The 111,727-nt window shown below is 71.3% G+C and carries 101 protein-coding genes and 4 pseudogenes (2 of these 105 only partly in view); 52 read left to right on the top strand and 53 right to left on the bottom strand.

All coding sequences use genetic code 11. The annotated features are described in order from the left end of the window. Both ACFY1J_RS12605 and tuf read left to right on the top strand, forming a co-directional pair. Window positions 1-202, top strand: the final stretch of a protein-coding gene (locus tag ACFY1J_RS12605; RefSeq protein ID WP_390705828.1) for a ribose-phosphate diphosphokinase. It extends 761 nt beyond the left edge of the window; the window shows 202 of its 963 coding nt (coding positions 762-963); its start codon lies off the left edge, out of view; the stop codon is at window positions 200-202. 64 nt (window positions 203-266) lie between these two features. Continuing rightward, a complete protein-coding gene (gene tuf, locus ACFY1J_RS12600; RefSeq protein ID WP_390705829.1) occupies window positions 267-1,460 on the top strand; it encodes an elongation factor Tu in 1,194 nt (397 codons plus the stop codon). 10 nt (window positions 1,461-1,470) lie between these two features. Here the strand turns inward: tuf and ACFY1J_RS12595 are convergent, their stop codons facing one another. Beyond that, window positions 1,471-1,851 carry an anti-sigma factor antagonist gene (locus ACFY1J_RS12595; RefSeq protein ID WP_390705830.1) on the bottom strand — a complete coding sequence of 127 codons (381 nt, stop codon included), beginning with the start codon at window positions 1,849-1,851 and terminating at the stop codon, window positions 1,471-1,473. A gap of 131 nt (window positions 1,852-1,982) precedes the next feature. Here ACFY1J_RS12595 and ACFY1J_RS12590 point away from each other — a divergent pair, with 131 nt between their 5' ends. Beyond that, window positions 1,983-2,639: a zinc-binding dehydrogenase gene (locus tag ACFY1J_RS12590; protein ID WP_390731196.1), complete on the top strand. Its 657-nt coding sequence runs from the start codon at window positions 1,983-1,985 to the stop codon at window positions 2,637-2,639. Here ACFY1J_RS12590 and ACFY1J_RS12585 read toward each other — a convergent pair. Continuing rightward, window positions 2,625-3,575, bottom strand: coding sequence for an NADP-dependent oxidoreductase (locus ACFY1J_RS12585; protein WP_390705831.1), 951 nt, complete (start codon window positions 3,573-3,575; stop codon window positions 2,625-2,627). The genes ACFY1J_RS12590 and ACFY1J_RS12585 overlap by 15 nt on opposite strands. Window positions 3,576-3,646: 71 nt before the next feature. Between ACFY1J_RS12585 and ACFY1J_RS12580 the strand changes: the two genes are divergently transcribed. Further along, window positions 3,647-4,603 (top strand): GlxA family transcriptional regulator, encoded by a 957-nt coding sequence (locus ACFY1J_RS12580; protein WP_390705832.1) that lies wholly within the window; start codon window positions 3,647-3,649, stop codon window positions 4,601-4,603. Window positions 4,604-4,671: 68 nt separating this feature from the next. After that, window positions 4,672-5,535: a hypothetical protein gene (locus ACFY1J_RS12575; protein ID WP_390731195.1), complete on the top strand. Its 864-nt coding sequence runs from the start codon at window positions 4,672-4,674 to the stop codon at window positions 5,533-5,535. A gap of 4 nt (window positions 5,536-5,539) precedes the next feature. Here the strand turns inward: ACFY1J_RS12575 and ACFY1J_RS12570 are convergent, their stop codons facing one another. From ACFY1J_RS12570 to ACFY1J_RS12560, 3 genes are all read right to left on the bottom strand, one after another. After that, a complete protein-coding gene (locus ACFY1J_RS12570) occupies window positions 5,540-6,103 on the bottom strand; it encodes a TetR/AcrR family transcriptional regulator (protein ID WP_363298114.1) in 564 nt (187 codons plus the stop codon). Continuing rightward, a complete protein-coding gene (locus ACFY1J_RS12565; protein WP_390731194.1) occupies window positions 6,100-6,462 on the bottom strand; it encodes a DUF1304 domain-containing protein in 363 nt (120 codons plus the stop codon). The genes ACFY1J_RS12570 and ACFY1J_RS12565 overlap by 4 nt, the downstream gene beginning before the upstream one ends. A 71-nt stretch (window positions 6,463-6,533) precedes the next feature. After that, window positions 6,534-7,622 (bottom strand): helix-turn-helix domain-containing protein, encoded by a 1,089-nt coding sequence (locus tag ACFY1J_RS12560; RefSeq protein ID WP_390705834.1) that lies wholly within the window; start codon window positions 7,620-7,622, stop codon window positions 6,534-6,536. A 485-nt stretch (window positions 7,623-8,107) separates the two neighbouring features. Here ACFY1J_RS12560 and ACFY1J_RS12555 point away from each other — a divergent pair, with 485 nt between their 5' ends. The 5 genes from ACFY1J_RS12555 to ACFY1J_RS12535 are packed head-to-tail and all read left to right on the top strand — an operon-like array spanning window position 8,108 to window position 12,686. Continuing rightward, window positions 8,108-10,072 carry an ATP-binding protein gene (locus tag ACFY1J_RS12555; RefSeq protein ID WP_390705835.1) on the top strand — a complete coding sequence of 655 codons (1,965 nt, stop codon included), beginning with the start codon at window positions 8,108-8,110 and terminating at the stop codon, window positions 10,070-10,072. Between the two features lie 5 nt (window positions 10,073-10,077). Further along, window positions 10,078-10,488, top strand: a complete 411-nt coding sequence (locus tag ACFY1J_RS12550; RefSeq protein WP_030043913.1) for a roadblock/LC7 domain-containing protein — start codon at window positions 10,078-10,080, stop codon at window positions 10,486-10,488. Next, the gene (locus tag ACFY1J_RS12545; protein WP_363298110.1) at window positions 10,485-10,856 is read left to right on the top strand and encodes a DUF742 domain-containing protein; all 372 of its coding nucleotides are present in this window, start codon (window positions 10,485-10,487) and stop codon (window positions 10,854-10,856) included. The genes ACFY1J_RS12550 and ACFY1J_RS12545 overlap by 4 nt, the downstream gene beginning before the upstream one ends. Continuing rightward, window positions 10,837-11,442 carry an ATP/GTP-binding protein gene (locus ACFY1J_RS12540; protein WP_390705836.1) on the top strand — a complete coding sequence of 202 codons (606 nt, stop codon included), beginning with the start codon at window positions 10,837-10,839 and terminating at the stop codon, window positions 11,440-11,442. The genes ACFY1J_RS12545 and ACFY1J_RS12540 overlap by 20 nt, the downstream gene beginning before the upstream one ends. Next, on the top strand, window positions 11,439-12,686 hold the full coding sequence (locus ACFY1J_RS12535) for a cytochrome P450 (RefSeq protein WP_390705837.1): 1,248 nt from the start codon (window positions 11,439-11,441) through the stop codon (window positions 12,684-12,686). The genes ACFY1J_RS12540 and ACFY1J_RS12535 overlap by 4 nt, the downstream gene beginning before the upstream one ends. Before the next feature lie 76 nt (window positions 12,687-12,762). Here ACFY1J_RS12535 and ACFY1J_RS12530 read toward each other — a convergent pair whose 3' ends face one another. The 4 genes from ACFY1J_RS12530 to ACFY1J_RS12515 all read right to left on the bottom strand — a co-directional run bounded on the left by ACFY1J_RS12530 (window position 12,763) and on the right by ACFY1J_RS12515 (window position 18,115). Next, window positions 12,763-12,894, bottom strand: coding sequence for a hypothetical protein (locus tag ACFY1J_RS12530; RefSeq protein ID WP_390705838.1), 132 nt, complete (start codon window positions 12,892-12,894; stop codon window positions 12,763-12,765). A 157-nt stretch (window positions 12,895-13,051) separates the two neighbouring features. Continuing rightward, a complete protein-coding gene (locus tag ACFY1J_RS12525) occupies window positions 13,052-14,782 on the bottom strand; it encodes a hypothetical protein (RefSeq protein WP_390705839.1) in 1,731 nt (576 codons plus the stop codon). Between the two features lie 180 nt (window positions 14,783-14,962). Further along, window positions 14,963-16,594 carry an amidohydrolase gene (locus ACFY1J_RS12520; RefSeq protein WP_390705840.1) on the bottom strand — a complete coding sequence of 544 codons (1,632 nt, stop codon included), beginning with the start codon at window positions 16,592-16,594 and terminating at the stop codon, window positions 14,963-14,965. An 18-nt stretch (window positions 16,595-16,612) separates the two neighbouring features. Further along, entirely contained in the window at window positions 16,613-18,115 is a 1,503-nt protein-coding gene (locus ACFY1J_RS12515) for an APC family permease (protein WP_390705841.1), read from the bottom strand. A gap of 124 nt (window positions 18,116-18,239) precedes the next feature. Between ACFY1J_RS12515 and ACFY1J_RS12510 the strand changes: the two genes are divergently transcribed. Continuing rightward, entirely contained in the window at window positions 18,240-18,959 is a 720-nt protein-coding gene (locus ACFY1J_RS12510) for a TetR/AcrR family transcriptional regulator (RefSeq protein ID WP_390705842.1), read from the top strand. Window positions 18,960-19,039: 80 nt separating this feature from the next. Then, on the top strand, window positions 19,040-19,504 hold the full coding sequence (locus ACFY1J_RS12505) for a pyridoxamine 5'-phosphate oxidase family protein (RefSeq protein WP_363298103.1): 465 nt from the start codon (window positions 19,040-19,042) through the stop codon (window positions 19,502-19,504). A gap of 486 nt (window positions 19,505-19,990) precedes the next feature. Here ACFY1J_RS12505 and ACFY1J_RS12500 read toward each other — a convergent pair whose 3' ends face one another. Continuing rightward, window positions 19,991-20,440, bottom strand: coding sequence for a nitroreductase family deazaflavin-dependent oxidoreductase (locus tag ACFY1J_RS12500; RefSeq protein WP_390705843.1), 450 nt, complete (start codon window positions 20,438-20,440; stop codon window positions 19,991-19,993). 91 nt (window positions 20,441-20,531) lie between these two features. After that, window positions 20,532-21,164: a LysE family transporter gene (locus ACFY1J_RS12495; protein WP_390731193.1), complete on the bottom strand. Its 633-nt coding sequence runs from the start codon at window positions 21,162-21,164 to the stop codon at window positions 20,532-20,534. Window positions 21,165-21,452: 288 nt separating this feature from the next. On the opposite strand from ACFY1J_RS12495, the gene ACFY1J_RS12490 reads away from it, so the two are divergent. The 3 genes from ACFY1J_RS12490 (at window position 21,453) to ACFY1J_RS12480 (ending at window position 23,528) form a co-directional block, all read left to right on the top strand. Next, window positions 21,453-22,682 (top strand): cytochrome P450, encoded by a 1,230-nt coding sequence (locus ACFY1J_RS12490; RefSeq protein ID WP_390705845.1) that lies wholly within the window; start codon window positions 21,453-21,455, stop codon window positions 22,680-22,682. A gap of 12 nt (window positions 22,683-22,694) precedes the next feature. Beyond that, window positions 22,695-22,910 carry a ferredoxin gene (locus ACFY1J_RS12485; protein WP_390705846.1) on the top strand — a complete coding sequence of 72 codons (216 nt, stop codon included), beginning with the start codon at window positions 22,695-22,697 and terminating at the stop codon, window positions 22,908-22,910. Between the two features lie 81 nt (window positions 22,911-22,991). Then, window positions 22,992-23,528, top strand: a complete 537-nt coding sequence (locus ACFY1J_RS12480) for a flavoprotein (protein WP_390705847.1) — start codon at window positions 22,992-22,994, stop codon at window positions 23,526-23,528. Between the two features lie 25 nt (window positions 23,529-23,553). Here the strand turns inward: ACFY1J_RS12480 and ACFY1J_RS12475 are convergent, their stop codons facing one another. Beyond that, window positions 23,554-24,405: an endo alpha-1,4 polygalactosaminidase gene (locus ACFY1J_RS12475; RefSeq protein WP_390705848.1), complete on the bottom strand. Its 852-nt coding sequence runs from the start codon at window positions 24,403-24,405 to the stop codon at window positions 23,554-23,556. A 240-nt stretch (window positions 24,406-24,645) separates the two neighbouring features. Here ACFY1J_RS12475 and ACFY1J_RS12470 point away from each other — a divergent pair, with 240 nt between their 5' ends. Next, window positions 24,646-25,614, top strand: a complete 969-nt coding sequence (locus tag ACFY1J_RS12470; protein WP_390705849.1) for an aldo/keto reductase — start codon at window positions 24,646-24,648, stop codon at window positions 25,612-25,614. 7 nt (window positions 25,615-25,621) lie between these two features. Here the strand turns inward: ACFY1J_RS12470 and ACFY1J_RS12465 are convergent. Continuing rightward, window positions 25,622-25,819, bottom strand: a pseudogene (locus ACFY1J_RS12465) (phytanoyl-CoA dioxygenase family protein); the annotation flags it as partial. Between the two features lie 322 nt (window positions 25,820-26,141). Between ACFY1J_RS12465 and ACFY1J_RS12460 the strand changes: the two are divergent. Beyond that, a complete protein-coding gene (locus tag ACFY1J_RS12460; protein ID WP_390731192.1) occupies window positions 26,142-28,088 on the top strand; it encodes a ricin-type beta-trefoil lectin domain protein in 1,947 nt (648 codons plus the stop codon). Between the two features lie 36 nt (window positions 28,089-28,124). Here the strand turns inward: ACFY1J_RS12460 and ACFY1J_RS12455 are convergent, their stop codons facing one another. The 3 genes from ACFY1J_RS12455 to ACFY1J_RS12445 all read right to left on the bottom strand — a co-directional run bounded on the left by ACFY1J_RS12455 (window position 28,125) and on the right by ACFY1J_RS12445 (window position 31,912). Beyond that, window positions 28,125-29,369, bottom strand: a complete 1,245-nt coding sequence (locus ACFY1J_RS12455) for a hypothetical protein (RefSeq protein WP_390705851.1) — start codon at window positions 29,367-29,369, stop codon at window positions 28,125-28,127. Between the two features lie 189 nt (window positions 29,370-29,558). Continuing rightward, the gene (locus tag ACFY1J_RS12450; RefSeq protein ID WP_390705852.1) at window positions 29,559-30,239 is read right to left on the bottom strand and encodes a DUF4232 domain-containing protein; all 681 of its coding nucleotides are present in this window, start codon (window positions 30,237-30,239) and stop codon (window positions 29,559-29,561) included. A gap of 137 nt (window positions 30,240-30,376) precedes the next feature. Then, entirely contained in the window at window positions 30,377-31,912 is a 1,536-nt protein-coding gene (locus ACFY1J_RS12445; protein WP_390705853.1) for a serine/threonine-protein kinase, read from the bottom strand. A 46-nt stretch (window positions 31,913-31,958) separates the two neighbouring features. Here ACFY1J_RS12445 and ACFY1J_RS12440 point away from each other — a divergent pair, with 46 nt between their 5' ends. After that, a complete protein-coding gene (locus tag ACFY1J_RS12440) occupies window positions 31,959-32,507 on the top strand; it encodes an RNA polymerase sigma factor (protein ID WP_390705854.1) in 549 nt (182 codons plus the stop codon). A gap of 18 nt (window positions 32,508-32,525) precedes the next feature. On the opposite strand, the gene ACFY1J_RS12435 is transcribed toward ACFY1J_RS12440, so the two are convergent. Further along, on the bottom strand, window positions 32,526-34,904 hold the full coding sequence (locus ACFY1J_RS12435; RefSeq protein ID WP_390705855.1) for a SpoIIE family protein phosphatase: 2,379 nt from the start codon (window positions 34,902-34,904) through the stop codon (window positions 32,526-32,528). Window positions 34,905-35,159: 255 nt separating this feature from the next. Here ACFY1J_RS12435 and ACFY1J_RS12430 point away from each other — a divergent pair. Next, a pseudogene (locus ACFY1J_RS12430) lies at window positions 35,160-36,988 on the top strand (sugar-binding domain-containing protein). Window positions 36,989-37,097: 109 nt separating this feature from the next. Here the strand turns inward: ACFY1J_RS12430 and ACFY1J_RS12425 are convergent. Further along, on the bottom strand, window positions 37,098-37,478 hold the full coding sequence (locus ACFY1J_RS12425) for a DUF2267 domain-containing protein (RefSeq protein WP_390705857.1): 381 nt from the start codon (window positions 37,476-37,478) through the stop codon (window positions 37,098-37,100). 217 nt (window positions 37,479-37,695) lie between these two features. Here ACFY1J_RS12425 and ACFY1J_RS12420 point away from each other — a divergent pair, with 217 nt between their 5' ends. Further along, a complete protein-coding gene (locus ACFY1J_RS12420; RefSeq protein ID WP_390705858.1) occupies window positions 37,696-39,939 on the top strand; it encodes a glycoside hydrolase family 9 protein in 2,244 nt (747 codons plus the stop codon). A gap of 14 nt (window positions 39,940-39,953) precedes the next feature. Here the strand turns inward: ACFY1J_RS12420 and ACFY1J_RS12415 are convergent. After that, window positions 39,954-40,085: pseudogene (locus tag ACFY1J_RS12415) on the bottom strand (2OG-Fe(II) oxygenase); the annotation flags it as partial. A gap of 405 nt (window positions 40,086-40,490) precedes the next feature. After that, window positions 40,491-40,994 (bottom strand): methylated-DNA--[protein]-cysteine S-methyltransferase, encoded by a 504-nt coding sequence (locus ACFY1J_RS12410; RefSeq protein ID WP_390705859.1) that lies wholly within the window; start codon window positions 40,992-40,994, stop codon window positions 40,491-40,493. 183 nt (window positions 40,995-41,177) lie between these two features. Here ACFY1J_RS12410 and ACFY1J_RS12405 point away from each other — a divergent pair, with 183 nt between their 5' ends. The 3 genes from ACFY1J_RS12405 (at window position 41,178) to ACFY1J_RS12395 (ending at window position 43,918) form a co-directional block, all read left to right on the top strand. Next, window positions 41,178-41,417 (top strand): hypothetical protein, encoded by a 240-nt coding sequence (locus ACFY1J_RS12405; protein WP_390705860.1) that lies wholly within the window; start codon window positions 41,178-41,180, stop codon window positions 41,415-41,417. A 3-nt stretch (window positions 41,418-41,420) separates the two neighbouring features. Continuing rightward, on the top strand, window positions 41,421-41,798 hold the full coding sequence (locus ACFY1J_RS12400; protein WP_390705861.1) for a toxin Doc: 378 nt from the start codon (window positions 41,421-41,423) through the stop codon (window positions 41,796-41,798). A gap of 473 nt (window positions 41,799-42,271) precedes the next feature. After that, the gene (locus ACFY1J_RS12395; RefSeq protein WP_390705862.1) at window positions 42,272-43,918 is read left to right on the top strand and encodes an RICIN domain-containing protein; all 1,647 of its coding nucleotides are present in this window, start codon (window positions 42,272-42,274) and stop codon (window positions 43,916-43,918) included. Window positions 43,919-43,971: 53 nt separating this feature from the next. Here the strand turns inward: ACFY1J_RS12395 and ACFY1J_RS12390 are convergent, their stop codons facing one another. Continuing rightward, window positions 43,972-45,141 carry a lactate 2-monooxygenase gene (locus tag ACFY1J_RS12390; RefSeq protein ID WP_390706244.1) on the bottom strand — a complete coding sequence of 390 codons (1,170 nt, stop codon included), beginning with the start codon at window positions 45,139-45,141 and terminating at the stop codon, window positions 43,972-43,974. Window positions 45,142-45,226: 85 nt separating this feature from the next. After that, a complete protein-coding gene (locus tag ACFY1J_RS12385; protein WP_390731191.1) occupies window positions 45,227-45,814 on the bottom strand; it encodes a hypothetical protein in 588 nt (195 codons plus the stop codon). Window positions 45,815-46,138: 324 nt separating this feature from the next. Here ACFY1J_RS12385 and ACFY1J_RS12380 point away from each other — a divergent pair, with 324 nt between their 5' ends. Then, a complete protein-coding gene (locus ACFY1J_RS12380) occupies window positions 46,139-46,573 on the top strand; it encodes a protease inhibitor (protein ID WP_390731190.1) in 435 nt (144 codons plus the stop codon). 134 nt (window positions 46,574-46,707) lie between these two features. Here the strand turns inward: ACFY1J_RS12380 and ACFY1J_RS12375 are convergent, their stop codons facing one another. Together ACFY1J_RS12375 and ACFY1J_RS12370 are read right to left on the bottom strand one after the other, a co-directional pair. Then, a complete protein-coding gene (locus tag ACFY1J_RS12375; RefSeq protein WP_390705865.1) occupies window positions 46,708-47,115 on the bottom strand; it encodes an STAS domain-containing protein in 408 nt (135 codons plus the stop codon). A gap of 239 nt (window positions 47,116-47,354) precedes the next feature. Further along, complete coding sequence (locus ACFY1J_RS12370; protein WP_390705866.1) at window positions 47,355-48,863, bottom strand: MFS transporter; 1,509 nt, start codon at window positions 48,861-48,863, stop codon at window positions 47,355-47,357. Between the two features lie 179 nt (window positions 48,864-49,042). On the opposite strand from ACFY1J_RS12370, the gene ACFY1J_RS12365 reads away from it, so the two are divergent. Further along, complete coding sequence (locus ACFY1J_RS12365) at window positions 49,043-49,387, top strand: ArsR/SmtB family transcription factor (RefSeq protein ID WP_390705867.1); 345 nt, start codon at window positions 49,043-49,045, stop codon at window positions 49,385-49,387. A gap of 6 nt (window positions 49,388-49,393) precedes the next feature. Beyond that, window positions 49,394-49,921 carry an SRPBCC family protein gene (locus ACFY1J_RS12360; RefSeq protein WP_390705868.1) on the top strand — a complete coding sequence of 176 codons (528 nt, stop codon included), beginning with the start codon at window positions 49,394-49,396 and terminating at the stop codon, window positions 49,919-49,921. 4 nt (window positions 49,922-49,925) lie between these two features. Here ACFY1J_RS12360 and ACFY1J_RS12355 read toward each other — a convergent pair whose 3' ends face one another. From ACFY1J_RS12355 to ACFY1J_RS12335, 5 genes are all read right to left on the bottom strand, one after another. After that, window positions 49,926-52,742 (bottom strand): NHLP bacteriocin export ABC transporter permease/ATPase subunit, encoded by a 2,817-nt coding sequence (locus tag ACFY1J_RS12355; protein WP_390705869.1) that lies wholly within the window; start codon window positions 52,740-52,742, stop codon window positions 49,926-49,928. 1 nt (window position 52,743) lies between these two features. Beyond that, window positions 52,744-54,966: an NHLP family bacteriocin export ABC transporter peptidase/permease/ATPase subunit gene (locus tag ACFY1J_RS12350; RefSeq protein WP_390705870.1), complete on the bottom strand. Its 2,223-nt coding sequence runs from the start codon at window positions 54,964-54,966 to the stop codon at window positions 52,744-52,746. Further along, a complete protein-coding gene (locus ACFY1J_RS12345) occupies window positions 54,963-55,769 on the bottom strand; it encodes an HlyD family efflux transporter periplasmic adaptor subunit (protein ID WP_390705871.1) in 807 nt (268 codons plus the stop codon). Before ACFY1J_RS12345 ends, ACFY1J_RS12350 begins: the two co-directional genes overlap by 4 nt. 107 nt (window positions 55,770-55,876) lie before the next feature. Continuing rightward, complete coding sequence (locus ACFY1J_RS12340) at window positions 55,877-56,092, bottom strand: type A2 lantipeptide (protein WP_390705872.1); 216 nt, start codon at window positions 56,090-56,092, stop codon at window positions 55,877-55,879. Window positions 56,093-56,596: 504 nt separating this feature from the next. Continuing rightward, complete coding sequence (locus ACFY1J_RS12335; RefSeq protein WP_390705873.1) at window positions 56,597-57,010, bottom strand: PaaI family thioesterase; 414 nt, start codon at window positions 57,008-57,010, stop codon at window positions 56,597-56,599. Window positions 57,011-57,210: 200 nt separating this feature from the next. Between ACFY1J_RS12335 and ACFY1J_RS12330 the strand changes: the two genes are divergently transcribed. Further along, entirely contained in the window at window positions 57,211-58,641 is a 1,431-nt protein-coding gene (locus ACFY1J_RS12330) for a S1 family peptidase (RefSeq protein WP_390705874.1), read from the top strand. Between the two features lie 157 nt (window positions 58,642-58,798). On the opposite strand, the gene ACFY1J_RS12325 is transcribed toward ACFY1J_RS12330, so the two are convergent. Then, window positions 58,799-60,949 (bottom strand): SpoIIE family protein phosphatase, encoded by a 2,151-nt coding sequence (locus ACFY1J_RS12325; protein WP_390705875.1) that lies wholly within the window; start codon window positions 60,947-60,949, stop codon window positions 58,799-58,801. A gap of 144 nt (window positions 60,950-61,093) precedes the next feature. Between ACFY1J_RS12325 and ACFY1J_RS12320 the strand changes: the two genes are divergently transcribed. The 3 genes from ACFY1J_RS12320 (at window position 61,094) to ACFY1J_RS12310 (ending at window position 65,444) form a co-directional block, all read left to right on the top strand. Next, window positions 61,094-63,544 (top strand): SpoIIE family protein phosphatase, encoded by a 2,451-nt coding sequence (locus ACFY1J_RS12320; RefSeq protein WP_390705876.1) that lies wholly within the window; start codon window positions 61,094-61,096, stop codon window positions 63,542-63,544. Window positions 63,545-63,624: 80 nt separating this feature from the next. Continuing rightward, window positions 63,625-63,900, top strand: coding sequence for a hypothetical protein (locus tag ACFY1J_RS12315; RefSeq protein WP_390705877.1), 276 nt, complete (start codon window positions 63,625-63,627; stop codon window positions 63,898-63,900). After that, window positions 63,897-65,444 (top strand): cytochrome bc complex cytochrome b subunit, encoded by a 1,548-nt coding sequence (locus ACFY1J_RS12310; RefSeq protein ID WP_390705878.1) that lies wholly within the window; start codon window positions 63,897-63,899, stop codon window positions 65,442-65,444. The genes ACFY1J_RS12315 and ACFY1J_RS12310 overlap by 4 nt, the downstream gene beginning before the upstream one ends. On the opposite strand, the gene ACFY1J_RS12305 is transcribed toward ACFY1J_RS12310, so the two are convergent. After that, on the bottom strand, window positions 65,380-65,763 hold the full coding sequence (locus ACFY1J_RS12305; RefSeq protein WP_390705879.1) for a cytochrome c oxidase subunit 4: 384 nt from the start codon (window positions 65,761-65,763) through the stop codon (window positions 65,380-65,382). The two genes, ACFY1J_RS12310 and ACFY1J_RS12305, sit on opposite strands and share 65 nt — an antisense overlap. Beyond that, window positions 65,760-67,442, bottom strand: coding sequence for a cytochrome c oxidase subunit I (ctaD, locus tag ACFY1J_RS12300; protein WP_390731189.1), 1,683 nt, complete (start codon window positions 67,440-67,442; stop codon window positions 65,760-65,762). The genes ACFY1J_RS12305 and ctaD (ACFY1J_RS12300) overlap by 4 nt, the downstream gene beginning before the upstream one ends. A 165-nt stretch (window positions 67,443-67,607) precedes the next feature. Here ctaD (ACFY1J_RS12300) and ACFY1J_RS12295 point away from each other — a divergent pair, with 165 nt between their 5' ends. From ACFY1J_RS12295 to ACFY1J_RS12280, 4 genes are all read left to right on the top strand, one after another. Beyond that, window positions 67,608-68,675 (top strand): glucose-1-phosphate thymidylyltransferase, encoded by a 1,068-nt coding sequence (locus ACFY1J_RS12295; RefSeq protein WP_390731188.1) that lies wholly within the window; start codon window positions 67,608-67,610, stop codon window positions 68,673-68,675. After that, window positions 68,672-69,643 (top strand): dTDP-glucose 4,6-dehydratase, encoded by a 972-nt coding sequence (gene rfbB / locus ACFY1J_RS12290; protein ID WP_390705882.1) that lies wholly within the window; start codon window positions 68,672-68,674, stop codon window positions 69,641-69,643. The genes ACFY1J_RS12295 and rfbB overlap by 4 nt, the downstream gene beginning before the upstream one ends. Continuing rightward, window positions 69,640-70,560 (top strand): dTDP-4-dehydrorhamnose reductase, encoded by a 921-nt coding sequence (rfbD, locus tag ACFY1J_RS12285; protein ID WP_390705883.1) that lies wholly within the window; start codon window positions 69,640-69,642, stop codon window positions 70,558-70,560. Before rfbB ends, rfbD begins: the two co-directional genes overlap by 4 nt. A gap of 526 nt (window positions 70,561-71,086) precedes the next feature. Next, window positions 71,087-71,899, top strand: coding sequence for a hypothetical protein (locus ACFY1J_RS12280; RefSeq protein ID WP_390705884.1), 813 nt, complete (start codon window positions 71,087-71,089; stop codon window positions 71,897-71,899). Here the strand turns inward: ACFY1J_RS12280 and rfbC are convergent. The 3 genes from rfbC to ACFY1J_RS12265 form a co-directional block, all read right to left on the bottom strand. Then, complete coding sequence (gene rfbC / locus ACFY1J_RS12275) at window positions 71,884-72,522, bottom strand: dTDP-4-dehydrorhamnose 3,5-epimerase (RefSeq protein WP_390705885.1); 639 nt, start codon at window positions 72,520-72,522, stop codon at window positions 71,884-71,886. The genes ACFY1J_RS12280 and rfbC overlap by 16 nt on opposite strands. A 28-nt stretch (window positions 72,523-72,550) precedes the next feature. Further along, window positions 72,551-74,494 (bottom strand): glycosyltransferase family 2 protein, encoded by a 1,944-nt coding sequence (locus tag ACFY1J_RS12270; protein ID WP_390705886.1) that lies wholly within the window; start codon window positions 74,492-74,494, stop codon window positions 72,551-72,553. A gap of 124 nt (window positions 74,495-74,618) precedes the next feature. Beyond that, window positions 74,619-75,209, bottom strand: a complete 591-nt coding sequence (locus ACFY1J_RS12265) for an isochorismatase family protein (protein ID WP_390705887.1) — start codon at window positions 75,207-75,209, stop codon at window positions 74,619-74,621. Between the two features lie 374 nt (window positions 75,210-75,583). Between ACFY1J_RS12265 and ACFY1J_RS12260 the strand changes: the two genes are divergently transcribed. Beyond that, window positions 75,584-76,084: a metallophosphoesterase family protein gene (locus ACFY1J_RS12260; RefSeq protein ID WP_390705888.1), complete on the top strand. Its 501-nt coding sequence runs from the start codon at window positions 75,584-75,586 to the stop codon at window positions 76,082-76,084. Between the two features lie 23 nt (window positions 76,085-76,107). Then, entirely contained in the window at window positions 76,108-76,707 is a 600-nt protein-coding gene (locus ACFY1J_RS12255) for a GNAT family N-acetyltransferase (RefSeq protein ID WP_390705889.1), read from the top strand. 21 nt (window positions 76,708-76,728) lie between these two features. On the opposite strand, the gene ACFY1J_RS12250 is transcribed toward ACFY1J_RS12255, so the two are convergent. Genes ACFY1J_RS12250 through ACFY1J_RS12220 form a run of 7 tightly spaced genes read right to left on the bottom strand, consistent with a single transcriptional unit; the run spans window position 76,729 to window position 84,298 of the window. After that, window positions 76,729-77,352, bottom strand: a complete 624-nt coding sequence (locus ACFY1J_RS12250; RefSeq protein WP_390705890.1) for an SRPBCC family protein — start codon at window positions 77,350-77,352, stop codon at window positions 76,729-76,731. Window positions 77,353-77,383: 31 nt separating this feature from the next. Next, window positions 77,384-78,490, bottom strand: coding sequence for an XdhC family protein (locus ACFY1J_RS12245; RefSeq protein WP_390731187.1), 1,107 nt, complete (start codon window positions 78,488-78,490; stop codon window positions 77,384-77,386). 27 nt (window positions 78,491-78,517) lie between these two features. Next, window positions 78,518-79,690 carry a VWA domain-containing protein gene (locus ACFY1J_RS12240; protein WP_390731186.1) on the bottom strand — a complete coding sequence of 391 codons (1,173 nt, stop codon included), beginning with the start codon at window positions 79,688-79,690 and terminating at the stop codon, window positions 78,518-78,520. 5 nt (window positions 79,691-79,695) lie between these two features. After that, on the bottom strand, window positions 79,696-80,571 hold the full coding sequence (locus tag ACFY1J_RS12235) for an AAA family ATPase (protein WP_390705893.1): 876 nt from the start codon (window positions 80,569-80,571) through the stop codon (window positions 79,696-79,698). A gap of 15 nt (window positions 80,572-80,586) precedes the next feature. Then, on the bottom strand, window positions 80,587-81,441 hold the full coding sequence (locus ACFY1J_RS12230; RefSeq protein ID WP_390705894.1) for an FAD binding domain-containing protein: 855 nt from the start codon (window positions 81,439-81,441) through the stop codon (window positions 80,587-80,589). Beyond that, window positions 81,438-83,819: a xanthine dehydrogenase family protein molybdopterin-binding subunit gene (locus tag ACFY1J_RS12225; protein WP_390731185.1), complete on the bottom strand. Its 2,382-nt coding sequence runs from the start codon at window positions 83,817-83,819 to the stop codon at window positions 81,438-81,440. Before ACFY1J_RS12225 ends, ACFY1J_RS12230 begins: the two co-directional genes overlap by 4 nt. Then, the gene (locus ACFY1J_RS12220) at window positions 83,816-84,298 is read right to left on the bottom strand and encodes a (2Fe-2S)-binding protein (protein WP_390705896.1); all 483 of its coding nucleotides are present in this window, start codon (window positions 84,296-84,298) and stop codon (window positions 83,816-83,818) included. The genes ACFY1J_RS12225 and ACFY1J_RS12220 overlap by 4 nt, the downstream gene beginning before the upstream one ends. Window positions 84,299-84,551: 253 nt before the next feature. On the opposite strand from ACFY1J_RS12220, the gene ACFY1J_RS12215 reads away from it, so the two are divergent. Together ACFY1J_RS12215 and ACFY1J_RS12210 are read left to right on the top strand one after the other, a co-directional pair. Beyond that, window positions 84,552-86,522: a GTP-binding protein gene (locus ACFY1J_RS12215; protein WP_390731184.1), complete on the top strand. Its 1,971-nt coding sequence runs from the start codon at window positions 84,552-84,554 to the stop codon at window positions 86,520-86,522. A gap of 121 nt (window positions 86,523-86,643) precedes the next feature. Next, window positions 86,644-88,506: a cellulase family glycosylhydrolase gene (locus ACFY1J_RS12210; RefSeq protein ID WP_390731183.1), complete on the top strand. Its 1,863-nt coding sequence runs from the start codon at window positions 86,644-86,646 to the stop codon at window positions 88,504-88,506. A 65-nt stretch (window positions 88,507-88,571) separates the two neighbouring features. Here the strand turns inward: ACFY1J_RS12210 and ACFY1J_RS12205 are convergent, their stop codons facing one another. Then, on the bottom strand, window positions 88,572-89,822 hold the full coding sequence (locus tag ACFY1J_RS12205) for a YncE family protein (RefSeq protein WP_390731182.1): 1,251 nt from the start codon (window positions 89,820-89,822) through the stop codon (window positions 88,572-88,574). Window positions 89,823-90,002: 180 nt separating this feature from the next. Here ACFY1J_RS12205 and ACFY1J_RS12200 point away from each other — a divergent pair, with 180 nt between their 5' ends. Further along, on the top strand, window positions 90,003-90,662 hold the full coding sequence (locus ACFY1J_RS12200) for a TetR/AcrR family transcriptional regulator (protein ID WP_390731181.1): 660 nt from the start codon (window positions 90,003-90,005) through the stop codon (window positions 90,660-90,662). Window positions 90,663-90,703: 41 nt separating this feature from the next. Here ACFY1J_RS12200 and ACFY1J_RS12195 read toward each other — a convergent pair. Continuing rightward, window positions 90,704-91,347 (bottom strand): annotated as a pseudogene (locus ACFY1J_RS12195) (glycosyltransferase); the annotation flags it as partial. A gap of 140 nt (window positions 91,348-91,487) precedes the next feature. Between ACFY1J_RS12195 and ACFY1J_RS12190 the strand changes: the two are divergent. Further along, entirely contained in the window at window positions 91,488-93,467 is a 1,980-nt protein-coding gene (locus ACFY1J_RS12190) for a ricin-type beta-trefoil lectin domain protein (RefSeq protein ID WP_390731180.1), read from the top strand. A gap of 9 nt (window positions 93,468-93,476) precedes the next feature. Here the strand turns inward: ACFY1J_RS12190 and ACFY1J_RS12185 are convergent, their stop codons facing one another. Beyond that, entirely contained in the window at window positions 93,477-93,812 is a 336-nt protein-coding gene (locus tag ACFY1J_RS12185) for a hypothetical protein (RefSeq protein WP_390731179.1), read from the bottom strand. Beyond that, a complete protein-coding gene (gene ctaD / locus ACFY1J_RS12180; protein WP_390731178.1) occupies window positions 93,809-95,434 on the bottom strand; it encodes a cytochrome c oxidase subunit I in 1,626 nt (541 codons plus the stop codon). The genes ACFY1J_RS12185 and ctaD (ACFY1J_RS12180) overlap by 4 nt, the downstream gene beginning before the upstream one ends. A 105-nt stretch (window positions 95,435-95,539) precedes the next feature. Here ctaD (ACFY1J_RS12180) and ACFY1J_RS12175 point away from each other — a divergent pair, with 105 nt between their 5' ends. Both ACFY1J_RS12175 and ACFY1J_RS12170 read left to right on the top strand, forming a co-directional pair. Further along, a complete protein-coding gene (locus ACFY1J_RS12175; RefSeq protein WP_390731177.1) occupies window positions 95,540-96,091 on the top strand; it encodes an RNA polymerase sigma factor in 552 nt (183 codons plus the stop codon). Next, on the top strand, window positions 96,084-97,058 hold the full coding sequence (locus ACFY1J_RS12170; protein WP_390731176.1) for a CU044_5270 family protein: 975 nt from the start codon (window positions 96,084-96,086) through the stop codon (window positions 97,056-97,058). Before ACFY1J_RS12175 ends, ACFY1J_RS12170 begins: the two co-directional genes overlap by 8 nt. 59 nt (window positions 97,059-97,117) lie before the next feature. Here ACFY1J_RS12170 and ACFY1J_RS12165 read toward each other — a convergent pair whose 3' ends face one another. Further along, entirely contained in the window at window positions 97,118-97,966 is an 849-nt protein-coding gene (locus tag ACFY1J_RS12165; RefSeq protein ID WP_390731175.1) for a hypothetical protein, read from the bottom strand. Window positions 97,967-98,026: 60 nt separating this feature from the next. On the opposite strand from ACFY1J_RS12165, the gene ACFY1J_RS12160 reads away from it, so the two are divergent. Then, window positions 98,027-98,578 (top strand): MarR family winged helix-turn-helix transcriptional regulator, encoded by a 552-nt coding sequence (locus ACFY1J_RS12160; protein WP_390705908.1) that lies wholly within the window; start codon window positions 98,027-98,029, stop codon window positions 98,576-98,578. Window positions 98,579-98,602: 24 nt separating this feature from the next. On the opposite strand, the gene ACFY1J_RS12155 is transcribed toward ACFY1J_RS12160, so the two are convergent. Further along, on the bottom strand, window positions 98,603-98,968 hold the full coding sequence (locus tag ACFY1J_RS12155) for a nuclear transport factor 2 family protein (RefSeq protein WP_390731174.1): 366 nt from the start codon (window positions 98,966-98,968) through the stop codon (window positions 98,603-98,605). A 171-nt stretch (window positions 98,969-99,139) separates the two neighbouring features. Between ACFY1J_RS12155 and ACFY1J_RS12150 the strand changes: the two genes are divergently transcribed. Further along, entirely contained in the window at window positions 99,140-99,433 is a 294-nt protein-coding gene (locus tag ACFY1J_RS12150) for a hypothetical protein (RefSeq protein WP_390705910.1), read from the top strand. Between the two features lie 135 nt (window positions 99,434-99,568). On the opposite strand, the gene ACFY1J_RS12145 is transcribed toward ACFY1J_RS12150, so the two are convergent. Next, window positions 99,569-101,329, bottom strand: a complete 1,761-nt coding sequence (locus ACFY1J_RS12145; RefSeq protein WP_390705911.1) for an ABC transporter ATP-binding protein — start codon at window positions 101,327-101,329, stop codon at window positions 99,569-99,571. A 186-nt stretch (window positions 101,330-101,515) separates the two neighbouring features. Here ACFY1J_RS12145 and ACFY1J_RS12140 point away from each other — a divergent pair, with 186 nt between their 5' ends. From ACFY1J_RS12140 to ACFY1J_RS12125, 4 genes are all read left to right on the top strand, one after another. Then, window positions 101,516-101,803, top strand: coding sequence for a metal-sensitive transcriptional regulator (locus ACFY1J_RS12140; RefSeq protein ID WP_316754609.1), 288 nt, complete (start codon window positions 101,516-101,518; stop codon window positions 101,801-101,803). Between the two features lie 127 nt (window positions 101,804-101,930). Continuing rightward, the gene (locus ACFY1J_RS12135) at window positions 101,931-103,019 is read left to right on the top strand and encodes an S-(hydroxymethyl)mycothiol dehydrogenase (protein ID WP_390731173.1); all 1,089 of its coding nucleotides are present in this window, start codon (window positions 101,931-101,933) and stop codon (window positions 103,017-103,019) included. After that, complete coding sequence (locus ACFY1J_RS12130; RefSeq protein WP_390705913.1) at window positions 103,019-103,648, top strand: MBL fold metallo-hydrolase; 630 nt, start codon at window positions 103,019-103,021, stop codon at window positions 103,646-103,648. The genes ACFY1J_RS12135 and ACFY1J_RS12130 overlap by 1 nt, the downstream gene beginning before the upstream one ends. Window positions 103,649-103,736: 88 nt before the next feature. Beyond that, on the top strand, window positions 103,737-104,651 hold the full coding sequence (locus ACFY1J_RS12125; protein WP_390705914.1) for an SDR family oxidoreductase: 915 nt from the start codon (window positions 103,737-103,739) through the stop codon (window positions 104,649-104,651). A 1-nt stretch (window position 104,652) separates the two neighbouring features. Here the strand turns inward: ACFY1J_RS12125 and ACFY1J_RS12120 are convergent, their stop codons facing one another. Next, on the bottom strand, window positions 104,653-105,180 hold the full coding sequence (locus tag ACFY1J_RS12120) for a hypothetical protein (protein WP_390731172.1): 528 nt from the start codon (window positions 105,178-105,180) through the stop codon (window positions 104,653-104,655). Window positions 105,181-105,229: 49 nt separating this feature from the next. On the opposite strand from ACFY1J_RS12120, the gene ACFY1J_RS12115 reads away from it, so the two are divergent. Both ACFY1J_RS12115 and ACFY1J_RS12110 read left to right on the top strand, forming a co-directional pair. Continuing rightward, the gene (locus tag ACFY1J_RS12115) at window positions 105,230-106,027 is read left to right on the top strand and encodes an SDR family NAD(P)-dependent oxidoreductase (RefSeq protein ID WP_390705916.1); all 798 of its coding nucleotides are present in this window, start codon (window positions 105,230-105,232) and stop codon (window positions 106,025-106,027) included. Window positions 106,028-106,131: 104 nt separating this feature from the next. Continuing rightward, window positions 106,132-106,830 (top strand): L,D-transpeptidase, encoded by a 699-nt coding sequence (locus ACFY1J_RS12110; RefSeq protein WP_390731171.1) that lies wholly within the window; start codon window positions 106,132-106,134, stop codon window positions 106,828-106,830. A gap of 34 nt (window positions 106,831-106,864) precedes the next feature. On the opposite strand, the gene ACFY1J_RS12105 is transcribed toward ACFY1J_RS12110, so the two are convergent. Next, complete coding sequence (locus ACFY1J_RS12105; RefSeq protein ID WP_390731170.1) at window positions 106,865-108,067, bottom strand: Gfo/Idh/MocA family protein; 1,203 nt, start codon at window positions 108,065-108,067, stop codon at window positions 106,865-106,867. 127 nt (window positions 108,068-108,194) lie between these two features. Between ACFY1J_RS12105 and ACFY1J_RS12100 the strand changes: the two genes are divergently transcribed. Both ACFY1J_RS12100 and ACFY1J_RS12095 read left to right on the top strand, forming a co-directional pair. Next, entirely contained in the window at window positions 108,195-109,355 is a 1,161-nt protein-coding gene (locus ACFY1J_RS12100) for an ROK family protein (protein ID WP_390705919.1), read from the top strand. A gap of 100 nt (window positions 109,356-109,455) precedes the next feature. Continuing rightward, complete coding sequence (locus tag ACFY1J_RS12095) at window positions 109,456-109,641, top strand: hypothetical protein (protein ID WP_390705920.1); 186 nt, start codon at window positions 109,456-109,458, stop codon at window positions 109,639-109,641. Window positions 109,642-109,691: 50 nt separating this feature from the next. On the opposite strand, the gene ACFY1J_RS12090 is transcribed toward ACFY1J_RS12095, so the two are convergent. Together ACFY1J_RS12090 and ACFY1J_RS12085 are read right to left on the bottom strand one after the other, a co-directional pair. Continuing rightward, entirely contained in the window at window positions 109,692-110,378 is a 687-nt protein-coding gene (locus ACFY1J_RS12090) for a class I SAM-dependent methyltransferase (RefSeq protein WP_390705921.1), read from the bottom strand. 127 nt (window positions 110,379-110,505) lie between these two features. Continuing rightward, window positions 110,506-111,727, bottom strand: partial view of a S1 family peptidase gene (locus tag ACFY1J_RS12085; protein ID WP_390705922.1) — the 3' portion only. The gene runs 161 nt beyond the window's last position; only the last 1,222 of its 1,383 coding nucleotides appear in the window; the start codon falls outside the window, past its right edge; it ends in the stop codon at window positions 110,506-110,508.

Below are 111,727 nucleotides of genomic sequence, written 5' to 3'. Positions count from 1 at the left end.
TGCCCTGAAGCGGCTGACCGAGCAGCCGGACGTGCTGGAGATCGTGTGCACCAACACCGTGCCGGTGCCGGTGGAGGACATCGAGGAGCACAAGGCCAAACTGCGCGTCCTGTCCATCGCCCCGGCGCTCGCCGAGGCCGTGCGCCGGATTCACAACGGTGAGTCCGTCAGCGCCCTGTTCGACGCGCCCCGGAGCGAATAGACATGAAGGACGGGAGGCAGCGGAGCCGCACTTGACATCACCCACGTGACCAGGAGGGTCGGCAGTGGCCAAGGCGAAGTTCGAGCGGACCAAACCGCACGTCAACATCGGCACCATCGGTCATATCGACCATGGCAAGACGACCCTCACGGCAGCCATCACGAAGGTGCTGCACGACAGGTTCCCCGAGCTCAACCCCTTCACGCCGTTCGACCAGATCGACAAGGCGCCCGAGGAGCGCCAGCGCGGCATCACCATCTCGATCGCGCACGTGGAGTACCAGACCGAGCGCCGGCACTACGCACACGTCGACTGCCCGGGACACGCGGACTACATCAAGAACATGATCACCGGTGCGGCCCAGATGGACGGCGCGATCCTCGTCGTCGCGGCCACCGACGGGCCGATGCCGCAGACCAAGGAGCATGTGCTGCTGGCCCGGCAGGTGGGCGTGCCCTACATCGTGGTCGCGCTCAACAAGACGGACATGGTGGACGACGAGGAGATCCTGGAGCTCGTCGAGCTGGAGGTGCGCGAGCTGCTGACCGAGTACGAGTTCCCCGGCGACGACGTGCCGGTGGTGAAGGTCTCCGCGCTCAGGGCGCTGGAGGGCGACCCGCAGTGGACCGCCTCGGTGCTCGAACTGCTGGACGCCGTCGACGAGTTCGTGCCCGAGCCGGAGCGCGATGTGGACAGGCCGTTCCTGATGCCGGTCGAGGACGTCTTCACCATCACCGGCCGCGGCACGGTCGTCACCGGCCGGATCGAGCGCGGCACGCTGAGGGTCAACAGCGAGGTGGAGATCATCGGCATTCATCCGCAGAAGACGAAGACGACGGTCACCGGCGTCGAGATGTTCCGCAAACTGCTCGACGAGGGCCGGGCCGGGGAGAACGTCGGTCTGCTGCTGCGGGGCGTCAAGCGGGAGGAGGTCGAGCGCGGCCAGGTCGTCATCAAGCCGGGGTCGGTCACGCCGCACACGGTGTTCGAGGCGCGGGCGTACATCCTGTCCAAGGACGAGGGAGGCCGGCACACGCCCTTCTTCGAGAAGTACCGCCCCCAGTTCTACTTCCGCACCACCGACGTGACCGGTGTGGTGACCCTGCCCAAGGGCACCGAGATGGTCATGCCGGGCGACAACACGACCATGCACGTCGAGCTGATCCAGCCGATCGCCATGGAGGAGGGCCTGAAGTTCGCCATCCGGGAGGGTGGGCGGACGGTGGGCGCCGGTCAGGTCACCAGGATCATCACGTAGGCGGGCGGGGTCACAAAGAGCCGGACGTGGCCTCGGGCTGGCCCAGGGCCGCGTCCAGGGTCGGCTGCGGGGGCAGCAGCCGCGACAGTCCGGTGACCCGGAAGACGCGCAGGGTCAGCGGGTGGGTGCAGACCAGCTGCAACTGCCCGTCACGGTCGAGCACCCGGCGCCGGGCCCGGTACAGCAGGCGCAGCCCCGAACAGTCGAAGAACTCGATGTGCCGCAGGTCGAGCACGATCCGGGCACCGGTCCGGTCCGTCACCCGGTCCAGGTACGGAGCGATCTCCGTGGCCGCAGCGATGTCGATCTCGCCGCGGAACTCCAGCACTGTGTGACCGCGGTCCTGGTGGACGCGCAGATGCCGGGACAGCGGTGCCGGGTCCTGTCGCACGGCCGAACCACCTCCCACCCGCGCCCGGAAAACTGTTCCCCGCCCAGCAAGTTACCCTCGATAGAGGGAATTTGAGCATGTTCGATTGACATATGTCTTCGAGTTTGGCGCATGTCTTCCCGTGTCGCGGGGTGGCAGGGCTGCGACAACACGGACCGGACGTCGACAACGAGCCCACGGCCTGCCGGCAACCGTACGAGGTCGGCCACGGCCTGGGCGGCGCCGAGGCCGTCGGCGCGGCTGTCACCGGTGTGGCCCCGGCGACCGGACGTACTGCCGCCGGCAGCATGCTCGGCGTCGTCGCTGCCGGGGCGGTCGGCCTCCCGGCCGTGATGGCGGCCGAGCTTTCCCCGGCCACCACTGCCGCCGTCGCCGTCGACCGGCTCGCCGAACGCCCGGGAACGGCCCGTGAGTTGGGGGCGACCCGCACCGTCGACGCGAGCGAGACCGACCCGGCCCGGGCGCCGGGCGGCATCACCGGCGGTCAGGGCGCCGACGGCCTCGTCGAGATGAGCGGCATCGTCGAGATGAGCGGCAGCGTCGACGTGCTCGCCGCCCGCGGCCCCTTGGTCGCCGTCGGCGCCCCGCCGTGCGGCAGCGAGGTTTCCCCGGAGGTCAACGGGCTGTTCGCGGGCAAGCGGATCGTGGGCCCTGGCCCTCGGCGGCAGCCAGCCGCGGGCCTTCGTCCCGGCCCTGGTCGAGCCGGTCGCCGAAGGGCCGCTACCGCCGCGGCGATCAACGCCGTACTCACCTACCGATACCGACCCTCCGGCTCACTCCGCCAGTAGCACCAGCTTCCCCGTCGTCCGGCCCGTGTCGCCCAGTTCGTGTGCCTTCGCGGCGTCGGTCAGTGGGAATGTCCCGGCGATCGTGGCGCGCAGCTTGCCCGCCTCGGTCAGTTCCGCGATCGCCCGCATCCCGGCCCGGTCGGCGTCGACGAGCATGCGCACCGCCCGTACGCCGCGCCGCTCGGCCTCCTCGTAGAAGTCCGCCGAACCGACCGGCAGGATCGAGACCACGATCCCGCCCGGACGCAGCACACCCAGCGAACGCACCGAGGTGTCGCCGCCCAGCGTGTCCAGGACCACGTCGACGTCCCGCACGGCCTCCGTGAAGTCCGTGGCCCGGTAGTCGATCGCCTCGTCCACGCCGATCCCGCGCAGGAACTCGTGCTTGCCCGCGCTCGCCGTACCGATCACATACGCGCCGCGCGCCTTGGCGATCTGCACGGCCACATGGCCGACCCCGCCGGCCGCCGCATGGATCAGGACCCGCTGGCCCCGCCGCAACTCCGCGGTCTCCACCAGGGCCTGCCACGCGGTCAGGGACACCAGCGGCAGCGCGCCCGCCTGCGTGTGGTCGATCGCGTCGGGCTTGTGCACGAGGGCGCGGACCGGGGCGATCACGTACTCGGCGTGGGAGCCGTGGCCGAACGGGTAGGGCAGCATGCCGAAGACCTCGTCCCCGGGGACGAACGTGGCGACGCCGATCCCGGTCGCCTCGACCACTCCGGAGACGTCCCAGCCCAGGACGAAGGGCGGTCGGCCGAGGAAGCCGCCCGTGGCGCGGTGCTTCCAGTCGGTGGGGTTGACCCCGGCGGCGCGCACCCGGACCAGCACCTCGTTCGGGCGCGGGACCGGCCGCTCCAGCCGCACTTCCTTGAGGACCTCGGGACCGCCGAGGACGTCCTGGCTGATGGCACGCATCGTGTTCACATCGCTCATGGTCGACCAGCCTGCCGGGTCGCGCCCGCACGGAAAATGGCACGATTGCCAAGCTTCGATAGGATCGTGCCATGCGTGGTGAGCGGAGAGCGGAACGGGTCGTCGTCCTGGCGCTGGACGGCGTCTACCCCTTCGAGCTGGGCATCCCCAGCCGGATCCTCGGCGCGGCGGACGGCCGGTACGAGGTCCTGACCTGCACCGTCGACGGCAGGCCGGTGCGCACCAACGCCGACTTCTCCGTCGCCGTCGAGCACGGCCCCGAGATCCTGGCCACGGCCGACACCGTGGTGGTCGTCTCCATGGCGGCCCCGTACATCCCCACCGAGCTGACCCCCGAGATCGCCGCCGCGCTGGCGAGGATCCGGCCCGACGCGCGGATCGTGTCCATATGCACCGCGGCCTTCGTCCTCGCCGCCGCCGGACTCCTCGACGGCCGCAGGGCCACCACGCACTGGCAGGTGGCCGACCGGTTCCGGGCGATGTACCCGTACGTCGACCTCGACCCGGACGTCCTGTTCGTCGACGACGGCCGGATCCTCACCTCGGCCGGCGCGGCCTCCGGCGTCGACATCTGTCTGCACATCGTCCGCACCGACCACGGCAGCGAACTGGCCAACAAGGTGGCCCGCCGCTGTGTCGTGCCCCCGTTCCGGGACGGCGGCCAGGCCCAGTACATCGAGCAGCCGGTCCCGGAGAGCGGCGCCGCGAGCACCGCCGGGACCCGCGCCTGGGCCCTGGAGCGCCTCGGCGAGCCGCTGACCCTGACCGAGCTCGCCGGTCACGCCCGGATGAGCCTGCGCACCTTCGCCCGCCGCTTCAACGAGGAGGTGGGCGTCAGCCCCGGCCGCTGGCTGATCCAGCAGCGCGTCACCCGCGCCCGGCATCTGCTGGAGTCCAGCGACCTGTCCGTGGACCGCATCGCCGGCGAGGTCGGCTTTGCGACGGGCGCCTCCCTGCGCCAGCATCTGCACGCGGCGATCGGGGTGTCGCCGCAGACGTACCGACGCACGTTCCAGACGACCCGCTGATCTTCGAACGTTCCGGCCCGGTGCCGCGTCGAAGGACCGGAACCGGAGCCGAGGAACAGGGGGCGGGCATGCGCGGAGGCCTTGCGGCAGCGGCCGTACTCGTGGCCGTGACGGTGGTGGCCTGCGACGACAGCGGCGGCGGGCCGGACCCGGTGGTCGAGGGCACGCCGCCGGCGACGCCGTACAGCGGTCCGCTGTATGTCCCGACGAAGGCCATGGACGAGAGCACGCCCGAGGCGATGCGCACCGCCTCCGGCGCGGCCGGCCGGGCACTGGAGTGCGACGGGGAGATCTACCACGGCGAGGGGCCCGACGGATGGGGCGAGGGCGACGGCGCGGACACCCCGAAGGACGGCCTGAAGCTCTTCTTCCGGATGTTCGAGCCCGGGGTGCCCCGATACGGCTACCGGGTGGAGCGCAGGGACCACGACCGCGTGCTGTACTCCTACGACGTCGGGGGGCGGACCAAGGTGGCCGTCGTGGTCGCCAAGGACCAGAAGGACCGGCCCGGTTGGGGCCCGGAGACCGACGCCTCATGCGACCCGGCCGAACTCCCGCCGAGCTTCACGGACACACAGGAGTACGAGGTCTGGACCGACCGGAAGGGCGCGCGGGCACCCGTCGCGGAGATCACGGGCCATGCCGGCCCCGAGCACTGCGACTGGCAGAGCGCGCACTTCCTGGACCTGGGCAGGGGCGAGGACCGCAGGAGCTATGCCCGCGATCCCGAGGGCGTACTCGACACCGAGGCCATGCTCACGGCGCCGTACGACGGCGACGTCCGGATGCCCGCCGACGCGCACGACACCGGATACCGCTACCACGACCGGCAGTTGTGGCTGACCGACGACCGCGCCACGGCGTACATCCGCACCCCCGACGGGGTGGAGGCCTGGCCGCTGACGAAGCACGGCGGCCCGGCCTGCCGGTGACCCGTCACCGGCTCATGTGCAGCGCCACCAGCAACTGCCAGACCTGGTCGGCGACTTCGTCCGAGGAGGCCGCCAGGAGCCCGTGCAGCCAGTCGGCGAGCACACCGGCGAAGGTGGCGGCCACGGCCGAGGCGACCAGCGGGGCGTCCGCGGCACCCGCCAGTTCCCGCTCGGCCAGGCTGCGGGCCCGCAGGTCCCGGTGCAGGACCCGGCCGAGCGGCCCGCCGCCGCCCGGCGCGAGCAGGGTCCGGTACAGGGCCGCGTGCGGGGCGAGGCCCGCGAAGAACTCCCGCAGCGCGGGCGGGGCGTGCACCGGATCGGGGCGGCCGCGCCAGGCGTGCAGCGCGTCGACCGCGTCCCGTACGACATCCGCGCAGGCGTCGACCGCCAGCGCCTCCAGCCCGTCGTAGTGCACGTAGAAGGTGGCCCGGCCGACCCCGGCCCGCCGTGCAAGCGCGGCCACCCCAACCTCCGCCAGGGGCCGCTCGGCGCACTCCTCCAGCAGGGCCGCGCGCAGCCGCGCCCGGGTGCGCGCGGCCCGCGGGTCCTCGGGTGCGGGCCTGGTCACCGGGCGAGGAGCACGGCGGTCAGGGCGAGCGCGCCGGGCAGCGCCTGGGCGAACAGGATGCGGCGGTTGGCCGTGAGCGCGCCGAACACGCCCGCGACGACCACGCACGACAGGAAGAACACCCGCACCCGGTAGCCGGTCGGATCGGCGGCGATCAGTCCCCACACCAGGCCGGCCGCCAGGAAGCCGTTGTAGAGCCCCTGGTTGGCGGCCAGCGGTGCGGTGGCCCGCGCCAGCTCCGGGTCGAAGCCGTGCAGCGCCCGGCCCGGCTTCTTCTGCCACAGGAACATCTCCAGCACCAGGATGTACGCGTGCAGCGCGGCCACCAGGCCGACCAGCACGTTCGCCACGATTTCCATGATCGGCGGACTCCTCACACCACTCGCTACTTGGACAGGTGCCCAATATAGCTGGACAGGTGTCCAGGAAATCACCCCGGGTCGCCCGCCCCGGTTCCGCCGCCCCTGCGGAGCTCGCGGGCGCGCAGGGCCAGTTGCATCTCGAAGCGGGCCTCCGGGTCGTGCAGCAGACTGCCGAACAGCTCGTCCAGCTGCCGCATCCGGTAGCGCACCGTCTGCGGATGCACGGCCAGCCGCGCGGCGACCTCGGGGACACCCCGGCCGGACTGGAGCCAGCTCAGCAGGGTCTCCGCCAGCCGCTCGCGCTGCGGCGGGCGCACCTGGGCCAGCGGCCGCAGCCGGCGCTCGGCCATGGCGTCCAGCAACGCGTCGTCGCGCAGCAGCAGAAGCGTGGAGAGATGGTCCTGGCAGCGCACGATCCCGGAGTCCGCATCGGTGCCCGCGAGTACACCCCGGCGCACCAGATCCAGCGCCTCGGCCGCCCAGCGCAGCGATCTCGCCCCCTCCTGGAGCGCGACCGTCGGCCCCATCGCCGCCCGCAGTCCGTTCAGCGCCCCGGCCACCGCCCGCCCCCGGCCCGGCCCCTCCGGGTCGGATACGACCAGCACCGCGGGCTGCACATCGAACCGGGCCAGGAACTCCGGCGGCACGATGGGCTCCACCCCCGACCACTGGCCGTGGTCCACCGCCACCACCGCCACCGCTCGCGGCACCGGCCAGCGCGCGGCGTGCGCGAGATCCGCGATCGCCTCGGCCGAGGCCGGGGGATCGGCGGTGAGCAGATCGACCAGCCGTGCCCGCCGCTGCTGGAGCTCACCGGCCGCGTGCAGACGCGCCTCGGTGTAGCCCGCCGTCGTCGCGGCCGCCATCTCGTCCAGATGCAGAAACAGCGCCTCGCCGAAGGCACCCAGCACATGGCGGGGCAGCAGGCCCTTGTCGACCAGTGCGTTCACCCGGCGCCAGGTCACCCGCGCGCCCAGGCGCAGTGCCGACTGGAACGAGTCGAGGCTGCGCCCCTCCTCGGCCTCGCCGCGGCCGATGCGCTGGTACGTCGCCTTCACCGGCTCCCAGTCGGTGTCCGGTTTGGCCATCCGCTCCAGGAATCCCTGCAGCGCGTGGTCCACACCGCGGTGCACACCCTGCATGTATGTGTCGTCCATCGGACGCGCGTACTCCGCAATCTCCGTTCTGATCGCCCGGACGACCTCCTCGGTGATATCGGCGAAAAACGGTCTCAGTCGGTCGGGCAGACCTGGCGGCAACGCCTTGAACGGGCCGCGAGTGTCGACTATCCCCGCTGCGGCTCTCTTCGGCACGACGGTGACGATACCGGCGAGTAACTCGCGGGGGCTCATCAATGGAGGACGGTTGTCCGGGCAGGAGTTGTCCCGTGGTGACAAGCGGAGTGTCGGTAAGTTCCCTTGTCTGTAAGGGTGTTTGTCGATTTGTGGCGCATGCCGGAGAGTGATGGAACCCTCACGTCCGCGACTGCCCGAGGTTGATCCTTTGGGGTTCAAACCCGATAAGCTCCAGACCGGCACTGCGAGTTGACACCACCCTTGATGGGTTCGGCCCGTAGTGCGTACTCATGAGTGCGGTCCTTGCACACCCCCCGTTTCGATCGTGTTGCTTTCGAAGGATGCAGATGGAACTCGCCACTCCGCCACCGGCGGCGCGGGCCCCTGTTGCCTGGTACAGCTGGTGGTTGATGCCACTGGCCTTAGGAGGCGGGACGGTTGCCGCCACGTTCATGAGCTCCGAGCGAATAACCGCCGCGGTGGCCGGTGCCGCCGCGACCGCGGCGAGCTCGGTCTGCGTGCGGCTCCTGCTCCGCTCGCAGAAACAGCTGCGCCGAGCCGAGGGCAGCTTTCGGTCCTCGCAGGCCGAGCACTCCCAGCAGTGGCAGCACCATGTCGCCACCCTGGAACGGAAGTTCAGCTCCGAGCGCGCCACCCTCGAGGCCCAGCTGACCGAGCAGGCGGCCGCCTACGAGGCCCAGCTCAGTGAGCACACCGCGGTCTACGAGGCCCGACTCGGCGACAGCGCGAGGGCGTACGAGGAGCGGCTGGCCGAACAGGCCAAGTCCTACGAGGCGCAGCTCACCGACCGGGCCGACGTCTGGCAGGAACAGGCCGCGCACCAGCGGACCGCCGTCGCCCGGCTCGCCGAGGAGCAGCTGCCCGACGCCCTGAAGCGACTGCGCGCCGGTGACGCCATCGACGACCTGCTGCCCGCGACGGACCGGTCGGCGAAGCTCGACGTGGAGCTCCAGGCCGACCTCCGCAGGATTCTGCGGACCTCCCTGATCGGCGTCGAGGAGGAGTTCAACCGCTCGACCTCGGCCGAACAGGCCGTGATCAGCATCGGCAACCGCATCCACGTCCTGACCAGCAAGCTCCGTGGCCGGCTGCACGAGATGCAGGGCGAGCACGGCCGGCTGCCCGCGGTGGCCAGGGGCCTGATGGAGCTCGACCAGGAGCTCGGCCCCGCCGACTCGCTCGCCGCGAGCATCGGCGTGCTGGGCGGCTCGGACCGGCCGGGACGGCAGTGGCAGGAGCCGCAGCGACTGCTCAGCGTGGTTCGCGGCGGCATCGGCCGCATCAAGGACTTCCATCGTGTCGAGGTACGGCATCTGCCCGAACTCGGCGTCGACGGCGGCCTGGTGGACCACCTCACGCTGATCTTCTCCCACCTTCTGGACAACGCGGCCCGCTACTCGCCGCCCACCGAGCCGGTGCTCGTCTCCGGCAAGGAGGTGCCCAACGGCGTCGGCATCGAGATCCAGGACTCCGGCAAGGGGCTGAGCGAGGAGAAGAAGCGCGAGGCCGAGCACTCCCTCACGGGCACCGCGCCCGGTCCCGGACTCGGTGGGATCTCGGAGGACGCCAACATCGGCCTGCGGGTCGTCGGCATCCTCGCCCGCCGCTACGGCATCCGTGTCACCTTCGCGGACTCGCCGTGGCTCGGCACCTCGGTGGTCGTCGTGGTCCCGCACAAGTACTTCAGCCCCGTTTCGGCGGCCACTCCGGCGACCGCGCCCGCCGCCCCGACCGCTTCGGTCGCCACGGCACCGGCGACGCCCGCACCGCAGGGCCCGGAACCCGCCGAATCCATGGAGGCCGACGGCACGGGTCTGGTGGACACCACACCGGGTGGACTGCCCCGGCGCAGGAGCAGGCGCCGCGAGGTGGAGGCGGAGGAGGTGCAGTCACCCCAGGCGACCGGCCGGGCGGACGGCACCAAGGTCGCCGCGGTGCCCCCGGACGAGTCCTTCGCCGGCCTGGCCGCCTTCGCCACGGCCGGACGCGAGCCGGCGGGGCCAAAGACGGTGACCGGGCCGGAGACGGCGACCGCGGACCGGTCCTCCACGGAGTTCGGGATTCCGGTCACTACCGGGGACGAGTCCGCCGAGGAGGACACTCTCGGCCTGCGTCGGGAGTCCGCCGCACCCGGAACGGACGACGGCCGCGCGCACGGCCGGGGAGCCGAGCCGGTGGAGGCAGCCGCGGCCCATGACCGTGCGTCGGGCCCCGGACCCGAATCCGTCGTGGCACCCGCGCCGTTCGACGGCCGCGAGTCCACCGAGCACCGAATTGAAGAGAGCGACTAGTCCACATGACGCAACAGGGAACCGACGTGAGCTGGGCGCTCCGCGATCTGGTGGAGAGCATCCCGGAGATCCGCTTCGCCCTCGTGGCCTCCAGCGACGGCAAGGCCATCACCTCCTTTGGCGCCGAAGACCCCGACGACGTGGACCGCTTCGCGGCCGTGGTGGCCGGCCTGCAGGCCCTGGCCCAGCCGGTCGCCGAGCAGTTCCCCAAGTACGCGGGCCAGTTGCGGCTCGCGATGATCGAGGTCGACGGGGGGCATCTGTTCGTCGTGCGGGCGGGCGTCGAGACGTATCTCGGCGTCCTGGCCCGGGAAGGACTCGACCAGGGCCTGCTGGGTCACCAGATGAGGGACCTGGCCCGGCGGATGGGTGAGCTTCTCGGCACCACTCCGCGCCTGGAGGAGCACTCTGGATGAGTGCTCCCCGCCCGCCCACGGACCCGTCCGGACTCGAGCGCTACTACGTCCTCACCCGGGGGCGCAGCAAGCCGGGCGGGTCGGCGTCGAGCCTCGACGTGGCGACCCTCATCGTCTCCCGCACCGCGCCCTTACCGGGGATGCAGCACGAGCACGAGGAGATAGTCCGGCGCTGCCGCGATCCGCTGTCGGTGGCCGAACTCGGCGCCCATCTCGGATTGCCCTTCAACATTCTCGCGGTGCTGTTGGCGGATCTGCTGGACGCAGGCCGTATTGAAGCCCGTGATCCCATCCCGGCGCACCACGCCGGACGCGGGCCCGACCTCGCGCTCCTCCAGGAGGTACTCAGTGGACTGGAAAGGCTTTGACCATCCCGGCGAACCCGCCGCCGGAGGCACGCGCTCGGTCAAGGTGATGATCGCCGGCGGGTTCGGCACCGGAAAGACCACCATGGTCCGCTCCGTCAGCGACATCAAGCCGCTCACCACCGAGGAGACCCTCACGCAGGCCAGCGTCGAGGACGACCATCTGATCGGCGTCGCCGACAAGGCGGAGACCACCGTCAGCCTGGACTTCGGCAAGATCAGCCTCAACGAGAGCCTGATGCTGTACCTGTTCGGGACACCGGGCCAGGAGCGTTTCTGGTTCCTGTGGAACGGGCTGTTCAAGGGCGCGCTCGGTGCGGTGGTCCTGGTGGACACCCGTCGGCTGGCCTCCAGTTTCCGGGCGATCGAGGAGATGGAGCGGCAGGACGTGCCCTTCGTCATCGCGCTGAACATCTTCCCGGACTCCAAGCAGCACCCGATCGAGGAGATCCGGGACGCCCTGGACATCTCCCCGGACATCCCGGTCGTGGCGTGCGACGCCCGCGACCGGGCCTCCAGCCGTGACGTGCTCGTCGCGCTGATACGCCATCTGCAGGAACGCTCCGCCGTCGCACTGGAGCCCCGATGAACGACCAGAACCTCGACAGTGCCGACGCCCCCCGCGGCTGCCCGGTCGCGCACGGTTCGGCCGAAGTGGCCCGGCTGTACGGGCCCGAGGCGGCGACCGACCCGCTCGGCATCTACGAGCGGCTGCGCAAGGAGCACGGCGCCGTCGCGCCGGTGCTGCTGGAGGGCGACATCCGCGCCTGGCTGGTGCTGGGCTACCGAGAGAGCCGACGGGTGCTCGACAATCCCCTCCAGTTCGCCCGGGACGCGCGGAACTGGCGGGACTGGCGGGAAGGACGGGTCGCGGAGACTTCGGCGCTGATTCCGATGCTCGGCTGGCGTCCCGACTGCGTGTCCCAGGACGGCGAGCCGCACCGCAGGCTGCGCGGCGCCGTCAACGATGTGCTGCAGGCCGCCGCAGGCCGCGGTGTCCGGCGCCATGCCACGCACTTCGCCAATAAGCTGATCGACGGGTTCGCGGACAACGGCCGCGCCGATCTGGTGGCGGACTACGCCGACTATCTGCCGATGCTCGTGATGACCCGCATTCTGGGGCTTGCCGAGGCGGAGGGGCGCCGGCTGGTCGAGTCCTGCGCACAGGTGCTCAAGGGCGGCGAGGACGCCGTGGTGCACGACGGCATGATCAGGGAGATCTTCGGTGAACTCGCCGAGCGCAGGCGGTCCGAACCCGGCTCCGACCTCGCCACCGGCCTGCTGGAGCATCACGCGGCTCTCGACCACGACGAGGTCGTCCACCACCTGCGCGTGGTGCTGATCGCCGCGCACGTGACGACCAACCTGCTGGCCCGGGTGCTGCAGCTGGTCCTGACCGACGCCTCCCGGCTCTCCGGGCTGATCAGCGGTCAGCTGAACATCTCGGCGGTGGTGGAGGAGGTCATGTGGAACTCTCCGCCGCTGGCCGTCCTGCCGGGGCGCTTCGCCGCCAGCGACGTCGAACTGGGCGGGCACCGCATCAAGGAGGGCGACCTGCTCGTCCTCGGCCTCGCACCGGGTAACCTCGACCCCGAGGTCCGGCCCGACCCGGGTGTCTCCGTGCAGGGCAACCAGGCGCACCTGGCGTTCGGCGCGGGCCCGCACGAGTGCCCCGGGCAGAACATCGGGCAGTCCATGATCGAGGTTGCGGTGGACGTCCTGCTGCACCGGCTGCAGGGCCTGCGGCTGGCCGTGCCGGCGGACGAGCTCACCACGACCGCCTCCACCTGGGATTCTCGGCTGGACAGGCTGCCGGTCGAGTTCCCGGTGTGAGCACGCCGCTGCCCGGTCGGAAACCCGACCGGGCAGCGCCGCTGCCTCATACGGCCGGCAGGTCGTCCACGGAGCCTCATACGGTCGGCAGGTCGTCCACGGAGCCTCGTCCGGCCGGCTCTGCGGCGGCCGCCGGGCCTTGCTTCGCCGCCGCGCGGCCCGAGACCAGCGCCCACTCGTAGGTGTCCTGCGCCAGCATCCTGATCATGTGTTTGATCAGCTCGTATGCGCCGCGCAGGCGTTTGTTGCAGCCGGACTGCAGTGGCGGGCGGGGAACAGCTGGGGGAAGTCCCGGTCGGCGCGACACAGTCGCCGCCGTTGGTCCCCACCACCATCCACTGCGTTTCTGGAACAGGATTGCGGCATCAGCCGTCGAGCCAGTCGCCTGCGAGCTCCGTGGGGCGGTATCCCGTGGCGTTCCAGAGGAAATGCGGGTGGGCGCAGCCGAACATGTAGGCGAGCAGTGCGGTGTCTTCCCTCCCGGTCTGAGGGTCGTACAGGGTGTAAAAGTACTCACATCCGACTGTGCCGGCGTCTTGTTGGATCTGACGAGCGCGGTCCGTGGACGGTGCGGCGCTGGACGCCTCCACGGCGGCGATGTAGGTGCGGCGCAAGATTTCCCATGTGCTGTCGATGTTGCCGTACCAGGGGCCGTGCAGTGCTTCGAAGGCATGGAGCTCGGCGTCGAAGAGGGGCCATGTCTGGGGGTGTTGGGCTCGGCAGCGTGCGGACAGCTCGGCGGTCTGGGTGCTCAGTGCTGGTGCGGTGGGCCGCGGGGTGATGGTGAGGGTGGTGCCGTGGGTGAGGATGCCGGTGCATGCGTTGGGCTGGAGGTCGCAAAGCGGGCACTCCTCGGCCGGGGGGAGGCCCTGGGTGATGCCGTCGAACCACAGGGCGTGGCGGCCCGTGAGCCCCAACCAGGTGATGGTGCTGGTCATCAGCCAGGTGTTCCACATCGGGGTATGCGCCTCGGGCATGCAGCCGTACTTGACGAGGGCTATGGCGCAGGCAGCGTAGAGGGCCTTGGTGTGGGTGGGCATGTCGGCGAGCCAGAAGTTGCTTATCTCGCCGGTGAGGGCGTCGGCTCGTACGTCGGTCATGTCGTCGATGACGCGGCACAGCAGCAGGGAGGCGAGGTGTTCTTCCTGCCAGAGTTCGGTGTCGGGTGAGACGTGCCAGAACAGGCAGTCCAGCATCTGCAGGAGTGGGTAGGTGCTCTGGCTGAGTGGGTTGGTCTGGGGGAGCGTGACGCTGCCCGCGCGGTGCTGTTGGAGCCAGTACTCGTCGACGGATCGCTTATGGGCCGCGAAGAGCCCGCAGACCAGGGCCCGTGCGGTGTTGGTGCTGAAACTCTCGGCCAAGCGGCCTTCGACGAGTTGGGTGAGGCGCGTGGTGTCAATGGTGTCGATCACGCGTTTGTACTCGTGGAAGAGGAGGATGTCGTCTTCGAAGCGGTGGCGGAGGCCAAGGTCTCGTTCACGGTCGTTCAGCTGCCGGGCGAAGGACCATCCACCGGTCAGGACGCTGTCGAGCTCCCGGCGGTATGGCCAGGTCTTGACGGTGAGAGGACTGCCGGCGCTGTGCCGCCAACCGTAGTCACCCAGCGTGCGTGCGGGGGGCGTGGGCAGCCGACTGCACAGGGGGCAGGCGCAGGCGGTTGTCCGCTCCTCCTCGCGCGGCGGGGTGAGTGCCCGGCTTCTCCAGGCCCCCTCCAGCATCGTGCAGGTCAGTCGGCAGACCTCGATATCGGTGCTGACTTCGGGGAAGGCTGCTTCGATCATGTTGAGGCTGGTGTCCAGGTGCCTCAACCTGGCGTAGCCCTCCTCGTCGGGCGGGAGGAACGCGCGCTGCGCCAGCTGGAGGGCTCCCTCCACCTGCAGTGTGGTGCTGGAGCCAGGGGATCCGAATGCGTCCAGCCGCTGCTGAGCGTCGTTCTGGCAGCTTCGGTACTGCTCCGTGCTCCCATTGACGTGTTCCGCCAAGAGGCGGGCCAGGGCGATCCCCGCCTCCGCGGCCTGGAGCTGGGCGCTCGGCTGCGCCGGGAGCAAGCTGTCGGGGGTGTCGAAGGGGAGGTCGAACCTGACGTCCTGAGGCATGGGCTTCCTTTCGGGAGACGGACCGCAGAGTCCCCCCGGCCCTACGAACGGGCGGTCGTCAACAACCGCCCGCGCACTCGAACTGAGCTTCGTGGTACGAAAGTTGACCGAGAAGCGATACGAGGCTGCCCAGAGCGTAAATGATCTACACCGTGACCTGGCCGTGACGTGTGTTACTGCTTACGCCTCACAAGTCGCGTACACTCGCGCGCCCCCGACATAGGTCAGCGCCACCTTCGTCTCCGCGATCGCCTCCGGCGGCCCCGCGAACGGGTCGCGGTCCAGAACCACCAGGTCGGCCAGCGCGCCGACGCTCACCCGGCCGGTGTCGTCCAGGTGGTTCACATACGCCGTGCCCGCCGTGTACGCCGCGAGGGCCTGCGCCAGTCCGAGACGCTCACCCGGCAGGAACACCGCACGCGCCTCGCCCGGCTCCACCCGGTTGACCGCGACATGGATGCCCTGCAGCGGATCGGGGCTGCTAACCGGCCAGTCGCTGCCCGCCGCCAGCTTCGCCCCGGAGCGCTGCAGCGCCCCGAACGGGTACTGCCACGCGGCCCGTTCGGGCCCGAGGAAGGGGATGGTCAGCTCGTCCATCTGCGGTTCGTGAGCGGCCCACAGCGGCTGTATGTTGGCGGTGGCGCCCAGCCGGGCGAACCGCGGCACGTCGTCGGGGTGCACGACCTGGAGGTGCGCCAGATGCGGCCGGGTGTCGCTCGGCCCGTTCGCCGACCGTGCCGCCTCGATCGCGTCCAGCGCGTCGCGTACGGCCCGGTCGCCCAGCGCATGGAAGTGGCACTGAAAGCCGAGGGCGTCCAATTCGGTCACGTACTTCGGCAGTTGGGCCGGGTCGATGAAGCTCTTGCCCCGATTGGCGGTGGCGCAGCCGCACTTGTCCAGATACGGGTCGAGCAGCGCGGCCGTACCGTTCTCCGCGACCCCGTCCAGCATCAGCTTCACACTGCCCGCACAAAACCGGCCGTGGCTCGATACGGCGCGCCGCTCGACGAGTTCGGGAATCTGCTCGGACCCGCGCTCCCGGTCCCACCACAGGGCGCCGACCACCCGCGCGGTGAGCGAACCGTCCCGGGCCGCCGTCAGATACGCGTCGGACGGATCGTCCATGCCGAGGAAGTCCCCGACGAGGGCGTCCTGCCAGGCCGTGATGCCGAGCGCGTGCAGATGGCGCTGGGCGTGCAGCAGCGCCGCCAACCGGTCCGCCGCGGTGGCCGGCGGGGTGAGACGTCCCACGAGCTGCATCGCCCCCTCCTGGAGCGTGCCGCTCGGCTCGCCGGAGGCGTCCCGCTCGATCCGCCCGTCGGCCGGGTCGGGCGTGTCCCGGTCGATGCCGGCCAGCTCCAGGGCGCGGCTGTTGACCCAGGCGCCGTGGTGGTCGCGGTTGGGCAGATAGACCGGCCGGTCGGGGACGGCCGCGTCCAGCAGCTCCTTCGTCGGCGTACCGCCCTCGAAGGCCTCCATCGACCAGCCGCCGCCGAGGATCCACTCCCGCTCGGGATGGGCGGCGGCGTACACCCGGACGGCGGCCAGGGTCTCGGCGGCGGTGTTCGTCCCGGTCAGATCGCACTGGGTGAGTTCGAGTCCGGCCGGCACGGGGTGGACATGCGCGTCCTGGAAGCCGGGCAGCAGCAGCCGTCCGGCGAGGTCGACCACCTCCGTGCGGGGCCCGGCGAGTTCACGGACCTCGTCGTGTCCGACGGCGGTGATCCGGTCACCGGTGACGGCCACGGCGGTCGCCGTGCGGCCCTCGGGGGTGAGGACGGGGCCGCCGGTGAAGAGGAGATCAGCGTGCATGTTCTCTTTCCTTGGGGGTCAGTTGGAGGTGGCGAGCAGCTGCGGCGCGTCGGCGTCCGTGCCCTCGCCGGTGCGGAAGTACGGGGAGCGGCGCACCCACTTGGCACACGCGGCGGCGACGAAGCCGGACGCGATCATCGCCAGTGGCATGAGCAGCAGGAACCAGCCGTTGTCCGCGCTGAGTTCGAGACGGTCGGTGGAGGTGTAGAAGGACCAGGCGAGGTAGCCGCCGAGGCCCAGGAGGACGGCGGCGCTCAGCGCGGGCAGCACCACCGCCCGCAAGCCCTGCCAGGGGTCGGTGCGCAGCAGGGAGCGGAAGCGTACGGCGGCGGCGAGCGCGGTGAGCGCGTAGGAGAGCGCGACGACGATGCCGACGGCGTTCACGGTCGCCAGGATCATGTCGGCGAGCCGCGGGATCACCAGGGCGAGCGCGGCCACCGCGGTGGCGATCGCCCCGATCAGCAGCGTGCCGGCCGCCGGTGTGCCGTACCGGGAGCTGATCCTGGACCACACCGGGCCGACGGTACGGTCCCGGCTCATCGCGAACATGCCGCGCGCCGTGGGAATCACCCCGGCCTGCAGCGAGGCCACGGCCGAGAACATCAGGGCCACCAGCGGCAGCGCGGCCAGCGGCTGCGCGGCCAGCCGGTCGCCGAAGTACGCAAGGCCCTCGGCGCCGTGTCCCGCCAGCTCCGGCTCGGACAGCACCCGCTGGAAGGCGACCGAGCCGAGCAGGAACAGCCCCAGCATCGTCACCAGGGTGATCGTTCCGGCGCGGGAGGCGTCCCGTGGGTCGCGAACCTCCTCGTTGACGCTGAACGCCACCTCGAAGCCCCAGTAGCAGAACACCGACAGCAGCATCCCCTGCGCGAGCGCCGACGCCGAGGGGATGGCGAAGGGGTCGAACCAGGAGAGGCTGAAGTCGTGCGGCCCTGCGACGATGCCGTAGCCGCAGAACCCGAGCAGCACGACGTACTCGAAGACCAGCAGGCCGGTCTGCAGCCGTGCCGCGGTGCGGATGCCGGTCACGGCGGTCAGCGTGACGGCGATCAGGATGCCGATGCCCACCGCCGTCGACTGCGCGGTCGACCCCGGATCCAGGGTGAGTCCGGCCAGCCGGTGCAGCCCGGCCTCGCCGGCCAATTGCAGGATGGACGACCCGGTGACGGCCGTGGTGTACGCGAGGAACGCGATCGACGCCGTGAGGTTCACCCAGCCGACCATGAAGCCGAGCCACGGGTTGAGTGAACGTCCCACCCACACGTACCCGTTGCCCGCGTTGGGCTCGACCGTGTTCAGCCGGGAGAAGGCGCCCGCGATGCCCAGGATCGGCAGGAACGCCAGCAGCATGATGGCCGGCAGATGCAGCCCGACCACCCCGGCCGTGACACCGAGGCCGATGCCGATGCTGGTGGTCGCGGCCGTGCTGGACGCGGCGACGGCGATGCCGTCGAGGACTCCGAGGGACTTGCGCAGCTCCTGCCGCTGGGGCGGGTCGGCGCCGTAGGGCGTTTGGGTCATGGCCAGCTCTCCGCTCGCACCGGGGGGCCTGGTCGGCCCCGGTGACCGCACATGAAACTGTCCGTGTACTTCACAGGTCAACGCTGTTGTCATAAGGTGCCCGCACATCCCACGGAGGGCTTCCATGAGCGAACGCGTCGTCCCGCCCGCCGCCCGCCGGCGCAGACGCCCCACCAAACAGGGTGTGGTCCTGTCCGAGAAGCTGATCGTCGAGACGGCGCTGCGCCTGATCGAGGAGCACGGAGCGGACGCCCTCTCCGTCCGTCGCCTGGGACGGGCACTGGGCGCCGACCCCAGCAGCCTGTACCGCTACTTCCGGCACACCGACGATCTGATGCTCGCCATCGCCGACGAGCTCATCGGCCGCACGATGCGCAGTTGGCGGCCCACCGGCGACTGGCGCGCCGACCTGCGCGACCTGGGCCTGCGCATGCACGCGGGAGCCCTCGCGCACCCGCGGGCGGCGGTGCTCAGCTCCTACCGGGTGACCGGGCGCGTGCACGAGATCCAGGCCGTGGAGACCGCCCTCGGCGTGCTGCGCGGCGCCGGTTTCCCCGACGCCGAGGCGGTACGGATCTACCACGCCTTCATCGACCAGGCGCTGGGCTTCGGCGCCCTGGACTCCGCCAATGTGTCCCTGCCGAGGCCCGTCCGGGAGGCCGAGGCGGAGATCTGGCGGGCGACCTACGCCCGGCTGCCCGCCGACACCCACCCGCACATCGCCGCCACCGCCCGCCACCTCGTGGCCTCGATGCGGGGCAGCGCGTACCCGGCCGCCCTGGACCTGCTGCTGACCGCGGCGGCGACCCGGCTGTCCGAAATCAGGGCGGCCGCGGAAGGCTGACGGTCACACTGGTCCGAGTTCGCTCGTCAGCCCCATGAGATCCGTCCACGAAGATCCGCTCACGAGGAGGCCGTACGACGATGACCCCGCCGCCCGCCCGCACCGCCGAACAGCGCATGCAGGACACGCTCCACCGGCTGGAGCACGACGAGGACCTCTGGGTCGCCACCGCGTCCGCCGACGGGGGAGCGCCGTATCTCGTCCCGCTGTCCTTCGTGTGGGACGGCACGACCCTGCTGATCGCCACCCCGGCCGCCAGCCCCACCGGCCGCAACCTGACGGCGACCGGCACCGCACGGCTCGGTGTCGGACCGACCCGGGACGTGGTCATGATCGAGGGCGACGTGGAGCCGCTGAGCCCCGACGAACTGCCCGAGGAGGAGGGCGACCGGTTCGCCGCGGAGACCGGCTTCGATCCGCGCCGACTCACCACCCGCTACTGGTACTTCAGGATCCGCCCGACACGCGTACAGGCCTGGCGCGAGGCCAACGAACTGGACGGCCGCGAGCTGATGCGCGACGGGAAGTGGCTGGTGGCCGACTGAACCCGAGGCACACAAAAGCCCCGCCGCGACGGGGGAACGCGGCGGGGCCTGACGCACGGGTGCCCGTGCCGGAGCCGGTTCATGCCTCCCCGAAACAAGTTTTTCTGAAAGCCGGCGACCCCTGACTGAAAGAGCCGGCGGTCGGCGGTTGGGGGAGCTGGTGGCTGCCGGCCGGGGAGAGTTGGGTGGCTCTTGGTCGATGGAGGTGGCGGCTCCTGACTGGGAGAGTCGGCGGTCGGCGGTTGGGGGAGCTGGTGGCTGCTGGTCGGGGAGAGTTGGGTGGCTCTTGGTCGGTGGAGGTGGCGGCTCCTGACTGGGAGAGTCGGCGGTCGGCGGTCGGGGGAGCTGGTGGCCGCCGGTGGCTGTTGGCCGGAAACGAGGGCGGCCCCGGCCGGAAGGGTCGGTGGACCCGGCCGGAAAGGCCGCGGCCCCAGGCCCCGATGAAGGTGGCCCGGGGCCGAGGCAGTCGCCGGCCGTGGTTCCGGGTCAGCTCGCGTCGGTCGGTTCGAGGAGGAAGACCGGGATCGCGCGGGAGGTCTTCTCCTGGTACTCCGCGTATGGCGGATACGCGGCCACGGCCCGGTCCCACCACACGGACTTTTCGTCGCCGGTCAGCTCACGTGCCGTCATGTCCCGCTTGACCGGCCCGTCCTGCAGTTCCACACGGGGATCGGCCTTGACGTTGAAGTACCAGACCGGATGCTTGGGCGCGCCGCCCTGCGAGGCGACCACCGCGTACCGGCCGTCGTGCTCCACCCGCATCAGCGGCGTCTTGCGGATCTTGCCACTCCTGGCACCCATGGTCGTCAGCAGGATCACGGGCAGCCCCGTGTCCAGCAGCGTCGTCCCCTTGGTGCCACCGGAACTCTCGTACAACTCGACCTGGTCCCGCACCCACTGGGTCGGGCTGGGCTCGTACTCGCCCTCAAGAGGCATGAGGTTCGTCCCCTCTTCGGTACCGCGTCCTACTGGCAGCCTGCTTCAACACCGGCGGACACACGAATCATCCGTACCGCGGTCCCGTCCGTCACACCGGCGACACCGCCATCCGTATCGCGAGCGCCAAGATCACGCCACTCGACAGCAACGCCGTCACCAGCCGTCCGCGCAGGCCGGTCAGGGCCCGGCCGAGCAGTGCGCCGCCGCCGGCGAGCAGGAGCTGCCAGCTCGCGGAGGCCGCGAAGGCGGCCAGCACGAACACCGCCTGCTCCAGGGGTGGCACGGCGTGTGCGGTGCGGGTACCGAGGACCAGCGCGGCGAAGTAGATCACGGTGGTGGGGTTCAGCAGGGTGATCCCGAGAAGGCCGAGATACGCGCGCCCCGGGCCCGGTACCGGCCGGTCGGGCCGGGAGGTGAGCCGGTGCTCGCGACAGTGCCGCAGCGCGCTGACCGCGCCCCGCACGGCCAGCGCGGCCAGCACCAGGGCGGAAGCCCAGCGCAGCGGTCCGAGCACCGGCCGCAGCGCCCCCGCGAGGGCCGTGCCCCCGACCGTCGCCGCCAGCGCGTACAGACCGTCGGCGCTGGCCACACCGAGCGCGGCGCAGGCGCCGGTCCGCAGTGACGTACGAGCCGTGAGGGACACTAGATATGTCGCTACCGCTCCGACCGGTACGGCGATGCCGTACCCGGCGAGCAGGCCCGCGACCAGCGCCGCCGTCACGGGCGTGGGGAATCGGGCCTCCGTGGACGGCCGGGCTGCTGCTGGACCGGCACCGCGGGGACGGCGGAGGTCGGCGGCAGAAAGGTGTCTGTGGTGGTCATGGGCAGATCCTGCGGTCGGTGAACCGGCGGTGGCAAGGGAATTTCGGCGCGGAATCGACGGTCGGACATCAGGTGTTCGGCCAGATCACGCAGGTCACCGATCTGGCCGAACTTGTCGTCGCCCTATAGATGCCTGGGGCATCTAATGAAGATCGGCACGACGCACTCTTCTTCTGCGAGGTGTTCCATGACGGAACTGACGGAACTCACGGAACCGACCGGTCCGGCCACACCCGTCGCCTTCCCCCAGGACCGCACCTGCCCCTACCACCCGCCCACCGGCTACGACCCCCTGCGCGACCGTCGCCCCCTGTCCCGGGTCACCCTCTACGACGGCCGTCCGGCCTGGATGGTCACCGGCCATGCCGCCGCCCGGGCGCTGCTGTCCGACCCCCGGCTGTCCACCGACCGCAGCCGACCCGGCTTTCCCATGCTCACGGCACGCTTCGCCGCCACCCGCGCCGTCCGGGTCGCCCTGCTGGGCGTCGACGACCCCGAGCACCGCACCCAGCGGCGGCTGATGATCCCCTCCTTCAGCGTGAAACGCGCCGCCGGACTGCGGCCCGACATCCAGCGGATCGTCGACGAGCTGATCGACGCGATGATCGCGCACGGCCCGGGCGCCGAACTGGTGAGCGCGTTCGCGCTGCCCGTGCCGTCGATGGTGATCTGCTCGCTGCTCGGCGTCCCGTACGCCGACCACGAGTTCTTCGAGGAGCAGTCGCGCCGCCTGCTGCGCGGACCGGAGGCCGCCGACACCCTGGACGCGCGGGGGCGGCTGGAGAGGTATCTGCTCGCGTTGATCGAGCGCAAGCGGCAGGACCCGGAGTCCGGCGACGGCATTCTCGACGAACTCGTCCACCAGCAGCTGCGCGACGGCGACATGGACCGCGAGGAGCTCGTCGCGCTGGCGATCATCCTGCTGGTCGCGGGCCATGAGACCACCGCCAACATGATCTCCCTCGGCACCTACACGCTCCTGCGGAACCCCGAGCGGCTGGCCGAGCTGCGCGCCGACCCCGCGCTCCTGCCCGCCGCGGTCGAGGAGCTGATGCGGATGCTGTCGATCGCGGACGGGCTGCTCCGCATCGCCCTGGAGGACATCGAGGTGGAGGGGGCGACGATCCGCAAGGGCGAGGGTGTGGTCTTCGCGACCTCCGTCATCAACCGCGACGACTCCGTGTACCCCGAGCCCGACACCCTGGACTGGCACCGCCCGGCCCGCCACCACGTCGGCTTCGGCTTCGGCATCCATCAGTGTCTCGGTCAGAACCTGGCACGCGCCGAGATGGAGATCGCCCTGGGCACGCTCTTCGCACGGCTGCCGGGACTGCGTCTTGCCGCCCCGCCGGAGGAGATTCCCTTCAAACCCGGCGACACGATCCAGGGGATGCTGGAACTCCCCGTGACCTGGTAAGAGGCTCTTGCCATGCGCAACGACATCGAGATCGACATCGACAGGGACGTCTGTATCGGCGCGGGCCAGTGTGCCCTGGCCGCCCCGAACGTCTTCACCCAGGACGACGACGGCTACAGCATGCTCGTCCCCGGCAAGGAGGACGGCGCCGGCGACCCGATGGTGCGGGACGCGGCCCGCGCCTGCCCGGTCGGCGCCATCAAGGTGACCGAAGCCGCCACCGGCTGACACCGTCCGCCGCGCTCCGGCGGCATCCACTGCCCCGAGCGCGGGCGGGAGCCGTGTCCTGCGCCCCAGTAGGGTGCCCGAATGACCGAACAGGCCGAGAGACCGTTCCTCTACCTCGTCGTCTGCGCCGCCGGGATCGCCGCGGGCGTCAGCAAGCTGATCACCGCCGCGCAGGAGCGGGACTGGGAGGTCGGCGTCATAGCGACGCCGGTCGCGACGGGCGGGTTCTTCGACGTCGCCGCCGTCGAGGCGCAGACCGGCCGCCCCGTCCGCTCCGCCTGGCGGACCCCGGCCGATCCGCGCCCCTTCCCGGCGCCGGACGCCGTGGTGGTCGCGCCGGCCACCTTCAACACGGTCAACAAGTGGGCGGCCGGGATCGCCGACACCCTCGCCCTGGGCACGCTCTGCGAGGCCCACGGTCTGGGCGTCCCGATCGCCGTCCTGCCGTGCGTGGCGGACGCGCTGGCCGCCCATCCCGCCTACCAGGACAGCCTGATACGGCTGCGCGGGATGGGAGTCCGGTTCGGCGAGCCCTACTCCGGTGAGCCCGACGAGTCCGGCAGACGGCCGAAGTTCCCGTGGGAGGACGCGCTGGCACTGCTGGAGCGCGACTGGTGAGCGGCGCGGCCGGGCAGGCGTGCGGTCACGGGCGTAGCTTGCGCACGTAGCCGGCACTGCCCGGTGTCGACACCATCCGGTCCCGGCGCACGATGCTCAGCCTGTCGCCGAAGCCCGCGACGGCCTTGCGCAGGCCCTTGTCCGAGTACTCGACGACGACCACCCGGTCGTCGAACGCCTTGGCATAGGTGCCGCACTCGTCGTACTCACCGCACTCCTCGGCCACCGCGAAGTCCAGCCCGGCCTTCTTCCTGACGCTCGCCAGTTCGGGTGTGTTCTTCTGGCCGATGGCCAGGCGCCGGGCGTGCGCGTGCCGGGAGAGCAGGGCGATGAACGCGGTCGCGTCGTCGGCGGTGAGCAGGTCCTGGGAGCGTGTGTAGCTGTCGTAGTTGTCCGGCTCGACGGCGTCGAAGCCCTTGGTGGCGCACTCGTCGATCCAGCGGTCGACCTTCCGGGCGACGCGCTCGCGCTTGGCCGGGGTGCGGAGGTCGAGCAGCGGTTCGTTCCAGTCCTCGTCGATGACCAGCTTGCCGTCGGCATCGCGCAGCAGCAGGTCGGCGGGCCAGGCGGCGCGCTCCTCCGGCTGGGCCTGGAAGGCGTTGACGTAGCAGATGTTGTAGCGGCCGGGCGCGGGGGACGAGGAGCGGTCGCGGCTGACGATGCGCACGCCCTTCGGCGGGGGATAGGCACCGCCGATCTGGTAGTCGAAACCGGCGTGCCGCGGCGGGAGCCGCACCTGAGGGGAGGCACTCCGCGACGGCTGCGGCGAGCCGCTCGATCCGCATCCCGTCAGCCCCACGGCCAACGCGACCGCACACACGACGGCGCCGGCGGTCGTCCCGGGACCTCCGACGCGGGAAACACCCTTGGCGGGCATGTACTCCGCTCCATCAATCGCGGGTACGGCCCCGCCTCGGACCTGCGCGGCGGTCCTGGCGACTCGGGCCGGACTGGGAACGTGTCCGTTACCGGCTGGGCGCACCTCTGCGTGCCCGCGCCGAGCGCGGCGACACATGTTTCAGGATCCAACCGTCCGCACACGATGGTCGTCAAGTGGGGGTGGTTCGACGTCGTACGCTCCCAGTCCCTAACCGACCCGAAGGCAGGAGCAGCAACGATGCAGTACGTGAAGCTCGGTTCGACGGGCCTGGACGTGTCGCGGATCTGTCTGGGCTGCATGACCTACGGCCTGCCCGACCGCGGAGTCCACGAGTGGACCCTCGACGAGGAGGCGTCACGCCCGCTGATCCGGCAGGCGCTGGAGGCGGGCGTCAACTTCTTCGACACGGCCAACGTCTACTCGGACGGCACCAGCGAGGAGATCGTGGGGAAGGCGCTGCGCGACTTCGCGTCCCGCGACGAGGTCGTGCTCGCCACCAAGGTGCACGGGCGGATGCGCCCGGGGCCGAACGGGGGCGGGCTGTCGCGCAAGGCGATCATGTCGGAGATCGACCACAGCCTGCGCCGCCTCGGCACCGACTACGTCGACCTCTACCAGATCCACCGCTACGACCACGCCACGCCGGTCGAGGAGACGATGGAGGCGCTGCACGACCTGGTCAAGGCGGGCAAGGTCCGCTACCTCGGGGCCAGTTCGATGTACGCCTGGGAGTTCTCCAAGGCCCAGTACACCGCCGAGCGGCACGGCTGGACCAGGTTCGTGTCCATGCAGAACCACTACAACCTCCTCTACCGCGAGGAGGAGCGGGAGATGCTGCCGCTCTGCGCGGACCAGGGAGTCGGCGTGCTGCCCTGGAGCCCGCTGGCCCGCGGTCGCCTCACTCGCGACTGGGGCACCGTCACCGAGCGCAGCGCGAACGACAACTTCGGCAGCCGCCTCTACCTGGAGGGCGACCACGCGATCGTCGAGGCCGTCACCCGCATCGCCGGCGACCGGGGTGTCCCGCGCGCCCAGGTCGCCCTCGCCTGGCTGCTGCACCGGGACACGGTGGTCGCGCCGATCGTCGGTGCCGCCAGGCCGCGGCACATCGAGGACGCGGTGGCCGCCGTGGAACTCGAACTGAGCGAGAAGGAGATCGAGGAGCTGGAGGCGCCCTACACCCCGCACGCCATCAGCGGCCACTGACGGTCCGTCAGTGAGGTCCGTGCGGTGCGAACTCGGTGCCGCACGGACCGGCGCCCTCGCTCTTCGGGAGCGGGACGCTCTCGCCGGACATGGACAGCGTGCAGTAGTAGCCGCCGATGCGCCGCGTGGAGCGGCCCACGTAGTGACCGATGAAGGAACGCCGGAAGCGGTCGGCGCTGCGGTTGGGCCGCGAGCGATACCGCAATTACCGGGCGATTCGCCACGGCAGGATCTGACCCACGTGATCTATTGACGATTCGTCAATTCCACCGGGTGTTTGAGCAATGTCAAAACGTCTGGATCTCTTGTTCATACAGGCTGGCCTGTGCAAAAGTGTGCGCTGTCGGCGCGCAGACAATTATTTTGCCGCTGTGCGCGCGAGGCCGCTCCCGTACGCCCCCCACGCTTCAAAAGAGCTGCCGAAGGCGAACGTTCGAGATGCCGAACTCCGTTCGGGCCAAGTCGGCCCGGCCGCATGCCCATTGGTATGGACTAAATCCCGTGTTGTGTCTGGGAGGAATGCAGCCGTGAATGACGCAGGCTCGTCGAATTCCCCGAGCCCGGCCAGACCGTTCGACGTCACGGACGAGCAACTGAGCGCCGAGCTGAAGAAGTGGACGGGGACGACGCCCGCGCTGCATCCCGTCGGCGAACTCCTCGACCGGCATTGGGAAGCGGCCTTCGCCTACGCCCGGCTGTGCACCGACGGACCGCGCGCGGCGGGGATGCTCACCACCGCGGCGTTCACGAGGCTCTTCGGGGAGTCCCTCCGGCAGGCGGGCCCGACCTCCGCCTGGCGGCCCCATCTGCTGGTCGCCGTGCGCCGCATCGCGGCGGAGTGGGACAGCGACGGCCGCCAGGAACTGCTGCACCCCGCCCTCCTCACCGGCACCGGCCCCGGGGACCGCGCGGCAGCCCGGCTGCTGCCGCCCTCGAACCGGCGCCTGCTGTCACGGGCGTTCCAGCGGCTGCCCCAGTCCTCCCGCGCCGTCCTGTGGCACACCGAGGTCGAGGCCGAACCGCTCGCCGTGCCGGCGGCCCTGCTCGGACTGGACGAGGAGGGGGCCCGCGCCGAACTGCACCGGGCCCGCGTGCGGCTGCGCGAGGAGTCCTTGCAGGTCCACCGTGAACTCGCCACCGAGGACGAGTGCCTGCGCTACATCCGGATGCTGGACGTGACCTTCCGGCGCGGCGCGATGACCGTCGACCCGGACCTCCAGCAGCACCTCAACCGCTGCACGCACTGCCGCCACACCGCCGACCAACTGGACACGTTCAACGGATTCCTCGGCGTCGCCCTGGCCGAGGCCGTGCTCGGCTGGGGCGCACAGGCCTACGTGGAGTCCAGGGCGGGCCAGACCGGGGAGCCCGCCGACCCCGAACCCCCGCAGCCGCCGGCCGCGGCCCCGGCGGGCGGCGAACCGTTCACATCAGTCGTGGGCGAGGCCTTCGCCGCGACGCCCCCGGGCATCGCCGACGGCGACACATCAGTCCTCGCCGGGCAGGGGGCGTCCGCTCTCCGGCGCCCGGCTCCGGGCCCCCGCGCCGGCGCCCGCCGCGCGGCCTCCGGACTCCGTGCCGCGACCCGCCCTGCCGCCCCCGCCGGCGGCGCCCGCTCCCGCCGCTCCGCACACCGGGCGGCCGGGCGCGCCCGCCGGCGGAACCTCGCCGCGGCCGTGGCCACCGTCGGCGGACTCGTGGTCCTGCCGCTGATCCTGTGGTCCGTCCTCTCCTCCGGCGACGGCCCCGCACCGGCCCCGGACGGCAGGTCCGCCAAGACGCCCGGCCCCGGCTCGTCGCCCCGGGGGCCCTCCTGGGCCGGTGCGAGCCAGACCTCCCAGGGCACCCTGAGCGGCCGGCTGCACAACGTCGGCTCCGGTCTGTGCGTCGCCGTCGAGGGCGACAAGGCCGTCGAGGGCGCGGAGACCGAACTCGCCAAGTGCTCCTCGGCCGCGAGCCAGCGATGGACGTACGAGACCGACGGACGGCTGCGCAGCGCCGCCGCCCCCGAGCTGTGCCTGGACTCCCACCTCGGCTACTCGGTCCGGCTCGCCTCGTGCACCGGCGCCACCCGGCCCGGCGCCAAGAATGTCCGCTACGACTTCACCCTCCAGGGCGCCCTGGTGCCCCGCTGGGACCAGGACCTGGCCCTCACCCCGGCCGCCACCGACGGCGGGGGCGCCCTCGTCGTCAAGACGCGCGCGAACACCGCGGACCAGCGCTGGGTGATCGACACCTCCAAGCCCGACCTCCAGATGGAGGTGGTCAACTGGGGCGCCGACAGCCCGCCGTCGTCGGCGCCCGCCGCCACCCCCAAGGCCGCGAGGACCCCGTCGGCGACCGCGTCGACCCCGCAGCCGACGCCGTCGGCCTCCGACTCCGCGGACGTCTGTGCCACCTACCCGTACGCCTGCTCCTGGGGCGGCCGGCACGACGGCGGCTACGGCCCGGGCACCGGCCGCCGCGGCCGCTGAGGAACCGCGCGCCCGCGCAGCGGTGACGGGGCGGAGTCAGGAGGACGGTGTGCCCGCCGCGCCCAGGAACTCCGCCCAGCCGCCCGTGGGGGACGTCCCGGGGTTGAGCGTGCGCAGCTTGCGCAGCACCGCCGGGTCCTGGGCCTCCAGCCAGGCCACGAGCTGCTTGAAGGAGACGAAGCGCACGTCGTCGTGCTCGGCCATGCGGCCGATGGCCTCCTCGACGGCGTCCATGTAGATGCCGCCGTTCCAGCGCTCGAAGTGGTTGCCGATGAAGAAGGGCGCCCGGTTGGTGGTGTAGGCGCGCTGGAACCCGGCGAGGTAGGTGTCGCGGGCCTGGGCGCGCCAGGCGTCGTACTGGGCACGGTCGCCCAGCGGGTTCCCGGCGGACTGGTTGAACATCATGTTGTAGTCCATCGACAGCACCTGGAAGGAGTGGCCGGAGAACGGTATGGACTGCAGCGGGAAGTCCCAGATCCGGCCGCCCTGCACCTTGCCCGGCCAGATCTGCAGCCCGCCGGGGGAGCTGGCGTCGTACTTCCAGCCCAGCGCGGCCGCCGTGGGCAGCAGCGCGGCCTGGCCCTCCAGACACGGGGTGCGGCCGCCGATCAGCTCCTTGCGGTAGTCGAAGGGCAGCGGTTCGAGGTCGGTGAAGCCGGTGTTCGTCTTCCACCGGGTGACGAAGGAAACGGCCTGGTCGATCTCGCTGCGCCATTCGGCGGACGACCAGTTGCGCACGCCGTCCGCGCCGCAGAAGTGCCCGTTGAAGTGGGTGCCGATCTCATGGCCCTCGAGCCAGGCGGCGCGCACCTGCTGGAGGGTGGCGTGGATGTGCCGGTCGGCGAGGTAGCCGATCGCGGAGGCGCCGACCGGGTGCTGCGGGGGACGGTAGAGGTGCTTCTTGGACTCGGGCAGCGTGTAGATGCCGCTGAGGAAGAAGGTCATCGCGGCGCCGTGGTCGGCGGCTGTCTTGCGGAACCGGGAGAAGAGCTTGTTGCTGATCTCGCCCGCCCCGTCCCAGGAGAACACCACGAACTGGGGCGGTTGCTCCCCGGGCTTCAGCCGGGTGGCCTTCGGCTGCTTGGGCTGGGCGCCGGTGTCGGCGGTGGAGCCGTCGCCGATCGTCTTCACGGGCCGGGCCTGCTGCTCCGTGCTCCTGCCGGGTCCGGGGCCCCCGTCACCACTCAGGGACCAGCCTCCGGACGAGCAGGCCGTCAGAGCGCCCAGCGCGCCCGCCGTCGCCCCCGCGGTCAGCAGACCTCTGCGTGAGATGCCGCTCATGTTCGTCCCCGATTCCTCGTCGCGGCTCCGGGCGGAGCCTTTGTGCTGTGCGGTCGAGGGGTTTCGATGGGCGGTCACGGCGGAAAGATCGGGGCGGCCGAGGCCTGTTGCCGTCCTGTGACAGTTGTGGCGCGGCAATGACGAACCCCGCTGCCGGGGGGAGAGGCAGCGGGGTCCGGGTCGGGTGGGTCAGGCGCCGGTACCGGCGCTGAAGACCGTCAGGAAGACGGAGGAGGCGTTCCCGGAGACGGGCACCTCGCCGGCCGTCCACGTCACTTTGAGCGAGTCCCGTTCGTCCGGCGGGGTGACGACCAGCGCGGCCGGGGTCGCCGTCTTCGCGCCGCTGATCTCCGGGTTGGAGAAGGACAGCCCCGCCCAGGCGCTCTGCCCGGGCTTCAGGGCGACCGTGGCCGGCGAACCGGAGGAGCGCTTGGGGTCCGGGCCGAGCTGGGCGCCCGAGGCGCTCACGAACGCGGCGCCGGGGTAGCCGCGCACGGTGCAGGTGTGGCCGGACTTGTTGGTGAGCACGATCGGGAAGTTCTCCTGCCCGGCGCCCGGGTTGTTGCGGCCGACCGAGGCACTCAGCTCGGAGGTGTGGCAGCGCGCGGTCGAGCCGGCGGTGGTCGTGGCGCCGCTCGTGCCGCCGGTCGCCTTGGCGGAGGACGCAGCCCCGCCGGTCGCGGCGGATGCGGTGCCGGACGACGGCGCGGTGGAGCCCGCCGTGTCCTCGGTCGCGGGCCCCGCCGTGCCGGATGCCGTGCGCGAGGGCGTCGTCTGCACCGTGGGACTGCCGCACGCGGTCAGGAGGCCCAGTACGGCGACAGCGCTCACGAGCAGGGTCCCGCGCTGCAAGGAGGGGGTGTGCACCATGTCTCTCAACACTCCTGGATCTTCGAGGAACACGGCGGACGCGTGCCCGCGGCGCCGTGTGCGCCGTCATGACTCTGCGATGCACGGGCCACCGGAAAGGTTCGCGACCCGCGTGGTTCTTTTACGATCCTTGCCCGTCAGGTGACCCGGAGCGAGCGGAGTATGCCCTCGGTCGCGTCGCCGTCCCCACGCACCTGCACATACACCTGCGGCTGCGCGGCGCCGTCCGCCCGGGTCAGCGCGGTCTCCGTGAGGGAGCCGCCGTCCGGGCAGTCGCTCCAGGCACGGATACGGCCGTGCCAGTCCGTACCGGTGAAGGCGCGGGCGCCGGCGTAGTGGCAGCCGGAATGCCCGAGGGCGTTCACCCGGGCGGTGACGTCGCCGTGCTCGCTCAGGCCGATGAAGACTCCGTTGACCGCGGCCGTGAGGTCCGGCCACTTCGACAGGTCGTCGGCGACCTCCAGCCCCGGCTCGTGCCCGGACTTCAGCCTCAGGGCCTGGGGGTTCCAGCCGGAGTCGCGCAGCTCGCGGCCCCAGTCGGCGGGTACCTCGGCCATCACCCGCCCGGTGGAGTCCGCCACCCGCACGTTCTCGTCCGCCGCGGAGTGCCGGTGCAGCCAGGTGACCGTGCCGGCCGCGATCAGCGCGGCGAGCACCGCGGCCAGGGACAGCGTGAGCGCGTTGAGCCGGTTCCGGAGGCCGTCGAGCCTGCGCCGGCGTGGTCCGGCGGGCGCGGGGTGCGGCGACTGCCCGGCCGGGGGCCGGACGGCAAACGCCGCAGGTGCGGCTCCGCCGCTCGCCACCGCCGGGGCCGCGGACCCGGGGCGGGCGGTACGCCCGGGCCTGAGCCGGCCGGCCCTGCGACGCGCCGGTGCCGCCGACGCACGCGCGGCCAGTCGGTCCAGCTCGTCCGCGAAGGCCCCGGCACCCGGCCAGCGCCGCTCCCGGTCCGGCTCCAGGGCGCGCATCAGCGCCCGCTGCACGTCGTCGCCGAGATCCGGACGCAGCCGCTGCGGGCGCACGACCTGCCCCGGGGCTCCCGGCACGGTGCCGGTGACCAGTTCGTAGCCGACCGCGCCCAGGCTGTAGACGTCGGCACGCGCGTCGATGCCCGCGCCGGGCTGCGCCTGTTCCGGCGGCTGGTATCCGGCCGACCCGGCGGCCAGGGTGAGCCCCGAGGCCTGCGCCAGGCTCTTGGCGAGGCCCAGGTCGGCGAGCAGGACGCGGTGGGTGCCGCCCGGCCCGCTGCGCAGCAGGACGTTGCTCGGCTTGATGTCCCGGTGCACGATCCCGGCCTCGTGCAGTGCCGCCGCGCTCCGGGCGGCCTCGGCCGTCAGCCGCAGCGCCTCGGGCACCGGGAGCGGCCCTGCGGCGACCCGGTCGGCGAGAGTGCCGGCGTCGCCGTACTCCATCACGAAGTACGGCCTGCCGTCCGGCAGTTCCCCGATGTCGTAGACCTGCACCACGCGATTGGAGTCGGCCTTGCGCAGCAGCCGCGCCTCGGACAGGAACCGGTCGCGGATGTCCAGGCGGTGCGACCAGTTGTCGGCGAGGACCTTCACCGCGACCGGTGCCTGGAGCACATCGTCGTGGGCGAGCCAGACCGTGCCGAAGGCACCACTGCCCAGGGGTCGTTCGAGGCGGTAGCGGCCGATCCGCTCCGGGGGTTGCATGCGACTATCATGCCTGCCCTGAGATCGACTCCGAGAGGGACCTTCCGTGGACGACGCGGTGCTGACCGAAGACCTCGCCCGGCGGGCCGCCGCGGGCGACCCGGCGGCCCTGGACCGGCTGCTGACCGAGGTCCGGCCCGAGGTCGTCCGGCGCTGCGGGCGCTTTCTGCCCTGCCGGGAGGACGCGGAGGAGGCGGCGCAGGACGTGCTGCTCCAGATAGCCCGGAAGATCTCCACCTTCGAGGGCCGCAGCCGCTTCAGCACCTGGCTCTACACGGTCGTCACGAACTGCGCCCGCCAGAAGTACCGCGAGCTCAAGCGCCGGGCGGCCGAGCAGCCCGCCTCGATCGAGCCGTCGCAGTACGTCGACCCGCGCACGACCAGCGTGATCGCGGGCTCCAGGGTGGATCTCCTGGAGGCGCTGGACCGCCTGGAGCGCGAGCACCCGCACCTGGTCGCGCCGCTGATCTACCGGGACATCTGCCAGCTGGAGTACGCCGAGGTCGCCGAGCGCGTCGGCATCCCGCTGGGCACGCTCAAGTCGCGGCTGCACGAGGCCCGCAAACAGGTGCGGCCCTGGCTGACGGCCTCCTGAGCCGATCGCGGCAGGAAACTACTCGTCCTCCTCCTCGAACAGACCGATCTCCGCCCAGATCGTCTTGCCGTCGGCCGTGTGCCGGCTGCCCCAGCGCTGGGTGAGCTGCGCGACCAGGAGCAGCCCGCGCCCGCCCTCGTCCCAGGTCTTGGCCCGGCGCAGATGGGGGGCGGTGTGGCTGGTGTCGGAGACCTCGCAGATCAGGGTGGCCGCGTCATGGATCAGCCGCAGCCGGACGGGGTGCGCGCCGTACCGGATGGCGTTGGTGACGAGCTCGCTCACCACCAGTTCCGTGGTGAACGCGGCATGGCTCAGCCGCCAGGTGTCGAGCTGCCCCACGGCCTGCTTGCGGATCGGCGCGACGAGCGCCGGGTCGGCCGGGATGTCCCAGGTCGCCACCCGGGAGGCGGGCAGCCCCTGGGTGCGCGCGAGCAGCAGGGCCACGTCGTCCTGGGCGCCGCCCGGCGGCAGCAGGGCCCGCAGGACACGGTCGCAGGTCTCGTCCAGCGAGTCCGCGTACGACGCCAGCGCCTGGTGCAGCAGCCGGTGACCGGTGTCGACGTCCCGGTCGAGGGCCTCGATCAGACCGTCGGTGTACAGCGAGAGCACGCTGCCCTCGCGGAGTTCGAGCTCGGTGGACTCGAACGGCAGCCCGCCGAGGCCCAGCGGGGGACCGGCCGGCATGTCGAGCTGGCGGGGCGGTCCGCCGGGCGGGATCAGGACGGGCTGGGGGTGCCCGGCGCGGGCCAGGGTGCAGCGGCGTGACACCGGGTCGTACACGGCGTACAGGCAGGTCGCGCCGACCTCGCCGGGGCTGCTGTCCCCGCCCGACTCCTCCGACAGCCGGAGCACCAGGTCGTCGAGGTGGGTGAGCAGCTCGTCCGGGGCCAGGTCGATGTCCGCGAGGGTGCGCACGGCGGTGCGCAGCCGGCCCATGGTGGCCGAGGCCTGGACGCCGTGGCCGATGACGTCCCCGACGACCATGGCGACCCGCATCCCGGACAGCGGGATCACGTCGAACCAGTCACCGCCCACCCCGGCGCTCGCCGCCGGCAGATAGCGCGAGGCGGCCTGCACGGCGGCCGTGCGCGGCAGCGAGCGGGGCAGCAGACTGCGCTGGAGGGCGAGGGCGGTGTCGCGCTCGCGTGAGTAGCGGCGGGCGTTGTCGACGCACACGGCGGCGCGGGCCGTGATGTCCTCGGCCAGCAGCACGTCGTCCGGGGTGAAGGGGTCCGGGCGGCGGTGCCGGGCCAGTACGACGACCCCCAGGGTCAGCCCGCGCGCCCGCATCGGCACGGACATCACGGAGTGGATGCCGAACTCCCGCGCCCGCTCGCCGCGCGCCGTGTCCGCGGCCAGCCACTGCTCGATGTCGGAGGGCACCGAGGCCACGATCGTGCGGCCGGCCGTGAGCGAGTCGGCCTGCGGGGACGAGGCGGGGTAGAACTCGACGTTGCCGGGCCCGACCATCGCCTCGGGGGTGCCCCGGAGCACCGACCGGTGCGCGGCCCGGCGCAGCGGGACCGGCGCGGTGATCCGGGCCGGGGGCTCGCCGCCGTGCTCCTGCGGATCCAGCAGGTCGACGCGGACGAAGTCGGCGAGCGCCGGCACGCACACGTCCGCCAGCTCCTGAGCCGTGCGGGTGACGTCGAGGGTGGTGCCGATGCGGGCACTCGCCTCGTTGACCAGTTGCAGCCGTTCCCGGGCCCGGTAGTTGTCGGTGAAGTCGTGGGCGGTCAGGGACACCCCGCGCACCCGCCCCTCGGCGTCGGTGACCGGAGCCATCCGGGCCAGCCAGGCGTGCGCCCGGTCCTCGCGGCCGGCCCGCATGAAGGTCTCGGCGTCCAGTGGCCGCCCGGTGGTGAGTACCCGGAGCAGATGGCTCTCCAGCTCGTCGCTCTCCGGCTTGCCGCCGATCTCGGACATCCTGAGCCCCTGGGCGTGCTCCAGGGGCAGCCCGATCACCTCGGCCATCGCGGCGTTCATGGTGCGCAGCCGCAGCTGTTCGTCGTACACCGAGACGGCGCACGGGGACTGGACCAGCGCGGCGCCGGCCAGCGGGTCGTCCGGTGCGGGCGGGCCGCCCGCGAGCGGGGTGACGACGAGCCAGTCGGCGGGGCGGTCGTCGCGCGGCGGACGGTGGTGGGCCAGCAGCCACACCGACACCGTACGGCCGTCGCGGTGGCGCAGACCGACCGTTCCGTCCCAGCGTGAGCCGGCGGGCAGGGGAAGGACCCCGTCTCCGGCCAGCAGCTGGGCCGCGGGGCGGCCCACGACGGCGGCGGCCGGGTGGCCGAGCAGCCGGCGGGCGCCCTCGTTCCACTCGACCAGCGTGCCGTCCTCGCCGATGACAGCCCGGGCCGTAGCCGCATCGTCGAACGGATAGTCCGGGCTCATCGTCGCCGCTCCCAAGCGCACACTCACAGTGAACAGGTGCGTCACTTGTGTTCCAGCCTAGTGCGTCCGCCTCTCCCACGGACGGCAACCTCTCGGTGACCGGGCGCGACGGTCAAGGTGCCGATTCGGCCGATGTGATGCCCGGGGCCGGAGTGTGTTCCCGCACCCTTGACGGCCCTGTGTGGCATACCGTCAGAATCTGTTTGTTCGCGATCAGTTGTGAGTACTTCTGGGCCCTGATGAGGGAGAGCCGTCATGACGGTCACTCGCAGATCGGTTTTGGTCGCCGGGGCGGCAGCCCCCACGGCCTCAGCGCTCCTGGGCGCCCCGGACGCACGGGCGGCCGAGGCGTCCGGGCGTGCCGGGGGACGCCGCACGGTTCCGCTCCGGGACGGCTGGCGCTTCGCGCTGGTCAACCCGGGTGGGATCACCGACCCGACCGGCGCCTACGCGCACGCCGCCGACCCGGGGTACGACGACTCGGGCTGGCGCGAGGTCGCGGTGCCGCACGACTGGAGCATCGAGCAGACCCCCACCACGGAGAACGGCACCACCAGCGGCACCGGGTTCTTCCCCGGCGGCCTCGGCTGGTACCGGACCGCCTTCACCGTGCCGCCCGGCCGGGCGGGCAGCCGGGTCTCGGTGGAGTTCGACGGCGTCTACATGGACGCGTACGTCTACTGCAACGGCACCGAGCTCGGCCGCCACCCCTACGGCTACACGGGCTTCGCCTTCGACCTCACCGACCTGCTGCACACCGACGGCAGCACCGAGAACGTCATCGCGGTCAAGGTCCAGAACCGGCTGCCCAGCAGCCGCTGGTACTCGGGCAGCGGCATCTACCGCGAGGCCCGGCTGGTGGTGACCGAGCCCGTGCACGTGGCGCGCTGGGGCACCCGTGTCACGACGCCGGACATCACCGCCGAGCGGGCGCTGGTCCGGGTGCGGACGGCCGTCGTCAACGCGTCCGGAACCGGCGCGGACGTCCAGGTCCGCTCCCGGATCCTGGACCCCGAAGGGCGCACGGTCGCCCGTACGTCGTCCACCGTGGCCGTCTCCGACGAGGCGGCCGAGACCCATGAACTCACCGTCCCCGAACCCAGGTTGTGGGACTTCGCCGCCCCGCACCGCTACACCCTGGAGACCGAACTCCGCGTCGACGGCACGACCACCGACACCCACCGCACCACCTTCGGGATCCGCAGCTACCGCTTCGACCCACCGACGTTCTGCGTACGGCCGGTGCCCCGCACGCCGTACGACTCACCGCCGACCGCAAGTCCCTTCCCGCCGACGGCCGTTCACTGGTCTTCGTGACCGCCGAGATCGTCGACGCCCACGGGGTGGTGGTGCCCGACGCCGAGCACCTCATCACCTTCGAGGTGAGCGGTGGCTCCCTGGCCGGGCTCGACAACGGACGTGAGGAGAGCGCGGAGCGCTATCAGGCCAGTACCCGAACCGCCTTCCACGGCAAGGCACTTGCCTTTGTGCGGTCCGGCACCGACGCGGGCACGCTGAAGGTCACGGCGCGTGTGGACGGTCTGCGCAGGGGCACCGCGGCAGTCCGCACCACGCCCGCCCGCTCCGTCGCCCGCACTCCCGCCCCCGCATTCGGGCCCGACCTCCCCTCGCCGCCGGACTACCCCTACGCGGACGCGAGTTACTCCGGACGCCCGGACACCCTCCCGGCCGCGATGCTCGACGGCGACCCGGCCACTGGCTGGTCCAACGCCTTCACCAAGTCGGCGACGGCACTGTTGCCCGCCTTCAGCGGGGCCCGCCCGAGGGACTGGGTCGCTGTCGACTTCGGGCGCATCCGGACCTTCGACCGGGCGGAGGTCTCCTTCACCGTGGACGCGACCCACTCGCTGCCCGCGTCCGTCGAGGTCGCGGTGTGGGACGGACACACCTACCTCCCGGTGGAGGGAGCGACGGTGGACTGGGCGGCCTCCTCGGACACCCCGACGGTGATCACCTTCGGCCCGGTGCGCGGCTCCCGGATCCGGCTCACCCTGACCAGCGGCCACCCGGGCGAGACACCGGGCGCCGCGCGCATCAGCAGGCTGGACGTGCCCGCGGGCTGACCCGCCGGGAACGGTCGCCTCACCGCCTCACCGCCTCACCGCCTCACCGCCTCACCGCCTCAGCGCCCCGCCTCGCCGCCTCACCTCGGAGGCGAGGCGAGGCGACCCGTCACTCGGCCGACGCGACCGCCTGCGAGAACTCGGTTCCGAGCTGTGACATCAGCTGCACGAACTCCCGCTCGCTGATCGCCTCGTGGAGTTCCACCAGGACCGCGCGCATGCCCCGGTCGGTCTCCTCCTCGGTGAGCAGGTTGCGCTCGGCCACCCGTCGTACGGCGTCCTGGTAGCCGAAGCTCTCGGTCCGGCTGCCGAGTCCCCGGCGCACGGACCGGGCCAGGCCCTCCGGCAGCTCCATGATCAGTTCCAGGGCCTCGCCGGAGCTCAGCCGATGGGCGAGCGTTTCGAGCGTGGCCCGGGTGAGGTCCGCGGCTTCCTGGCGTGTCAGGCCCGTGCGCTCCGACACCGCCTGTATGAATTGCTTCTCGTCCATACCTCTGCCTCTTTTGCCTATTTGTCTGGCTTGATATGAATCCTCCCTTTCTCTCGACCAGCCTTGCATGCGGGTGCGGTCCTCGCGCGGGCGTGGCGGCGGAGCGCGGGCGAGCGGAATCGGTCCTGTCCCGACCGTTGACGTCCTGTCATGACTCGAACAACATGACCGGCGTAGGCACTTGGGAGCGCTCCCATCATCTCTGGAGGAGCGAGACGTGAAACGACGCAGCACCGCCCTGTTCGCCGCGACGGCCCTCCTCGCGGCCGCGTTCACCGCGCTGCCCGCCACACAGGCCGGCGCCGACGAGGTCGAGCAGGTCAGGAACGGCACCTTCGACACCACCACCGAACCGTGGTGGACGACGAGCAATGTCACCGCGGGCCTCTCCGGCGGACAACTGTGCGCCGACGTGCCGGGCGGCACCACCAACCGCTGGGACGCCGCCGTCGGCCAGAACGACATCACCCTGGTCAAGGGCGAGTCGTACAAGTTCGCCTTCAAGGCCTCGGGTTCGCCCGAGGGGCGTGTGGTGCGGGCGATCGTGGGACTCCAGGTGTCGCCGTACGACACCTGGTACGAGGTCAGCCCACAGCTGAGCGCCTCGGGCGGCAGCTACTCCTACACCTTCACCTCGCCCGTCGACACCACGCGGGCGCAGGTCGCGTTCCAGGCCGGCGGCGCCGCGGACGCCTGGCGGTTGTGCCTCGACGACGTGTCACTGCTCGGCGGGGTGCCGCCGGAGGTCTACGAGCCCGACACCGGGCCGCGGGTCCGGGTGAACCAGGTCGCCTACCTGCCCGCCGGTCCGAAGAACGCCACGCTGGTCACCGGCACCACGACGCAACTGCCCTGGCAGCTCAGGAACGCCGCCGGTACGACGGTCGCCCAGGGCTGGACCGTGCCGCGCGGCACCGACGTGTCCTCCGGGCAGAATGTCCAGTCGATCGACTTCGGCCGTTACCGCGGGCGCGGCCAGGGCTTCACGCTGGTCGCCGACGGCGAGACCAGCCGCCCCTTCGACATCGGCACCGACGCCTACGAACAACTGCGCCTCGACTCGCTGAAGTACTACTACACACAGCGCAGCGGCATCGAGATCCGGGACGCGCTCCGGCCCGGCTACGGCAGGCCCGCCGGGCACGTCGGCGTGGCACCCAATCAGGGCGACACGAACGTACCCTGCCGGCTCGGCGAGTGCGACTACTCCCTCGACGTCACCGGCGGTTGGTACGACGCGGGCGACCACGGCAAGTACGTCGTCAACGGCGGCATCTCCACCTGGGAGCTGCTGAGCACCTACGAACGCGCCCGGTCGGCCCGCACCGGACACCCCGCGCGGCTCGCCGACGGCACACTCGCCCTCCCCGAGAGCGGCAACAAGGTGCCCGACGTCCTGGACGAGGCCCGCTGGGAGCTGGAGTTCCTGCTCAGGATGCAGGTGCCGGACGGCCGCCCGCTGGCCGGCATGGCGCACAGCAAGATCCACGACGCGCAGTGGACCGGCCTCCCCCTGCTCCCCAGCGACGACCCGCAGAAGCGGGAACTGCACGCCCCGACCACCGAGGCCACGCTCAACCTCGCCGCCACGGCCGCGCAGGCCGCCCGTCTGTACCGGCCCTACGACCCGGCGTTCGCGGCGAAGGCCCTCACGGCGGCCCGCCGGGCGTGGACCGCCGCTCTCGCCCACCCCGCGCTCCACCCCGACCCCGACGACGGCACGGGCGGCGGCGCGTACCCCGACGACAACGCCACCGACGAGTTCTACTGGGCGGCCGCCGAGCTCTACCTCACCACGGGGGAGAAGCAGTTCGCCGACCACGTCCTCAACTCCCCGCTGCACAAGGCCGACATCTTCGGCGCCCTCGGCTTCGACTGGGGCCGCACGGCCGCGGCGGGCCGTCTGGACCTGGCGACGGTGCCGAACACCCTGCCCGGCCGCGACGAGGTGCGCCGGTCGGTGACCAAGGCCGCGGACGGCTACCTCGCGACCCTGACGGCACAGCCCTACGGCATGCCGTACGCGCCGCCCGGCAACCTCTACGACTGGGGCTCCAACGCCCAGATCCTCAACAACGCGCACGTCATCGCCACCGCCTACGACCTCACCGGTGCCGCCAAGTACCGCGACGGAGCCGTCCAGAGCATGGACTACCTCCTCGGCCGCAACGCCCTGAACATCTCGTACGTCACCGGCTACGGCGAGGTCCAATCCCACAACCAGCACAGCCGCTGGTATGCCCACGAACTCGACCCGAAACTGCCCGCACCCCCGAAGGGCACCCTCGCCGGAGGCGCCAACTCAAGCATCCAGGACCCCTACGCACAGAGCAGACTCCGCGGCTGCACAGGCCAGTTCTGCTACATCGACGACATCCAGTCGTGGTCCACGAACGAGACGGCGGTCAACTGGAACGCGGCCCTGGCGTGGATGGCGTCGTTCGTGGCGGATCAGGGGTAGGGTCCGCCGCCCGGTCACGACGCGTCGTGGAACACCAGCCCCAGGGTCCGCCGTCGGCCGGAGCGCACGGTGCTCACTCCGTGCCGCATCGCCCCGGCCGACCAGCCACGCTTCGTGCGCACCGGGCGGTCCCGGGTGGTGAACACCGGGGCGGGCAGGTCGTGTGTGAAGTAGCGGTACCCGCCGGAGCCGAACCGGTGCCGGGCCAGCTGAGGGGTGTCGTTTGGGTCAGGCCGGCCGTGACGAACGGTGCGGCCTGGCCGACCCGAGCGGGGTCATGGGGGTCCCCCTGCTCGAGCGCAGTCGAGAGTTTGGGGGACTCGGCGAGTGACGACAACGCGGCTGGGGGTGCCCCCTCTGGGGGAGTGCGTGCCAGGCCCCGCGACGCCGGGTCGATCCAAACGACACCCCCTAGGCCGACCGTCGTCCGGAACAGCTCCGGCTGCTCGTACAGGGCGGCCACCTCCCCGCACTCGGCGGGCGTCAGCAGCTGTTGAGTGGGCGCGCTGCCGTGGACATCCAAGGGGTGAGCGTCATCGTGGCTCCTTTCGTCAGACGAGCGTCGGCTGGAGCGCACCCTCGTGCGTGAGCAGCCATACCTTGCGCTCGACGCCGCCCGCGTATCCGCGCATCGAACCGTCCGCGCCGATCACCCGATGGCAGGGGCGGAGCAGCAGCAGCGGATTGGCGCCCACTGCCGCGCCGAGCGCCCGGATCTCGGCACGCGGCACACCCAGGCGCTCGGCGAGTGCGCCGTACGTCGTCGTGGTGCCGTACGGGATGTCGTCCAGCGCCTGCCACACGCGCCGCCGGAACTCGCTTCCCCCGGCGGCGAGCGGCAGCTCGAACCGGGTGAGCCGGCCCGCGAAGTACGCGTCGAGCCGGCGGGTCGCCTCGGCGAAGGCGCCGTGGTCGCGACGTGCGCCGGGCCCGACGGTGGGGGCGCCCGGCTGCCCCGGCATGGACAGGGAGGTCAGCGTGAGGACGCCCGCCGACTCCTCGCCGGTCAGGAGCAGTTCGCCCAGCGGGCTGTCGTGGACGGTGTACACGGTCATCGGCTTCTTCCTCTCTTCCTCTCTCTTCCTCGCTCTCGTGTGGTCCGGTAACGAGTCTGCTGTGCCGCGCGCCATGTCACCGGCGGGAATCGGACCTGGCGCTCGATCCCGGCAGGTACCGCTGGACATGCCTTGTGACCTGGAGGTATTTACGGTCGAGTACCCGAGCGGTACCGTATGGTCATGCCAGCCCTCAACGTGGAGTTCAGCGAGCGTGAGCTAGAGGATCTGCGCCAGATCGCCAAGGAGCGCGGTACGTCGATGAAGGCACTCGTGCGCGAGGCGGCCGCGGCCGACATCGCCCGGCATCGTGCCCTGCAGGAGGGCGCGGACGCCTTCCGCCGCTTCTTCGCCGCGCACGCCGCCGAGTTCGCGGCCGCTTTCCCCGACGACGAACCGCCCACGAAGGGCGAGGTCGCCTGACCGATGCCGCCTGTCATCCACATAGACGTGCCCTGGCTGCTCCAGCGCCACGAGGAAGTGCTGCCGGACCAGCCCGCCGTCAACGACTTCTCCGCGCTGGTCGCCGCCGTCGCCCGGCACCGGGTCGACCCGCCCCGCCTCGGTGTGAACTCCGACGCGGCCTGGCGGGCCGCCGCGCTGCTGCACACCCTCGCCCTGCTCAAGCCGCTCCCGGCGGCCAACGCCCGTTTCGCCTGCGCGACCGCCGTCGCCTACATGTTCGTCAGCGGCGTAGGCATCGACCCGCCCTACGGTGCCCTCGTGGACCTCGCCCGGGATCTGATCTCCGGCAAGACAGATGTGTACGGCGCGGCCGACCGGCTTCGTTCCTGGCAGATCTGAGCTCCGGCCGGGGCCGGGGCGCGTGAGGGGGAAGCCGCCCTGCCCCGGGGCCGCCGGCCGAGGGCGGGAGGAACGGGGCCGGCGGCCGGTTTCGCGCGGGAGAGCCGCCGTCCTGCGCGGGGCCTCCGAGAAGGGCCGAGTCCCAGTGCACTACCCGGCCGCGCGCGCCGGGAGCGTGCGCGAGGGCCCGCCACGTGCGTGTGCTTCACACGGGGCGCATGGAATGTCGAAAGCGGGTGCGAATGACGTACACACACCCGCTTTCTGACTTCCTTTCAAACCTGTCGATGTGGGGCAGGCGCCTTGTTGGCCGTGAGGAAGGTGTGCAAGGGTGAAACTCCCGTGCGGGGGGGTAAAGTGCCGGGGCTCATTCCACGGCCGAGGAACCCGCTCCGACGAGCGACCGCCGAATTCCCGCTCTCCGCACGCGCACCTAATAGGTACGCACCATACGCAACAAAGGAACCCGCTCCGTGCCCACCCCCCACCCCCCGCGTCCTCCCTATCCGCCGCCGGGCGGAGTGACGGAGGAATCCGACGAGGCTCTCGCCGCTCCGCTGCGAGCCGGCTCGGACGCCGTGGCCTCCCGGTCCGTCGCTCTGCTGATGGCGCGGCACTGGCAGCCGGCCCACGAGTACGCGGCCATCTGCCTCGCCACCTCGGGCCCGCTCGCCCATATGGTCACCGCCACGGCCTTCCACCACATCCTCGACCGGCTGGTGCTCGGCGAGTCCGCCGAGGCGATCCGGCCCCGGCTGCTGGTCGCCGTCCGGGACACGGTCGCCAACTGGTCCGCGGAGGACCGAATATCCGAGGTTCTGCCGGACCTGGGGAAACCCGCCGGGGGCCGCGGTATGCGCGCCGTGAAGTCCATGCCGCCCGAAAACCGCAAACTCGCCGAGCGGTCATTCCTGAGCCTTCCGGCGCTCGCCCAGTGTCTGCTGTGGCACACCGAGGTCGAGGCGGAGTCGATAAATGTCCCCGCCGGTCTGCTGGGCATGGACGCCGACACCGCGACCGCCGCACTCGCACAGGCGCGCGAGAAATTCCGTGAGGGCTGTGTACGCGCCCACCGGGAACTCGCGCCGAGCAAGGAATGCCGTTTCTACAACCGCCTTCTCGACGTGCCGATCCGGCGCGGCGGCGCGCTGCTGCCGGACGTCCAGCAGCATCTGGCGCAGTGCCCCTACTGCCGCCACGCGGCCGAGCAACTCGGCCATGTCGAGGCCGGGCTGGGACCGCTCCTCGCCGAGGCGATACTCGGCTGGGGAGCCCGCCGCTACCTCGACTCGCGCCCGGGCCGTGCGCATGCGACGGGGACCCGTACGCGCAGCGAGTCCCGCCGCGGCGGCGGACCCCGGCACGGGGGGACACGGAACCGGCTGCTGGCGCGGATCCCTGCGTCCGCCCGCCGTGCTCCGGGGGAGACCTGGTCGTCCCGGACCCTGCTCACCGGCGTCGGCATCGCCGGGGCCGGACTGCTCGCGACCGTTCTCGCCGTCAGCGTCTGGCCGGACGGCGGGGACGGCACCGACCCGGTCGCCTCCACCGGTGTCTCGGGCGCCCGTGGCACGGTGCCGGGCGCCGGCTCCCAGTCCCCGCCCGCCGGTTCCGCCACGGGTCTGCCCACCACGACCCGGCAGACGCGGCTGCGCAACGCCGCGGCCGGCCTGTGCCTCGACATCAATGCCAAGCCGAAGGAGGGGGCGGGCGCGGTACTGGCGGTGTGTTCCTCGGCGTGGACCCAGCAGTGGACGTACGCGACGGACGGGCAGCTGCGCAGCGTGGCCGACCCCGATCTGTGCCTGGACTCGCACGCGGACGCGGGCGTGGTCATCCTCGGCACCTGCGCGGGCAAGAACTCCGAGCGGGGCGACGACGTGCGCTACGACCTCACCGTCCAGGGCGAGTTGCTGCCCCGCTGGGACGAGACCCTCGCCCTGGCATCGGCCGGTGAGAAACCGGGGGCCGACATCGTGGTCAAGGTCCGCGACGGCTCCGATGGCCAGCGCTGGCTGACCGACCCGCCGTCGGCAAGCCCCGGTTCGCTGTCGATCGCCGGAACCGGTGGGCCGTCGGCACAGCCTGCGCGGCTGTCGGACCAGGTCTCGAACGGTTAGGACGGACGGCCGGGCGGGCCCCGGGGCGAAGGCGCCGGGGCCCGCCCGGCCCGTCACACGGGGTCCTCGACGAGGTCGGCGGTGCCGATCGTCGCCGGGCCGGCGTGGCCGGACAGGGCGAGGGTGAGGTCGAACTCCGCGAGCAGACAACGGATCACGTGCTCGACGCCAGCCTGGCCGTCGAGGCCCAGCCCGTAGACGTACGGCCGCCCCAGCAGGACCGCCCGTGCGCCGAGGGCGAGGGCCTTGAAGACGTCGTCGCCGGTGCGGATCCCACTGTCGAACAGCACGGTCAGCCGGTCGCCGACCGCCTCCACGACCCGTGGCAGCGCATCGGCCGCGGCGACCGAACCGGCAACCTGCCGGCCCCCGTGGTTGGACACCACCACCCCGTCCACCCCGGCGTCGGCGGCCAGCCGGGCGTCGTCCGGGTGCAGGACGCCCTTGAGGACGATCGGCCCGTCCCAGTGCTCACGCAGGAACGCCAGATCGGGCCAGGTGTGGCTCGCGTCGCCGAACAGACCGAGGAAGTGCAGCACGGCCGCGTTGGGATCCTCGTGCACCGGCTTGGCCAGCCCCGCCCGGAAGGCCGGGTCGGAGAAGTAGTTGGCGGTCCCCACCCCGTGCAGGAACGGCAGATAGGCCTGGTCGAGGTCGCGGGGCCGCCAGGCCAGGATCGGCGTGTCCAGCGTGACGACCAGTACGGTGAACCCGGCGGACCTCGCCCGGCCGAGGAAACTCCGGGTCACCTCGCGGTCCTTGCCCCAGTACAGCTGGAACCACCGCTCGGCGTCCCCCATCGCCTCGGCCACCTGCTCCATCGGCGTGCTGGAGGCGGACGACAGGATGTACGGCACGCCCTGTGCGGCGGCCGCCCGCGCGGCGGCGGTCTCCGCCTCCGGATGCATGATCGACAGCACACCGACGGGCGCGAGCGCCAGCGGCGCGGGCAGCGCGCGGCCCAGGACATCGACGGAGAGGTCCCGCTCGTGCACGTCCCGCAGCATGCGCGGCAGGATCCGCCGCCGGTCCAGGGCGGCCCGGTTGGCGCGCGCCGTGCTGCCGTTGCCCGCGCTGCCCGCCACATAGCCGACCGGGCCGGGCCCGAGCCGGTGCTCGGCCAGCTCCTCCAGCCGGCTCGGATCGGTGGGGAGCCGGGGCACGGTCCCCGACATCCCGTTCAGATAGATCTCGTACTGGAAGTCGGCCCAGTGCTTCGCCATCTGTACGTCCCGCCTCTCCTCGTCGAGCATGCGTCGCGCCGACGATACTCGCGGGTAGCAGCGGGTCCGTCCAGCGGGGATTCCGTCAGCCGGCCCGGCCGTTCTGCGCGCCTGTGTCTTCTCCGCCTTCGTCGGATGGATCGGTCACCCCCTCGACGTCCGGTCCCTGGGCCCGCACCCGCTGCACGTGCTCCAGGGACGCGCTCAGTTCGCCCAGCCAGTCGTCGGTGTGACGCTGGACCAGACGCACGCACCAGGCGAGGGCGTCGCTGCGGCTGCGGGCGACACCTCCGGCGATCAGTGTGTCGAGGACCTGGCGCTCGGGCTGCCGCAGCCGGGTCATCACGGGCGCGGCCACATGCGTGAACAGGCCGCGTCGGCCCTCGCACTCCACGCCCCAGGAGACCTTCCTGCGGAAACGGTGCTCGGCCTCGCGGGCCACCAGGATCCGGTCCTCCCGGGTGCGCTCCCGGAACTCCTCGATCCGGCCCTGGACGGCCGCGTCCCGCTCGGCGTCCGAGACGTCGTCGGCGAGCCGGGGGCCGGGGATACGGCCGATCACGGTGATCTCCTCGCGGTCGGCGGTCACCTCGACCAGTTCCTCGAAGAGATCGTCGGGCAGACGGCCGGCGAACCAGCCGCGAATCTTCTCTCGCTGCTCTGCGGTAATCATGTAATCACGATTACTCCGGCCGGAGATGAACACAAGGGGTCGCCGGGGAGTCAGCCGAGAGCTGAAGCGGAATGTTTCAGGACTATTAACGAGGCGGTGAAAACCAGCCACTTGGCCGCTTCGTGCGATCAAGGGGCGCCCAGTTTCGGGGTTGTAACGTTCGAATTCCGTAACTTCACGCCACTGATTCAACACGCAATGTTACTGAAATCCATGGGTGCGATGTGTGTTTCGGCGACGGACTCGGCAGAGTGTGGCCCGCCGCTCCGGCGCCCACCGGGCCGAGGGCGGCACCCTGTCGATTCAAGCGGAAGGATGCACACAATGCGGAACACCGCGCGCTGGGCAGCGACCATCGGCCTCTCGGCCGCCGCCATCTGCGGACCCCTGACCGGGGCCTCCGTCGCTTCCCCGGGCAGCGCCCCGGCTTCGCTCTACGCCCCCTCGGCCCTGGTGCTCACCATCGGCCACGGTGACGACGTGGCCACCGTGACCCCGGAGCGTGCCGTCACTTTGACCTGCGCCCCCAAGGCTTCCGGAACTCATCCGGCCGCGGCCCTGGCCTGCGCCGAACTACGGGGCGTCGGCGGCGATTTCGATGCCCTGGCGGGCAGAGACGACATGCCGTGTACGAGGGAGTACAACCCGGTGCTGGTCACGGCCCAGGGCGTCTGGCAGGGCAAGCGCGTCACCTATGAGCGCACCTTCGGCAACGAATGCGTGAAGAACGCCAACGGCTCCAGCGTCTTCGCGTTCTAGGACCGGGATCGCCCGGTTCCCGGACATGCCGGAACAGGCCCGCAAATGGGGAGTGCGAGCCCCTGTCGCGGGGACCGGCGATCTCGCACCGGGGGTCGGACGGGCGGAGTGGGGCCGCCCGCCGACCCCCGGCATCACGGCCGCTCACCGGGAATCCGGGGGAGCGGCCGAAACCGTTCCAGCAGCCCCGCCCCGCGCAACAGCCGCTCCAGACCGGTCCCGACGCCCACCAGGCGCAGCCGGCCGCCGCGCTCCCGGGCCCTCGTCTCGGCCCGGCACAGCACACGCAGCCCGGAGCAGTCGAAGAAGTCCACGGATCGCAGATCGACCAGCACGTCCGGCTCGGGCCCGGCGGTCGCGGCGTCCAGATGTTCGCCGAGGAGATCCGCCGTCGCGATGTCGATCTCTCCGTACGCCGCGATCACGACGACCGGGCCGAGAGTCCGGGTGCGGGCACAGGAGTTGGGCGCGGGCGGCCGCGCAAGGGGGGACTCGGCACCGGCAAGCCGGCGCGTGCCTCGGTCGTCGGCATCCGGTGTCATGACTGTCTCACCTCGCCCCGGGCATGGGTCCGGGTAGCTACCCCGACGGCGACATGGCCATCCCTGCGACACGGCCCGCAAGATCAGCTGCACTCGAAAGAGTGAACTTCGCGTCGCTGTCCTTGACTTCACTCATACGAAGAGGGGCCGCCGTCTCCCTGCGGACAGCGGCCCCTCGGCTGTGCGGCTCCGGTCGGCGGCCCTGCGGAGCCTATGTGGCCGTCACATATGTGTGCTGGTCATATGTGGACGACCGGTGCGGCAGTGGCGTCCTGCCGTGGCACCCCGCGGCGGTAGAGCAGGAACGCGATCAGCGTGCCCGCGGCGAAGAAGCCGGCCGACCACCAGAAGGCGGTGGTGTAGCTCTCGATGGTCGCCCGCGCCTGGACCAGCTTGCTGGTCGCGTCACGGCCGACCAGATAGTCGGTCGCGGCGCTCGCGGCGAGCGTGTTCAGCAGGGCCGTACCGATCGAACCGCCCACCTGCTGCATCGCGTTGACGGTCGCCGAGGCGACACCCGCGTCCTCCGCGGCAACCCCGCCGGTGGCCAGCTGCATGGCGGTCGGCATGACCAGCCCCAGGCCCACGCCGATGACGACCAGCGGCGGCAGCACCGCGCTCATGTAGTGGGAGCCGACGCCGATGCCGGTCAGCCAGGCCATGCCGGCCGTGGCCACGGCGAAGCCCAGCGGGATGACCGCCTTCGGGCCGATCCGGGGCAGCAGGACGGTGGTGCCGAGCTGTGCGGCCACCATCAGCGCGCCGACCATCGGCAGGAACGCCACGCCTGTCTTCGTCGGGCTGAAACCGAGGTTGAGCTGCAGGTAGTAGGTGAGGAAGAGGAACACGCCGAACATGCCCGCGCCGGTGATCAGCACCGCGAGGAACGAGGCGGCCCGGTCGCGGTCGAGCAGGATCCGCAGCGGCAGCAGCGGGTGCTCGGCCCGGGTCTGCCACCAGGCGAAGGCCGCCAGGAGCAGACCGCCCGCGATCAGGAAGCCCCAGGTCAGCGGCGAGCCCCAGTCATGGGTCTCGGCGTTGGAGAAGCCGTATACAAGGGCGAACAGACCGGTGGCGACGAGGATCGTGCCCGGCACGTCCAGCTTCGCGCCGGCGGCGTCACGGTGGTTGCTCAGCAGGATCCAGCCGCCCGCGAAGGCGACGAAGGCGATGGCCACGTTCACATACAGCGTCCAGCGCCAGTCGAACGCATCCGTCAGGACGCCGCCGAGCAGCAGGCCGACCGCACCACCGGCGCCGGCGATGGCGCCGTACACGCTGAACGCCCGCGCCCGTTCCCGGGCGTCGGTGAAGGTCGTGTTGAGCAGCGACAGCGCGGCGGGCGCGAGGAGCGCGCCGAAGGCCCCCTGCAGGGCACGCGCGATGACCAGCATGCCGAAGCCGGTCGCGGCACCGCCGAGCGCGGAGGCCACGGCGAAGCCGACGACGCCGACGAGGAAGGCTGGCTTGCGGCCGAAGAGGTCGGCTATCCGCCCGCCGAGCAGCAGCAGGGAGGCGAAGGCCAGGGCGTAGGCGGTGACGATCCACTGCCGGTTGCCGTCCGAGAAGCCGAGGTCGGCCTGGGCGGAGGGCAGGGCGATGTTCACGATCGTGGCGTCGAGCACCACCATCAGCTGCGCGACGGAGATGATCGCGAGGATCCACCACCGCTTCGGGGAGGCGGCGGGCGGCGCCTCCATGGCTTCGGCACCCGCGTGGGTGCTGTCGGTCAGGGTCTTCTCGGGCATCGGGAAACTCCAGGGAAGTCGTCCGGGCGTGCCGAAACCTAAACGAAACCGTTTCGTACACGAAGAGGCTAGAACACGTTGAGCGAAACGGCAACGTTTCGTTCGGGGTCCGGCATTGCGTGCCCGCTCGGACCTTGTATGCCTTGACTGGCATATAACTGGCGAGGCATATTGGCCTCGTGTCCGACTCCGCGCTCTGGACCGCCCTCGCCGACCCCCACCGGCGGGCCATCGTCGCGCTCCTCCTGGAGCGGCCCCGGCCCGTCGGGGAGATCGTGGAGGCATGCGGTCTGAGCCAGCCGAGCACCTCCAAGCACCTGAAGGTGCTGCGTGAGGCCGGTCTGGTGCGCGTACGACAGGACGCCCAGCGCCGCGTCTACGCCCTCGACCCGGCACCGATCGCGGGACTCGACGCGTGGCTGGCCCCCTACCGCACGCTCTGGACCAGCAGCCTGGACGCACTGGGCCGGCGGCTCGACGAGACGTCGGACGACAGCAGCCAACCCCCTGCCCCGAAGGACTGATCCACCATGTCCGCCGAACCCACCGGCACCTTTGTGACCCTGGACGACGGCCGCCCGGCCGTCCGCTTCACCCGCGTGTACGACCACCCGCTCGACCGTGTCTGGCACTTCGTCACCGACCCCGGCGAACTCGCCCAGTGGTTCCCCTCCCGCGCCGACATGGAGCTGCGCCCCGGCGGCACCATCCGGTTCAGCGGCGACCCGAGCATGCCCGAGTCGACCGGCCGCGTGCTCGCCGTGAACCCACCGCGGCACCTGTCCTTCGAGTGGGGCGGCGACGAACTCCGCTTCGACCTGGAGGAGGCCGAGGGCGGGCGCACCCGCTTCACCCTCACCAATGTGCTCGGAGCCGAGAACACCGCAGCCCGCAACGGCGCGGGCTGGGAGGTCTGCCTGGCCGCCCTGGACGCGAGGGCGCGCGGCGAGCTGTTCGAGGGACCGCACGCCGGGGCGAGCGCGCCCTGGAAGGAGTTCTACGCGGGCTACATCGAGGCCGGGGTGCCCTCCGGCGCACCGGTGCCCGGCCTCGGCTGACGCGTCAGGCCAGCTGTCGTCGCACCAGTTCGTGGAGCCGGCCGCCGGTGTCCGCGAGGAGTTCGGCGGGCGTGCCCTGCTGAGCCACCTTGCCGTCCTCCATCACGATGACCCGGTCGGCGTCCAGCACCGTCGACAGCCGGTGGGCGATGACGATCCGGGTGGCGTTGAGCTTGCGCGTGCTGTCGATGACGGTGCGCTGGGTGTCGTTGTCCAGGGCGCTGGTCGCCTCGTCGAAGAAGAGGATGCGCGGGCGGCGGATCAGGGCCTGGGCGATCATCAGACGCTGGCGCTGACCGCCCGAGACGGCCCCGCTGCCCGAGACGATCGTATGCAGACCCATCGGCATCCGCTTGATGTCCTCCGCCAGCCCGGCCATCTCGGCCGCCGCCATGGCCTCCTCCGGTGTGCAGGGCTCGGTGCCGCAGATGACGTCCAGGATCGAGCCGGTGAACGGCTGCGCGTGCTGGAGCACCACCCCGCACTGGCGGCGCACGGCCGACTGGTCCAGCGCCGCCAGGTCCTGCCCGTCGTACAGCACGCTGCCCGAGACCGGCCTGTCGAAGCCGATGAGCAGCCTCAGCAGGGTGGACTTGCCGCAGCCGCTGGGCCCGACGATCGCCACGAACTCGCCCGGCCGCGCCTCGAAGGTCACGTCGTCCAGGACGAGCGGACCGTCGTCCGCGTACCGGAACGACAGCCGGCGGGCCTCGATCGCCCCGGACAGCGGGCCCGGCCGGGTGCTCGCCGTACGCACCTCGGGCGTCGCCTCCAGCACCGGCCGGATCTCCTCGAACAGCGGCAGCGCGGCCACGGCCGAGACGAATGCGCCGGTGAGCTGGGTGACCGAGGTCAGCAGCATCGTCACCGACGTGTTGAAGGTCAGGAAGGCCGCCGCCGACATCGCCCCCTTCGCCGGGCCCGCCAGCAGCATGAACATCAGCAGGGTGCAGACCGGCAGGTACACCGCGCCCAGCACCGTCGTGAGGTTCTTGATGCGGCCCACCTTCTGCTGGAGCTCGCGGCTGCGCGCGAACTCGCCCGCCCAGGCGGCGTACGCGTAGTTCTCGGCCGCGGCCACCCGCAGCTTCGGCAGCCCGCGCAGCGTCTGGAAGGCCTGGTTGTTCAGCTTGTTGCCGAGCACCACGAGCTGTCGCTGCCGGCGCACCTGCCACAGCCCGAGCCCCAGGAACACGGCGGCGATGACCGTGAGCATGCCGATCGCCGCGAGAGCCATGGGCACGCTGTACCAGAACAGCAGGGCCAGGTTCATCGCGCCGACGGTCACCGACTGGGCGACCACCGGGCCGACTCCCGCCAGCAGCCGGCGGATCGCGCTGATCCCCATGGCCGCGCTGGCCAGTTCGCCCGTGGACCGCTGGGTGAAGAACTTCGTCGGCAGGCGCAACAGCCGATCCCAGACCGCCGGTTGGAGCGTCGCCTCGATACGGCCCTCCAGGCGCAGGATGGTCAGGTTCTCCAGGAGCATGAACGCGGCCGCCACCACGCCGCTGACCATCACGGCCAGACAGACCTGCACGATCAGCCCCTGCTGGGCCCTCGGCACATATTCGCCGAGCACCTTGCCGGTGGCGATCGGCACCAGTGCGCCGATCGCCACCGTCACCAGACCGGCGAGCAGCAGATGCAGCACATCACCGCGCGTGCCCCGCATGCTGAACCGCAGCAGCCCGAGCGGACCGAGCCTCCGCTCGGGCAGCGGGCGGTAGAACATCACCGCGCGCGGTTCGAACTCCTCCGCGTTGGCCTTCTCGACGGGAGTCTCGCGGCCGGTCGCCGGATGGACGGCCACATAGCCGCCCCGCCGCCACAGCAGCGCGACCGGCGCACCCGACAGGGCCCGGTGCCCGACCAGCGGGCCGACGTCGTCCCGCCACCAGCGGCCGTTCAGGCGTACGGCCCTGGTGCGCACCCGGGACGCGAGCGCCACCCGCTCGACCGGGTCCAGGCGGTCGCTCTCGGTGCCGCTCTGCGCGGGTTCGGCGAGCGTGATCCCGGCGGCCTGGGCGACCAGTTTGCAGGCGGCGTACGTGGCGTCGGCGTCGGCGGCCGTGGTGCGCCTCGCCGGCGCCTTGCCGATCGACGCGAGCAGCGTGCGGTCGGCCTGGGCGCGGACCGCCTCACCGGCCTTGATCCCGGCCGCCGTGCGCGTCTCATGGGTGTGCTCCAACTGCTCGATCCACCGGTCCAAGGTGGTGAGCAGCCGGTACTGCTGGTCGACCATGCTCTGCCACACGGCCGGGTCCATCAGCAGGTCGGCGGCGGCCTCCGCGCCGTACAGCGATCCGTACTGGACGCTGCCCGGCGGCACCTGCATCCAGAACACGTCGTCGTCTGTCATGTCGGCCGCGCGTTCGGTCGCCATCGGTGCCTGGAAGAGGATGGACAGGCTGCGGCCGACGCCCAGCGCGAGGGCGTACTCCAGCGGGCTCGACGTCGGGGGCACGTACTGGGGGTTGCCGTACTCGTCGTACGACCAGGTCTGGGTGTGCGCGGGCTGGTACAGCTCGCGCAGTCCGATGCGGTGCACCACACAGTCGCGCAACGGGCGTGCTACCAGGGTGTGCTGGGGACCGGCGACCGGGCCGAGCAGCAGCGAGCCCGCCTCCAGACGGCCCAGGTGGTGCCAGTGGCCCTGCTGTCCGGCGTCCACCGCGAACAGGTCCAGGGCGCCCGCCGCGACCAGCCACAGCACCTGCGGCCCCGCCAGGTCGAGGCGGTTGAAGCCGCTGCAGTCGAGGGGCGTGCCCAGCGAGCCGAGCGCGCCCAGGACGAGGTCGCCTTCGTGCACGGAGGTCATCTCACCGCTCCCTGACCAGCGCGGCATACGCTCCGCCGCGCGCCACCAGCTCGTTGTGCCGGCCGCGTTCCACGATCGTGCCGTGCTGGAGCACGACGATCTCGTCGCTGTCGCGCACGGTGCTCAGCCGGTGGGCGATCACCACACAGGCGCAGCCGCGCCGCCGCAGATTGTCCATGACGACCAGTTCGGTCTCCGCGTCCAGCGCGCTGGTCACCTCGTCCAGCACCAGGATGCTGGGGCGGCGGACCAACGCCCGGGCGATCTCCAGACGTTGCCGCTGACCGCCGGAGAAGTTCCGGCCGTCCTGCTCGACCTTGCTGTGGATGCCGCCGGGCCGCCGCACGACGACGTCGTACAGGGCCGCGTCCCGCAGCGCCTCCACCACCGCGTCGTCCGGGATCGACGGGTCCCAGAGCGCCACGTTGTCGCGGACCGAGCCCTCGAAGAGGAACACGTCCTGGTCGACGAAGGACACGGAGGACGCGAGCGCGCCCCGCGGAATGTCCTCCAGGCGCTGCCCGTCGATACGGATCACCCCCTCCCAGGGCGCGTACAGGCCCGAGATCAGCCGGGAGACGGTCGACTTGCCGCTGCCCGAGCCACCGACCAGCGCCACCTGCTGTCCGGGTCCGACGGTCAGGTCGAAGCCGGTGAGCAGGGGCTTGTCGAGGGGGCTGTAGCCGAAGGTGATGTTCTCCAGCTCGACGTGGCCGTGCAGCCGGCGTGTGGAGTCGCCGCCGCCGGGGCGGGCGTAGAGCGGGTCCGCCTGGAAGTTCTCCACGTCCTTCAGCCGGGCCACGTCGGCCGCGAAGTCCTGGATGCGGCCCGCGACGCCGTTCAGCCGGGTGAGCGGCGCGGTGAAGCGGGTGACCAGCGCCTGGAAGGCGACCAGCAGACCGACCGAGATATGGCCCTCCACCGCCCGCATACCGCCGATCCAGAGGATCAGCGCGCTGTTCAGGGTGGCCAGCGTGGGCGCGACCACGCCGAGCCAGGCGCTGGGCACCCCGAGCCGCTGCTGCTCCTCCAGGGTGCCGGCGTGCTGCCCCGCCCACTTGCGGAAATAGCCGTCCTCGCCGCCGGTCGCCTTCATCGTCTCGATCAACTGGAGCCCGGTGTAGGCCGTGTTGGTGAGCCGTGCGGTGTCCGCGCGCAGCTTCGCCGTACGGGTCGCGCGCAGCCGTACGACGAGGCGCATCGCCACGACGTTGAGCAGCGCCACGCCGATGCCGACGAGGGTGAGCTGAGGGTCGTAGGTGTAGAGCAGTATCGCGTAGAGCACGACCACGATCGCGTCCACACCCGCCGCCGCGAGGTCACGGGCCAGGGTCTCGGCCACCTGGTCGTTGGACTGGAGCCGCTGCACCAGGTCGGCGGGGCTGCGCTGGGCGAAGAACGTCACCGGCAGCCGCAGCAGATGACGCAGGAAGCGGGCGCTGGAGAGGGTGGAGGAGATGATGCGGCCGTGCAGCAGGTTGGCCTGCTGGAGCCAGGTCAGCACCAGCGTGAGCAGCACACAGGTGCCCATCGACGCGAACAGCACGCCCAGCAGCGAGGTCTGGCCGCCGATCAGGAACATGTCGATATAGGTGCGGCTGAGCGCGGGCACCGCCGCGCCGACCGCGACGAGCAGGAGACTCGCCAGCACCGCGGCGGGCATGGTGCCCGCGGTGCCGCGCAGCCTGGCCGGCATCGCGCCGAGGACGCCCGGCTTGCGCCCGCCCTTTTCGAAGCCTTCCCCCGGCTCCATGACCAGGACGACTCCGGTGAAACTCCCGTCGAACTCCTCGATGGGTACGAAACGGCGGCCCTTGGCGGGGTCGTTGATGTGGACGCCGCGCCGTCCGAAGCGGCGCCCCATGCCGTCGTAGACGACGTAGTGGTTGAACTCCCAGAAGAGGACGGCCGGTGCCGTCACCTCCGCGAGGGCGGCCAGGTCCATCTGCATGCCCTTGGCGGTCAGGCCGTAACTGCGCGCCGCCTTCAGCAGGTTGCTGGCGCGCGAGCCGTCACGGGAGACACCACAGGCGATGCGCAGCTCCTCCAGCGGGACATGGCGGCCGTGGTGTCCGAGCACCATGGCGAGGGAGGCGGCGCCGCACTCCACCGCCTCCATCTGGAGCACGGTGGGAGTACGGACGGCTTTTCCACGGCCCTTGGGGACCGGGCGCCTGGCCGGGGCGGCGCGCCGACGGCCACGGGTTTCCTGGGCGGTGGTCACGGGAGCAGCCAATCGACGGGTCGCTGGTCGGCCAGCCGGATCGAGGCCGTGGCCAGGGTCATGGAGTCGAGCCGGTACGGCGGTCCGCCCGCGGACGACCACCGGTAGCCGCTCTTCGTCGAGGACGACCTGTCCAGCCTCACCAGGACGGCCACCGGGCGGCCCTTCCCGGTGAACTGCTCGCCCAGCTGGCTGTCCCCGAGGAACGCGGCGATCGACTGGGCGGACTGGGCGGTCCTGTCCACCGACTTCACATGGCCGCGCAGCACGCCGTACCGCTGCGCGGACACCGAGGAGACGGTGAGGTCGACCGCGGCGTCGGCGGGCACGGAGGCCGCGTTCTCGGCGGGGACGTACACCGTCGCGTACAGCGGGTCCGATGAACGGGCGACCTTCTCCACCGCGGCCACGTTCGCGCCGGTCCTGATGATCTGCCCGATGGTGGCGGCGAGTGCGGTGACACGGCCCGCGGCGACCGTGCGGACGACCGAGTCGCCCTGGCTCGTACGGACCTTCAGGACGGGCGAGCCGGCGGGCAACCGCTCACCCTGCCTGGCGAGGACGGCGGTGACCTGGCCGGCGACGGGGCTCTGCAGGATGTAACTGCCCTGTCCGTGCGTGAGGATGGCCTGTGCGCTGACCGTGGAGGCGACCGAGCCGGTCACCGCCCAGACGGAGGCGGCCGCCATCACCACGACGGCGACGGAGAGCGCCAGCCAGCCCTGCGGGCGGGCGAGGCGCACCGGAAGGTCGAGCTCCTCCGGCGACTGGAGTTTGGCGAGGGCCTGTTGGCGGAACTGCACGGAACTTCCCTCACCTGTGGGAGAGGCTGTGCCACGACATGGTTCTGAGCATCCGAGAGTCCCGGAGCCGGGATACGGCTCCGGGACTCAACGGCAGCGAGGTGCGATCAGAGACCGGCGACCAGGCCGGCGACCGGGGCGGTGTTCAGACCGGTGACACCCTCGACGGTGCCGACGGCCGTGTCCACCAGGCCGGAAACCGGGGCAATGCCGTTCACGGCACCGGTGACGGTGTTGAGGGCGTTCACGGAAAGGCCGCCGGAGACGTTGTCCAGCTCGGCGTCCGAGATCTCGACGGTCTCGACCTGGGGGGTGGAGTTCATGATGGAACTTCCCTTCATACGAATATTTCACAAGGGGGAGAGCGGCCCCCTCCGAGAACAGATGGACGGCCGCGGCCGCGGGTGCCGGGCACCCGTTTCCGGAAGCCCTTCGCGGCTCCCGCGACGCGATGGATCAAAGCACGCACGCGGCGCGCGCAGCCAATCAACCAGGCGTCTCACCTGGGAACTTGACCTTCGCAGGAGCTCATCGGTGAGGGCGCGCGCACGGCTTGTCGGCGACTCCTTCACATGGCGCACGGCATCGGCGCAGACGAACGCTTGCCCCCGGGGCGGAGAATCCGGCACTCCGCGCCAAAGGCGCGAGGAGGGGCGCGCGGTTGTGCAGAACCGCCGGACCCGGTGACTTGGTTGAGTATTCAATGTGCAGATTCCCTGAAGCAGGGATTCCGGCCCGGGTGCGGAACGGAACGTGTCCGGCCGGTCGCCCAACGTGTCGGTCCAGCAGTGCGTAGACCGTGTCAGCCCAGTAGGGCGTAGGCCGTGTCAGTCCAGTAGCGCGTAGACCGTGCTCGCCCGCGCGGCGATCTGCCCGGAGCCCTCGTCGGTCATCGTGATGTCCGCGAACGCCATCCGCCGGCCCAGCTTGCTCAGCACCGCTTCGATCAGGACATCCGAACCGGCCACCGCACGCTGGAACGACGTCGACTGCTGCACCGTCGTCATCGGGACGAAGCCACCGCGCGCGGCCGACACGGCGATCACCGTCGCGGTGTCGGCGGCGGCCATCAGAGCCTGTCCCGACAGTCCTCCGCCCTCCCGGGAAAGCCGGTCCGACCAGGGCAGACGCAGCACCGCACGCCTCTCGTCCAATGCCTCCACCGACAGCCCGAGTTCAAGGACCCAGGGGGCGAAGTTGGCGGAGAGGATCTTGTCGGCTTCGGTGGTGGTCATCGCCATATGGGGGATTGTTCCCGACCGTGCCCCGCGACACGCGCGGCGTGGCCGATTCGCCCTCGCGCAAAGCAAGTTGGCAAACGGAATTGAACGCACCGCTCGACCCGTCCGTACCTACAGCCATCCAGGCGCCCCCCGATCAACTGCCGGACACCGGCACAGGCCCCGTCCCTTGGAGGTCGAGAAGTTTGAGTCACAAGCGAATGCCGAAGCGCAAGGCCGCGATAGCGGTGGGCGGTGTCGCGGCGCTCGGAGCGGCGGCCCTTCTGCTGCCGAACGCGAACGCGTCCCAGGACGGCGCCTCGGCGGATGCCGCCGGCGCCCCCAGGACCATGAAGGCCACGGACGCCTCGGACCTGTCCGCGCAGCTCCAGAAGGCGCTCGGCGACGCCTTCGCCGGCTCCTACTACGACTCCGGCAAGCAGCAGCTCGTCGTCAACGTGGTCAGCGGCGACAACAACCTCGTCGTCCAGGCGAAGAAGGCCGGCGCGGTCGTCCGCCAGGTGGAGAACAGCACCTCCGAACTCAAGGCCGCCGCGCAGACCCTGAAGACCAAGGCGACCATCCCGGGCACCTCCTGGGCCGTCGACCCCAGGACCAACAAGGTCCTGGTCACCGCCGACAGCACCGTCACGGGCGCAAAGTGGAACAGACTGGAGTCGACGGTCCAGGGCCTCGGCTCGGGCATGGCGACCATCAAGAAGTCCGCAGGCACCTTCAAGACCTTCGTGTCGGGCGGCGACGCCATCTTCTCCCAGGTGCAGGGCGGCAACGTCCGCTGCTCCCTCGGCTTCAACGTCAAGGCCTCCGACGGCAGCCCCGCCTTCCTGACGGCCGGTCACTGCGGTGTCGCGGCCAAGGACTGGTCCGACTCCCAGAACGGGCAGCCGATCGCGACCGTGGACCAGGCCACCTTCCCCGGCCAGGGCGACTTCTCGCTCGTCAAGTACAACGACGCCACCACCCAGGCGCCGAGCGAGGTCAACGTCGGCAACGGGCAGACCGTCCAGATCACCCAGGCCGTGGACGCCACCGTCGGTGCGACGGTGTTCCGGATGGGCTCCACCACCGGTCTGCACAACGGCCAGGTGACCGGCCTCGACGCCACCGTCAACTTCCAGAGCGAGACCGACCCGGGCGGCGTCGACACGGTCACCGGACTCATCCAGACCAACGTCTGCGCCGAGGCCGGTGACAGCGGCGGCTCGCTGTTCACCCAGGACGGCGGCGCGGTCGGCCTGACCTCCGGCGGCAGCGGCGACTGCACCAGCGGCGGCGAGACCTTCTTCCAGCCGGTGACCGCCGCCCTGCAGGCGACCGGCGCGACGCTCGGCGACGCCGGTGCCGGTGCAGGTGCGGGTGCGGGTGACCAGTCCGGTGCGGGTGCCGGTGCCGGTGCGGGTGCCGGTGCGGGTGCCGGGGACCAGTCCGGTGCCGGCGCGGGCGGCGACGCGGTGGGCGGCGGCGACCAGTCCGGTGCCACGGCCGACCCGTCCGCCACGGCCGACCCCTCCGCGACAGCGACCGACCCGGCGGGTACGGGCGACCAGTCCGGCACCGGCGCCGCGACCGGTACGGGTGACCAGTCGGGCACCGGTGCGGGCGACGGCTCGTCCCTCACGCAGAGCCACTGAACCAGGGCTGGTCGACACCGGACAGGCTGAACATGCAGTCCGGCTGAACCCAGACCCACTGATCGGCCTCACCAGCGGTTCCGGCCGACGGTGGACGGTCCGGCCCTCCGGCGGGAGGGCCGGACCGCGTCGTCGTTCGAGGCGGGTCCGCCGCGGCTCAGGCGTGCCCCAGCGCCCGCAGCAGCAGCACCGCCACGTCGTCGACCCGGTCCCGTGCCGCCACGCTGTGCGCGACGAGTTCGTCGGCCAGCTGCTCCAGCGGCCGGTCCCCGATCGCGTTCAGGAGTACACCCATGTCGGCCAGGGCGTCCTCGATGTCCACGCCGGGCGACTCGATGAGGCCGTCGGTGTACAGGACGAGGACCGAGCCCCTGGCGAGGTCGACCTCGGTCGTCGGGTACCTCGCCTCCGCGTCGATGCCCAGCAGCGGACCGCCGGCCAGGTCCAGGACGCGCACCCGCCCGTCCGGCCGTCTCAGCAGCGGTGGCGGATGCCCCGCCCGGGCCATCACCGCGCGCTCGTTGTCCGGATCGAGCCGCAGATACAGACAGCTCGCGAACAGATCGGCGCCGAGGTCGACGAGCAGCCGGTTGGTGCTGCCCATCACCTCCTCCGGCGCCTGACCGCCGGTGGTGAACGCCCGTACCCCGGTGCGGATCTGCCCCATCAGCCCGGCCGCGGTCACGTTGTGTCCCTGGACGTCCCCGATGACCGCCGCCGCGAGCGGCCGGGTCGGCACCATGTCGTAGAAGTCGCCGCCGATCTCCATGCCCTGAGTGGCCGGCAGATAGCGCGCGGCCGCCTCGATGCCGGGCGGTGGCATCAAGGAGCGCGGCAGCAGGGCCTCCTGCAGACCGTGCGCCAACTGGTTCTTGGCGTCGTACAGCAGCGCCCGCGCCAGGGCCTGCGCGATCAGCCCGCCCAGGCTCGTCAGAACGGCCCGTTCGTCCGCGGGGAAGACATGCGGTTCCGTATAGGCGAGCACACAGGTGCCCACCGGCCGCCCGGACGCGATCAGCGGCAGACAGGCCCAGGCCGCGAAGCCGCCCGGCATCCCGGTCGGCTCCGGATACAGGCGGTCCAGCTGCTGCCGGGAGTCGAAGAACGCCGGCACCCCCGTGGTGAGGACGTGGGTGCCCGGCATCCGCTCGGACAGCGCAATGCCGTCGAACCGCTCGACGTGGTGCGGGTTCGCATACCCGCGGTGCCCCAGCACGTGCAGCCGCCCGCCCTGCGACCCGAGCAGCACCACGGCCTGGCTCCCGACGGACGGGACGATCTCGTCCGCGACCAGCTGCACCACGTCCTGCACGCCCACCGCCTCGGTCAGCGCGCCGGCCAGGCTCAGCACCTGGGAGATGGTGACCAGACGGGACGGTCCCGCACCGGTCTGCGGAGCGGCCCGCCCCATCTCCGCCACCGCGCGGGCCCTGCTGATGCGCACGCTCAGCCCGGTCGTGCTCGGGTAGAGCCGGAACGACAGCCAGTCGCCCGGCGGGCGCAGCGCCACGAACGACGTCACGTGCTGGCTGATCAGGGCGCCCCGGTACCGGTCCTCGTACATCGGGTCGTTCAGCCAGGGCACCGAGGCCCACAGACGGGTGCCGAGCAGCTCACCGGCGGGTGTGTCGAGCAGCTCGGCGGCCGCCGCGTTGGCGAACCCGACCCGGCCGTGCAGATCGAGCGACACCAGCCCGTACGGCAGCCGCGCCACCATCCGCGCGGCCTCGACCGTGCCCAGGGTGCCCGCGACCCCCGTCACGGTCGACGCCTGCAGATCGGGCTCGCGCGGTATCGGCCGGTTGTCCTGCGCGGCCCGCTCCAGCCGCACCGCGAGCCGGTCGCAGGCCGCGGTCAGATGCTCGCGCTCCCGGTCGGACAGCTGCGGCGGATGCGAACCCGGCCAGGTCACGAAGACCGCGCCGTACGCCTTGTCCGCGGTGGCCACGGGCAGGGCCGCCAGCGCGAAGGGATAGGGCAGGACCACCGCGATACGGGGATAGCGCCGGGCCATGTCGTCCTCGCCGCCCACCCAGACCAGCCGTCGGCCGCGGACCGCCTCCGCGACCGGGATCGGCGCGCTCAGCCCCACTCGCTCCCACGGTGCCGCGAACGCCCGGGGCAGCCCCGCCACCACCGCCATCTCCAGTACCGGCTCGTCGTTCGCCAGCAGGTACACCGCACCGGAGTGCGCATGGACCTCGTCCATCATCGTGGCCAGCGACAGGGAGAGCAGCGGTCGGCCGACCCGCGACCCGGTGGCCCCCGGCGCCTGCGCGGGCCTCTGCCCGTCGGACACGCCGACCACCTCCTCGTACGGCCGCGCGTCGCACCCCCAGGGGTCAAGGCTCTCTCCTGGCGGCGTGCGGCGCACGGCGAGCGGGCCGCGCCTGACCCCGTGAGCTCCACGGAACGGTCCCAGGGGCTGCGCAGGCGGCTCATAAGCGCTGTAATGGCGGACGTGGTCAGTGAGGGCGCTGCGGTACGCAGAACGAGGAGGGAGCGTGCCGAAGTTGCCCTGGAAACGGTCATGACCGACCCTGGCGCGCCCGATCGACTGCACCGTGTCATCGAACAGGCACTGGTTTTCGCCGGGGCGTCCTTTGTTGGCGTGTACACGCCGAGCGAGGACGGTGCGGTGCTCCGCCTCGCGGAGTCGGCGGGGCTGCCGCGCACGCTGTACGGGCTGCGCGACGGCTATCCCGCCTCGGCACAGTCCCCGCTCGCCGAGGCCCATCGCACCGGGCAGCAGATGTGGCTCGGCCCCGAGGAGCTGGCGGCCTGCCCCGAGGCGCGCCGCACACCGTCCCGGGAGTTCTTCGTGGCGGCCCTGCCGGTGCGGGCGGGAGACGGCTGTCTCCTCGCCGTGAGCGAGCGCGTCGGCGGCTTCGACCCGGAAGACCGCCGGTGTCTCGAACTGATCGCCGACTCGGTCGCCCTGCCCGCCCCGCCCGGGGCCACCGCCACCGGTGAGCTGCCTGCCGACTCCTTCAGCCTGGCCATGGACACCGGCCGCGTGGAGGTCGGCGACGAGATCCTGGAGCTGTTCGAAATCGGGCGGGGCGAGTTCGACGGCAAGGTCGAGACCCTGCTCGGGCTGACCGTGCCCGAGGACCTGCCGGCGCTGATGTCCGTCGTCGAGGCCGACCACATGTCCATCGGCGAACGCGAGCTGGAGTTCCGCATCCTGCAGCGCTCCGGTCCGCCCAGGTGGCTCCGGCTGCGCGGACGGATGGTGCCGGGCGGCGAGGGCCTGCCGGCGCTCCTGGTCGGCACCGTGACGGACACCTCCAAGCTGCGCTCCGACGTCACCGACGTGGCCCGCGTCCAGCGCCTGGCCGCGGCGCTCGCCACCGCCGGCACCGTCAAGGACGTCGGTCAGGCCGTGGTCAACGCCCTGCGCAAGCCGCTCCAGGCCGACCGGATCGCGCTCGCCGAGCTGGAGAACGACCGTCTCGTGGTCACCGTCCTCGACCCGCCCGAACCCGAGGTCTGGCCCGAGGTGTGGCGCTCCGAGTGGCGCACGGAGTGGCCCGACGCCCCCGTCCGCGCCATGCCCACCCTCGCCGCCGCCCTGCGCGAGGGCCGCGCCCAGATCTGGCCCGCCGGCACCTCCCTGGAACCCGCCCTCGCCGAGGTCGGCCCCGGTGGCCTCGCGGTGCTGCCGCTGCCCGCCGGCGGCCGCATGGCCGGGGCCTGCCTGATCGGCTGGGACAGCCCGCACGAGTTCGCCCCCGACGAACGCGCCCTGCTCACCGCCTCCGCCGGCCTGGCCGGCCAGGCCCTGATGCGCGCCCACGCCTTCGACGCCGAGCACGAGCTCGTCGGCATGCTCCAGCGCACCCTCCTGCCGCGCCGTCTGCCCAAGCTGGACGGCGCGGTCGCCGTGGCCCGCTATCTGCCCACCACCGCCGGGCTGGAGGTGGGCGGCGACTGGTACGACGTGATCCCGCTGCCCGACAACCACGTCGCCCTCGTCATCGGCGACGTCCAGGGCCACAGCGCGGCCGCCGCCACCCTCATGGGCCAGATGCGCACCGCCCTGCGCGCCTACGCCGCCGAGGGCCACACCCCGGACGTGGTGGTCTCGCACGCCAACCGGCTCCTCATGGACATGGAGTCGGACCTCTTCGCCACCTGCTGCTACGTCGACGTGGACATGGAGGAGGGCACGGCCTGGTGCGTGCGCGCCGGACACCTGCCCCCGGTGCTGCGTCACCCGGACGGCGCAACGGAGATCGCCGAGACCGAGGGCGGCCCGCCGCTCGGCGTGGTCGACCGGGCCGACTTCCCCATGGCCCCGCTGCACCTCACGCCCGGCACCGTGCTCGCGCTGACCACCGACGGTCTGGTGGAGTCCGCCGAGGCCGACATCGACGTCGGCATGGAGCGGTTCGCCCACGACCTGGCCGCGTCCGACCCCGCCCACCTCGGCCTGGTCGCCGACGCCCTGCTCGGCAACGCCCACCGCAGCGACGACGTCGCCCTGCTCCTGATGCGCTACGACGGCCTGGCCGTGCGCCCGCTCAGGGAGAGCTGGACGGTGTGGCGGGTGCCGGAGGCCGCCCGGCACGCCCGCCGCTTCACCAAGCGCACCATGCGCACCTGGGGCGTACCCGCGGACGACCTGGACACCGTGCTGCTCGTGGTCTCCGAGCTCGTCACCAACGCCCTCGTGCACACCGACGGCCAGGTACGCCTCGACCTCACCCTGGTCAACCACCGGCTCCGGGTCGCCGTCGCCGACGCCTCGCCGCGCACGCCGATGAAACCCACCAACATCGGCTGGGAGGCCACCGGCGGCCGCGGCATCCTGCTCGTCGAGGCCGTGTCGGTCGCCTGGGGGACGCTGCCGGTGAGCGGCGGCAAGCAGGTGTGGTCCGACATCGCGCTGGAGGGCTGACCGCCACACGGGTGTGGGTGCGAAAGCCGCACGGCAGGTCGCGAGGGCTCCCGGCGGCCGCCGTGCCTAGGGTCCTTGCCGTGGCACACACCTTCGAAGAGCTCGTGGCGAAGCAGCGCGCGTCGGACATGGCCCACGCGCAGGTCCTGGAACTGCGGGACGCCTACGGCCCGCCTGCCGAGGCGCAACTGGCCGGTGCCCAGAAGGAGACGTACGAGACCGCCCTGCGGGCCTGGCGCGACCTGGCCCGGGAGGTGCAGACCGCGGTGAGCGAGTACGCGAAGGAAGTGGGCCGGGCGCGGGGCGACATCGAGGCGGAGGTGGAGCGAGCGGCGGAGACCCCGGAGAGCACGTGACCCGCCCCGACCCGGAACCCGCCACCGACAACGCACCCGCCACCGGCGCCGCTCACCGCCCCGCACACCCCGCCGAGCGGCTGGTCGCGGCGGCGGACGCGCGGTTGCCGGTGCTGGAGGGCGGGGCGCTGCTGCGCAAGGCGTTCCCCGATCACTGGTCGTTCCTGCTGGGCGAGTTGGCGCTGTACAGCCTGCTCTCCCTGGTGCTGACCGGAGTGTGGCTGACCTTCTTCTTCAAGCCGGAGATGCGGGAGGTCGTCTACGCGGGCCCGTACGTCCCGCTGCAGGGGGTGCGCATGTCGGCCGCCTTCGACTCCACGCTGCACATCAGCTTCGACGTGCGCGGCGGTCTGCTGATGCGGCAGGCGCACCACTGGGCGGCGCTCGTCTTCGTCGCCGCGATCGGCGTGCACATGCTCCGGATCTTCTTCACCGGCGCCTTCCGCAGGCCCCGCGAGCTGAACTGGGTCATCGGGCTCACACTGTTCGTGCTCGCCCTCGCCGAGGGGTTCGCCGGCTACTCGCTCCCCGACGACCTGCTCTCCGGCACGGGCCTCAGGATCGCCCAGGGCATCATGCTGTCCATCCCGGTGGTCGGAACGTACGTGGCCTTCTTCGCCTTCGGCGGCCCGTACCCCGCCCACGAGATCGTCACCCGTCTGTACTCGATGCACATCCTGCTGCTGCCCGGCGCGTTGATCGCCCTGGTCACCGTGCACCTGATCCTGGTGTTCCATCTCAAGCACACGCAGTGGCGCGGACCGGGCCGCTCGAACCGCAACGTCATCGGCAGGCCGCTCTTCCCCCGCTTCACGGCCTCGTCCGGCGGGCTGTCCCTCGCCGTCTTCGGCGTGCTCGTCCTGATGTCCGCCGTCGCCCAGATCAACCCGGTCTGGGTGTACGGCCCCTACCGCCCCGACCAGGACTCGACCGGGTCCCAGCCCGACTGGTACGTCGGCTTCCTGGAGGGCGCGCTGCGCCTCGTGCCGCCGTGGGAGACGAACCTCGCCGGTCACACCCTCATGTGGAACGTGCTGCTGCCGGCCGTCGTCCTGCCCGGGCTGCTGTTCGGCGCCCTGTACGCCTACCCCTTCGTGGAGCAGCGCCTGACGGGGGAGTGGGACCACGAACGGCATCTGTGCGACCGGCCCCGCGAGCGTCCCGTGCGCACCGGCCTGGGCGTCGCCGGCACCGTCTTCTACGCCGTGCTGCTCCTCGCGGGCGCCAACGACGTCGTCGCCCAGTCCTTCCGGATCTCGGTCAACACCCTGACCTGGGCGCTGCGTGTCTTGCTCGTGGTGGCCCCGGTCGTCGCGTTCCTGGTCGCCCGGTGGCTGTGTCTGGCCCTGACGGAGGCGGAGCGGGAGCGGCTGGCGAAGGGCGTGCCGACGGGGGATGTGCGGCAGACCCTCGCGGGTGGCTATGAGAGCGACCACCGTCCGGTCGGCGAGTTCCGCCCCGGTGCGCCCAGACGGCCGATCACCGGTTCACGTACTGGAAGACCATCCCGAGGACACCGCGCGCCAGCACGCCGAAACCGATGAGGAACAGCCACAGCCCGAACACCACCCCGGTCGCCGCGAGCGCGAAGCCGAACGCGGTGACCAGCGGCCAGATGCTCTCGGCGGGGAAGAACTCCAGGGGCCCCGCGCCGTCGGCCACTTCGGCGTCGGTGCGGTCCTGGGGGCGCCGTCCCTTGCGCAGGTACTGCACCGCGCAGAAGAACGCGATGACCGCGGCCATCCCGCCGGCGACGATCAGCGCCGCCGTGCCTGCCGATTCGTGCGACCACACGCCGTAGAGGGCGGCGACGCCCGCGAAGAACAGGGCGACACCGCCGAACAGCAGCGCCTCGACCTTCATCGGGTTCCCTCCTCCACCGCCCGCCCGGCGAACTCGGGGTGGTGCAGGTCGAAGGCGGGCGATTCCGACCGCACCCGGGGCAGGGCAACGAAGTTGTGCCGGGGCGGCGGGCAGGACGTCGCCCACTCCAGGGCCCGGCCGTAGCCCCAGGGGTCGTTCTCGGTGACCTTCGGTGCCCGGTGCGCGGTGCGCCAGACGTTGTACAGGAAGGGCAGCGTGGAGGCGCCGAGCAGGAACGCGCCCGCGGAGGACAGGGTGTTGAGCAGGGTGAAGCCGTCCTGGGGCAGGTAGTCGGCGTACCGGCGGGGCATGCCGGCCTCGCCGAGCCAGTGCTGGACGAGGAACGTGAGCTGGAACCCCGGGAAGAGCAGCCAGAAGTGCAGCTTGCCGAGCCGTTCGTCGAGCATCTTCCCGGTGAACTTGGGCCACCAGAAGTAGAAGCCGGCGAACATCGCGAACACCACCGTGCCGAACAGCACATAGTGCAGGTGCGCCACGATGAAGTACGAGTCGGTCAGATGGAAGTCGAGCGGCGGCGAGGCGATCAGCACCCCGCTGAGCCCGCCCAGCAGGAACGACACCAGAAAGCCGAGCGACCACAGCATCGGCGTCTCGAACGAGATCGACCCGTGCCACATGGTCCCGATCCAGGCGAAGAACTTGATCCCGGTGGGCACCGCGATCAGGAACGACATGATCGAGAAGAACGGCAGCAGCACCGCGCCGGTGGCGAACATGTGGTGCGCCCACACCACCGCGGACAGCATGGTGATCGTGATCGTCGCGCCGATCATCGGCAGATACCCGAACAGCGGCTTGCGCGAGAACACCGGGATGATCTCGGAGATGATGCCGAAGAACGGCAGCGCCACGATGTAGACCTCGGGGTGCCCGAAGAACCAGAACAGGTGCTGCCACAGCAGCGCGCCGCCGCTCGCCGGCTCGAAGACGAGCGAGCCGAACTTCCGGTCCGACTCCAGGACCAGCAGCGTCGCGGTGAGCACCGGGAACGCGGGCAGCACCAGGATCGATGTGAACAGCACGTTCCACGTGAACATCGGCATCCGGAACATGGTCATGCCCGGCGCGCGCAGACACAGGATCGTGCTGATGAAGTTGACGGCACCCAGTGTCGTCGACACACCGGTCACCACGAGCCCCATCACCCACAGGTCGCCGCCCGCGCCGGGGGAGTGGACGGCGCTGTTGAGCGGCGCGTAGGCGAACCAGCCGAACGCGGCCGCGCCGCCGGGCACCACGAAGCCCGAGACCACCATCAGCCCGCCGAACAGGTACATCCAGTACGACAGCGCGTTCAGGCGGGGGAAGGCCACATCGGGAGAACCGATCTGCAACGGCATCACGGCGTTCGCGAACCCGGCGAACATCGGGGTGGCGAACAGCAGCATCATGATGGTGCCGTGGACGGTGAAGAACTGATCGTAACCCTGCTTGCCCAGGAACTGCAGCCCGGGGCGGGCGAGTTCGGCACGCATGCCCAGGGCGAGCAGCCCGGCCAGCAGGAAGAAGCAGAACGCCGTGACCATGTAGAGGCGGCCGATCACTTTGTGGTCGGTCGTCGAGGCCCAGCGCAGCAGGGCCCGGCCGGGCGGCGGCGCGGTGGCGGCGTACCGCTCGGCGATCTCGTGCTTCTCCGAAATTTCCGGTAGTTCCGTCATCGTCGGGGACGCTACTCCGGCGCCACCACGACCTGCCCGCGCCACGCCCTGGTCACCGGGCCGCATACCCGTAAGCCGCTCGCGGGACAGGGGACGTACTGCCGTAAACGACCCAGCAAAGCAAACATAGGTCCGATCCTGACGATCGCCGATAGGGTGTGGCAGATGAAGGCTCTGGTCCTGTCCGGCGGTGCCGGCACCCGGCTGCGTCCGATCACGCACACGTCGGCGAAACAGCTCGTGCCGGTGGCCAACAAGCCCGTCCTCTTCTACGGCCTGGAGTCCATAGCCGCGGCCGGCATCACCGAGATCGGGATGATCGTCGGCGACACCGCCGCCGAGATAGAGGAGGCGGTCGGCGACGGTTCGAAGTTCGGCCTGGAGGTCACCTACATACCCCAGGAAAAGCCCCTGGGCCTCGCCCACGCCGTGCTGATCGCACGGGACTTCCTCGGCGACGACGACTTCGTGATGTACCTCGGGGACAACTTCATCGTCGGCGGCATCAGAACCCTCGTCGACGAGTTCCGCGCCAGCCGCCCCGACGCCCAGATCCTGCTCACCCACGTCCCCGACCCGCGCTCCTTCGGCGTCGCCGAACTCGATGCGTCGGGGCAGGTGATCGGCCTGGAGGAGAAGCCGGAGCACCCCAAGAGCGACCTCGCGCTGGTCGGCGTCTACCTCCTCACCCCCCTGATCCATGACGCGGTCCGCGCCATCAGGCCGTCCTGGCGGGGCGAGCTGGAGATCACCCACGCCATCCAGCACCTCATCGACACCCGCGCCGACGTGCGCTCCACGGTCATCCAGGGCTACTGGAAGGACACCGGCAACGTCGGCGACATGCTGGAGGTCAACCGGACCGTCCTGGAAGGGATGGAGCGGCGGATCGACGGCGAGGTGGACGAGCGGTCCGAGACCGTGGGCCGGGTGGTCGTCGAGGAAGGGGCGCGGGTCGCGAACTCGCGCATCGTCGGTCCCGTCGTCATCGGCTCGGGGACCGTGGTCAGCGACTCGTACGTCGGCCCCTACACCTCCATCGCCGAGAACTGCCGGATCACGGACAGCGAGCTGGAGTTCTCCATCGTGCTGCGGGACTCCTCCATCGACGGAGTGGGCAGGATCGAGTCCTCGCTGATCGGCCGGCATGTGGAGGTGACCCCGGCAGCCGGCCTGCCCAGTGCCCACCGCCTCGTCCTCGGAGACCACAGCAAGGTGCAGATCCGTTCATGAATCTCCTCGTCACCGGCGCCGCCGGGTTCATCGGCTCCACGTACGTCCGTACGCTCCTCGCCGAGGACGCCCCGGACGCGCCGCGCATCACCGTGCTGGACAAGCTCACCTACGCCGGCACGCTCACCAACCTCCCCGCCGGCCATCCCCGCCTGGAGTTCGTCGAGGGCGACATCTGTGATGCCGACCTGGTCGACAAACTCATGGCCCAGGCCGACCAGGTCGTGCACTTCGCCGCCGAGTCCCATGTGGACCGGTCGATCGACGGGGCGGGCGAGTTCGTCCTCACCAATGTGCTGGGCACCCAGACGCTCCTGGACGCGGCGCTGCGCCACGGCGTCGGCCCGTTCGTGCACATCTCCACCGACGAGGTCTACGGCTCCATCGAGACCGGCTCCTGGCCCGAGACCCACCCCCTCGCCCCCAACTCCCCCTACTCCGCCTCCAAGGCCTCCTCCGACCTGCTCGCCCTCGCCTACCACCGCACCCACGGCCTGGACGTCCGCGTCACCCGCTGCTCCAACAACTACGGCCCGCACCAGTTCCCCGAGAAGGTCATCCCGCTGTTCGTGACCAACCTGCTCGACGGAGCGAAGGTCCCGCTGTACGGCGACGGGCGCAATGTGCGCGACTGGCTGCACGTCGAGGACCACTGCCAGGGTGTGGAGCTGGTCCGCACGAAGGGCAGCCCCGGCGAGGTCTACAACATCGGCGGCGGCACCGAACTGAGCAACAAGGAACTCACCGGCCTGCTTCTGCGGGCGTGCGGGGCGGACTGGGACCGGGTCGAGTACGTCACCGACCGCAAGGGCCACGACCTGCGCTACTCCGTCGACTGGAGCAAGGCCCGCGACGAGCTGGGCTACCGCCCGCGCCACGACTTCACCACCGGGCTGGCCGAGACGGTCGCCTGGTACCGGGACAACCGGGCCTGGTGGGAGCCGCTGAAGCAGCGGGAGTCCCGATGAGGTGGCTGGTCACCGGCGCGGCCGGCATGCTCGGCCGCGACACGGTCGAGGAACTGCGCCGGCGCGGCGCGAACGTGACCGGCCTGGACCGCACCGCGCTCGACATCACCGAACCCGACGCCGTACGGCGGGCGTTCGACGAGCACCGCCCGGACGTCGTCGTCAACTGCGCCGCGTACACGGCTGTCGACGACGCCGAGACCGACGAGGCGCGGGCGCTGCGGATCAACGGCGACGGCCCCCGGCTGCTCGCCGCTGCCTGCGCGGAGCGGGGCGCCCGTCTGGTCCATGTCTCCACGGACTACGTCTTCGACGGCGAGGCCCTCCCCCAAGCTCTCGGCTCCGCTCGAGCAGGGGGGACCCCCATCACCCCGTACCCGGAGGACCACCCGCCCGCCCCGCGCACCGCCTACGGCCGCACCAAACTGGCCGGCGAGCGGGCGGTCCTGGAGGAACTCCCGGGCGCGGCCGCCGTGGTGCGCACGGCCTGGCTGTACGGCGCCCACGGCCGCAGTTTCGTGCGCACGATGCTCGAACTGGAAGCCCGCCGGGACACCCTGGACGTCGTCGACGACCAGCGCGGCCAGCCCACCTGGACCGCGGACGTCGCCACCCGGATCGCGGACCTCGGTACCGCACTCTCCCGCGACGAGGGCGCACACGGTATCTTCCACGCCACCAGTTCCGGCGAGGCCAGCTGGCACGAACTGGCCCGGGAGGTGTTCCTGCTCATCGGCGCCGACCCGACCCGGGTACGCCCCACCACCAGCGCCGCCTTCCCGCGCCCAGCACCCCGCCCCGCCTACAGCGCCCTCGGGCACGCCCGATGGCGGGAGATCGGCCTGGAACCAATCCGGAACTGGCGCTCCGCCCTGCACGAAGCACTGCCCCACATCCGCAAGGAGATGTCTCAGTGAAACGAGCGGATCCCGTTCCGGCATGACGGGACAGCAGACGGACAACGGCGCCCCGTGGATCGGGCGGTGCGAGGAACTGCGTGATCCGCGGGGGCCGTGTTCACCTGCCCGGTTCGGTCGGGAGCCAGCGGATCCGCGCGTAGTTGCAGTCCTTCACGACGTCGCCGGCGTACTCGCACACCTTGATGGAGAGGCTGAAAGGTGTGGAGGAATGGCCGATACGCCGATCTTGGAGGGGTATCTCCACCCCGGCGCCGGTCCACAAGAATTTCCCGCGCGGAAACGCCACGAGTTGATCTGTGGATACGGAGCGTGTGCAATGTCGGATCGCGTCCCGTCGCCGGGCATGGGGCGCCGTGGATCTGGTTTAACCGCTGTCGTTTGCCGTTGAGTTCGCCGCCCACGCATCCGACTTCGTCACTACGATGCTTCGTAAATGATGCGACGGGACGGCCCGCGTGGGCGCGCGAGGCCTTCCCGTTCGTCCGGCGCATCCTGGTAAGCCGCATGGAAGGAATTTCTCGTCATGTCGATTCGAGCAACCGTGAAGTCCGTATTGGGTGAGGAGAACGTGCGGGTTCTGCGCCGGCTGAAGCGGCGCCTCTCCGGTAAGTGGACCAGGTCGGCCAAGCCGAGCGGACTTGAAGCGATCTCCAACGATCTCAACAAACTTGCCCTGCATTTCAAGACGGACAAGTGGGGAACACACCGTTACACCCAGCACTACCAGCGTCATCTGCAGCACCTGAAGAACGAGAACTTCAACCTTCTGGAGATCGGGATCGGCGGTTACAACCGGCCTGGCCAGGGTGGTGCGTCGCTGCGCATGTGGAAGCAGTTCTTCCCGAAGGCGCAGATCTTCGGAATGGATATCCAGGACAAGTCATTTGTCGACGAGGACCGCATCACCACCTTCATCGGCGACCAGTCCGACCCCTCGTCCCTGAACGCTGTCGCCGACAAGATCGGCGAGCTCGACGTCATCATCGACGACGGCAGTCACCGCAGCCCGCACGTGCTCACGACGTTCGCCACACTCTTCCCCCGGCTCAAGGACGGCGGCATCTACGCTGTCGAGGACACTCAGTCCTCCTACTGGCCCGAATGGATGGGCAGCGAGGACCGCGACGCCCCGAACACCAGCATGGCGATGCTGAAGAGGCTGGCGGACGGGTTGAATTACGAGGAATTCGTGGACGAGAACTATCAGCCGTCCTACACGGACCTCAACGTCGTCGCCGTGCACTTCTACCACAATCTGGTGATTATCGAAAAGGGCAGGAACGCCGAAGGAACCAACAAGCGCAAGGCGCTGAAGCAGCGCTACGCCAAGTCCTGACCTCGGCGGGTCGAGGGCTGGTCGAACGGGCCCGAGCGCAGCCGCGCGTAGTAGGCGGAGCAGTCCGTGTATGTGGGAAGCAGGCCGGATTGCTCCGCCTCGGCCAGTGTGGGGGCTGCGGCGTCCTTCTCGGAGAGAATGGGCTCGATGCCCTGTGGCCAGGCGATGCCGAGGGCGGGGTCGAGGGGGTGTACCCCGTGTTCGCGGCCCGGTGCGTAGCCCGTGGAGCAGAGGTAGACCACCGTGGCGTCGTCGGTCAGGGCCATGAAGGCGTGCCCGAGTCCCTCCGCGAGGAAGATGGCGTGGTGCGTCTCGTCGTCCAGTCGTACGGCCTCCCACGCGCCGTACGTGGGCGAGCCGACGCGGATGTCCACCACCACGTCGAGCACGGCTCCGCGCACGCACGTGAGGTACTTGGCCTGACCGGGCGGCACGTCCGCGAAGTGCACCCCGCGCAGGACGCCCCGCCGGGACACCGAGCAGTTGGCCTGGGCCAGGTCCAGGTCGTACCCGGTGGCCTCGCGGAACTCCTCGCCCCGGAACCACTCGTGGAAGCTTCCCCGGTTGTCCGGGAACACCTTGGGCTCCAGCACCCAGGCGCCCGCAATGTCCAGTGGTCGCACGCCGTCACGTCCTCCGTGTCATGTTCTGCTACGCCTTCCTACCCCGGACCGCGCCCATGACGCGTCGCGCCTTGCGCGCCAGCCGCAACAGCAGGCCCGGCGCCGCGGGCCCGGCCACGCGGACCCCGCCGGTGCGGGTCACACGCAGGGCGAGCGGCAGTGCGAGGAAGCGGGGCGCCTCCGCCTCCGGGAGCAGGCACACCTCCGTCCGCCACGACGCTCTCCTCAGCTCGCGCACCGGCACCGACGCCTCCAGCAGCGAGCCGGCCCCGTCCGCCGGGGTGAGCGTCCCCGTCTGCCGCAGGGACCGGCCCGTCGCGGGGTCGGTCAGCCGCACCTGGACAGCGGTGCGGTCGGGGACGTGCAGGGGCAGCGCGAGGCTGAGCTGATGGTCGGCCGAGACCGCCGCGTCCTCGGGGGTGAGCCGGCCCAGACCGAGGGCCTTGCTCGCGCGGTCGACGTCCAGCGAGAAGTTGTCGTACTGCTTCGTCCAGTACGGCAGCACCACGCGGTCCGCGACCACACCGGCGGGCGGTGTGGGACGGCCCTGCCGCGGTGCCGGACCGAGGCGGCACTCCTTGGACCAGCCGCCGAGGCCGACGCGGACGTACGCGTCCCACAGGCCGGCGTGCAGCGCGGCGCCGCCCGCCGCGGTGCCGGGGTCCACGGTCGCCGTGCCGCGCAGCACCAGCCGGACCCGACCGTCGTCGGCCGGGACCCGCTCGCGGATGACCTCCACCGGCTGGAAGAACGAGGCGGAGGTGGCCCGGTCGCGCAGGATCAGGTCGACGGTGGCCTTCTCGAAGCCGTCGACGGCGTCCGCGCCCAGCCAGGCCGCCGCCTCGTCGAGGTCCCGGGGCGCGGTGTCCGCGGCCGGAGTGCCGGGCCCGTCGGCCGAGAAGGTCAGCGGCTGTCCGCCGGACCTGTACTCGGCGGTGAAGGTGACACGCAGGGTCCCGTCCCGCCATTCGACACCGGTGGGGTCGGCCTTGGGCGCCACCCCGGTCTCCCACTGGGCGTAGGCGACGAGGTCGTCGTAACGGTCGTCCCTGATCAGCGATGCCACGATCCGCTGTCCGGGCCGCAGTCCGGGCGCGACGCCGGGGCCGAAGCGCTCCAGGACCACGGCGTGCATCTCGTGGAACAACTCTCGCCGGTAGTCGTCGGGCATCGCGAGCAGCCGGCGGCCGCTCATCCGATCCACCATCTCGACGCGCAGCCAGCGGCGCAGCAGTCGGTCGCGCGACGGGCCCGGCTCGGTGTACCGCTCGACGACGTCCAGGGCCTCACGGAGGTTCTTGAAGTAGCCGACCGGCTCGAAGCGCTGGAAGCCCGCGTTGCCGGCGTCGTCCCGTTTGACGTGGTAGTAGCAGACGTAGTCGGAGAGCACCGAGACGTTGTCGGCGCGCAGATACGCCTCGGCGATGAAGACATGGTCCTCAAGGCGGCGCCGGCCCTCGGGGAAACGCAGGCCGATGCGGTCCAGGAAGGCCCGCCGGACCATCTTGTGCGGGGTGAGGCTGTCGATCAGCGGCGCGTTCTCGACGGTGGCGTGCGGATGGTTGCGGCGGAACAGTTCCACCGGCACCGGGCGGCCCTTCCCGGCCATCTTGCCGACGATCACATCGGCCTTGTTCTCCACCCCGTACTCGTACATCCGCTCAAGGGCTTCGTCGCCGAGGTAGTCGTCGTTGTCGACGAACATCACGAACTCGCCCTCGGACGCGGCGATCCCCACGTTCCGCGGCTTGCCCGACCAGCCGGAGTTCTCCTGGTGGACGACCCGGATGTGCGGGTGCTCGGCGGCGAGCGCGTCCAGTCTGGCCGGGGTCCGGTCGGTGGAGCCGTCGTCGACGAAGACCACTTCGAACTCGTCGGGCGGCAGCGACTGCCGCAGCATCGAGGCGATGCAGTCCTCGATGTACGGCCCTGGGTTGTAGACGGGGACGATGACGCTGACCTTGACCGGCATCCGGCTTCCAATCCCCCTTGGTTCGCCACCCGTTGCCCAGGCGGCACGTGCGCGTGGCCGAATGCTAACCCGACCCCTTGCGCGGGCGGAAAAGCTCCGCCCGGCACACAGGGGCCGGGGTTCGTCACTGTCCGTCGTGGGTCTTGGCCAGGATGTCGAGGACGTCGGCGCTCGCCCCCGACTCGCCCAGCCGCGGGAAGATGCGCTCGACGCTGCCCCGGTGGGCCTCCGGGTCGCGGTCGGACATGGCGTCCGTGGCCAGGGTGACGTGATGACCGTGCTCGTACGCGGCGCGGGCGGTGGACTCGACGCCGATGCTGGTGGCGATGCCGGTCAGGACGATCTGGGTGATGCCGCGGCGGCGCAGCTGGACGTCGAGGTCGGTGCCGTGGAAGGCGTTCCAGTTACGCTTGGTGACCAGGATGTCGCCGGAGTGGCCGGAAGGTTCGTCCACGACGGTGTCCCAGCCCTCGGGGAAGGCGAGGCCGCCGGGACCGCGCTCGGTGCGGCCGGGGACGGCGTCGGCCCCGTCCGGGGCGAAGGTCACCCGGACCAGGACCACGGGGAGGTTCCGGGCCCGGAAGGCGTCGGCGCGTTCGGCCGTGCGGGACACCACGTCGGAGGCGGTGTACGGCTGGGTCGGCATGCCCACGATGCCGTTCTGCAGGTCGATCGCGACGAGGCCGGTGCGTGGGTCGAGGGTGGTGAGCGACATGGCTCGATCAGGCCTTTCGGGGGGTGAGGTCGCCGAGTGAACGGTCGGGGAGGGCGGTCGCCGGCAACAGTGCGGAACCGGCGAACATGAAAAGTGCCAGGGCGTGCAGCCCGGGCGTGTCGGCGCGGTGCGGGAAGAACGCCGCGGTCGAGGCGGAGGCGCCGAGCGCGCCGACACATACTGCCGCATCAGTTTGTGACCGACTGCGGGCAGTCGGGGGTGGACGACGGTCCGTAACCATCAGTCCAGACTGTCCAGTCCAGCCTGTCCAGTTCACCTGTTCAGTCCGGCCTGCCGAGCCACGCACCCGGGCCTGCCCCGGCACACACCCCGACTTGCCCACCACACACCCCGGCCTGCCCTAGCCTGGCCCTGTGCGCCTGCTGCTCATGTCCGACACCCATGTCCCCGCGCGTGCCGAGCGGCTGCCGGAGCGACTGCTCGCCGAACTCCCGCACGCCGACGTGGTGTTCCACGCCGGCGACTGGGTCGACACCGCCACCCTGGACCTGCTGGAGAGCCACAGCCGCCGGCTGATCGGGGTGTACGGCAACAACGACGGTCCGGAGCTGCGCGCCCGGCTCCCCGAGGTGGCGTACGCCGAACTCGGCGGCCTGCGCTTCGGTGTCGTCCACGAGACCGGCCCCGCCGAGGGCCGCGAGGTCCGCAGCGCGGCCCGCTTCCCCGACCTCGACGTGCTGGTCTTCGGGCACAGCCACATCCCCTGGGACACCACCGCCCCCTCCGGACTGCGCCTGATCAACCCCGGCTCGCCGACCGACCGCCGCCGCCAGCCCCACTGCACCTATCTGACGGCGACCGTCGCCGACGGTGCGCTCGAGGACGTGACGCTGCACCGTCTGCCGCAGCGATAGGGACCGTGTGGCAGGATGCCGCGATGATCTCCAGCTCAGGCATCCCGCCGGTCGTTCCCGCAGGCCGCATGACCCGTGCCGGCCAGCCCGTCCTGGCGCTGCCCAGCGGGCTGGAGCTGCGACCGTGGCGCCCCGACGACGCCGACGCGCTGTTGGCCGCCGGGCAGGACCCCGCGATCCGCCGGTGGAACCTCTTCACCGTCGAGAGCCGTGCCGAGGCCTGCCGCCGGATCGAGCGCATGCAGGAGCGCTGGCGGGCCGGGACGGCTGCCGTCTGGGCCGTTGCCCGGCCGGGCGCGGCGGCGACGGGGCTCATCGGCTGGAACGACATCGATCTCGCGGGCGGCAGCGCCGAGATCGTCTACTGGGTGCTGCCCGAGGCCCGTGGCGGCGGCATCGTCGTCGAGGCGGCGCGGCGGCTCAGCCGCTGGGCGCTGGACGAACTCGGCCTGCACCGACTGCGGCTGTGCCACTCCGTCGCCAACCCGGCGTCCTGCCGGGTGGCCGAGAAGGCGGGCTACCTGCTGGAAGGCACCATGCGCGGAGCGCTGCTGCACGCGGACGGCTGGCACGACCAGCATCTGCACGCCCTCGTCCGGGGCGACGGCGACGGCGACGTCTGAGCCCGTCTCGCGCGACGGCTGTCAGCGCCGCTTGCGACGCCGTACGCGCGCCAGGATTCCCGCCACCACCAGCGCCACCGCCGCGGCGATCCCCGCCGCGATGCCGGCCCGTTTGGCCACCGGCACGCCGGCCGTGCGGAGCAGGTCCAGCGGCTCGGTCTCGGGCGGGTGCTCATCGGTGACGGCGGCCGTGGCGGTGGCCGGTTCGGCCAGGCGTTCCGACAGACAGGCCGCGAACTGGCCCACCACCCGGTCGCCCACCTCCGCCATCACCCCGCGTCCGAACTGGGCCGGGCGTCCGGTCACCGTGAGATCGGTGCGGACCGACACGGCGGTTCCGCCGTCCAGTTCGCTGAGCGTGCCGGTCACCGTGGCCCGGGCCGTGCCCTGGCCACGGGTCTCGCGCCCGCTGGCGATGAGGACGATGCGATGGGCGGACTCGTCCTGTTCCTCGAAGACGGCGGTTCCCTTGTAGGTCACCGTGATCGGCCCGACCTTGACCTTCACCGATCCGGTCACGGTCTTGCCGTCGTAGTCCTCCACGGTCGCCCCGGGCATGCACGGCGCGACGCGCTCGATGTCGAGGAGCGCCCGCCAGGCGTCCGGGACCGGGACCGGGACGGTGAACTCGTGCTGCAGTTCCATGACTTCCTCCTCGCGTTCGGGCTCCTCGTGGTCAGCCGGATCCGGCGGGGTGGATCGCCCCCGCGGTCAGGGTCAGCGGCGCACCGGTGCCGCCCCAGCGCAGCGCGACGATCTCGGCGGCGACGGAGATCGCGACCTCCTCGGGCGTACGGGCACCGAGGTCGAGCCCGACCGGCGAGCGCAGCCGGGCCAGTTCGGCCTCCGTGAGACCGGCCTCGACCAGCCGCTTGTGACGTTCGTCGTGGGTACGCCGGCTGCCCATCGCCCCGATGTAGGCGGCCGGCCGGCGCAGTGCCTCCTCCAGCAGCGGCACATCGAACTTCGGGTCGTGGGTCAGGACGCAGATGACCGTCCGCTCGTCGGTCTGCGTGCCGCTCAGATAGCGGTGCGGCCAGTCCACGACGACCTCCACCCCCTGCGGGAACCGCTTGGGCGTCGCGAAGACCGGGCGGGCGTCGCACACGGTGACCCGGTAGCCGAGGAAGTCGCCGAGGCGGGCCACCGCGGCCGCGTAGTCGATGGCGCCGAAGACCAGCATCCGCGGGGGCGGCGCGAAGGAGTGGAGGAACACGGTGACGTCGTCCTCGCGCCGCTCGCCGTGCGGGCCGTAGTGGCGCAGGCCCGTGGCGCCGAGGGCGAGTTCGCCGCGCGCGTCGGCGGTGACGGCGACGTCCAGACCGCTCGCGCCGAGCGTGCCGGTCACCGTGTCGGGCCAGACGGCCAGCGTGGCCCCGCGCGGCGCGGGCCCGTCGACCACCGTGGCCACGGTCACCGGTTCGCCCGCGGCGACCGACGCGGCGACCGCACCGAAGGCGGGGTCGGACCCGGGCGTGACGGGCCGCACCAGCAGGGTGATCTCGCCGCCGCAGGTGAGGCCCACCGCGAAGGCGTCCTCGTCGCTGTACCCGAAGGTCTCCAGACGTGCCTCCCCGCTCGCCACCACCTCCTGCGCGAGCTCGTACACCGCCCCCTCCACACAGCCCCCGGACACGCTGCCCACGACCTCGTCGTCGGGCCCCACCGCCATGGCGGCACCGGGGCCGCGCGGCGCGCTGCGGCTGACCGCGACGACCGTGGCCAGACCGAACGGGGTCCGCGCCGCGTACCAGCGGTTCAGCGCCGGCAGAATCTCACGCACGATCCGCTCCTCTCACACCCGTTCGGGTCACACCCGTTCCGAGTCCCGCTCCGCTTGGGCCAGTTCCGCATAGGCCACCTCGACGGAGGCCGCCTCCGCCCCGCGCACCACCGCCGCGAGCCGCTCCAGTGCCGCGAGGCTGTGTCCCTCGACGAAGGCGTCCACGCTCGGCAGCGCCGCAGCCATCCCGGCGGCCAGGGGCGCATAGCCGGGACGTGCCTTGCGCGGATTGGCCCAGATCACCCGGTGTGCCAGCCCGTGCAAGCGTCGCATCTGCGCCCCGAGCAGCTCCGGATCGCCACGCTCCCACCCGTCCGACAGCAGCACCACCACCGCCCCGCGCGCCATGCCCCGCTGCCCCCAGCGGTTCAGGAACTCGCGCAGCAGCTCGCCCAGCCGCGTACCGCCGCGCCAGTCGGGTACCGCGTCCGCGACCGCCGCCATCGCCAGGTCCGGGTCGCGGTGCGCGAGCTCGCGGGTCACCCGGGTCAGCCGGGTGCCGATCGTGAACACCTCCGTACGTCCGCCTCGGGCCGCGGCGTGGGCGAACCGCAGCAGTGCGTCGGCGTACGGCGCCATGGAGCCGCTCACGTCCACCAGCAGCACGACCCGGCGGGGCCGCTCGACCCGCGCGTGCCGCCGCAGCCGGGCCGGCTCACCACCGCGGCGCAGCAGCTCCCGGACCGTCCGGCGCGGATCGACGTCCCCGCGCCGGGCCGGCCGCCGCCGCGCCGTGCGCCGTGTCTGCGCGCGCAGCGCGAACGCGGCCAGCAGCCGGTCGAGCTGGGCCCGCTCGGCGGCGTCCAGCCCGGCGACGTCACGGTGCCGCAGCACCTCGGCGGAACTGGCCAGCGTGGCGGTCGGCGGACCCTGGGGCCTGCCGTCACCGGGGGCACGGGCGCCGGCCGGAGCGTCCCGTGGGAGGGGGCGCAGCCGGGGCGGGGGAGCGGCCCGCAGGGGCCGGCGCGCGGGCTGGCCGCCGGGCCCGAAGTACGCGGCGAACACCCGGTCGTAGCGCTCCAGGTCGTCCCGTCCGCCGCACAGCGTCAGCCGGCCCGCCCAGTACACATCCGTCCGCACCCCGGGCCGCAGCGTGTCCAGGGCCCGCAGGAACGCCTGCAGCCGGTCGGCGCTCGCGTCGATGCCCGCCGCGCGCAGGGCACGGGCGAAACCCAGCAGGACGGCATCCGCGGCCGGCACGCCCCTCACGCTCCCTTCGCGGCGAGCACCGCCGCGAGATCGAGCCCCCGTGCCCGCTCGGCGTCCTCCCGGTACTTGAGCACCGACCCCAGCGTCGCCACGGCCAGCTCGGCGTCCACCTCGCTCGCCCCCAGCGCGTCCAGGGCCTGCGCCCAGTCGATCGTCTCGGCCACCCCCGGCGGCTTGACCAGGTCCGCCGCCCGCAGCGCCTGCACCAGGCCGGTGACCTGCTCGGCGAGGCGCGCCGACACCTCCGGCAACCGGCTGCGCACGATGGCGAGTTCACGGGCGAACCCGGGATGGTCGAACCAGTGGTACAGACACCGGCGCTTGAGCGCGTCGTGCACCTCCCTGGTGCGGTTCGACGTCAGTACGACGACCGGCGGGACCTCGGCGCGCAGGGTGCCGAGCTCCGGGATCGTCACCGAGAACTCGGACAGCAGCTCCAGCAGGAACGCCTCGAACTCGTCGTCGGCCCGGTCGATCTCGTCGACCAGCAGCACCGACGGCTGTGTCTGCAGCGCCCGCAGCAGCGGCCGGGCGATCAGGAAGCGCCGGTCGTACAGCTCGCTCTCCAGCTGTTCCGCGTCCTTCACCCCGGCCGCTTCGGCGGCCCGCAGATGCAGCAGTTGACGCGGGAAGTCCCAGTCGTACAGGGCCTGCGAGGCGTCGATGCCCTCGTGGCACTGCAACCGGATCAGCGGCGCGTCGAGTGCCTCGGCGAGGGCGGACGCGAGCGCGGTCTTGCCCACGCCCGCGTCGCCCTCGCAGAAGAGCGGCCGGTGCAGCCTCACCGCCAGGAAGCAGGCGATGGCCAGACCGTCGTCGAGGAGGTATCCGGTCTCCTCCAGCCGGGCCCGCACCTGCTCCGGGTCGTCCATCCGGGTGATCGGCGCTCACCCCATTCCGGTGGCGGTCAGGACCGCCCGCTTGGTCAGCACCCGTGCGAGGTGCGCGCGGTACTCGGGCGAGGCCGACACGTCCCGTGACGGCTGGGTGCCCTCGGCGGCCGCCTCGGCGGCCCGCGCCACGGCCGGTGGGTCCCCGGCACCGGCCAGGGCCCGCTCGGCCGCGTCGGCCCGCAGCGGGGTCGCGCCCATGTTGGTCAGCCCGATGCGTGCCTCGGCGATGTGCCCGTCGTCGCGCCGCACCAGGGCCGCCACGCCGACGATCGCCCAGGCCTGGGCGACCCGGTGGAACTTCTCGTAGTGGAAGCTCCAGCCGTCCTTCTTCGGCACCCGCACCTCCACCAGGAGTTCGTCGGGCGCCAGCGCCGACTGGAGGTAGTCGAGGAAGAACTCGCGCGCCGGGATCGTGCGGCGTCCGCCCGGTCCGACGGCGACCAGCTCGGCGTCCAGGGCCAGCACCACGGCCGGGAGGTCTCCGGCCGGGTCCGCGTGCGCGAGCGAGCCGCCGAGGGTGCCCCGGTGCCGTACCGCCGGGTCGGCGACCGTGGTCGTGGCGGCCGCCAGCAGACCGGCGTGCCGGCGCACCAGCGGGTCGCGGATCACGTCGTGGTGCGTGGTCATCGCGCCGATGACGAGCGTGTCGCCGTCCTCGCGGACCCCGCGCAGCTCAGGGATCCGGCCGACGTCCACGACCAGCTCCGGGAAGGCCAGCCGCAGCCTCAGCAGCGGCAGCAGGCTCTGCCCGCCGGCCAGCACCTTCGCGTCCTCGCCCGCGTCCGCGAGCGTGCTCACCGCCTCGTCGACGCTCGACGGACGGGCGTAGTCGAATGCGGGGGGAATCATGCCGAGGCCTCCTTACCGGAACCCGCTGCCCGCACGGCCTGCCAGACCCGCTCCGGGGTGCACGGCATCCGTACGTCCTGCACACCCAGTGGCCTGAGCGCGTCCACGACGGCGTTGACGACGGCCGGTGTCGAGGCGATCGTCCCCGACTCCCCGACCCCCTTGGCCCCGAGCGGGTTGGAGGTCGCCGGCGTCTCCGTCCGGTCGGTCACGAAGTCCGGCAGGTCCGCGGCCGACGGCACGAGGTAGTCGGCCATGGTGCCGGTGACGAGGTTGCCCTCGTCGTCGTACACGGCCTCCTCGAACAGCGCCTGCGCGATGCCCTGCGCGATGCCGCCGTGCACCTGTCCCTCGACGATCATCGGGTTGATGACCCGGCCGACGTCGTCGACGCAGACGTACGACCGGATGCTGGTCCGCCCGGTCTCGGTGTCGACCTCGACCGCGCACAGGTGGGTGCCGTGCGGGTAGGAGAAGTTCTCCGGGTCGACCAGGTGCTCGGCGTTGATGGTGGGTTCCATGCCGTCGGGCAGATCGTGCGAGGAGAACGTCTCGAAGGCGACCTCCTGGATGGTCCTGCGTGCCTCGGGCGAGCCCTTCACGGAGAACACGCCGCCGCTGAAGTCCAGGTCCTGCTCGCTGGCTTCGAGCAGATGGGCCGCGACCTTCCGCGCCTTCTCCACCACCTTCTCCGCCGCCCGGTGCACGGCCGCCCCGCCGACGACCAGGGACCGTGAGCCGTAGGTGTCCATGCCCTGCGGGGCCGCCTTGGTGTCGCCGTGCACCACCTCGACGTCCTCGAACGGCACGCCCAGCACATCGGCGGCGATCTGGCTCCAGCAGGTGACGTGCCCCTGGCCGTGCGGGCTGGTGCCGGTGACCACCTCGACCTTGCCGGTGGGCAGCATGCGGATGCTCGCCGCCTCCCAGCCGCCGGCCGCGTACCTGAGGTCGCGCAGCACCCGGCTCGGTGCCAGGCCGCACATCTCGGTGTACGTCGACACGCCGATGCCGAGGCGTACGGGGTCGCCGCGCTCGTTGCGCTTGTGCTGCTCGGCGCGCAGGTCGTCGTACCCGAACAGGGCGAGCGCCTTCTCGGTGGCCGCCTCGTAGTTGCCGCTGTCGTAGGTCAGCCCGGCGATCGAGGTGTACGGGAACTCCTCGTGCCGGATCCAGTTCCGGCGCCGCAGCTCCACCGGGTCCAGATCGAGTTCGGCCGCCAGTTCGTCCATGATCCGCTCGATGGCGAACGTCGCCTCCGGGCGCCCGGCGCCGCGGTAGGCGTCGGTGGGGGTGCGGGTGGTGAAGACGCCGGTGCAGTTGAACTCGTAGGCGTCCATCTTGTAGATCCCCGGGTACATGAAGGCGCCGAGGATCGGGATGCCCGGCGTGACGAGCATCAGATACGCGCCCATGTCGGCGATCAGGTCCACCTTCAGGCCGAGGAGCCTGCCGTCACGGGTGGCGGCGACCTCGACGTCCTGGATCATGCCGCGGCCGTGATGGGTGGCGAGATAGCCCTCGGAGCGGGACTCGGTCCACTTCACCGGCCGGCCCAGCCGCCGGGCGACCGCGACGGCGATGGCCTCCTCGCCGTACACCTGGAGCTTGGAGCCGAAGCCGCCGCCCACGTCCGGGGCGATCACCCGGAGCTTGTGCTCGGGGACGCCGGTGACCATCGCCAGCATGATCCGCAGGATGTGCGGGATCTGCGTGGCCGAGTAGACGGTGTACTCGCCGGAGGCCGCGAGCGGGGTGACGACCACCGCGCGCGGCTCCATCGCGTTGGGGATGAGCCGCTGCTGGTGGTAGCGGCGCTTCACGGTGACCTCGGCACGCTGCCGGACCGTCTCGAAGCTCTCGCCGGTGGCGAGCGGCCAGAGGTAGCTGCGGTTGGTGCCCTTGTCGGAGTGGACCAGGGGGGAGCCCTCGGCCAGCGCGGCCTCCAGGTCGAGCACCGGGGGCAGCGGGTCGTAGTCGACCTCGATCGCCTCCAGCGCGTCGGCGGCCGCGTACCGGTCGCGGGCCACCACGACCGCCACCGGGTCGCCGGCGTAGCGCACCTCGTCGACGGCGATCGGCGGGTGGTCGGGCAGCACGATGTCCTCGGTCACCGGCCAGGCGCACGGCAGCGAACCCATTCCCTCGGCGAGGTCGGCGCCGCTGAACGCCGCGACGACACCGGGGCGTTCCAGCGCGGGGGAGACATCGACCCGTGCGATGCGGGCGTGGGCCATCGGGCTGCGCAGAATCGCCAGGTGCAGCAGTCCGGTGACCTGGATGTTGTCGGTCCAGTTGGTCTGGCCGGTGACCAGCCGGGCGTCCTCCTTGCGCAGCCGGGAGCGTCCGACCTCGCCTTCGACGGCCTGATCGGTCATGCCGTCACCTCCTCGGCCAGCTGTTCCCCGGAGGCGGCGAGCACCGCGCGGACGATGTTCTGGTAACCGGTGCAGCGGCAGAGGTTGCCCTCCAGGGCGTGGCGCACCTCGTGCGCGGCGGGGTGCGGGTTCTCGGTCAGCAGATCGCGTGCGGCCATGATCATTCCCGGGGTGCAGTAGCCGCACTGCAGGCCGTGCTGCTCGTGGAACGCGCGCTGCAGCGCCGTCCACTCGCCGTTCTCGGCCAGCCCCTGGACGGTGGTCACCTCGCTCCCGTCCGCCTGTACGGCCAGCACCGAGCAGCTCTTGACGCTCGCCCCGTCCAGGGCGACCGTGCACGCCCCGCAGTTCGAGGTGTCGCAACCGATCGGGGTGCCGGTCAGGCCGAGGCGGTCGCGCAGGTAGTGGGCCAGGAGCAGACGGGGTTCCACGTCGTCCTCGTACGTCGTGCCGTCCACCTTCACCTTGATGTGGGTCATGTGCCCTCCAGACCGTGCGGGCGTGGGAGAGGGAAATCAGCCACCGAACGTGATGTAGGTCACTCTATGGCCACCCCTTGGATGCGGCGAGTGCTGTGACGGGGTTTCGTTGAGCGTTAATCCATTGCCGCTCGGGCCCGGATCCTGCTCCACTGCACGGGACCAGTCGTCACCCGGAGAGGACCAGAAATGCGCGCTGCGTGCATGTCCACCCAGGAAGGAATCCCATCCATGCCGAAGGACATCACGCTCAGTGCACCTGCTCAATCTCGGAATTCTCGCGCACGTAGACGCCGGTAAGACCAGCCTGACCGAACGGCTGCTCCACACGGCCGGGGTCATCGACGAGCTCGGAAGCGTCGACGACGGAAACACCCGGACCGACACCCTCGCGCTCGAACGGCAGCGGGGTATCACCATCAAGTCTGCCGTCGTCTCCTTCCCTCTCGACGGCGTGACCGTCAACCTCATCGACACCCCCGGCCACCCGGACTTCATCGCCGAGGTGGAGCGGGTCCTCGGTGTGCTCGACGGTGCCGTCCTGGTCGTCTCGGCGGTCGAGGGCGTCCAGGCGCAGACCCGCGTGCTGATGCGGACGCTGCGAAGGCTGCGCATCCCCACCCTGGTCTTCGTCAACAAGATCGACCGGCGCGGCGCACAGGACGAGCCCGTGCTGCGGGCGATGGCCCGGCGGCTCACCCGGGCGGTCGTACCGATGGGCACGGCCACCGGACTCGGCACCCGCGAAGCCCGCTTCGCCCCCGGACTCGGCCCGGCCGCGCTCGACGCCCTCGCCGACCTCGACGACGAACTGCTGGCCGCGTACGTCGAGGACACCGTCTCGTACGACCGTCTGCGCACCGTCCTCGCCGACCGGACCCGGCAGGCACTCGCCCATCCGGTCTACTTCGGCTCCGCCGTCACCGGCGCCGGCGTGCCCGAGCTGATCACCGGCATCGAACAGCTGCTGCCCCCGGCCGGGGGCGACCCCGACGGCGAGCTGTCCGGCACGGTCTTCAAGGTCGAGCGGGGCCCGGCGGGGGAGAAGATCGCCTACGCGCGCATCTTCTCCGGCACCCTCCATGCCCGAGACCGGGTCCTCTTCGGCGCGGCCCCCGAAGAGGGCAAGGTCACCGCGGTGAGCGTCTTCGAGCAGGGCGCGGACCTCCGGCAGGAGAGCATCGGGGCCGGCCGGATCGGCCGGCTGTGGGGTCTGGGCGGCATCAGGATCGGTGACCCGATCGGGGTACCGAGGGCGGGGCAGGAGCGCCACTTCGCCCCGCCGACCCTGGAGACGGTCGTCGTCCCCGGACCGGGCGTGGACCGGCGCTCGCTGCACATCGCGCTCACCCAGCTCGCGGAGCAGGACCCGCTCATCGACGTGCGCCACGACGAGGCGCGGCAGGAGAGCTCCGTCTCGCTCTATGGAGAGGTGCAGAAGGAGGTCGTCCAGGCGACCCTCGCCGACGAGTACGGGCTGGACGTCACCTTCCGCGAGACGACGACCCTCTGCATCGAGCGTCCCGCGGGCACGGGGTCGGCCGTCGAGTTCAACAAGAAGGCCCCCAACCCGTTCCTCGCGACCGTCGGGCTGCGCGTCGATCCGGCCCCGGTCGGCGCGGGCGTGGACTTCCGGCTCGAAGTGGAGCTGGGCGCCATGCCGTACGCCTTCTTCAAGGCCGTGCAGGACACGGTCCGCGAGACGCTCGGGCAGGGGCTGCACGGCTGGCGGGTCACCGACTGCACGGTCACCATGACCCACTCCGGCTACTCGCCCCGGCAGAGCCACGCCCACCAGGGCTTCGACAAGAACATGTCCAGCACCGGGGCGGACTTCCGCGGGCTCACCCCGCTCGTCCTGGTCGACGCGCTGCGCCGCGCGGGCACCCGGGTGTACGAACCCATGCACCGCTTCCGCCTGGAGGCCCCGGCGGACACCCTGGGCGGCCTGCTCCCGGTGCTCGCCCGGCTCGGGGCGGTGCCGCAGACCACCGGGACGCACGGCTCCAGCTGTGTCCTGGAGGGCTCGGTACCGGCTGCCCGGGTGCACGGGCTGGGACAGCGCCTGCCGGGCCTGACCCGGGGTGAGGGCGAGCTGGAGAGCGCCTTCGACCACTACGCGCCGGTCACCCGGGGCACGGTGCCCGAGCGGCCGCGCACCGACCACAATCCGCTGAACCGCAAGGAGTACCTGCTGAACGTGACGCACCGGGTGAGTGGCTGAGGGGGGCGGCGGGGCCGACGAGGGTGCCGGCCGAAGAGGTCCGGGCCGACGAGGCGCGGCCGAAACGGAACTTACTCCGGAGTCAGCAGGGTTGACGGTGTCCGGAAAGCACCGGACTGTAATGGACATGACGAATATCCGGGCGCGTTTGTTCGTTGTCCTGGTTGTCCTCTGTGGATTCCTGGTGGTGGCCGGCACCTCGCCCGCCACCGCCGCCACCCCTTCCGACTCCCTCTGGTTCGACGGCACCGCCCTCACGGTGCAGAACGGCCGCTTCGTCGACGGCCAGGGCCGCGAGGTCGTCCTGCGCGGCTACAACGTCTCCGGCGAGACCAAGCTGGAGGAGAACGGCGGCCTGCCCTTCGCCTCGGTCGCCGACGCACGGAAGTCGGCCACCGCGCTGCGTGCCCTCGGCGGCGGCAACGCGGTCCGCTTCCTGCTCTCCTGGGCCCACGCCGAGCCCGTGCGGGGCCAGGTCGACACCGCGTATCTGGCCGCCGCCACCGAGCAGATGCGCGCCTTCCTCGATGCCGGCATCCGCGTCTACCCCGACTTCCACCAGGACCTCTACTCCCGCCACCTCTTCAACTCGGGCAGCTGGTACACCGGCGACGGCGCCCCCAAGTGGGCCGTGGAGCTCGGCAGTTACCCCACCGAGTCCTGCGGGATCTGCTTCTTCTGGGGCCAGAACATCACCCAGAACTCGGCCGTGACGAAGGCGCAGTACGACTTCTGGCACAACAACTACGGCCTCCAGGACGCCTTCCTGGCCACGGCGCAGTCGACGATGGCGTACCTCGCCCAGCACCTCACGGACACCGAGTTCACGGGCGTCGTCGGCTTCGACCCGTACAACGAGCCGTACGCGGGCAGCTACGACTCCGGCCAGACCAGCCGCACCTGGGAGCGGGACCTGCTGTGGCCCTTCTTCCAGAGGTTCCGGGCCCGCATGGACGCGGCCGGCTGGCAGGCCAAGCCCGCCTTCGTCGAGCCGAACCTCTTCTGGAACGCCAACATCTCCTCCCAGAAGCAGGAGGGCGGACTGCTGGACGCGGGCACGCTCGGGTCGCGCTATGTCCTCAACACCCACTTCTACGACCAGAAGGCCATCTCCGGCATCCTGATGTGGGGCAAGGCGGCCGACGGCCAGTACACGGCCGACTTCGGCACGATCCGCGACCGCGCCTCGGCCGCCGGGACCGCGGCCGTGGTCAGCGAGTACGGCCACCCCCTGTCCGGGACGGTGTCGGACAAGGCGCCGACCGTCCTCAAGGCGATGTACCAGTCCCTCGACTCCCGTCTCCCCGGCGCGAGTTGGTGGTCCACCCCGGCGTCCTCCGGACCGGTCCTGTCCGGCTCCCAGTGGCAGTGGGACATCTACAACGGACGCCACCACGAGCTGATGAACGGCAACCCGGACAAGGTCCTCACCTCCGGCGACGCCTGGAACGACGAGGACCTCTCCGCCGTGCGGCTGGACGACTCCGGCACGGTGACCCTCCGGCAGGATTCCCGCCTGCTCGACCGGATCTACCCGAGCGCCACCTCGGGCACCACCGCCGCCTTCACCTACGAGGACCGTTCCCGGGACGGCTCGGCCACCCTGACGTGGAACCCGGTGCCGAGTTCGCTCCCGAACGTGTCGCGCCTGGTGGGCTCCGGCCAGTACGGCGTCCTGGTGTGGCGCTCGGGCAGCGGTACGGCACCCACCGAGCTGCATCTGCCGGCCTCCTTCCCGGCGTCGGCCACCACGGTCGTCTCCGACCTGGGCACGGCGTACGCGCCTTCGTCGTACACCGCCTCGACCCCGGTCGGCGTGGCCCCCGAACCGGGCGGCACCGGAAGCCGCCGCCTGTTGCTCACCGACGCGGACTCGGGCGTCCTGCACTACGCGCTGGTGACCAACGGGGCGACGGCGCCGTCCGCGGACCTGCTGAGCGCCGCGCGGTCCGAGCTGGCGGCGTGGGCGACGGCACACTTCTGACGGCGGACCGGCCTTCGGGGTGGTGCGTGTGCACCCCGGAGGCCGGGCGGCGGCTGCGCGCGAGGTCAACTCGACGACGGACCGGTCCAGTCGGACTGGACGTGGCCCAGGCGGACCCGCTGCGGATGGTCGCCGACCGCGACGGACGTCACCTTCTGCCCGGTCGCGAAGTCGATGGCGGTGACCTGGTCGGCGCCACTCTCGGAGACGATGCAGTCCTTGCCGTCGCCGCTGACCGTGGCCCAGTAGGGCTTGGAGGTGGTGACCAGCGGGCCCTCCTGGAGGGTGGCGCGGTCCACCACGGTCGCGTAGTCGTCCATGGTGCCCGCCACGCACAGCTTGGTGCCCGCGGGGTTCATCGAAATGCCGTGGTGGCGCGAGTCGTTGACCCAGGTGGTGCGGTCCTCGCTGGTCGCCGGATTCTTCGGCAGGGTCTTCATCCGGGTGATCTTGTCGGTGGCGACGTCGTACTCCAGGAAGCCGTTGAAGAACGAGACCTGGAAGTAGAGCTTCGACTCGTCGGGGGAGAACACCGCGGGGCGGACGGCGTCGGAGAAGTTCTTGAGGCCGAAGGCGTCCAGCCGGTCGCGCATGTCGATGACCTTGACCTGCTTGTAGGTCGTCGCGTCCACGACCGTGATGTGCCGGTCGCCCTTCGTCCAGTCCCAGGCCGGGTCGTCGAGGGCGGTGTTGACGTCCCCGATGGACATGTTCCAGATGTACTTGCCGTCCTTGGTGAAGATGTTCTCGTGCGGCTTGTCGCCGGTCGCGAACGACCCCAGCTGCTTGCCGGTGTTGATGTCCAGCACATGCACGGTGTTGGCGGTCGAGGCGGAGACCGCGACCCGTGTGCCGTCGGGGGACACGGCCATGTGGTCGGCGCGGTAACCGGCCACCGGGAAACGCCAGTTGATCTTCCCGGTGGCCAGGTCGATCGAGACGACGTCGGCGAAGCTCGGCCGGGACACCACCACGGATCTGCCGTCCGGCGTGGAGTACATGTCGTCGACGAACTGGTCGTGGCCCTCGCCGACGCTGTTGCGGATGGCCATGAAGTAGATCCACTTGATCGGGTCGGCGTTGATCTCCGCCATCCGGGCGTCCTTGTCCGGGACGACGTTGATCCGGCCGACCTTCGCGAAGTCGCCGCTGGACTTGATGACGTCCGCGGTGCCGCCCCAGTTGTTGCCGACGAACAGCACCTCGCGCAGGGAGGCGGCGTCCGTGGCGGCCGTGGCGGCGGTCGCGGGGGCGGTGAGGGTCAGGACGAGGGCGGCGGCTACGGAGCAAAGGTGCCCGGGTCTGAAGGCAGGCATGACTGCTCTCTCCTCTGGGTGGGGTGTGGCGGGAGCGGTGCCATGACAGGGCGATGAATCTGAACACGTGGGCATTCAGAGTTAACTTACTGAAAAGTAAGGTGGGGTGGCCTTCTCCACAAGACCGCGTGCGCGACAAAATTGGCTGCCTGGTGGGCGAGTTGGGGACGGGAGGGGATCGTGGGGGGCAGGCTCAGGCCGCCGACCGGCCGCTACGCGGGCAAGTCCGCCGAGGAGCGGCAGGCGGAACGCCGGCGGCGGTTCCTGGACGCGGCGCTCCAGCTCTTCGGTGACGCGCCCGGGTTCCGGGCGGCGACCGTCGCGTCCCTCAGTGAGGCCGCGGGCCTGTCGACCCGCCAGTTCTACGAGGAGTTCCGCACCCTCGAAGACGTCCTCGCCGCACTGCACCTGCAGGTCAACAACTGGGCCGAACAAGCCGTGCTGGCCGCGGCGGCCGAGGCGGAGGGGCTGTCGCTCGCCGAGCGCGCCGCCATGATCTTCCGCGCGTACGCGGCGAACGTCACCGCCGACCCGCGCCGCATCCGCATCACCTTCGTCGAGATCATCGGCGTCAGCCCACGCCTGGAGGAACAGCGCCTCGCCCGCCGGGCCCGCTGGGTCGAACTGATCTGCGCGGAGGCGAGGGCGGCCGCCGCACGCGGAGAGGCCGCGCCCCGCGACTACCGCATCGCAGCAGCGGCGTTCATCGGCAGCGTCAACGGCGTACTCCACGACTGGAGCGCCGGCTGGGTGGACGCGACCCTGGACGAGGTGGTCGACGAACTGGTCCGGCAACTGCTGGGGATACTGCGCCCGGGCGACTGGCAGGGACCCACCTGAGCCGACGCTGCGGGCCTGGCCGTCCAACTGGCCTGCTGCCCCAGCCGCTCCACCGCGGCCAGTACCGGGACCGCCCCGTCCGCCATGCGAATGGGGGCGCCCAGAGCGCGTGCGCGTTCGGTCAACGAGGCGTCCCGGGCGGCCCGTGCGAGGGCCTAGGGCAGGGCCGTCACGGTCAGGCCGCGCAGGGGGACGACGGTCGGTGCCCCGCCCAGTAAGACCGGTCGGGCGACCAGAAGCCCTCGCCGAACTGGATCCGGACCGGCACGGTCGGCACCCTGGCCCGCGGCCCCGCCGGGGGCCCGCGCCCGTATGGTGGACCACCGCGGCCGTCCGGAGGAACGGCGCGGAGTGCGGGACCTCTCCGATGGTCAGCATGTCGTCGCCATCGGCCGCGAGCCCGCCCCAGCCCCGCTGGATCACCCCGCGCAGCCCCGCCCGCCGCAGCGCCGCCCCGATCTGTGCGCTCAGCCGCCGGGCGTCGGGGACGGTGGCGCTGCCCAGCCTCACGAACACCGGTGGCGGGCCCGGGTCCAGGAACTTCCGCAGCCTGTCGGGGAGTTGGGCCTTGCCGTCGTACGGCAACCGGTAGCCGCAGAGGCTCAGTCCCGCTCGCCAGTCCCGGGGCCGGGGGACCCACCAGCGGGCTGAAGCCGTGGTGTACCGGCCGGTGCTGTCGCTCCCGTACCAGGCTGTCGCAGCCGTTGACTTCGGCCTCGTGCGGCTCTACGGTCGGCGCGCAATGCGTTCGGTTAGCCGATCTGTGTTCGGTATTTCGAATAAGTGATGTCCTGATCACGTCCCCACCGCTCGTGGAGGAGCCGCATGTACCCCCCACCCCGATGCGCCGGCAGCGGTTTCGTACGACGCTGCAGAGCCGCCGTCCTACGCGTCCTCGTCCTCGCCCTGACCGCGACCACCGCGCTCCTCTTCGCCCAGCCTGGTACCGCCCGGGCGGCGACGGTGCGTCAGGTCTCCGTCCCCGCCGCCCCGATGGGCTGGGCCTCCTGGAACAGCTTCGCCGCGAAGATCGACTACAGCGTCATCAAGAAGCAGGTCGACGCGTTCGTCGCCGCGGGACTTCCGGCCGCCGGATACCGGTATGTCAACATCGACGAGGGCTGGTGGCAGGGCACCCGGGACAGCGACGGCAACATCACCGTCGACACCGGTGAGTGGCCCGGCGGCATGAGCGCCATCGCCGACTACATCCACAGCAAGGGCCTGAAGGCCGGCATCTACACCGACGCGGGCAAGAACGGTTGCGGCTACTACTACCCGACGGGCCGCCCCGCCGCGGCCGGCACGGGCAGCGAGGGCCACTACGACCAGGACATGCTGCGGTTCTCCCAGTGGGGCTTCGACTTCGTCAAGGTCGACTGGTGCGGCGGCGACGCCGAGGGGCTCGACGCGGCGACGACGTACAAGTCCATCAGCTCCGCCGTCGCCAAGGCCTCCGCCGCCACCGGGCGCCCGCTCACCCTCTCGATCTGCAACTGGGGCTACCAGAACCCCTGGAACTGGGCGCCGGGCCAGGCCCCCATGTGGCGGACGAGCACGGACATCATCTACTACGGCAACGCGCCGTCGCAGACCAACATGCTGTCCAACTTCGACCAGACCCTGCACCCGGCGTCCCAGCACACGGGCTACTACAACGACCCCGACATGCTGATGGTCGGCATGTCCGGCTTCACCGCCGCCCAGAACCGCACCCACATGGCACTGTGGGCGATCTCCGGCGCGCCGCTGCTGGCCGGCAACGACCTCACCACGATGACCGCCGAGACGGCCGCCATCCTCAAGAACTCCGACGTCATCGCCGTCGACCAGGACCCGCGCGGCCTCCAGGGCGTCAAGGTCGCCGAGGACACCACTGGCCTCCAGGTCTACGGCAAGGTGCTGGCGGGCACCGGCAACCGTGCGGTCGTACTGCTCAACCGCACCTCCTCCGCGCAGAACATCACCGTCCGCTGGTCCGACCTCGGCCTGACCGGCGCCTCCGCGACCGTCCGCGACCTGTGGGCGCAGAAGGACCTGGGCTCGTACGCCACGGGCTACACCACGAGCGTCCCGGCGGGCGGCTCGGTGATGCTCAAGGTCAGCGGCGGCACCGAGGCGGCGAGCACGGGCTACAGCGCCACCTCCACCGGCAAGTACACCGGCGTGAGCGCCGCGAGCACCGGCCTGAACGTCGTCGACATCGCCTACACCAACACCGGCTCCACCGCGGTCACCGGCACCCTCCAGGTCAACGCCCAGACCTCCACCACGGTCTCCTTCCCGCCGACCGGAACCGGCCAGGGCACGGTCTCGGTCCAGGTCGACCTGTCCAAGGGCTCCGTCAACTCCCTCACCTTCAGCGGAAGTTCACTGCCCGCGCTGGGCACGGTCACCGTCGCCCCGGTCCCCGGCACCAATGGCAACCTGCTCGTCGGCAAGCAGTCCGGCCGCTGCGCCGACGTCTACAACAACACGATCACCAACGGCACCCAGGCGGAGCTCTGGGACTGCAACGGCGGCGGCAACCAGGTCTGGACGTACACCCCCCGCAAGGAACTCGTGGTGTACGGCGACAAGTGCCTGGACGCCTACAACCTCGGCACCACCAACGGCACCAAGGTCGTGATCTGGGACTGCAACGGCCAGAACAACCAGAAGTGGAACGTCAACTCCGACGGCACGATCACCAACGTCAACGCGGGCCTGTGCCTGGACGCCTACAACGCGGCCACCGCCAACGGCAGCTCACTCGTCCTGTGGACCTGCAACGGCGGCAACAACCAGCAGTGGTCCCGGACCTGACACCGCTGCCTAGGCGGCGGCGAGCACCAGCAGACTCGTCGCCGCCAGCAGGGCACCGCCCAGTACGCACCAGGCCACCAGCCGCTGCCTCAGCGCCCGGTATCTGGCCTCGTACATGTGCCGCAGCTCCGCCGCGCGTTCGGCGGTGCGCTGCCACGAGGTGCGGGCCAGCGCCAGGTACTCCGCCTCGAAGTGCCGCTCCAGGTCCTCCCGTTGGCTGTCGGTGAGCCAGCCCAGCCGGGAGACTGCACGGGCCGCCGCCGCACGTCCCTCCTGCCGTGCGGCGGCGAGCAGCAGATGGCCCTCGATCTCCTGGACGAGCGTCCGCTCCTCGCCGCTGCTCATCGCGCGGTCAGCTCCCGCTCCGCCGACCGCACCTGCGGATGGTGCAGGTCGAACGCCGGGGACTCGCTGCGGATCCGCGGCAGGGTGACGAAGTTGTGGCGCGGCGGCGGGCAGGAGGTGGCCCACTCCAGCGAACGGCCGTAGCCCCAGGGGTCGTCGACCTCGACCCTCTCGCCGTACCTGGCGGTCTTCCACACGTTGTAGAAGAACGGGAGCAGGGACGAACCCAGCAGGAACGAGAAGATCGTCGAGACGGTGTTGAGTGTGGCGAAACCCTCGACCGCCAGGTAGTCGGGTACACGGCGCAGCATGCCCTGGGCGCCCAGCCAGTGCTGGACGAGGAAGGTGCCGTGGAAGCCGATGAACAGCGTCCAGAAGGTGATTTTGCCAAGGCGTTCGTCGAGCATCTTGCCGGTGAACTTGGGCCACCAGAAGTGGAATCCGGCGAACATGGCGAAGACGACCGTGCCGAAGACCACGTAGTGGAAGTGCGCCACGACGAAGTACGTGTCGGAGACATGGAAGTCGATCGGCGGCTCGGCGAGGAGGACACCGGTCAGTCCGCCGAAGACGAACGTGACGAGGAAGCCCATGACCCAGAGCATCGGTGTCTCGAAGGACAGCGAGCCCTTCCACATGGTGCCGATCCAGTTGAAGAACTTCACCCCGGTCGGGACCGCGATCAGGAAGGTCATGAAGGAGAAGAACGGCAGCAGCACACCGCCGGTGACGTACATGTGGTGGGCCCACACGGTCAGGGACAGACCGGCGATCGAGATGGTCGCGGCGATCAGGCCCAGGTAGCCGAACATCGGCTTGCGGGAGAAGACCGGGATGACCTCGGAGATGATGCCGAAGAACGGCAGCGCGATGATGTACACCTCTGGGTGGCCGAAGAACCAGAAGAGGTGTTGCCACAGCAGGGCTCCGCCGTTGGCGGAATCAAACACATGGGCGCCGAACTTGCGGTCCGCCTCCAGGGCGAACAGCGCGGCCGCGAGGACCGGGAAGGCGAGCAGGATCAGGACGGCGGTCAGCAGCACGTTCCACACGAAGATCGGCATGCGGAACATGGTCATGCCCGGGGCGCGCATGCAGATGATCGTGGTGATGAAGTTGACCGCGCCGAGGATGGTGCCGAAGCCGGAGAAGGCCAGACCCATGATCCACATGTCGGCGCCGATGCCCGGCGAGCGGACCGCGTCCGACAGCGGGGAGTAGGCGAACCAGCCGAAGTCGGCCGCGCCCTCGGAGGTGAGGAAGCCGCCGACCGCTATGAGTGACCCGAACAGGTAGAGCCAGTAGGCCAGCATGTTCAGCCGGGGGAAGGCGACGTCGGGTGCACCGATCTGGAGCGGCATGATCCAGTTGGCGAAGCCGGCGAACAGCGGCGTCGCGAACATCAGCAGCATGATCGTGCCGTGCATCGTGAACGCCTGGTTGAACTGCTCGTTCGACATGAACTGCAGGCCCGGACGGGCCAGCTCGGCACGCATGAGCAGTGCCATCACGCCGCCCAGGCAGAAGAACCCGAACGCCGTGAGCAGATAGAGCGTTCCGATGGTCTTGTGGTCGGTGGTCGTCAGCCACTGGACGGCCTTGATGTTTCTGATCCTCTTCACGCCCCGCCTGTGTCCGCGCCGGCCCCACGCGTCACACTCGGACGACGCGACGAGAATCACGGACAAGGGTGTGACGATCGTGAGGGTGCCGGACACGAACGGAACATGAGCAACGACGAGGTCTTCGCCGCTGCCTATCGCGCGCACTACTGGGCGGTCAGCCGCTATGTCGCGCGGCGACTGGACGGGCGGACCGACGAGGTCGAGGAAGTGGTGGCGGAGGTGTTCACGGTGGCCTGGCGGCGCCGGGCGGACCTGCCTGCGTCGCCGCTGCCCTGGCTGTACGGCGTGGCACGCAACTGCCTGGCGAACGCGGTACGCGGTCATGGACGCCGGCGCAGGCTGGTGGACCGGCTGGGCAACGACGAGAGCGCGCACGGGCGGCAGATCGTGCACAGCCCCGACACCGAGGGGCCCGGCGCCTGGGTGCACGACGCGCTGGCCCGCCTCTCTCCCGCGGACCAGGAGGTGCTGCGCCTGACGGCCTGGGAGGAACTCGGCATCGACGAGGTCGCCGTGGCCCTCGGCTGCGGCAGCCGGGCGGCGGCGATGCGACTGCACCGCGCCCGCCGTCGCCTGAGGGCCCAGATCGACACCATGCGCCCGACACCGCCACCGGCGAGCGCGACCCCCTCGAAGGAACACCGTCATGGCTGATGAACTCGAACTCCTGCGCCGCGCCAACCCGGTGCCGGTCGACGGTGCCCATTTCGGTGACGGGCCGCTGGACCACCGGGCCGAGCGGCGGCTCAATCGGCTGCTGCACGATGCGGAGTCCGGCCGCCGCCGTTGGCGCCCGCGGCTGGTGTGGGGTCTCGGTGCCACCGTCGTCGTGGTGGGGACCGTCCTGGCCGTGCTGTTCAGCGGACCCGGCACCGCTCCCGCCGTCGCCGCGCCCCGCCCGCTGACCGTGCGGGCCCACTCCACCCCCGTGCCCCTGAAGCAACTGGCCGAGCTGGCCGAGGCGACCGCCGCGGACGGCTCCCCGAAGCTCCGCAAGGGCACACATGTGCAGTCCTGGAGCCTCGGGATGAGCGACGACAAGCCGCCCATCACCCTCCCCGAGGAGCGCATCGTGCGCTGGCGGGCGGACGACAGCCATACGGAACTCGTCGTGGCGACCGACCCGCGTCACCCCGGCCGCCCGGTCCTCACCGACGAGGGCGGCGAGCCGCGCATGGTCGAGGACGGTCATGTCCTCGACCGGCAGACGTATCCACCGAGCTGGAGCGACGCCCCGCCCGAGGCCACGCCCCCGCACGACGCCGTACGACTGCGCTCGTACCTGGCGGAGACGGTTCGCAGCGATGCGTTGGCCACTCCCGAACTCCTCAATGCCACCGAGGAGTTGCTGGACCACTGGACGCTCGGCGCCCGTGAGTCGGCGGCGCTCGTCCGGCTCCTGGCGGACGCCAAGGGCCTGCGGGCCGTCGGGCAGGTGACGGACCGGCTCGGGCGGACCGGTCAGGCGTATGTGTACGACACGAAGGGCAACCGCCGGATGCTGGTCCTGGACCCGGCCACCGGCGCCGTCCTCGGACTGGAGTCCACGTTCACCGAGGACGAGCCCGAGTACGGCGTGCGGGCCGGCGACGTCATGGATTACAGCGCCTGGATGCGCTGATCACACCCCCGGCTGCCGGGCCCGCTGCCTCCAGGCGCCGGCCGAGGGCCGTACGGCGGTCAGGAGCCGTCCCCGGGAGGCGGTGCTGTCGGGTCCGTCCCGGCCAGGAACGCGGTGGCCTGTGCCCGGAGCCGGCCGGCGCCGATCGCCTCCGCCCAGCGGGCGATCTCCGTGGCCAGCGCGCAGGCCCCGGACTCGTCGCCGGTGTCACGGGCCAGTACGGCGAGCAGCATCTGCTGGGAGAGCGTGCCGGGCACCGTGCCCGCACGCGCGCCCAGGGCGGTCGCCCGGCGCCAGCGGTCCAGGGCCAGGTCGTGGTCGCCGGCGTCGTGGTCGTGGTCGCCGAGGTGCCGCAGGGCCTCGCGGGCCAGCAGGTCGTCGGGGCCGGCCTCGGCGGCCCGCAGGGCGGCCGTGTAGTGGGCGGGGGCGGCGGCGCGGTCGGCGAAGTGGTTGTCGGTGATCAGGCCGAGGTACATCGAGGCCCAGCCCCGGCGCACCTCGTCCGGGGCGCGCTCGTGGAGTGCCCGCGCCCCCTCCACCAGCGCGGTGAGCGACTCGGGGTCCTTGCCCGCCGGGCCGAGGCTCAGCACGCCGCCGACCAGGAGCAGCCGGCCGTAGTCGCGCCGCAGCTGGAGGAAGGCCATGTCCCAGTCGCCGTCCGGGACCACCTTCTTGGCCTCCGTGATGTGCTCCGCCGCGGTGTCGGTACCGGCGAACCAGTCCCGCTCCAGGGCCACTTCGGCGGCGGCGAGGGCGATCCGGGCGCGGGCGGCGGGCTCGGTGACGGCCGCCGAGTCCAGCAGGAGGGCGGCCCGCTCCCAACGGCCCGCCAGCCGCAACTCGCGGGCGGCGGCGAGGAGCTGGTCGATGTCCACGACCGTGCTGAGGGTGCTCGGTGCAAGTGTCATGCCAGGGAAGGTAGTTATGGAGAAAATCATCTACAAGAAAACTACTGCGGGAGGCAGGCGATGGAGGACTCGGTCGACCGGCATGTGGCCGTCTGGACCAGGGAGTTGGACTGGCTGGACCCCCTCAAGGAGGCGATCGTCGCCCGGCTGGCGATCCTGGCCCGGCACAACGCGCAGGCCCGCCGGGACGCACTGGACACCGGCGGGCTCAAGTACGGGCAGTACAAACTGCTGTTGATGCTGCGCAGGACGGGACCGCCCTACGAGGCGAGCCCGTCACGGCTGGCCGAGCTGCTCGGGCTGACCCGTGGGGCGCTGTCCGCACGGCTCGCCCCCGTCGAGGAGGCCGGGCTGATCACGCGTACCCATGAGACGGGCGACCGCAGGCGCGTACGGGTGCGGCTCACCACCGCCGGCCATGCCGCGTTCGAAGCGCACGCGGTGTCGGAGGACGCGGGCGAGGGCGCGCTGCTCGCAGCACTGACCGAAGAAGAGCGGCGGACACTAGCCGATTTGCTGCGGAAACTGGTCGTGGCCGCCGAGGCCGGGCACCCCGCGCCCGCCCCACCGCCGTGGCCCGGGCCGAGAAGGTCCAGGTCAGTCGAGACGTGACCTGGACTCTCGCAATCCCTCTGCCTACTCGTCCCATGCCTGGATCATGATCTGTTCGGCGATCTTGCCCTCGCGCAGCGTGATCATCGACTCGGCGAGGACCCGGACGCCGTCGGCGTACTCGCAGGACTCGGTGAAGGCGGCGTGGTCGCCCTGGATGATGCACTGCTCCAGCTTGTGGGTCATGTCGCGGCTGTAGACGTCGTCGAGCAGCTCGGCTATCGCGGGCCGGCCGTGCAGGACCTTGGGATGGCTGGGCTGGCTGTTGCGGTCGATGATGCGGATCTCGGCGTCGTCCGCGTAGAGCGCCAGCAGGGTGTTCCCGGTGTTCCCCTCTATGCCCCGGCGCAGTGTCTCGGTGTCGAAGGTGGAGCCTGTCGCGGTGCCCATGGTGACCTCCTTCGAGAGCCCGCGGCCCGACGGGGGACGAGCCGTGAGGACCCCTGCTACGAGCCTCCTCCGCCCCGGCGGCCTCGGCAAGCGCAGCCGGGCGCTCCGCCTGTCGGGTGAGGGGGGCCGTGCGCCCGTGTCCGCGCGGGGCCGCGGCGCGTTGCTGAAAGCATGATCTCAACACGACGTATCGTCGCCGCCGTCGGTCTTGCCGCCGGGGTCACGGGCCTCGCCGCACCGCTGGCGAACGCGGCCGACGCGAGCGCACCGGACAACGGGAAGATCAACCCGATCGCCATGCTCGACTCGCTCGCCGTCAGCGACATCCCGGCGGAGCACCGGGCGGAGCTGCCCCGGGTCGCCGACCAGCTGCACTCGATGAACCGGCTGAACGACCTGAACCAGCTGCACCAGGTCACCGACCTGGTCGCCCCGGTGACCGGGCTGCTGCCCGCCGTCCAGTAGCCGGCGCCGCGCCACACCCCCCGCATCGTGGGCCGTCCGGAATCGGGCGGCCCACGGCCGTGTCCGGGGCCGAGGGGCCACGTGTGCGTCCGGGGCCGAGGGGCCCACGACCGCAGCCGGCGCGAGGGGTGCGGGTCAGCCCGCCGTCGCGAGGAACTGCGTCGCCGCCAGCTCCGCGTAGAGCGGATCGGCGGCCACCAGCTCCCGGTGCGTGCCCACCGCGCGCACCCGGCCCGCGTCCATCACGACGATCCGGTCGGCCATCGTCACCGTGGACAGCCGGTGCGCGACCACCAGGACGGTGGTCGACCGCGCCACGTCCGCGACCGTGTCGCGCAGAGCCGCCTCGTTCACCGCGTCCAGCTGCGAGGTCGCCTCGTCCAGGAGCAGCAGCCGGGGGCGGCGCAGCAGGGCGCGGGCGATGGCGACGCGCTGGCGCTCGCCGCCCGACAGCTTGGTCCCCCGGTGCCCGACCAGTGTGTCCAGTCCCAGCGGCAGCCTGGCGACCAGGTCGTCCAGCCGCGTCGTCTTCACCACCCGCGCGACACTGTCCTCGTCCGCCTCCGGATTGCCGAGCAGCAGGTTGTCCCGCAGCGATCCGGACAGCACCGGCGCGTCCTGCTCCACATATCCGATGGCCGAGCGCAGCCGGGGCAGCTCCCAGTCCGCCAGGCTCCGACCGTCCAGCGTGATGTCTCCGGACTCGGGGTCGTAGAACCGCTCGATGAGGGAGAACACCGTCGTCTTGCCCGCGCCGGACGGGCCGACGAACGCCGTCATCCCGCGCGCCGGTATCGCGAAGCCGACCCCGTGGTGCACATACGGCAGGTCTTCGGCGTACCGGAAGCGGACGTCCGTGAAGACGAGGGAGGCGGGCTCGGCCCCCGCGGACGGCAGGGGGGCGGGGGCGGCGGCCGGTTCGGCGGGCAGCCGCAGCGCCTCCTGGATGCGGGCGAGTGCCCCGGCGCCGGTCTGGTACTGCGTGATCGCGCCGACGACCTGCTGGATCGGCGACATCAGATAGAAGACGTACAGCAGGAACGCCACCAGGGTGCCGATGCCGATCGCCCCGGTCGCCACCCGTGCCCCGCCCACGGCGAGGACGGTGATGAAGGCGATCTGCATCGCGAGCCCGGCCGTGTTGCCCGCCGCGGCCGACCACTTGGCGGCGCGCACGCTCTGCCGCCACGACTCCTCGGCGGCCGCGTGCAGGGTCCGCTCCTCGCGGTGCTCGGCGCCCGAAGCCTTCACCGTGCGCAGCGCGCCGAGGATCCGCTCCAGCGAGGCGCCCATCACGCCGACCGCGTCCTGTGCCTGCCGGCTCGCCCGGTTGATGCGCGGCACGATCGCCCCGAGCACCGTGCCCGCGCCCGCGATCACCGCCACGGTGACCCCGAGCAGCACCGGATCGACGACGCCCATCATCACCACCGTGGCGACGAGCGTGAGCCCGCCGGTGCCGAGGGCGACCAGCGAGTCGGTGGTGACCTCGCGCAGCAGGGTGGTGTCCGAGGTGATCCGGGCCATCAGATCGCCCGGCTCGGTGCGGTCCACGGCCGTGATCCGCAGCCGCAGCAGATACGAGGACAGGGAGCGCCGGGCGCCGAGTACGACCGACTCCGCGGTGCGGCGCAGCACATACGAACCCAGCGCGCCCAGTGCCGCGTTGGCGACGACCAGGCACGCCATCGCGAGCAACGGTCCGGTGATGGAGCGCTCGTGCGCCAGGTCGTCGATCAGTCCCCGGGCCACCAGCGGGAGCAGCAGTCCGGTCGCCCCGGTGACGAGTGCGAGCAGCGCGCCCGTCAACAGGGCCCACCGGTGGGGCCGTACGTATCCGAGAAGGAGCCGCCACACGGGCGGCTCGCTCTCTGTGTCCGTCGCAGCGTCGCTCACGGTGCTCCTCGTCCGGAGTCGGGTGGAGCACTCAGGCTACGTCGGGCGCCTTGAGGGCTGCTGCGGCCCGGTCCCGTGGCAACTTTGCCGGCGCGGTGGATGCGATCCTTCCTGGTGACGGGTGAGGGACCGGTGACCCCAGGGGGCGGGTAAAATACCCCTGCGGGTATGTGAATGGAGTTGGCTGTGGAGCTGCAGTTCGAGGGTGATGAGCTGAAGTCGGTGCTGAACCGGCTGCGCCGGGCGCAGGGGCAGATCTCCGGCGTGATCAAGATGATCGAGGAGGGGCGCGACTGCGAGGACGTGGTCACCCAGCTCGCCGCGGCCTCGCGCGCCCTGGACCGGGCCGGGTTCGCGATCATCGCGACCGGACTCCAGCAGTGCCTGATCGACGCCGACGGGAACCGGTCGGACGGCGAGACGACGGAGCAGATGAAGGCACGGCTGGAGAAGCTGTTCCTGTCGCTGGCGTAGCGGTGCCCTGGACGACCGCGTCGGGCGGCACGAACGAAAGATCCATGACGCCGTTGCGCTCCGTGCCGTTACCGATCAGTCACGCGTAGGGTCGAAGGACAGGCACAGCGATGGAAGGGGCCAGGCCATGGCGCAGGAAGTACGCGGCGTGATCGCACCGGGGAAGGACCAGCCGGTGCGGGTCGAGACGATCGTGGTGCCGGACCCGGGGCCGGGAGAGGCGGTCGTACGCGTCCAGGCCTGCGGCGTCTGCCACACCGACCTGCACTACAAGCAGGGCGGCATCACCGACGAGTTCCCCTTCCTGCTCGGCCATGAGGCGGCCGGGGTCGTGGAGTCGGTCGGCGAGGGCGTCACCGACGTGGCGCCCGGCGACTTCGTGATCCTCAACTGGCGTGCGGTGTGCGGGAACTGCCGGGCCTGTCTGCGCGGCCGCCCCTGGTACTGCTTCAACACCCACAATGCCGAGCAGCGGATGACCCTGGCGTCGAGCGGCCAGGAGCTCTCCGCGGCGCTCGGCATCGGCGCCTTCGCCGAGAAGACCCTGGTCGCGGCCGGGCAGTGCACCAAGGTCGACCCGGCCGTCTCCCCGGCGGTCGCCGGACTGCTGGGCTGCGGTGTGATGGCCGGCATCGGTGCCGCGATCAACACCGGCAATGTCGGCCGTGGCGACTCGGTCGCCGTCATCGGCTGCGGCGGAGTCGGGGACGCGGCCGTCGCCGGGGCGCGGCTGGCCGGCGCGGCGAAGATCATCGCCGTCGACATCGACGACCGGAAGCTGGACAAGGCGCGCGCCATGGGCGCCACGCACACGGTCAACTCGAAGGAGACCGACCCTGTCGAGGCGATCCGCGAGCTCACCGGCGGCTTCGGCGCCGACGTCGTCATCGAGGCGGTCGGCCGCCCGGAGACGTACAAGCAGGCCTTCTACGCCCGCGACCTGGCCGGCACGGTCGTCCTCGTGGGGGTGCCCACCCCGGAGATGAAGCTCGAACTCCCGCTCCTGGACGTCTTCGGCCGCGGCGGTGCCCTGAAGTCCTCCTGGTACGGCGACTGCCTGCCCTCCCGCGACTTCCCCATGCTGATCGACCTGCACCTCCAGGGTCGTCTTGACCTGGAGGCGTTCGTGACCGAGACCATCCGGCTCGACGAGGTGGAGAAGGCGTTCGACCGGATGCACCAGGGCGACGTCCTGCGCTCGGTGGTGGTGCTCTGATGACGACGCGCATCGAACGCCTCGTCACCTCTGGCCAGTTCACGCTCGACGGCGGCACCTGGGACGTCGAGAACAACGTATGGATCGTGGGCGACGAACGCGAGGTGGTCGTCATCGACGCCGCGCACGACGCCGAGGCCATCGCCGACGCCGTGGCCGACCGCCGGCTGACCGCCATCGTGTGCACCCACGCCCACAACGACCACATCGACGCCGCGCCCGCCCTCGCGGACCTGACCGGTGCCACCATCTGGCTCCACCCGGCCGACCTGCCGCTGTGGAAGCTGACCCACCCGGACCGCGAGCCCGACGCCCATCTGGTCGACGGGCAGGTCATCGAGGGGCCCGGCCTCGACCTGACGGTGCTGCACACTCCCGGCCACTCACTGGGCGCGGTGTGTCTGTACGACCCCGGTCTGGCCACCGTCTTCACCGGCGACACCCTCTTCAAGGGCGGCCCCGGCGCCACCGGCCGCACCTACTCGCACTTCCCGACGATCATCGAGTCGATCCGCGACCGGCTGCTCACCCTCCCGCCCGAGACGAAGGTCCTGACCGGCCACGGCGACTCGACGACCATCGGCGACGAGGCGCCTCACCTGGAGGAGTGGATCGCCCGCGGCCACTGAGCGCCCCGGCAAAAAGGCGACAGAAGATGTCGGGCTTTCCCGTCAGCGTGGTCTGCGACAGCAGTCGTACGGGTACGGGAGGCCGGACATGTCAGGTCCGCTGGAGGGAAAGGTCGCGCTGGTCGCCGGGGCGACACGGGGCGCGGGACGCGGGATCGCGGTGGAACTCGGCGCGGCCGGCGCCACCGTCTATGTCACCGGACGCAGCACCCGCGCCCGGCGCTCGGAGTACGACCGCCCCGAGACCATCGAAGACACCGCCGACCTGGTCACCGCGGCCGGCGGCCACGGCATCGCCGTACCGACGGACCATCTGCGGCCGGCCGCGGTACGCGCGCTCGTGGACCGCGTCGCGGACGAGCAGGGCCGCCTGGACGTGCTGGTCAACGACATCTGGGGCGGCGAGAACCTCTTCGAGTGGGACACCCCGGTCTGGGAGCACGACCTGGACAACGGGCTCCGACTGCTCCGGCTCGCGGTCGAGACCCATGCGATCACCAGCCACCACGCCCTGCCGCTGCTCCTGCGGCACCCGGGCGGCCTGGTCGTGGAGGTCACCGACGGGACCGCCGAGTACAACCGTGACACCTACCGGGTGAACTTCTTCTACGACCTGGCCAAGGCGTCCGTTCTGCGCATGGGCTTCGCCCTGGCCCATGAACTGGGCCCACGCGGTGCCACCGCCGTCGCGCTGACCCCCGGCTGGCTGCGCTCGGAGATCATGCTCGAACAGTTCGGGGTCACCGAGGACAACTGGCCGGACGCCCTCGACCGGGTCCCGCACTTCGCCATCTCGGAGACCCCGCGCTTCGTCGGCCGTGCCGTCACCGCCCTCGCCGCCGACCCCGAGGTGGCCCGCTGGAACGGGCAGTCCCTGTCCAGCGGCGGACTCGCCCAGGAGTACGGCTTCACGGACCTGGACGGCAGCCGCCCCGACGCGTGGCGCTATCTCGTCGAGGTGCAGGACGCGGGCAGAGCGGCGGACGTGACCGGTTACCGGTGACTCACGGCTGGGGGAGAGGCCAGCGCGCGGAGTGACCGGGCGGCAGCGCAAGATCCTCGCGAACGGCCGCGTAGTAGCCCTCGCGGCCGGCGCGCTGCCGCTCCAGCAACGACTGCCACGTCTCCGGATCCCGCTGCTCCTCCCGCAGATACCGTTCCATCTCCATCACCAGCACGACCCACGTCCGGGCCTTCTCCACCACCGCCGGGCTGCCCAGCAGGATCAGCGCCTCCCCGGACGGATCCCGGGCGATGCTCGCCTCGGCCAGCAGCGGCTTCGCCTCCTCGGGCGTCAGGGGATGCGGGTGCGGGTCGATCTCGAAGTGGGCGGCCAGCCGGTACGTCAGCGTGACCGACTTCTTCAGCGTGCGGGCGTAGTCGGCGTACACCGCGAACCTCCGCTCCTCCCAGCGCGCCGCCTGCTCGCGCCGGAACCGGGCCCGATCACCCCTGACGACCGCCAGGTACGAGCCGAGCGCGCCGATCACGACGCCTATCAGGGCGGGGAGTTGCTGTATGAACGCGGACATGTGCGCACGCTAGCCGCCCTGCCGCCCGGCACGGGATTAGGTTTCGCCCATGACTGACCTCAAGCGGTTCGAAGGACACGGGGTTCTCGTCACGGGCGCGGCCCGCGGCATCGGCGCGGCCGTCGCCCGGCGGCTGGCCGAGGAGGGCGGACGGGTGCTGGTGACCGACCGGGACCTGCCCGAGGCGGAGAGGACGGCGGCCGCGTTGGGCGAACAGGGCCTGGCGGTACGGGCGTTCGTCTGCGACGTGGCCGACCGGGGCTCCGTGGAGGCGGCCGTCGCCCAAGCCGTCGCATCCTGCGGCTCGCTCGACGTGCTGGTCAACAGTGCCGCGCACTGCACCCCCGACGTGCCCCTCTTCGAGGACGAGCCCGACGACGCCTGGGCCCGCGACCTCGACGTCACCCTCACCGGCGCCTACCGCTGCTGCCGCGCCGCCCTCCCGCACCTGGCCGCATCCGGCCGGGGCGCCGTCGTGAGCATCGGCTCCGTCAACGCCGAACAGGACTTCGGCAACCACGCCTACAGCGCGGCCAAGGCCGGACTCGGCTCCCTGACCCGCACCCTCGCCGGACATGCGGCGGCCCGTGGCGTCCGGGTCAACCTGGTGCAGCCGGGCACGGTCCGCACCTCCGCCTGGGAGGGGCGGGACGACGAACTCGAAGCAGTCCGCGCCCTGTACCCGCTCGGCCGCGTCGGAGAACCGGAGGACATCGCCGCCGCCGTGGCCTTCCTCGCCTCCCGCGACGCCGCCTGGATCACCGGCACGACGCTCCGCGTCGACGGCGGACTCACCGCTGTCAACACCGGTTTCCGCACGGCGCTGGGACCGTCCCCGGACGAGTGACGTTAACCGTTTTGTCACAACCTGACCGGCCCCTGCAACCTATGGGGTCGCCCGCTGGTCTAGCTCTCGGAGACCGTAGACATCGCGGAAGGAATGCACCCGTCATGGGGGACATACGCAGACGAGGCGTGGTTGCGCTCGGCATCACCGCACTGGTGGCGCCGCTCACCATCGCGCTCACCACGGCACCGGCCCAGGCGGCCACGAGTTGCACCACGCAGGCCGGGCCGTACCAGAAGCAGGTGGAGAAGTTCCTCGGCCGCCCGGTCGACGGCAAGCAGTCCGCCACCGACTGCAAGGCCATCCAGGCTTTCCAGAACAAGCACGGCATCACGCCCGCCATCGGCTACGCGGGTCCCGTCACCTGGGGCGTGATGGACCTCATGAACAAGCAGAAGGCCGTCGGGAGCAACCCCAACAAGGACGGCAAGTGCCCCACCAACAAGGGGCGCATCGCCTGTGTGAACCTGACGCTCCAGCTGTCCTGGATCCAGGACGGGAACAAGCTCGTCTACGGCCCGGTCCCGGTCCGTACCGGCCGCAAGGGGTACGCCACCCGCACCGGTCTGAAGAAGATCTACTGGCGGGACATCGACCACGTCTCTTCCGTCTACAACGTGCCGATGCCCTACAGCCAGTTCTTCGACGGCGGCCAGGCCTTCCACTCGGTGAACCTCAGCATGTGGAACCCGCCCGGCTCGCACGGCTGCGTCAACATGACCACCACCACCGCCAAGAAGTACTGGTCGCTGCTGAAGACCGGCGACGACGTCTATGTGTACGGCCGCAAGCCGGGCACCTGACGGCACCCGGCCCGGCGCTTCACAGCCCCTCGGCTCAGTTCTCCGGGGCGTCCCCGAAGTCCGGGATCTCCAGCCTGACACCGCCCTGCCGCGCGGACTCGTGCGCGATGATGCCCGGCAGGGTGTAGCGGGCGGCGACCCACGCGTCGACCGACGGCAGTGTGCGCGCGTTCACGGCCGTCACGAAGTCGTCGACCAGGAAGTGGTGACTGCCCTCGTGCCCGTTGTGCAGGTGGTCGAACTCCCGCGGCAGCCGTGACCGGTCGTGCACCGGCGCCGAGCCGGAGGTGAACGCGGCCCGCAGCTCCGGGGCGATGTGCTGGAGCGACGGGTCGTCGGGGGACCGGGTCGGTTTGGGCTCCAGCAGCTCGGAGATGTCCTTCACCCCGTTCTTGTCCTGCCACAGGGCCACCGTCGCGAGCTGCTCCATGCTCGCCTCCGTGCCGAAGAACCGGAACCGGGACTCGCGGATGTGGGACGGGTAGCCCACCCGCCGGAACTCGTTGGTGCGGAACGAGCCGCCGGCCGCCACCTCGAACAGCGCCGTCGCGTTGGAGATGTCGTTGCCGAACTGGCTGACCTCCTGGTCGAACACCCCGTCCCCGCGCTCGTCCCGCACGCCGATCGCGGAGACGCTCACCGCGTGCGTGCGCCAGGCGCCGAGCACCCCGCCCACCGAGTGCGTCGGGTAGAGCAGCGGGGGATAGCTGGCCGTCGCCTTCCAGTTGTCGCCGCCGCTGTAGCGGTAGGCGTCGTAGAAGCCGAGGTCCATGTCGTGGACGTAGTCGCCCTCGGCGTAGAAGAGCCGCCCGAAGGCGCCGTCGACGATCTGGTTGCGGGCGTGCACGGTCGCCGGGTTGTACTGGCTGGTCTCGCCCATCATGTACGTCAGCCCGGTGGCCCGTACCTTGTCGATGATCGCCGCGATCTCCTCCGTGCTGATCGCCATGGGGACCGCGGAGTAGACGTGCTTGCCGGCGTCCAGGCCCTGGACGACCAGCGGACCGTGCGTCCAGCGCTGGGTGAAGATCGCGACCGCGTCGATGGCCGGCGACTGAAGCATCGCCTCGTACGAGGGAAGGGTGCCGGTCAGGCCCTCGGCCGCGGCCAGTCGCCCGGCGCGCTCCGGCAGGAGGTCGGTCACATACACCTCGCTCACTCCCGGGTGGGCGAGGAACAGCTTGGCGAACTGACCGGAGAACTGGCCGGCTCCGACGATGCCTACAGAGAATGTCATGGCTACTTACTTTTGAGGCAGAACAATCAAGTCGTCAATAGCCGCGTGGATGTCCTTCTCATTCGGCTCGTTTCGGCCTAGGGTGGCCTCATTGCTTCCGAAGTGAAAGAAACTCTGCGAGAACATCATGACCACTCATGCCGTCAGCTGGCAGCCGCTGAGTCCCGGGGAGCGCTCCGTGGCGATCGAGGTGCTCGTCAACGGGCCGCTGTCGCGGGCCGGGCTGGCCCGCCGGCTCGACCTCTCGGCGGGCAGTCTCACCCGGCTGACCAAGCCGCTGATCGAGTCGGGGCTGCTCGTCGAGGTGCCCGAGGCGGGTGCCGCCGCACAGGTGCGCCAGGGGCGGCCGTCCCAGCCGCTGGACATCGTCGCGGAGTCACGCTTCTTCCTCGGCTTCAAGATCACCGCCGAGATGGTCTACGGCGTCGTCACCACCCTCAGGAGCGATGTCGTCGCCCGCCTGGACCGGCCGCTGACCACCCATGAGCCCGGTGAAGTCGCCGATCTGCTGGGGGAGATGACCGCCCGGCTGGCCGAGCGCTTCCCGGCCCTCGCGGGGATCGGCATCGGGGCGGGCGGTCATGTGCGGGACCGCGCCGTCGTCGGGGAGTCGCCCTTCCTGGGCTGGCGGGACGTCCCCCTGGCGGCGCTGGTCGAGGAGCGCACCGGGCTGCCCGTGGTCGTCGAGAACGACGTCGCCGCCCTGGTCGAGGCCGAGACCTGGTTCGGCGCCGGGCGCGGGCTCGACCGCTTCGCCGTCCTGACCATCGGGGCGGGCATCGGATACGGGCTGGTGCTGGGCGGCAGACGGGTGCCGTTCGCCGAACAGGACCGTGGCTTCGCCCACCACTGGATCATCGACCCGAGCGGCCCCCTGACCCCCGACGGTGAACGCGGCAGCGCCGTGTCGCTCCTCGCGATCCCGAGCATCCGCTACCAGATCCGGGCCGCCACCGGCCGCGACGCGACGTACGAGGAGATCCTCGCGGCCGCCGCCGCGGGCGAGCCCATGGCCTCCCGGGTGATCGACGAGGCGGCGCGGGCACTGGGCACGCTGGTCGCCCAGATCGCCAACTTCGCGATGCCGCAGCGGATCCTGCTCGCCGGGGAGGGGGTCGGCCTGATGAGCGTGGCCGGCGCCGCCGTGGACGAGGCCGTGCGGGCCCGCCGTCATCCGCTGGCCGCGCCGGTCGACCTGGAGACCAAGGTCTCCGACTTCCACGACTGGGCCCGCGGGGCGGCCGTACTCGCCATCCAGGTCCTGGTGCTCGGTTCAGCCGAGGGGTGAACTCACCTGCGCTCCTTGACAGATGGACGTGATGAGTAACACGGTCCGAAATGTCCGGATCACTCGTACTTACTCACATCGCCTTCACGTTCACCGGCATATGCTTCACACCATGTCCACCACTGTTGAAGCCGCCTCCGAGCGATCGGCCGCGGAGGTCAACGAGGAGATCAGAGCCTTGTGGCTCCGGTCGGGCGGGACACTGACCGTCGAGCAGCGCGAGGAGTACCAGCGCCTCGTCCTGGAGTGGTCCGCAGCGGCCCCGTCCCCGTCGCGGGCGGCCTGAGCGCCCCCTCTTCCCGCTGCCGGGGCGCTCAGGGGCTCCGATGTGCTTCGTCACGTGTGTTGCTTCCGTTTGCAGCGCAGGAAGATCTGCTCCTCGGGCTGCACGTCCACGCTCGCCGGCGCGTAGCTGTACGAGGTCTCCCCGACGATCTCGAAGCCCGCCGTCACGACCACCTCGCGCAGCTCCTCCCGCAGATAGCCGGACACCCGGATGGTGCTCCCGATGAACGGGATCGTGAAGTCGTCCACGTCCGCCTCCACCATCGACAACGCCAAGAGGCCGCCGGGAGCCAGCAGATGGTGGATGGTCCGCAGTGCGAGGGGGATCTCCGCGCGCGGCAGCATGAGCAGGGAGAAGAAGGCCGCGACCGCGTCGAAGCGGCCGAGGTCGCGGGGGCCGCCGGGCCGCAGGTCCGCGAGGTCGAGCTGATGGAACCGCGCCTCGGGCACGTTGTGGCGGGCCAGGTCGAGCATCCCGCCCGACAGGTCGACGCCGACGACCTCCAAGCCGGCGTCCACCAGTTGACCCGCGGTGGGAAGCCCGGTGCCGCAGCCCAGGTCCAGCGCGCGGGACCCGGCCGGCAGGGACTCGATGAGCCACTCGGTGGCGGCGATCTGCCCGTCCTTGTGCGGGAACGCCTCGTCGTAGCGGTTGCCGATGGCGTCGAAGGCCTCTGCCTGACCCGTACGGTCGACCTGTATGTTCGCGTAACCGTGCTCGTCGGTGGGGCTGTTCACGAATAATCTCCCCTTTGGAGACCTCTTGATGTGATTTCTCACAAGTCGCATGGCCGTGAAACGTCTGACCCGGCCGGAGCGGCTCGTGCCGGAGCGATCACCAAGAGTATTAGCCCGCCGGGGTGGATCAACCCCAGGTCGCCGAGTAATACCGCTGATACGCCCGGCGGTCCGCCTCCGCGCGGAAGTACCGGGTCGCCACCAGCGCGATCAGACTGCCCGCGATGACCAGCAGACCGGGACCGACGTTGCGGGTGTCGGTGAGCCGGGACAGCAGCGTCGCGCCGTCCGTGGTGCCGGTGACCGGGGCCGCGGACCCCGGCGAGGCCGCGCTGGGCGCCACGGCGCCCTGGTTGGCCGCGGTGGACGGCGCGCCGGACGGTGCGGCGTTCTGGCCGCCGCCGGCGTTCTGCTTCGAGACGATCAGCTGGACGCCGAGCGCGGACATCGCCTTCGTCACCGGCTGGAAGAACGTCGTACCGCCCGTGGTGCAGTCGCCGCTGCCGCCCGAGGTCACGCCGAGCGCGATGCCCTCGGAGAAGAGCGGACCGCCGCTGTCGCCCGGCTCGGCGCACACGTTGGTCTGGATGAGTCCGGTGACCGTGCCCTCGGGATAGTTCACGGTCGCGTTGAGCGCGGTCACCTGGCCGTCGTGCAGCCCGCTGGTGCTTCCGCTGCGAAACACCCGCTGCCCGACCGTCGGATCGGCCGCCCCGGTGATCAGCACGCCCTTCCCGCCGCCGACGGCGACCACGTCGGCCCCCTGGCCGGCCTTGCCGGACGCGTACTGGATGAGCGAGAAGTCGCTGCCCGGGAAGTTGGTGTTGACCGTCGTGCCCAGCTGCTGGTTGCCCTGGTTGTCCCCGAACCAGATGGTGTTGGGGGGACCGCAGTGCCCGGCGGTGAGGATGAAGTCGCTGCGCCCGTTGGTGACGTTGAAGCCCAGGGAACAGCGCCCTCCGGTCGACAGGATGGGCTGCGCCCCGTTCAGGCGCGTGGTGAACCTGCCCTCGGTGCGGTCCATCTCCACAAAGCTGCCGATACCCGTGGCGACCCGGGTCATCCGGGACCAGTCCGCGGCGGAGACGGTCCGGTCCGCCTCGACCACCACCCGGTTGGTCCGGTAGTCCACCGCCCAGGCCGTGCCCGCCACCCGGGGCGCCGAACGCAGTGTGGCGGTGGCCGACTTGAGCTCGTTCATGCTGTGCGACACGATCTTCGCCTCGGCCCCCGCCCGCTTCACCTCCGCCGCGGCCCGCTCGTCGGTGACCGCGACGACCGGGCGGCCGTCGGCGTCGATCCAGCTGCCCGCCGTACGCGCGGTGCCCAGCCTGGACACCAGGGCGGCG

The organism is Streptomyces sp. NPDC001406, assembly GCF_042895285.1.
Taxonomy (GTDB): domain Bacteria; phylum Actinomycetota; class Actinomycetes; order Streptomycetales; family Streptomycetaceae; genus Streptomyces.
Note: the sequence above shows the minus strand (reverse complement) of the source record. Positions and strands in the feature narration are given on the sequence as shown.

Excerpts from the sequence above, each read along its gene's own strand:
- ACFY1J_RS12585 (WP_390705831.1), bottom strand. The coding sequence starts at position 3,575 with ATGAGCGATGTGAACACGATGCGTGCCATCAGCCAGGACGTCCTCGGC.
- ACFY1J_RS12580 (WP_390705832.1), top strand. The coding sequence starts at position 3,647 with ATGCGTGGTGAGCGGAGAGCGGAACGGGTCGTCGTCCTGGCGCTGGAC.
- ACFY1J_RS12575 (WP_390731195.1), top strand. The coding sequence starts at position 4,672 with ATGCGCGGAGGCCTTGCGGCAGCGGCCGTACTCGTGGCCGTGACGGTG.
- ACFY1J_RS12565 (WP_390731194.1), bottom strand. The coding sequence starts at position 6,462 with ATGGAAATCGTGGCGAACGTGCTGGTCGGCCTGGTGGCCGCGCTGCAC.
- ACFY1J_RS12560 (WP_390705834.1), bottom strand. The coding sequence starts at position 7,622 with ATGGACGACACATACATGCAGGGTGTGCACCGCGGTGTGGACCACGCG.
- ACFY1J_RS12555 (WP_390705835.1), top strand. The coding sequence starts at position 8,108 with ATGGAACTCGCCACTCCGCCACCGGCGGCGCGGGCCCCTGTTGCCTGG.
- ACFY1J_RS12550 (WP_030043913.1), top strand. The coding sequence starts at position 10,078 with ATGACGCAACAGGGAACCGACGTGAGCTGGGCGCTCCGCGATCTGGTG.
- ACFY1J_RS12545 (WP_363298110.1), top strand. The coding sequence starts at position 10,485 with ATGAGTGCTCCCCGCCCGCCCACGGACCCGTCCGGACTCGAGCGCTAC.
- ACFY1J_RS12535 (WP_390705837.1), top strand. The coding sequence starts at position 11,439 with ATGAACGACCAGAACCTCGACAGTGCCGACGCCCCCCGCGGCTGCCCG.
- ACFY1J_RS12530 (WP_390705838.1), bottom strand. The coding sequence starts at position 12,894 with ATGATCAGGATGCTGGCGCAGGACACCTACGAGTGGGCGCTGGTCTCG.
- ACFY1J_RS12525 (WP_390705839.1), bottom strand. The coding sequence starts at position 14,782 with ATGCCTCAGGACGTCAGGTTCGACCTCCCCTTCGACACCCCCGACAGC.
- ACFY1J_RS12520 (WP_390705840.1), bottom strand. The coding sequence starts at position 16,594 with ATGCACGCTGATCTCCTCTTCACCGGCGGCCCCGTCCTCACCCCCGAG.
- ACFY1J_RS12515 (WP_390705841.1), bottom strand. The coding sequence starts at position 18,115 with ATGACCCAAACGCCCTACGGCGCCGACCCGCCCCAGCGGCAGGAGCTG.
- ACFY1J_RS12510 (WP_390705842.1), top strand. The coding sequence starts at position 18,240 with ATGAGCGAACGCGTCGTCCCGCCCGCCGCCCGCCGGCGCAGACGCCCC.
- ACFY1J_RS12505 (WP_363298103.1), top strand. The coding sequence starts at position 19,040 with ATGACCCCGCCGCCCGCCCGCACCGCCGAACAGCGCATGCAGGACACG.
- ACFY1J_RS12500 (WP_390705843.1), bottom strand. The coding sequence starts at position 20,440 with ATGCCTCTTGAGGGCGAGTACGAGCCCAGCCCGACCCAGTGGGTGCGG.
- ACFY1J_RS12490 (WP_390705845.1), top strand. The coding sequence starts at position 21,453 with ATGACGGAACTGACGGAACTCACGGAACCGACCGGTCCGGCCACACCC.
- ACFY1J_RS12485 (WP_390705846.1), top strand. The coding sequence starts at position 22,695 with ATGCGCAACGACATCGAGATCGACATCGACAGGGACGTCTGTATCGGC.
- ACFY1J_RS12480 (WP_390705847.1), top strand. The coding sequence starts at position 22,992 with ATGACCGAACAGGCCGAGAGACCGTTCCTCTACCTCGTCGTCTGCGCC.
- ACFY1J_RS12475 (WP_390705848.1), bottom strand. The coding sequence starts at position 24,405 with ATGCCCGCCAAGGGTGTTTCCCGCGTCGGAGGTCCCGGGACGACCGCC.
- ACFY1J_RS12470 (WP_390705849.1), top strand. The coding sequence starts at position 24,646 with ATGCAGTACGTGAAGCTCGGTTCGACGGGCCTGGACGTGTCGCGGATC.
- ACFY1J_RS12455 (WP_390705851.1), bottom strand. The coding sequence starts at position 29,369 with ATGAGCGGCATCTCACGCAGAGGTCTGCTGACCGCGGGGGCGACGGCG.
- ACFY1J_RS12450 (WP_390705852.1), bottom strand. The coding sequence starts at position 30,239 with ATGGTGCACACCCCCTCCTTGCAGCGCGGGACCCTGCTCGTGAGCGCT.
- ACFY1J_RS12445 (WP_390705853.1), bottom strand. The coding sequence starts at position 31,912 with ATGCAACCCCCGGAGCGGATCGGCCGCTACCGCCTCGAACGACCCCTG.
- ACFY1J_RS12435 (WP_390705855.1), bottom strand. The coding sequence starts at position 34,904 with ATGAGCCCGGACTATCCGTTCGACGATGCGGCTACGGCCCGGGCTGTC.
- ACFY1J_RS12425 (WP_390705857.1), bottom strand. The coding sequence starts at position 37,478 with ATGGACGAGAAGCAATTCATACAGGCGGTGTCGGAGCGCACGGGCCTG.
- ACFY1J_RS12410 (WP_390705859.1), bottom strand. The coding sequence starts at position 40,994 with ATGACCGTGTACACCGTCCACGACAGCCCGCTGGGCGAACTGCTCCTG.
- ACFY1J_RS12405 (WP_390705860.1), top strand. The coding sequence starts at position 41,178 with ATGCCAGCCCTCAACGTGGAGTTCAGCGAGCGTGAGCTAGAGGATCTG.
- ACFY1J_RS12400 (WP_390705861.1), top strand. The coding sequence starts at position 41,421 with ATGCCGCCTGTCATCCACATAGACGTGCCCTGGCTGCTCCAGCGCCAC.
- ACFY1J_RS12390 (WP_390706244.1), bottom strand. The coding sequence starts at position 45,141 with ATGGCGAAGCACTGGGCCGACTTCCAGTACGAGATCTATCTGAACGGG.
- ACFY1J_RS12385 (WP_390731191.1), bottom strand. The coding sequence starts at position 45,814 with ATGATTACCGCAGAGCAGCGAGAGAAGATTCGCGGCTGGTTCGCCGGC.
- ACFY1J_RS12380 (WP_390731190.1), top strand. The coding sequence starts at position 46,139 with ATGCGGAACACCGCGCGCTGGGCAGCGACCATCGGCCTCTCGGCCGCC.
- ACFY1J_RS12375 (WP_390705865.1), bottom strand. The coding sequence starts at position 47,115 with ATGACACCGGATGCCGACGACCGAGGCACGCGCCGGCTTGCCGGTGCC.
- ACFY1J_RS12370 (WP_390705866.1), bottom strand. The coding sequence starts at position 48,863 with ATGCCCGAGAAGACCCTGACCGACAGCACCCACGCGGGTGCCGAAGCC.
- ACFY1J_RS12360 (WP_390705868.1), top strand. The coding sequence starts at position 49,394 with ATGTCCGCCGAACCCACCGGCACCTTTGTGACCCTGGACGACGGCCGC.
- ACFY1J_RS12355 (WP_390705869.1), bottom strand. The coding sequence starts at position 52,742 with ATGACCTCCGTGCACGAAGGCGACCTCGTCCTGGGCGCGCTCGGCTCG.
- ACFY1J_RS12340 (WP_390705872.1), bottom strand. The coding sequence starts at position 56,092 with ATGAACTCCACCCCCCAGGTCGAGACCGTCGAGATCTCGGACGCCGAG.
- ACFY1J_RS12335 (WP_390705873.1), bottom strand. The coding sequence starts at position 57,010 with ATGGCGATGACCACCACCGAAGCCGACAAGATCCTCTCCGCCAACTTC.
- ACFY1J_RS12330 (WP_390705874.1), top strand. The coding sequence starts at position 57,211 with ATGCCGAAGCGCAAGGCCGCGATAGCGGTGGGCGGTGTCGCGGCGCTC.
- ACFY1J_RS12320 (WP_390705876.1), top strand. The coding sequence starts at position 61,094 with ATGGCGGACGTGGTCAGTGAGGGCGCTGCGGTACGCAGAACGAGGAGG.
- ACFY1J_RS12305 (WP_390705879.1), bottom strand. The coding sequence starts at position 65,763 with ATGAAGGTCGAGGCGCTGCTGTTCGGCGGTGTCGCCCTGTTCTTCGCG.
- ctaD (WP_390731189.1), bottom strand. The coding sequence starts at position 67,442 with ATGACGGAACTACCGGAAATTTCGGAGAAGCACGAGATCGCCGAGCGG.
- ACFY1J_RS12295 (WP_390731188.1), top strand. The coding sequence starts at position 67,608 with ATGAAGGCTCTGGTCCTGTCCGGCGGTGCCGGCACCCGGCTGCGTCCG.
- rfbB (WP_390705882.1), top strand. The coding sequence starts at position 68,672 with ATGAATCTCCTCGTCACCGGCGCCGCCGGGTTCATCGGCTCCACGTAC.
- rfbD (WP_390705883.1), top strand. The coding sequence starts at position 69,640 with ATGAGGTGGCTGGTCACCGGCGCGGCCGGCATGCTCGGCCGCGACACG.
- ACFY1J_RS12280 (WP_390705884.1), top strand. The coding sequence starts at position 71,087 with ATGTCGATTCGAGCAACCGTGAAGTCCGTATTGGGTGAGGAGAACGTG.
- ACFY1J_RS12270 (WP_390705886.1), bottom strand. The coding sequence starts at position 74,494 with ATGCCGGTCAAGGTCAGCGTCATCGTCCCCGTCTACAACCCAGGGCCG.
- ACFY1J_RS12265 (WP_390705887.1), bottom strand. The coding sequence starts at position 75,209 with ATGTCGCTCACCACCCTCGACCCACGCACCGGCCTCGTCGCGATCGAC.
- ACFY1J_RS12255 (WP_390705889.1), top strand. The coding sequence starts at position 76,108 with ATGATCTCCAGCTCAGGCATCCCGCCGGTCGTTCCCGCAGGCCGCATG.
- ACFY1J_RS12250 (WP_390705890.1), bottom strand. The coding sequence starts at position 77,352 with ATGGAACTGCAGCACGAGTTCACCGTCCCGGTCCCGGTCCCGGACGCC.
- ACFY1J_RS12235 (WP_390705893.1), bottom strand. The coding sequence starts at position 80,571 with ATGGACGACCCGGAGCAGGTGCGGGCCCGGCTGGAGGAGACCGGATAC.
- ACFY1J_RS12230 (WP_390705894.1), bottom strand. The coding sequence starts at position 81,441 with ATGATTCCCCCCGCATTCGACTACGCCCGTCCGTCGAGCGTCGACGAG.
- ACFY1J_RS12225 (WP_390731185.1), bottom strand. The coding sequence starts at position 83,819 with ATGACCGATCAGGCCGTCGAAGGCGAGGTCGGACGCTCCCGGCTGCGC.
- ACFY1J_RS12220 (WP_390705896.1), bottom strand. The coding sequence starts at position 84,298 with ATGACCCACATCAAGGTGAAGGTGGACGGCACGACGTACGAGGACGAC.
- ACFY1J_RS12210 (WP_390731183.1), top strand. The coding sequence starts at position 86,644 with ATGGACATGACGAATATCCGGGCGCGTTTGTTCGTTGTCCTGGTTGTC.
- ACFY1J_RS12205 (WP_390731182.1), bottom strand. The coding sequence starts at position 89,822 with ATGCCTGCCTTCAGACCCGGGCACCTTTGCTCCGTAGCCGCCGCCCTC.
- ACFY1J_RS12190 (WP_390731180.1), top strand. The coding sequence starts at position 91,488 with ATGTACCCCCCACCCCGATGCGCCGGCAGCGGTTTCGTACGACGCTGC.
- ACFY1J_RS12185 (WP_390731179.1), bottom strand. The coding sequence starts at position 93,812 with ATGAGCAGCGGCGAGGAGCGGACGCTCGTCCAGGAGATCGAGGGCCAT.
- ACFY1J_RS12175 (WP_390731177.1), top strand. The coding sequence starts at position 95,540 with ATGAGCAACGACGAGGTCTTCGCCGCTGCCTATCGCGCGCACTACTGG.
- ACFY1J_RS12170 (WP_390731176.1), top strand. The coding sequence starts at position 96,084 with ATGGCTGATGAACTCGAACTCCTGCGCCGCGCCAACCCGGTGCCGGTC.
- ACFY1J_RS12165 (WP_390731175.1), bottom strand. The coding sequence starts at position 97,966 with ATGACACTTGCACCGAGCACCCTCAGCACGGTCGTGGACATCGACCAG.
- ACFY1J_RS12160 (WP_390705908.1), top strand. The coding sequence starts at position 98,027 with ATGGAGGACTCGGTCGACCGGCATGTGGCCGTCTGGACCAGGGAGTTG.
- ACFY1J_RS12155 (WP_390731174.1), bottom strand. The coding sequence starts at position 98,968 with ATGGGCACCGCGACAGGCTCCACCTTCGACACCGAGACACTGCGCCGG.
- ACFY1J_RS12150 (WP_390705910.1), top strand. The coding sequence starts at position 99,140 with ATGATCTCAACACGACGTATCGTCGCCGCCGTCGGTCTTGCCGCCGGG.
- ACFY1J_RS12135 (WP_390731173.1), top strand. The coding sequence starts at position 101,931 with ATGGCGCAGGAAGTACGCGGCGTGATCGCACCGGGGAAGGACCAGCCG.
- ACFY1J_RS12130 (WP_390705913.1), top strand. The coding sequence starts at position 103,019 with ATGACGACGCGCATCGAACGCCTCGTCACCTCTGGCCAGTTCACGCTC.
- ACFY1J_RS12125 (WP_390705914.1), top strand. The coding sequence starts at position 103,737 with ATGTCAGGTCCGCTGGAGGGAAAGGTCGCGCTGGTCGCCGGGGCGACA.
- ACFY1J_RS12120 (WP_390731172.1), bottom strand. The coding sequence starts at position 105,180 with ATGTCCGCGTTCATACAGCAACTCCCCGCCCTGATAGGCGTCGTGATC.
- ACFY1J_RS12115 (WP_390705916.1), top strand. The coding sequence starts at position 105,230 with ATGACTGACCTCAAGCGGTTCGAAGGACACGGGGTTCTCGTCACGGGC.
- ACFY1J_RS12110 (WP_390731171.1), top strand. The coding sequence starts at position 106,132 with ATGGGGGACATACGCAGACGAGGCGTGGTTGCGCTCGGCATCACCGCA.
- ACFY1J_RS12105 (WP_390731170.1), bottom strand. The coding sequence starts at position 108,067 with ATGACATTCTCTGTAGGCATCGTCGGAGCCGGCCAGTTCTCCGGTCAG.
- ACFY1J_RS12100 (WP_390705919.1), top strand. The coding sequence starts at position 108,195 with ATGACCACTCATGCCGTCAGCTGGCAGCCGCTGAGTCCCGGGGAGCGC.
- ACFY1J_RS12095 (WP_390705920.1), top strand. The coding sequence starts at position 109,456 with ATGCTTCACACCATGTCCACCACTGTTGAAGCCGCCTCCGAGCGATCG.